Origin of the sequence: Streptomyces sp. SYP-A7185, assembly GCF_046103685.1 — a bacterium.
Taxonomy (GTDB): Bacteria; Actinomycetota; Actinomycetes; order Streptomycetales; family Streptomycetaceae; genus Streptomyces.
In genome coordinates this window covers 4408870-4521901 of record NZ_CP122310.1, presented here as the reverse complement: position 1 = coordinate 4521901, position 113032 = coordinate 4408870, and the positions used below count along the sequence as shown (strand labels likewise).

Here is a 113032-nt window from a genome sequence, read left to right as displayed (position 1 = left end):
GGGCTCCGGGGCCCGGGGAGCCGGGACGGGGGTGGGGCCGGGGGTCCGCGGGTGTGGCGGTACGGAGGTTCGGGTCGGGTGTCGGTGCGTCGGCCGGCCGCCGGTGGGTGGGGGCCGGCACGGTGCCGGTGCTTTTGGCCGCGGGGGACGGACCGGGGGAGGGGACGCGGTAACGTCGGGGTATTCGGTGGTTTTCAACGGGGCTGCCCCGGAGGGGAATTCGTGGGGATCGAGAGCGACCAGCTCGTCTTCGACTATCTGAGCCGCGTCGGCGACCTGGCCCAACAGCGCCTCCTGCCCTCGGGCACCCGCATGCGCCTCGTCTCCGACCTCCGCAACGAGATCGACCGCAGCCGGGCCAAGGCCGCGGCCGACAGCCCGGCCGCCATACGCCGCATCCTCGACCGGCTCGGCACCCCCGAAGACCTCGTGGAAGCCGCGGGCGGCTCCGGCGCCCCCGCCGGCGGTGACGACGTACCGAAGCAAGCCCCGCCCCGCCCCGCGCGCCCGCGCTCTGCCGAGCCGAAAGAGCGGCCCAAGCGGCTGCGGCGCGTCGTCCCCCGGCCACGGCCCGCCGCCGAGGACGTGGAGCCGGTCCAGGAGTACCGCCCCTCCCCGCCCCACCTCGCCGGCACCGACGAGCTCGGCGAGAGCGGCTCCGAGCCCGACTGGTGGCGGGTGGACAGCAGCCCCTTCGGCCTCGCCGACACCGTGCCGGGCTTCACCGGCGGCGTGGAGATCCCCGAGATCCTCAAGCCCCCGCCCAAGAAGCGCCCCGACGCCGAAGCCGACGCCGAAGAAGAAGCCGACGACGTCGACGATGAAGGTCAGGAAGAGGAAGAAGACGAAGGCGGCGTCGAGCACGCCCCCGCCCGGCGGCTTCGCTTTCGGCGGTCCGCCGCCCTCGCCCCCGCCGCCCCCCGCTTCACCAACCCCCTCCTCCTGCTCGCCGCGGCCCTCCTCACCGTCGGTGCCGTCCTCGGCAACTGGCTCGCCCTCGGCGGCGGCTGGCTCCTCGCCTACGCCTCGCGCAGGCTCAGCAGGGCCGAGGCGAAGTGGGCCGTCATCGGGCTGCCCGGCCTCGTCGTCGCCGGTGGGATCACCTGGCTGTGGGGCAGGAACGAAGGCCGCTGGGGCGACCCCGTCCGCGACGGCCACATGAGCGACGCGATGGCCGAGACCTGGCCGTGGGTGGTGCGCGGCGCGGCCATCGCCTCCGCGCTCTATCTGGTATGGAGGTCCCAGCGGCAGCGGTAGCCGCCCCCGGGCACCCGCTCCCGCGCGCCTAGCGCGTCAGGGCCTTCTGGAGCTCGTCCAGGATCCTGTTCGCCGCCGTGTAGCCGATCCCCTGGATCCACAGCTCGTCGTCGACGGTGTGGACGTCGCCCTTCTTGACGGCCTTCATGTTCTTCCACAGGCCGCTGCCGACGGTCCGCGTCTCCTTGGAATTCTTCGGGTCGCCGTATGTGGAGCGGAAGATGACGTCCGCGTCCGCGAGGTCGATCTTCTCGGGCGACACGTCGTACGAGAAGCCGTCCTTGGCCTTGGCGGCGATCGGCGGGCGGCCCAGGCCCACGTCTTTGAGGAGCGTGGCGACATACGTCCGCTCGCCGTAGATGCGGATGTCCGCGCCCTCCACGAAGCGCACGACGTTGACCTCCGTCGCCCTGGCCTTCGCCGGGCCGCCGACGGCGGCCGTGACCCGTCCGGCGTGGGCGTCGTAGGCGGAGACGACCTTCTTGGCCTCCGCCTCCTTGCCCAGTGCCTCGGCGTGGACCCGGAAGTTCTCCTTCCAGGGGTAGCCGGTGTTCTCCGTCATCACCGTCGGCGCGATCTGCTTGAGCTGCGCGTACTTCGCCGCGTGCCGGATCTTGCTGGTGAGGATGAGGTCCGGCTTGAGGGCGGCGATCGCCTCCATGTTCGGGTTCAGCATCTCGCCGACGTCCTCGATGCCGCTGACCTCGTCCTGGGGCAGGTAGCCGGGGAAGCCCGACGACGCCTCGACGTGGGTGGCGCCGACCGGCCGCACGCCCAGTGTGAGCGCGGAGTCCAGTTCGGCGGTGTCGAGGACGACGACCCGCTTCGGGGAGACGGGGACCCGGACGTCTCCCATGGCCGTCGCGACGGTGTGCCGCGTGCCGGGGGCGGAGCCGGCGCCCGCCCCGTCGCCGGAGTCCGGCGATCCGCAGGCGGCGAGGACGAGCGCTCCGCCGAGGGCCAGCGCCCCGGCGGTCAGGGCGCGGCGGCGGTGCGCCGACGCGGCGGTCACGGGTGCGGTCATGGTGTGGGGCCCACCTTTCGGTCGGACGCGGGCTGCGGGCGCGGCTCGGCGGCCCACGGAGCCCCCGGCACGACCAGGGGCGACCCCGTCACCGGGTCCGATACCACCACGCAGTCCAGACCGAACACCTCGCGGACCAGATCCTCGGTGACGACCTCGGCGGGCGGGCCCTCCGCGACGATCCGGCCGCTCTTCATGGCGACGAGGTGATCGGCGTACCGGGCGGCCTGGTTGAGGTCGTGCAGCACGACGACCACGGTCCGGCCGCGGTCGTGGTTGAGCTGGCGCACCAGGTCGAGCACCTCGACCTGGTGCGCGATGTCGAGATACGTCGTCGGCTCGTCCAGGAGCAGCAGCTCGGTCTCCTGCGCGAGCGCCATCGCGATCCACACCCGCTGGCGCTGCCCGCCGGACAGCTCGTCCACGGACCGCTCGGCGAGCGCGGCGACGTCCGTACGCTCCATCGCCTCCGTCACGGCCCGCTCGTCGTCCTCGGACCACTGCTGCCACCAGTGCTGGTGCGGCTGGCGGCCACGTGCCACGAGGTCGGCGACGGTGATCGCCTCGGGTGCCACGGGCGTCTGCGGGAGCAGCCCGATCTGCCGGGCGATCTTCTTGGTGGGGAGCTTGGCGAGGGCTTCGCCGTCGAGCAGGACCGCGCCGCTCTTGGGCTTGAGGAGGCGGCCGAGGGCGCGCAGGGTGGTCGACTTCCCGCAGGCGTTGGGGCCGACGATGACCGTGACCTCGCCGTCGGGCACCGCGAGGTCCAGTGCGTGCACGACTTCGCGGTCCTCGTAGGCGAGGGTCAGCTCGCGGGCGCTGAGGCGGGCGGCGGTCACGAGGTGCCTCCATTGCGGACGGAACGGCTGCGGACGATCAGCCAGATCAGGTACGGGGCTCCGACGGCCGCCGTCAGGACGCCGACCGGCAGCTCGGTGGGCGAGAACAGGCGCCGGGCGAGCAGATCCGCGAGGACCATGATCAGTGCGCCGAGCAGGGCCGAGCAGAACAGCGGGATCTGCGCGGTGCGGGTCAGACGGCGGGCGATCTGCGGGGCGAGCAGCGCCACGAAGTCGACGGGCCCCGCGGCGCCGGTCGCCACGGAGGCGAGGACCACGCCGAGCAGGACCAGACCGAGCCGTACGTGGCCCAGGCGCACTCCGAGGGCGGTCGCCGTGTCGTCGTCCATGGTCACCGAGCGCTGGGCGCGGGCGGCCCAGCACACGAACGGGAGCAGGACGAGCAGGGTCAGGCCGAGCGGCGCGGCCTCCGTCCAGCCGCGCCCGTTGAGGGAGCCGGTCATCCAGATCTGCGCCTGCTGGGCGACGAGGTAGTCGCCCTTGGTCATGAACAGCGTGGTGACCGAGCGCAGGGCGATCGCGAAGCCGATGCCGATGAGCACGAAGCGGGTGGCGTGCAGGCCGCCGCGCCAGGCGAAGACGTACACGAGGGTGGCGGCCGCGACGCCGCCGAGCACCGAGAGGTAGGGCAGGACGGTGGCCGAGGTGACCCCGAGGGTCATCGCCCCCACCGTCAAGGCGCTCGCGCCCTGGCTGATGCCGATGATGTCGGGGCTGGCCAGGGGGTTGCGGGCGACGGTCTGGATGAGCCCGCCCGCGACCCCGAAGGCGGCGCCGACGAGCAGCCCGACGACCATCCGGGGTTCGCGCAGCGTCCCCACGACCAGCTCGTCGGGAGAGGGCTGCCCGAGGACGACCTTCAGGGCTTCGGCGGGCGCGACGAACGACTCGCCGACGCACAGGTAGGCGAGGCAGGACGCCGCCAGGAGCACGGCCAGGAGCAGGGCGACCGCGGTCGCCCTGCGGTGCACCAGGAACGCGGCACGGCGGACCCGGAGCACGGAGTACCCGGCGGGACGCACGCGCCCGGCGGCGGCGACCGGCGGGGCGCTCACGCCGCCACCGTCTTCCGGCGCACCAGCGTCACGAGGAACGGCACCCCGATGAGCGCGGTCATCACCCCGGCGGGCACCTCGCTCGGCGGGAAGACCACGCGCCCCACGGTGTCGGAGACCAGCAGCATGACGGGCCCGATGACGGCGGCCATGGGCAGCACCCAGCGGTGGCCGCTGCCCACGATCGCGCGGGCGATGTGCGGCACCGCGAGGCCGATGAACGCGATGGGCCCGGCGGCGGCCACCCCCGCGCCGGTGAGCACGGTCGCCCCGAGCCCTCCGACGATCCGCACGGCCGCGACCTTCTGCCCGAGCCCCTTGGCCACGTCCTCGCCGAGGGCCAGCGCGTCGAGTCCGCGCGCGACGGACAGCACGAGCACGAGCCCCACCAGGAGGAACGGCCAGATCTGCCCGACGATCTCGGCGTCGCGCCCGGAGAGCGAGCCCACCTGCCAGAAGCGGAACTCGTCCAGGGCCGACGCCCTGGTGGTGAGGACGGCGGTGGTCAGGGAGACCAGGAGCGCGTTGATCGCGGCCCCGCCGAGCGCGAGCTTCACGGGGGTCGCACCGCCCCGGCCGCTCGCGGCGATCGCGTACACCGCGACGGAGGCGAGGCCCGCGCCGACGAAGGCATACCAGACGTACCCGGTGAGCGTGTGCACGCCCGCGAACGCGATCGCCATGACCACGCCGACCGACGCGCCCTGGCTGACGCCGAGGATGCCGGGGTCGGCGATGGGGTTGCGGGTGATGCCCTGGAGGACCGTGCCGGCGAGGGCGAGCGCGGCGCCGACCATCAGGCCGATGAGCGTGCGCGGCACGCGCATCTCGCGGATGACGTCGGCGGCGTCGCCGTGCCCGCCGTGCAGCAGGGCGTCGAGGACGGCGGACGGCGCGATCGCGCGGGCGCCGACGGAGAGACTGAGCAGGATCGCGAGCAGCAGGGCCACGACGGCCGCCGTCATCGCGACAGCGCGTCTGGCTGGCACACGCATCGGCTGAGCTCGTTTCGGAGGACTCGATGATTCGAGGATTCGTGAGGGCGGGGAGCGCCCCTGAGGTAAGGCTCGGCTAAGTCTAAGGGGCGGTCCTGGGCCTCTTCCCGGCCGTGGTCGTCGGCACAATGGGCTCATGACCTCACGCGCGCCGACCGTCGGCTTCGACCTCGACATGACCCTGATCGACTCCCGGCCCGGCATCAGGGAGGCCTACCGCGCCCTGTCCGCCGAGACCGGGACGTACATAGACGCCGACCTCGCCGTCACGCGGCTCGGTCCGCCCCTGGAGCAGGAGCTGCGCCACTGGTTTCCGCAGGAGCGGATCCAGGAGATGGGCGACCGCTACCGTGAGATCTATCCCACATACGCCATCACCCCCACCCTCGCGATGCCCGGCGCCCGCGAGGCGGTCGCGGCGGTGCGCGCGCACGGCGGCCGGGCGATCGTGGTGACCGCCAAGCACGAGCCGAACGCGAAGCTCCACCTGACGCACCTCGGCATCGAGGCGGACGCGGTGATCGGCTGGCTGTGGGCCGAGGCGAAGGCGGACGCCCTGCGCGAGCACGACGCGGTGGTGTACGTCGGGGACCACACCGGTGACGTACGCGGCGCGCGTACGGCGGGCGCGCTCTCCGTCGCGGTGGCGACCGGGCCGTGCGACGCAGCGGAACTGCGCGCGGCGGGCGCCGACGTCGTGCTCACCGACCTGAGCGGGTTCCCCGCCTGGCTCGACGCCCACGTCGCCGGGGGCGGCGTCAGGTAGACGCGGATTTCGCCTGGCGGCGCTGGACGGCGATGGAGCGGAGCACGCCCGCCACGGCGACGAGGAACCCGACGCCCATCAGCATGCACACCGCGTACGCGAGGGACGGGAAGGGGTCGGTGCCGAGGAACAGCGGGGCCACCGTGACCAGAGTGGCCAGGGCTCCGACGAAGAAGATGATGGCTCCGGTACGGACCAGGCCGTCGCCCGGTCCGGCGGAATTCGCTTGGGTTTTGTCACGCACCCCACCAGGGTAGTTCCCTGCCCGAAGGAAGAATCCGGGGACGTCTTGTCACCGGCCCCCGGACCCATAGTCTTGGTGGCGGCGGGTCGGGCGACCCGCTGTAGTGCTATCCAGAGCCGTTTTCCGCGGCACAGACGCGTTTGACGACGAGTACGAGGACGAGGACTTCAGGTGCCTACCGGCAAGGTCAAGTGGTTCAACAGCGAGAAGGGCTTCGGCTTTCTCTCCCGCGATGACGGCGGCGACGTCTTCGTGCACTCCTCCGTACTGCCCGCAGGTGTCGACACACTCAAGCCCGGCCAGCGCGTCGAGTTCGGCGTCGTCGCCGGTCAGCGCGGTGACCAGGCCCTGTCGGTGGCGATCCTCGACCCGACGCCGTCCGTCGCCGCGGCGCAGCGCCGCAAGCCCGACGAACTGGCGTCCATCGTCCAGGACTTGACGACCCTCCTGGAGAACATCACGCCGATGCTGGAGAAGGGGCGCTACCCCGACAAGGCCTCGGGCGCGAAGATCGCGGGCCTGCTGAGGGCCGTCGCCGACCAGCTCGACGTATAGGTTCCGGCCGCCGTACGGGATTACCGGCCAAAGCTGAGCGCATCCGGCGCGAGGGGCGGTACGAGCCCCTCCGCCGCCGCTCGCGTCAGGAGACCGCGGATCGCCGCGTAGCCGTTCTCGCCGAGATCGGCCGTGAACTCGTTCACGTACAGACCGATGTGCTGGTCGGCGACGGCGGGATCCATCTCCTGCGCGTGCTCCTGCACGTAGGGCCGGGAGGCCTCGGGGTCGTCCCAGGCCATGCGCACGGAGGTCCGGACGGCGTCCGCGATCCGCTCCAGGCGCTCGGCGCCGAGGGACCGCTTGGCGATGATCGCGCCCAGCGGGATGGGCAGGCCCGTCGTCCGCTCCCAGTGCTCGCCCATGTCGGCGAGGCAGTGGAGCCCGTAGTTCTGGTACGTGAAGCGGGCCTCGTGGATGACCAGGCCCGCGTCGACCTTGCCGTCCCGCACCGCGGGCATGATCTCGTCGAAGGGCAGCACCACGATCTCGCCCACGCCCTCGCCGGGCAGCGTGTCCGCGGCCCAGAGCCGGAACAGCAGATACGCCGTGGACCTCTCGCTCGGCACCGCGACCGTCTTGCCGGTGAGGTCGACCCCGGCCTCCCGGGTGAGGACCAGCGGCCCGCAGCCCCGGCCCAGCGCCCCGCCGCACGGCAGCAGGGCGTACTCGTCCAGGACGTAGGGCAGCACGGCGTACGACACCTTCAGGACGTCGAGCTCGCCGCGTTCCGCCATGCCGTTGGTGATGTCGATGTCGGCGAACGTCACGTCGAGCCCGGGCGCGCCGGGCACGCGGCCGTGCGCCCAGGCGTCGAAGACGAACGTGTCGTTCGGGCAGGGCGAGTAGGCGATCTTCAGGGGCTGCGCGTCCCGCGCGGGCGATTCAGTCATGCCGGTTCCAACTCTCCAGTACGGGCGCGCATTTCCCGAACGCGTCCCCCAGCGCGCCAAGGGCCTCGCCGATCCGCCAGGCGGCGCGGTCGCGCGGCCCCACGGCGTTGGAGACCGCGCGTATCTCCAGGACGGGCAGGGTGAAGGCGGCGGCGGCCTCGGCCACGCCGAATCCCTCCATCGCCTCCGCGAGGGCCGACGGATGGCGCCGCCGCAGCCCGGCGGCGCGCTCGGCGGAGCCGGTCACGGTGGAGACGGTCAGGACGGCGCCGGTGAGTCCGCCGCAGGCCGCGGCCAGGTCCCGTACGAGGGACGGGGGCGGCCGGTGGGTGACGGCGCCGAAGCCCAGTTCGGTGACGGGCAGGAAGCCGTCGGGCGTCTCGGCGCCCAGATCGGCCGCGGTGATCTCGTCGGCGAACACCAGCGAGCCGAGCGGCGCCCCGGGCGCGAAGCCGCCGCCGATCCCGGCGGAGACCACCAGGTCGTACGGGGTGCGCGCGAGGGCGGCCGCCGTGTGCGCCGCGGCCGCCGCGGGCCCCACGCCGACGGCCACGGCGTCGGCGTACGGGGGCAGGCGGCCGGCCACCGCGTCCCGTTCGGCCGGGACGGCGGTGGCGACCAGCACGCGCGGGGGGTGTGTCGGGGACACGGACCCGGTCAGGCGTCCTTCTCGAGCTTGAACGACCACAGGCCGGTCGCCTTGGTCGAGGAGCCCTTGCCGCCTTCGAGGATGCTGACGGTGGTGGAGTTCTTGCCGCCGCCGTACTGCTGGTTGAAGAAGACGCTGCCCGGGATGACGACGTAGGTCTTCTTGCTGGCCTCGGTGAGGGGCTGACCGTTCATCAGGAGCGTCCAGCCCTTCTCGGCGACCTCGGGGTCGACGCCGAAGCGGACCTTCTCGTCGGGGTCGACCTTGATGGACTCGGCGTCCTTGTCCTTGAGGCAGTCCTGGAGCTGGGACTGCTCGAGCTCCTTGCCGTCGTTGTAGCAGGAGGCCTCGGAGTTCACCGAGTCGCTGCCGACCGTGACGGTGGCGAGCGGCGTCGGCTTGTCGCAGGCCGACAGGACGAGGAGTCCGGCGGAGACAGCGCCAAGGGCGGCCACGGAGCGGCGACGGCGCGCCGAGCTGTGAACGTGTGCGGCTCCGCCGCGGAGCAGGGAGGTCATGGGCGAAGGCTATCGGGCGCCCCGTGCCGTCCCGCCACGTGGGGGTCGCGGCGTGCCGCCCCGGGGGATCCGACGGGCTCACGCCACCCGCGGGCGGCGCTGTCCGCCGTGCCGGGCCGCCGACAGCAGGCCCCGCACGGTCGACAGCCAGCCGGCGGCCACGATCGCCGCGGCCACCGAGAACCCCAGTGACCCGTTCAGCGGCAGGGCCATGCCGATTCCGCCGCCGACCACCCACGCCACCTGGAGGATGGTCTCCGAGCGGGCGAAGGCGGAGGTGCGCACCTCTTCCGGCACGTCCCGCTGGATCAGCGCGTCCAGGGACAGCTTCGACATGGCCTGCGCGAAGCCCGCCACCGCGCCCAGGCAGGCGACGCCCACCGCCCCGAAGAACACCGCCGCGGTGATCGCCACGCCGAGGACGACGCCGACCACGGTCACGATGATGACCTCCGGCGCCCGCGATCTCAGGCCGGCGCCGACGGCGGTGCCGAGCGCGTTGCCCGCCCCCGCGGCGACGCCCACTATCCCCAGGGAGACCGCGGCGCTCTGGCCGCCGAGCGGTTCCTCGCGCAGCAGGAAGGCGAGGAAGAAGATGAGGAAGCCGGAGAGACAGCGCAGCGCGGCGTTGGCGGCGAGCGCGTGCGTGACGGCGGGCCCGACCGTACGCAGCCCCATGCGCCGCTTCTTGGACGTGTCGGCCGCGGCTTCGGTGCGCGCGTGCAGATGCAGGTGCTCCTCGTCGGCCGCGAGCAGCGCCTTGTGCTCGCCCTTCGCCGAGTCGACCTTGGGCGGCAGCGAGACGGAGAGGAACATCCCGACGACGAAGAGCACGAAGGCCCCGTACAGCGGCCAGCGCGGACCGATCGCCTGGAGCCCGGCGCCGATCGGGGCGGCGATCCCGGTGGCGAGCAGCCCGCCGAGCGTGACTCTGGAGTTGGCCTTGACGAGGGAGAAGCCCGTGGGCAGCAGCCGTGGCACCACGGCGCTGCGCACCACCCCGTACGCCTTGGAGGCGACCAGGACGCCCAGTGCCGCCGGATAGAGCTCAAGGCTGCCGGTGATCACCGCCTCGGACAGCAGCAGGGCGAGCAGGGCGCGGGCCAGCATCGCGGCGGCCATCGCGTAACGGCGGCCGTGCGGGAGGCGGTCCAGGAGCGGGCCGATGACGGGGGCCAGGAGCGTGAAGGGCGCCATCGTGATGGCGAGATAGAGGGCGACACGGCCGCGGGCCTCGTCCGTCGGCACGGAGAAGAAGACGGTCGAGGCGAGCGCGACGGTGACCATGACGTCGCCCGCGCCGTTCACGGCGTGCAGTTCGATGAGTTTGCCGAGCCCCGACTCGCCCGCGCCGTGCGCGTGGGTGGCCTTGCGGATGCCGCGGGCCGTGCCGGTGAAGGGCAGGTGCAGGGCGCGACCGATCCGGCGGGCGGCCCGGCTCAGCACCGGACCCCGTCCGCCGACTCGCTGGGACGTCGACCTTGCGGCAGCCACCTCGTCATAGTGCCCCCTAATGGCCCGTACTAGTGCGCATACGCTGCGGGGCAATCGCGTGGGCGTATGCGGCGCCCGGGAAAATCGGCCGCGGGGCGTGCGGACCCGCGGGTGGGAAAACACCGCGAAGCGGCAAGAGAAGGGGCCCGAGGCAGGGGGGCGGGCACGCCGGTGTAGGCCCAGGGGCCAGGAGAAGGTAGCGTGCGTAGCGCGCCTGCGGCGGTTGTTCTTGGCCGCGCGCCTCTCGGTCATCCCGCAGAATGGATGACGTAGGTGCGCCCGAGGACGTTCGGGCGCGGACGTCGACGCGGCCCCCAGGTCCGCTCCGTCCGCTCTCCCGCGTATGGGTGGCGCACTCGTGAGACGGCGTAATGGAGAAGCGATACCTGTGAGCGCAGCGACAACGCGAAGCCGTACCCCGCGTACCCCGCGTACTCCCGACCGCCTGTGCGCCGAGGCGGTGGGACTGGCCCGTGACGCGGCCGAGGAGGCCGCCGCGCCCGGTGTGGTCGGTGAGCACGTCGAGGTCGTGGTCGAGGGCGACCGCGTGGTCACGCACCTGTTCGAGTGCAAGGAATTCGGCTACCGCGGCTGGCGCTGGGCCGTGACCGTGGCCCGCGCCTCGCGCGCCAAGGTCGTCACGCTCGACGAGACGGTGCTCCTGCCCGGCCCGGACGCGCTCCTCGCCCCCGAGTGGGTGCCGTGGAGCGAGCGGCTGCGCCCCGGTGACATGGGCCCGGGGGACCTGCTGCCCACGGACGCGGAGGATCTGCGCCTGGAGCCCGGTTACTCGGGCGAGGAGGAGCCGCCGCCGAACTCCGTGTTCTCGGAGGAGATGGCGGAGCTGGCCGAGGCGGAGGACGCGGAGATCACTCCCGTGTCGCCGGCCGCGTTGCCCGCCGCTCCCGCCCGGGGGTCCATCGCCGCGCTCGCCGACGAGCTGGGCATGCGCCGGGCGCGGGTCCTGTCCCGGTACGGCCTGCACGCCGCGGCCGACCGCTGGGAGGAGTCGCACGGCGCGAAGACCGCGATGGCGCAGGCCGCGCCCGCGTCCTGCGTCAGCTGTGGGTTCCTCGCGCCGATCGGCGGTTCGCTCGGACAGGCGTTCGGTGTATGTGCGAACGAGTTCGGCCCCGCGGACGGGCACGTGGTGTCGCTCGCGTACGGCTGCGGGGGGCATTCCGAAGCCGCCGTGATGCCGAAACCGCCGCGGCCCGCCGCGCCCGTCCTCGACGAGACCCGGGTGGACGTCCTGCCCCTGCGGCCGGCTCCCGACTCGGGCTCCGTTCCGCTGGAGGCGGGGGCGGAGGATCTCGGCCACTCCTGAGCTCCCGCTGGGGGCTGGGGTGCTGGGGTGCCCCCGGGCTGGGGGTGCCGTTTCTTCCCGCGCCTCGCGCGGATTTCTTCCCGCCCACCCACCCGATTGCCCCGTGGTGTGTCGGGGGTGGTGCCGGGGTGTCGGCTGTCTGCGGGCCGGTGGTCGTGCTTTCCGTGCTTCGCGCTGGGCTTTTCCGGCCGCCCGACCGATTGCCCCGTGGTGTCTCAGGGGTGGGTGGCACCCGGCCAGGCGGGGTGTACCGCTCGTCGGGGGTGGTCCCCCGGACGCGGTACCGTTCGGCCCGCGAACCGAGCGAGGGAGACGACACCGTGAGCAAGACCGTGCGGCCGGCAGCCGAGGGCACTGACCCGTTCGGCACGGCACGGCTCAGGCGGGGTGTCCTCGACGCCTGGGCGGCCAGCCCGGCCCGCTTCCGGGAGGACGCCAACGCCGAGGAGGACCTCGCCCTCGGCGGCTACCGCGACCGGCTGATCGTCGAACTCGCCCAGAACGCCGCCGACGCCGCGGCCAGGGCCGGCGCCCCCGGCCGCCTCTCCCTCACCCTCCGGGACGGCGTGCTCGCCGCCGCCAACAACGGCGCCCCCCTCGACGCCACCGGCGTCGAATCCCTCTCCACCCTGCGCGCCTCCGCCAAGCGCGAGGAGCCGAACAACGGCGCCGTCGGCCGCTTCGGCGTCGGCTTCGCCGCCGTACTCGCCGTCTCCGACGAGCCCGCCCTCGTCGGACGCACCGGCGGCGTCCGCTGGTCCCTGGGCGAGGCACGCGAACTCGCCGCCGACACCGCCCGCTTCAGCCCCGGCCTCGGGGACGAGATCCGCCGGCGCGACGGGCACGTGCCCCTGCTCCGGCTGCCCTTCGCCGCCGAAGGATCCGCCCCGGACGGGTACGACACCGTCGTCATCCTGCCCCTGCGCGACGCCGCCGCCGAGGACCTCGTCCTGCGGCTCCTCGCCGACGTCGACGACGCGCTCCTCCTCGCCCTCCCCGGCCTCGGAGAAGTGACGGTCCACGTCGGCGACCAGGCGCCCCGCACCCTGCGCCGCACCGCCGAACCCGGCTACGTCGACATCTCCGACAGCCGTGACGGCGACACCCGCTGGCGGACCGTCAGCAGGCAGGGACCCCTGGAGCCGCAGCTCCTCGCCGACCGGCCCGTCGAGGAGCGCCTGCGCCCCCACTGGTCCGTCACCTGGGCCGTCCCCACCGACCCCGAAGGCGCCCCGCAGGCACCCCGCAGCGCCCCCGTCCTGCACGCGCCCACCCCGAGCGACGAGCCCCTCGGCGTCCCCGCCCTGCTCATCGCCTCGTTCCCGCTCGACACCACCCGGCGGCACGCGGCACCCGGGCCCCTCACCGACTTCCTCGTGCTGCGCGCGGCCGACGCGTACGCCGAACTGCTCGCCGACTGGCGGCCCGTGGGCGAAGGCATCATCGGCCTCGTCCCCGGCCCGCTCGGCAAGAGCGAGCTGGACGGCGCCCTGCGCCAGGCCATCCTCGACCGGCTGCCCCGCACGGCTTTCCTGCCGCCCGCCGTCGAGCCCGCCCCCCGGGACGACGACCCGGACGTGCCCGAGTGGGAGATGCCCCTCGCGCTGCGCCCGCGTGACGCGGAGGTCGTGGAGGGCGCGGGCGCCGACACCGTACGGGTCCTCGCCGACGTGCTGCCCAGCCTGCTGCCCGCGGGCCTCGAACGGCGTGCCGAGCTGCGCACCCTCGGGGTCGCCCGGGTCCCGCTGACCGAGGCGATCGACCGCCTCGCGGGTCTGGAGCGGGAGCCGGACTGGTGGCGGCGGCTGTACGACACCCTCGCCGGGGTGGACCCGGACCGGCTCTCCGGGCTTCCCGTCCCCCTCGCCGACGGACGCACCACCATCGGGCCCCGCCAGGTCCTCCTGCCCGTCATCGGCGACGACGGCGACCCGGCCGCGCTCGTGCGCCTGGGCCTGAAGGTCGCGCACCCCGACGCCGTGCACCCCCTCCTGGAGAAGCTCGGCGCCCTGCCCGCGACGCCCCGCGCCGTCCTGACGACCCCGCAGGTCCGCGCCGCCGTCGCCGCCTCCCTCGACGACGACACCTGGGACGAGGACGCCCTGGACGCCGAGGAGCTGGCGGACATCGTGCTCGCGCTCGTCCGCGACGCGAACCTCGCGCCCGGCGACGAGCCCTGGCTCGGCGCGCTCGCCCTGCCGGACGACGAGGACGGCGAACTCACCCCCGCCGGTGAGCTCGTCCTGCCCGGCAGCCCCTTCGCCCGGGTCATGCGCGAGGACGAACTCGCCGCCGTGGACACCGAGCTCGCCGAGCGCTGGGGCGAGCAGCCGCTCGCCGCGTGCGGCGTGCTCGCCACGTTCGCGCTGGTCCGCGCCACGGACGTGGTCCTGGACCCGGACGAACTGGAGCCGCGCGACGGCGACTTCGCCGAGCCCGACGACGCGGGTCTGCTGGACGCCGTCGACGTGTGGTGCGAGGACGTGCTCGACCGGCTGCCCGACACCCCGGTCCCGCCCGTCGCGACCGAGATCATCGCCGTACGGGACCTGGACCTGGTCGACGACGACTGCTGGCCGCAGGCCCTGGAGATGCTCGCGCGCCCGCCGCTGCGGGACGCCCTGACGCAGCCGCTGCGGATCCTGCTCCCGGACGGCACGACGGAGAGCGTCCGCTCGTACACCGCGTGGTGGCTGCGCGGCAATCCGGTGCTCGGCGGCCGGCGTCCGGCCGGGCTGCGGGCCTCGGGCGGCGACCCGCTGCTCGAAGGGCTCTACGACGCCGCCGACGCCGCCGGGTTCGACGACGAGCAGGTGCTGCGCGCGCTCGGCGTCCGTACCTCGGTCGCCGCCCTCCTGGAGGAGCCGGGCGGCGCGGCCGAGCTGCTCGACCGGCTCGCGGACCCGGAGAGGACCGTTTCGGCGGCCCAGCTGCACGCGCTGTACGGCGCCCTGGCCGATCTGGACCCGGATCAGGTGACGCTGCCGGACGAGGTGCGGGCCGTGGTGGACGGCGAGGTCGTGGTGGTCGACGTGGCGGACGCGGTCGTCGCCGATGCGCCCGACCTGCTGCCGCTGGCCGGGGGAGTGGCGCTGCTGCCGGTGGAGCCCCGCAGGGCGGGGGACCTGGCCGAGCTGTTCCAGGTGCGCAGGCTCAGCGAGACGGCGGCCGTGGAGCCTTCGGGGGAGGGCGAGGTGCATCCGGTGCCGGAATCGGTGCGGATCCTGCTCGGTCCCGCGACGCCGGAGACGTACACCGAGTACGAGGAGCTGTTCGCCGGGGACGTCGAGCTGGACTGGCGCAGGACGCCGGACGGCACGGTCCACGCCGCCACCCTGGAGGGCGTCGCCGCCGGGCTCGCCTGGGCGGCGGGGCAGTGGCCGCGCCGCTTCGAGGTCGCGGCGCTGCTCGAAGATCCCTCGCGGACCGAGGAGCTGGAGCGGGACCGCTGGTTCGACTGAGGCGGGGCGGGGCGGGGGCGGGTGCTGGGTCGTCTGCGGGTGCGTGGGGGCCGGTCGCGCAGTTCCCCGCGCCCCTTCGGGGCACGGCCCGGAAACCGGTCACAGAATCTTCACCCCGCGTACAACCCCAGGCCATGGCTGGGAGTCTGATCTTCCGAGTCAACAGACTCCTAGATCACCGGGTTCCGCGTGACAGCCCCCAATGCACCGCGGAGCCCCCTTCCCACCTGGGGAACACATGCGCATCCGTGCCACCGTGGCCGCACTGTCCGGCACCCTGGCCCTTTCCGCACTTGTCGTCCCGGCCGCGCAGGCTGCCGACGGCCCGTCGTCCGCCCCCCGTCTGGCCGCGAAGGCCGCACAGGCCGTGCAGGGCGAGAACGCGGGAGACACCAAGATCACGAAGGTCTCCGTCAACGCCGGCAAGGACATCGTGGTCGGCACCACCAACAAGGTGCAGTTCACCGTGGCCGTCACCGCCACCGACCCGTCGGGCGTCGCACGCGGCAGCGCCTTCCTGTACCACGGCACCCTCGACGCGGCGGACGGTCTCCTGACGCCGGACGACTACGACGGCACGTGCAAGGTCGTCAACGCCACCACCTCGACCTGCACCGTCACCATCGTCGCCGACCCGGTGCCGGACCTCTACAACGACCTCGCGGGGTCGGGCTGGAAGGTCTACGCCGCCGCGGGCGCCAACGACGACGACTCGACCAGCGTCGAGGCGTACAAGTCGGATGCCCGCCTCCAGCGTTACGCCCGCCTCACCACCAACGCCTCCCCGGAGCCGATAAAGAAGGGCAAGACCCTCACGGTCACCGGCGCCCTGACCCGCGCCAACTGGGACACCCTCAAGTACGCGGGCTACACCAAGCAGTCCGTGAAGCTCCAGTACAAGAAGAAGGGTGCGGCCTCCTACTCCACCCTCAAGACCATCACGTCCGACTCCAAGGGCAACCTGAAGACGACCGTGACGGCCTCGGCGGACGGCTACTACCGCTACGTCTTCGCCGGCACCTCCACGACCCCGGCCGTCACCTCGACCGCCGACTTCGTGGACGTCAACTAGTCCTCACCCGTCGGTCCCTACGCCGGAAAGCGGCGGCCCACCCAGCGGTAGACGACCTCGATGACCAGTGAGGCCACCGCCGCGATCGCGACCGCCGCCCACGGCATCGTCGTGCCGACGAGCTTCAGCTGGAAGAAGTCCTGGAGCCACGGCACGGTCAGCACCAGCAGGAAGCCGAGACCCATCGCGCCGATCAGCCCGAGCCGCCACCACGTGTAGGGGCGGGCGATGATCGCGAGGACCCACATGGCGATCAGGAACAGCGCCAGCGTGGCCGCGCTGGTCTCGGCTTCCCGTGCTCCCGCGCCCGTGTAGTGGCTCCGGGCCAGCAGATACGTGCAGAACGTCGCCACGCCCGCGACGACGCCGCCCGGGATCGCGTACCGCATGACCCTGCGGACGAAGTGGGGCTTGGCCCGCTCCTTGTTGGGCGCCAGGGCGAGGAAGAAGGCCGGGACGCCGATCGTCAGGGTCGAGAGCAGCGTGAGGTGGCGCGGCAGGAACAGGTACTCCACCTGGGAGCAGACCACGAGCAGCGCGATGATCACGGAGTAGACGGTCTTCACCAGGAACAGCGTCGCGACCCGCGTGATGTTGCCGATGACCCGGCGGCCCTCGGCGACCACCGAGGGCAGCGTGGCGAAGCTGTTGTTCAGGAGCACGATCTGGGCCACCGCCCGTGTCGCCTCCGAGCCCGAGCCCATCGAGACGCCGATGTCGGCGTCCTTCAGGGCCAGGACGTCGTTCACGCCGTCGCCCGTCATCGCGACCGTGTGGCCGCGTGACTGGAGGGCGCCCACCATGTCGCGCTTCTGCTGCGGGGTGACCCGGCCGAAGACGGAGTTGGCGTCCAGGGCCTCGGCCATCTCGCCCTGTTCCGTGGGCAGCCTGCGGGCGTCCACGGTGTTCTCCGCGCCCGGCAGGCCCAGCTTTCCGGCGACCGCGCCCACCGAGACCGCGTTGTCGCCGGAGATGACCTTGGCGCTGACGTCCTGCTCCTCGAAGTAGCGCAGGGTGTCGGCGGCGTCCGGGCGCAGCCGCTGCTCCAGGACGACCAGGGCGGTCGCCCGCGCCCCGTCGGCCACCTTCGCGTCGTCCAGTTCCCCGGCGGCGCGGGCGAGGAGCAGGACGCGCAGGCCCTGCTGGTTCAGGTCCTCGATCTCGGCGAGGGACGGGTCGCCGTCGGGCAGCAGCACGTCCGGGGCGCCGAGCAGCCACGTGGAGGTGTTGCCGTCGCCCTCGCTGAAGGAGGCGCCGCTGTACTTGCGGGCCGAGGAGAAGGGCAGCGACTCGGTGCAGCGCCACTCCTCGCTGTCGGGGTAGGCGTCGATGATCGCCTGGAGCGAGGCGTTCGGCCGCGGGTCGGACTCGCCCAGGGCGCCGAGGACCTTGCGCACGTAGCTCTCGTCCGTGCCGTTCAGGGGGCGCAGCTCGGTGACGTCCATGCCGCCCTCGGTGAGGGTGCCGGTCTTGTCCAGGCAGACCGTGTCGACGCGGGCCAGGCCCTCGATCGCGGGGAGTTCCTGGACGAGGCACTGCTGGCGGCCCAGGCGGATCACGCCGATCGCGAAGGCGACCGAGGTGAGGAGCACGAGCCCCTCCGGGATCATGGGGACGATCCCGCCGACGGTGTAGGCGATGGACTCCTTGAAGTTGTCGTCCTTGACGACGAGCTGGCTGATGATGAGGCCGATCGAGGTCGGGATCATCAGCCACGTCACGTACTTGAGGATCGTGGAGATGCCCGACCGCAGCTCGGAGTGGACGAGCGTGAAGCGGCTGGCCTCCTCGGCGAGCTGGGCCGCGTACGCCTCGCGGCCGACTTTCGTGGCGGTGAAGGCGCCGCCGCCCGCGACCACGAAGGAGCCCGACATCATCCGGTCGCCGGGCTTCTTGATGACCGGGTCGGCCTCACCGGTCAGGAGTGACTCGTCGACTTCCAGGCTGTCGGTCTCGACCGCCTCGCCGTCCACGACGATCTTGTCGCCGGGGCCCAGCTCCACCAGGTCGCCGAGCACGATCTCGGAGGTGGAGATCTCGGCCGCCTTGCCGTCGCGCCGCACGGTCGGCTTGGCCTCGCCGATGACGGCGAGTCCGTCCAGGGTCTTCTTGGCGCGCAGTTCCTGGATGATGCCGATGCCGGTGTTGGCGATGATCACGAAGCCGAAGAGGGAGTCCTGGATCGGCGCGACGAAGAGCATGATCACCCAGAGCACGCCGATGATCGCGTTGAACCGGGTGAAGACGTTCGCCCGGACGATCTCGGTGGTCGAGCGTGAACTGCGGACGGGTACGTCGTTGACCTCGCCGCGTGCGACCCGCTCGGCGACCTCGGCGGCGCTCAGGCCCGTCGCGCGTCCGGTGGGCGGTGCCACCGGGTGGACCGGGTCGAGCTCGGCGCCCGCGTCGATATGCGTCATGGCTTCGACGGTACGGGCGTCAAGGGGGGTTCACCCCTTGAGCGGCCCAAAGATCCGACCACGGTAGGACACGGACACTCCCGTGGTTGTACGGGCGCGTGCCCGTGGGGGGATCACTCCCCGGCCGGGGCGGCCTTGCGCTCCGCGTCGCGCTTGATGGCCGCGTCGCGGCCCCGCACGTACCAGATGCCGATGAGGCCGAGGCCGGCTCCGGCCAGGCAGGTCCAGACCCACCAGGTGGCGTCGCGGTCGTCGAACCAGCCGTAGAACGGCAGCTGCACCAGGAAGAGGACGAACCAGAGGATCGTGCCGCCCGTGATGGTGGCGACGACGGGGCCTTCCAGGGGCTCCGGCGCGTCGTGCTGGGGGGTCCACTTCTCCATGCGCCTAGCTTATGCCCGGCCCCGGAGCCGCGAGCCGGAGCCCTCGGACACGTCCGCCACGCACCCCGCTTCCCCCGCACCACAAGGGTCTACGCGCGGAGATAGCGATTTCCCCTTCATGTATTCATACTGAAACCGCTCGTTAATGGCCGATTGCTTTCGTACGAAGATCTAAATTCGGCGAGTTTGTCTGCGTTCGGCGCAACTCCTCCATCACAGGTCATGAGGTCCCCCATGTCCCCCTCGGCCACTGCTCCGGTCGACAAAACGCCGCACCCGAATCCCCCGCAGGGGGGTCTGGACCGGTACTTCAAGATCTCGGAGCGGGGATCGACCCTGGCCAGGGAAGTACGCGGCGGCTTCGCCACCTTCTTCGCGATGGCCTACATCATCGTGCTGAACCCGATCATCCTGGGCAGCGCGAAGGACATGTACGGCAACCAGCTCGACAACGGCCAGCTGGTGACCGCGACCGCCGTGGTCGCCGCCTTCACCACGCTGCTCATGGGCGTCATCGGCAACGTCCCGATCGCGCTCGCCGCCGGTCTCGGCGTGAACACCGTGGTCGCCCTCCAGCTCGCGCCGCGCATGTCGTGGCCCGACGCCATGGGCATGGTCGTCCTCGCGGGCTTCGTCGTGATGCTGCTCGTGGCGACCGGCCTGCGGGAGCGCGTCATGAACGCCGTGCCGCTGGGCCTGCGCAAGGGCATCGCGATCGGCATCGGCCTCTTCATCATGCTGATCGGCCTCGTCGACGCCGGATTCGTCTCGCGCATCCCGGACGCCGCGCACACCACGGTCCCGCTCCAGCTCGGCGGCGACGGCCACCTCAACGGCTGGCCCGTCCTCGTCTTCGTGCTCGGCGCGCTGCTCACGCTCTGCCTGCTCGTGCGCAAGGTGCCCGGCGCGATCCTCATCAGCATCGTCGTCATGACGGTCGTCGCGATGATCATCAACGCGGTCGCGACCGTGCCCTCCTGGGGCCTGACGACGCCCAAGTGGCCCGGCAACCCCGTCGCGACGCCGGACTTCGGACTCGTCGGTCAGGTCAGCCTCTTCGGCGGCTTCGAGAAGGTCGGCCTCCTGACCGGCATCCTCTTCGTCTTCACCGTGCTCCTGTCCTGCTTCTTCGACGCCATGGGCACGATCATGGGCATCGGCGACGAGGCCAAGCTGACGGACGCCCACGGCAACATGCCGGGCATGAACAAGGTCCTGTTCGTCGACGGCATCGCGGTCGCCGCGGGCGGCGCCTCGTCCTCGTCGGCCACCACCTGCTTCGTGGAGTCCACCGCGGGCGTCGGCGAAGGCGCCCGTACGGGCTTCGCCAACATCGTCACCGGCGGTCTCTTCGCGGTGGCGCTCTTCCTCACGCCCATCGCCACGATGGTCCCGTCCCAGGCGGCCACGCCCGCGCTGCTCGCGGTCGGCTTCCTGATCCTGTCCGGCTCGATCGGACAGATCGACTGGGCCGACTTCACCATCGCCATCCCGGCGTTCCTGACGATGATGATGATGCCGTTCACGTACTCGATCACGAACGGCATCGGCATCGGCTTCATCAGCTTCACCGTGCTGCGTCTCGCGTCGGGCCGCGCCCGCGAGGTGCCGGTGGCGATGTACGTCGTCTCGGCCGTCTTCGCCTTCTACTACCTGATGCCGGCGCTGGGCCTCACGTAAAGGCGGGCGATCGTCCGTAGTGCCTGCGGGGCGGCCATCAGGCCGCCCCGTAGAACTTTTCCGTCTCCTCGACGGCGCTCTGGAAGCGCTCGTCGAAGTCGTTGCGCATGAGCGTCCCGACGACATAGTCCTGGACGCTCATCCCCCTTTTCGCGGCGTGCTGCTTGAGCCGGTCGAGCAGCTCACCGTCTATTCGCAGGCTGAGCACTGTCGATCCCATGCGTGACAGGGTCGCCGCCACCCGGCGGGCCGCGTCTCACTTTCCGAAGTCACCTCACTCATATGGGTGACGAAAGGGTTCCGTGAGCCCGCACACGGGAACTCGGGTGGTCTTTAGCTAGAGTAATGAGTTACTCTAACGAACATGCCGGACCTCTCCCATGGTGACGACGCCGCCGCCGTGAACTCCCTGCGCTCCGCCGTGATGCGCCTGTCCCGTCGACTCAAGCACCAGCGGGTCGACGAGTCGCTGAGCCCGACCGAGATGTCGGTGCTCGGCACCCTCGCCCGCTGCGGCCACGCCACCCCCGGTGAGCTGGCCCGCAAGGAGCACGTGCAGCCGCCGTCGATGACCCGCATCGTCGCGCTGCTCGAAGCCAAGGGTCTGGTCCGTCTCGAACCGCATCCCGAGGACCGCCGCCAGAAGGTGGTGACCCAGACGGAGACGGCCGAGGCCATGCTCGAGGAGAGCCGCCGCAAGCGGAACGCCTGGCTGGCCGGCCTGGCCGAGCACCTCGACGAGGACGAGTGGGCGCGTCTGCGTGCCGCCGCCCCCGTCCTGGAGAAGCTCGCGCATCTGTAAGCAGCATCTGTAAGCAGTACTTGTAAGCAGCGCACCCGGCGGGTCACCCGCCGTGTGCCGTACGACCGCACGACGCCAAGGAGGCGAACCGCCTTTGAGTACGGGATCCGGAGCAGACTCCGCCCCCGCACCAACCACCCTCGACAGAAACCCCGCCGCCAAGTCGTCGATGTTCAGCTCGCTGAAGATCCGCAACTACCGGCTCTTCGCCTCCGGCGCCGTTGTCTCCAACACCGGCACGTGGATGGCGCGCATCACCCAGGACTGGCTGGTCCTGAGCCTCACGGGATCCTCGGCCGCGGTCGGCATCACCACCGCGATGCAGTTCCTGCCGATGCTCCTGTTCGGCCTGTACGGCGGCGTCATCGCCGACCGCTTCGCCAAGCGCAAGCTGCTCTTCTGCACCCAGGGCGCGATGAGCATCAGCGGCCTGTTCCTGGCGGCGCTCACCCTGAGCGGCAACGTCCAGGTCTGGCACGTCTACCTCGCGGCCTTCTTCACGGGTCTCGTCACGGTCGTGGACAACCCGACCCGGCAGTCCTTCGTGTCCGAGATGGTCGGCCCCGACCAGGTGCGCAACGCCGTCAGCCTGAACTCCGCCAACTTCCAGTCCGCCCGCCTCATCGGCCCCGCCGTGGCCAGTGGTCTCACTGCGGCCGTCGGCCCCGGCTGGGCGTTCCTCGCCAACGGCCTGTCCTTCCTCGCGCCGCTCACCGGCCTGATGCTGATGCGCACCCGCGAGCTGCACCCCACCCCGCGCAAGCCGCGCGGCAAGGGACAGCTGAGGGAAGGCCTGCACTACGTCTCCAAGCACCCCGAGCTGATCTGGCCGATCGTCCTCGTCGGCTTCGTCGGCACCTTCGGGTTCAACTTCCCGATCTGGCTGAGCGCCTTCGCGGACGACATCTTCCACGGCGGCGTGGGGATGTACGGGCTCTTCAACACCCTGATGGCGATCGGCTCGCTGGCCGGGGCGCTGCTCGCCGCCCGGCGCGGCACCTCGCGCCTCAGGCTGCTCGCCGGGGCGGCGATCGCCTTCGGCGTCCTTCAGATCGTGGCCGCGTTCGCGCCCGAGCTGTGGATGTTCGTCGCCCTGATCGTCCCGATCGGCATCCTGGGCCTGACGGTGAACGTCACCGCGAACTCCTCGGTCCAGATGGCCACCGACCCCGAGATGCGGGGCCGGGTCATGTCGCTGTTCATGATGGTCTTCACCGGCGGCACCCCGCTGGGCGGCCCGCTCTTCGGCTGGCTCGCCGACGCGTACGGCGTGCGCGTCAGCATGGCCGCCGGCGGCCTCATCTGCGCCGTGGCCGCGGTCGGCGTCGGCCTGATGCTGGCCCGCGCCGCGAACCTGCGGCTCAAGGTGGATCTGCGGCGCGGGCAGCAGCACGTGCAGTTCGTGCCGCGTGAGCTGGCGACGGCTGCGTGATCCTGACGCGGGCGGGCTAGACGCGCCGGGCCAGGATCTGGCCCGGCCAGGTCCCTTCCTGGGCCTTGAAGGCCTCGGTCCGCGTGAAGCCGTTGCGCTCGTAGAACGCGACCAGCTTGCCGTCGTCGCCCGCGTAGCAGTCGACCCGGAGCAGGGAGATCCCCTGCCTCCGGGTCTCCTCCGCCGCGTGTTCCAGGAGGGCGGCCCCCGCGCCCGTACCGTGCCGGGAGGCCAGGAGGTGGATGTAGCGCTCCGGCTCGTCCACCGGGGCGATGTACGACCCCGGGCCTTCGGTCAGGGTGAGCGTGCCGACCGGCAGCCCGCCGATCTCCGCGATCCAGGCGGAGCCCGTCGTCAGATACTTCTCCACCAGGGCGACGGTCTTCGGGTTGGCCGACCAGGGTGTGTCGCCCCACTGTCCGGTGCGTCCCTGGGAGACGAGCCAGGCGACTGCTTCGTCGAACAGGGCGAGCACGGTGGGGATGTCGTCGGGGCCGGCGGGGCGGATGGTTATGTGGCTGTCCATGCGGCTTTCCCTCCCCACCCGCGCCCCGTCCCGAAACGGGGGCCGTGACCCGGACCCCGCCGGCGGCCCGGCCGTCCCGGTCTTTTCGGCGAGACTCGTCCCATGAGACTTTTCGCGGCGGTGCTGCCGCCTCCCGCGGCGGCGGACGAACTGGCCGGGGCGGTGGCCACGCTGAAGACCCTGCCGGGCGCCGGAGACCTTCGCTGGACGCGCCGCGAGAGCTGGCACTTCACCCTCGCCTTCCTCGCCGACGTCGAGGACGACACCCTCCCCGAGCTCACCGAGCGGCTGTCCCGCGTGGCCCGGCGCACGGCTCCCTTCCCGCTGGCCCTGCACGGCGGAGGCCACTTCGGGGACCGGGCCCTGTGGGCCGGGGCCGGCGGTGACGTGGCCGCCCTGCGCCTGCTCGCCGGGCGCGCGGACGCCGCGGCCCGCAGGTGCGGGATCACCATGGAGGAGCACCGCAGCTACCGCCCGCACCTGACGCTGGCGCGCGGCCACGGGGAGCCGTCCCTGCGCGCGTACGCCGAGGGCCTCGCGGAGTTCGCGGGCACGGAGTGGACCGTGGGCGAGCTGTGTCTCGTACGGAGCAACCTGCCCGTGAGCGGGGTGCCGGGGGAGCGGCCCCGCTATGAGGTGGTCGGTCGCCGGGCGCTGGGCCCGGGCGGTTAACCTCGACCACGTGGACCCGAAAACCAGGAACCGGATCATGGCCGGTGTGCTCGTGCTGATGTTCGTCGTCGTGGCGGTGGCAGCCGCGGTCGGCCAGTGAGGCGATGACCGCGGCCGTGTGAAGCCGCCGGCGTCAGGCGCGGCCCGTCGCCGGGCGAACCTCGCCCGGCGCCGACCGAACGCCATCGGTCACCAGGCGAAGGACTCCGGCGAAGGGCCCGGCCCCGGGAAGATCTCGTCCAGGGCGTCGAGCAGTTCGCCGGAGAGTTCCAGCTCGACGGCGCGCAGTGCGCTGGTGAGCTGCTCCGCGGTGCGCGGACCGACGATCGGCCCGGTGATGCCGGGCCGGGTGAGCAGCCAGGCCAGCGCCACCTCGCCCGGCGCGAGGCCGTGCTTGTCGAGCAGGTCCTCGTACGCCTGGACCCGTGCGCGCACCTCGGGCTTCGCGAGTTCCTGGGCGGCGCGTCCGCCGGTGCGGCGCTTGCCCTCGCCCTCCTTCTTCAGGACACCGCCGAGCAGGCCGCTGTGCAGCGGCGACCACGGGATGACGCCGAGGCCGTACTCCTGGGCGGCCGGGATGACCTCCATCTCGGCGCTGCGCTCGGCGAGGTTGTAGAGGCACTGCTCGCTGACGAGGCCGTAGCCGCCGAGCCGGCGCGCGGTCTCGTTGGCCTGGGCGATCTTGTAGCCGGGGAAGTTGGACGAGCCGGCGTACAGGATCTTGCCCTGGGTGACGAGGGTGTCGATCGCCTGCCATATCTCGTCGAACGGGGTGCGGCGGTCGATGTGGTGGAACTGGTAGATGTCGATGTGGTCGGTCTGGAGGCGCTTGAGCGAGGCCTCCACCGACCGGCGGATGTTCACCGCGGAGAGCAGGTCGTGGTTGGGCCACGCCGGCTTTCCGTCGAGGGCCATGTTCCCGTACACCTTGGTGGCCAGCACGACCTTGTCGCGCCGGTCGCCGCCCTGGGTGAACCAGGTGCCGAGGATCTCCTCGGTGCGGCCCTTGTTCTCGTCCCACCCGTACACATTGGCCGTGTCGAAGTAGTTGATGCCCGCGTCGAGCGCGGCATCCATGATCGCGTGACTGTCCGGCTCGTTCGTGAGCGGCCCGAAGTTCATGGTCCCGAGCACGAGTCGACTGACCTTGAGTCCTGTGCGTCCCAGCTGCGTGTACTCCATGGGGCCCCAGCCAACGACGTGAAGTGCGCTCTAAGCAAGGGTGCGGGTCCCGCGAGGCGGTCAGGAGCCGCCCAGCCAGCCCGCCGCGTCCAGGCGGAACGCGTCCGGGGGCACGACCGCGCGCAGGCCGTCCTCCATCGCGCGCAGGTGTTCCGCGCCGAGCCGCCCCGCCCACTCCGCGTGCAGCTCGTCGAAGACCGCCGCCGAGCGGCGCAGGGCGTCGACCCCGTGCGGGGTGAGGCGGATCAGCTTGCGGCGGGCGTCGGCGGGGTCGTCCGTGCGGTGCGCGTAGCCGAGGGCGATGAGGCGGTCGACGGTCTTGCCCGCGGCCTGCTTGGAGACGCCGAGGCGGCGGCCGACCTCGCTGGCGCTCGCGCCCCGGACGCCGATCGCCTGCATCGCGAAGCCGTGGGCCGGGCGCACGTCCGGGTGGCCCTGGCGGGCCAGCTCGGCGTGCAGCCGGTCGATGAGCGTGCGGAACCCGGCGAAGAGGAGCAGGGGCAGCTCGAAGCCGCGGCCGTCGGCCTCCGGTGGGGCGGCGTCCGTCGGGTCCTTGCGAGAATCGACAACCTGGTTTACCTTTTTTTCGTCAACCACGTTGTCCATCGTAGGGGGTACCTCTTGTTCGTCGACCACACCGTGGACACCGCGCCCGCGGAGTCCCGTGCCGCGATGGAGCGCACGGCCGCCGCTTTCGGCAAGACGCCGGAGGCGGTGGCGCGGCTCGCCGAGTCGCCCGAACTGCTCAACGGCTTCCTGGAGTTGAGCGCGTCCTTCGAGCGGACGACGCTGGAGCCGGTGGCCCGGGAAGTCGTCGTCATGACCGTGGCGGTGCGCAACGACTGCCACATCTGCGTGACGATGCACACCGGCAAGCTGCGCAAGCTGGGTGCGGACACGGAGCTGATCGCCGCGTTGCGCGAGGGGCGGGAGTTGGCCGACGAACGGCTGGAGGCCGTCCGGCGGTTCACCCTGGAGGTGCTCGCCACCGCGGGCGGCGTCGGGGACGAGGAGCTGAAGCGGTTCCTGGCCGCGGGCCACACGGAGCGCAACGCCCTGGAGGTCGTGATGGGCATCGGCACGTACACCATGTCGACGCTGGCGAACCGGCTGACGCGGGCTACGTGAGGCGGCCGCGCGCGTCCTGCCGTGAGCCGTGCGTGGCGTCCTGGGAGCCGTGCGTGGCTTCCCCGGAGCCGTGTGCGGCTTCCTCGGAGCCCTGCGCGGGCGGCCGGGAGGGGTGTGAGCGGTACATGATCCGTCGTAGCGCCGCCTCCACCGGCCCCCGGGCGGCCCGCCCGCTCCATCGCGTACGCCCCCGCCACGGTCACCAGCCACACCCCGACCGCGAACAGCGCCATGGTCGCGCTCGTCAGATGCTCGCCCAGGCCGAGCCCCCAGGCGGCCAGGGCCGGGGCGAAGAGCAGCGAGTGGGCGAGGTAGCAGGACAGGGAGCGCTTCCCGACGGCGGCGACGGCGGAGACCGCGGTGACGGCGGCGACGGCGGCGAAGGCCGTGACGGTCTTGGCTCCCCGGCGCGTGTCCGGGCGGGCGTCCCGTCGGGCATCCCTTCGGACGCCGCCTCGGACATCCCGGCGGCCGTCGCGTCTGATGCCGCCTCGGACATCCCGGCGGGCGTCGCGTCCGGTCCACCAGTGGACGAACAGCGCCACCACCGCGACGTATCCGAGCCCGGCCGCGTTCCCCGTGACGTCCCGCAGCACGGTCAGCGGCCCGGATTCGCTCTGCGCGTCGTCCGGCACGGTGAGCGCCCCCACGTGGGCCAGTGCGGCGGGCAGCGCGCCCAGCCACCCCACCGCGACGCCGATCACGGCGGTCCGGCGCAGGAGGGGCAGATGGCGCCCCGGCTCTTCGAGCACGCGCCTGCGGGCGGCCCAGAAGCCGAGCAGGAAGATGACGTACGCGCCGCCCACCAGCGACAGCGGAGCCGCCGCGAAGGTGACGAACAGGCCGCTGGTGAGCCGGGTGCCCGCCGCGGTCAGCCAGTCGCCCTCACCCGCCGCGTAGGCCTCCGCCCCCGGTTCGGCGCCCGCGTCGCCCAGGCCGCCCAACTCGCCCGCCAGCGCCGCCTCGACGACGGGCTGGGCGGCGAGCAGCACGAACTGCGCGGCGGCGATCCCGATCCACCACTTCAGCGCGCGGTCGCCGCGCCGCAGGAAGGCCCATCCGAGGACCAGGCTGATCAGGCCGTAGAACCCGACGATGTCCCCGGCCATCAGCAGCGAGGAGTGCAGCAGCCCGATGGCGACCAGGCACAGACTGCGGCGCCGCAGCAGCCGCACGGCGTCCTTCTCCGAGGTCCCCGCAGCCGTCTGCCGCAGAAAGAGCTGCATCATGCCGTACCCGAAGAGGAACGCGAAGAGCGGGTAGATCCGCAGGTCGAGCACGGTGATCATGGTGAACTGCACGGCGTGGTCGGCCCATCCGCCGTCGACCGGCTGCCATCCGGAAGGCCCGTGCCGGGCCGCCGTCAGATGGAACGCGGTGTTGGACAGCACGATGAACAACAGCATGATCCCGCGCGCGAGATCGGGCGCGAGCGCCCGCTCCCCGGGCAGCACCCCGGCACGGCGGGGCGCGGCGCGCGACACCCGGGACGCGCCGTCACCGGCCCTCTCATGCCCGCCGTCACCGGCCCTCTCGGACGCACCGTCACCGGCACTCCCACGCGTGCCGTCACCGGCCCTCTCGGACGTGCCTTCCCCAGCGCTCTCAACGGTCATCCCCTCACGCTAGAAATCCCCCCACCCCCCCGGCATCCGCCTTCGGTCTCACCCCGCCCGCCGAAGGACTACACCCGCCGCGCCGCCCACCCGACCTTGGTCCCACGCGGCGCTCGCCACAGGGGTGTTGGGGAGTTGTTGGTGGGGTGGGTGAGGATCGCGGGATGACCGTGAAGAAGAAGATCCTGCGTTCCGTGGGCGTGGTCGCCGCCGCCGCGGGACTCGTCGCGCTGAGCAATCCCGCCTATGCCGCGGGGGACGTGTACAAGGGCACCGGGTGGCGGATCCTGACCGGGCAGGGGATTCAGTCGCTCAGCCCCGATCCGTACGTCATCAAGATCGTCAAGCCGACCGCCTCCGCCAAGCTCAGCGCCGCGCAGGCCAAGACCGCCGAGGCCCAGCTGCGCGCGCAGCTGAAGAAGAGCGCCGCCCAGCTGACCTCCGTCACGGGGACGAAGTTCACGCTGGCCAGTGGCTACCAGCAGGAAGTGACGGCGTGTTCCGCCGCCGAGCGGCACGTCATCGCCGTCGGCATGAAGTACCGGCCTTTCACCCCCGGCAGCAAGCCGGGCTACTCCCAGGCCCACCCCTGCTCGGCCAGCGGCAACCAGAGCGCCTGGGGCGGGTGGATATGGATGGACAGCGAGTACTGGAACGGTGATTGGCACATCGACTCCTACCGCCTCCAGAACCTCATCAGCCATGAGCTCGGGCACTCGATCGGCCTCGACCACGCCAACGTCGACGGCTCGGACGCCAACCGCACCGCCGACCCGTACGAGTGCGCCACCAACAGCAGCAAGGACCTGCCGGTGATGTGCTCGCCCAACGGCGGTCACGCCATCGGCAAGGGCGGCAGCGTCACCCGTGCCAAGAAGTACGCCGGGCAGTACACGAAGTGGGACATCGCCGGACTCAAGGCCCTCAAGGCGAACTTCAGCCGGTAGGCGTCCGCGCGGAACTTCAGCCGGCAGCCGTCAGTTCGGAAGCGGCCGGGCGCGTCGTCCCGTACGGCGTGCCCACTCCCCATGCCTGGTGCAGTGCGTCCGCGAAGGCCGACGCCAGTTTGTGCTCGCCGCTCGCGTTCGGGTGCGTCCCGTCGTACGTGTCGGCGTCGATGTCGTACGACGGCGGCGTCGAGGCGAGGAGCAGCGGCGATGCGCCCGTGTCCAGGTCCGCGACCGCCTTGGCGAGCAGCACGTTGAAGCGCGCCACCTCGGCGGCGAACGGGGCGTCCGTCCGGGCCCGGACGTTCGGTATCACCGGGAGCAGGACGAGGCGGACGCGCGGGTTCGCCGAGCGGGCCGCCGCGACGCACCGGCGCACGTTCTCCGCCGTCTGTTCCGCGTTCGTGTAGAAGCCCAGGTCGATCAGGCCGAGCGAGATCAGCAGCACGTCCGGCCGGTCCGCGCGCACCGCGTCCGCCATCTGCGGCGCCATGTGCAGCCAGCCCTCGCCCCAGCCCGCGAAGTGCTCCCGCGGGAAGTCCGGGTCGCCGCCCGCGTAGGCGTACGACACGGGTTCGCCCGTGGCCTTGTCGTGCAGCGCGCGGCGCGGGCCCACCACGGCGAACCCGTCCGCGCCGAGCGAGGCCCGCAGATGCTGCCACATCCGGTAGCGCCAGGTGTGTTCCCCCGCGCTGCCGATCGTCATCGAGTCGCCGACGAACATGAACCTGAGCATCCGCTCATCATCGCGGATCAAGGCCCCGGCCTGCGATGTGAGGCTCAACACCCGGCGGAGGCCCGCCCCGCGGCGCCGGGGTGGCAGGCTTGGTCCATGCGTTCACTGCGTTCTTCGACGGGTGCCGGCGGTGCCGTCCGTGCCGGCGCCGTCATCGGTGCCGGAGCCCTGCTCCTCCTCGCCGGCGCCACCGGCCCCGCCGTCGCGGCCGACGACGGCCGCGACGGGTTCACGATCAAGGACCCCCGCATCATCGAGTCCAGCGGTCTCGCCGCCTCCCGCGCCCACCCGGGCGTCTACTGGACGCACAACGACCAGGACAAGAACGGGGCGCTGCTCTACGCGGTGGACGGCCGCACCGGCAAGACCGTCGCCACCCTCACCCTCACGGGCGTCGGCAAGCCCCGTGACGTGGAGGCCGTCTCGGTCGGCGCGGACGGCAACATCTACGTCGGGGACATCGGCGACAACCTCGGCGGCACCTGGTCCCACGTCTGGATCTACCGGCTGCCCGAGCCGAAGAAACTCGGCGACCAGACCGTCCGCGCCACCCAGTACACGGTGAAGTACGAGGACGGTCCGCGCGACGCCGAGGCGCTGATGGTGCACCCCAAGACCGGCCGGATCTACATCGCCGACAAGAAGGAGGAGGGCGGCGCGCTGTACGAAGGGCCCGCGCGGATGTCCTCCTCCGGGGTGAACGTCTTCAAGCGCCTGGGCACCACCGGCCTGTGGACCACGGACGGCGCCTTCTCGCCCGACGGCAAGCAGCTCGCCCTGCGCGGCTACCTCGGCGGCGTCTCGTACGCGTGGAAGGGCGAGGGCAGGAAGCCCGAGCGCGAGGGGCGGCTGAGCGTGCCGTTGCAGCGGCAGGGCGAGTCCGTGACGTACACCCCGGACGGGACGACCCTCCTGTACGGCACCGAGGGCGCCCAGAGCGACGTCGAACCCGTCGAGGTCGAGGGAGCGGGCGGCGGCAACGGCTCGTCCGGCGGCGGGAGTTCGGCCGACGGCGGGGACGGCGGAAGCACGGGGCTCGGCAGCGACGTGAAGGTCGGCGCGCTGGCCCTGGCGGTCGTGCTCGCCGCCTTCTTCGGCCTGAAGCGGGCGTTCCGCCGCACGTAGCGGCGGACCGGCGCGGCTCAGGCCTCCCCGGCGGCGTCCGTGCCGCCCCGGGCGCCCGCGCCCCCCTCCTCCCTCTCCCGCCGGGCCACCAGCACGTCCAGGCCGTCGAGCAGGCGTTGCAGGCCGAACTCGAAGTGGTCGAAGTGCGAGCCGAACGCGTCGTCGGAGAGCCCGGCGAGGTGGGGGTAGCGGCCGCTGTTCATGATGCGTTCGAGGGTCGGGTACTGCGCCTCCCAGAACGCGGTGTCCGTCAGGCCGCTCTTCTTCACCGCCTCCACCTCGTGCACCTGGGTGCGGGCGACCCCGGTGACGTACCCCTCGACCATGACGATCACGCCGATCAGCTCGGGGTCGGTCAGGCCCATGGACGTGATCCCGGACAGCGTCCGCTCCAGGCCGCCGACCGAGCCGGGGCCCAGCACCGGGCGGGCCTGGTTCACCTGGAGCAGCCAGGGGTGCGCCCGGTAGAGGACGAGGGTCTCGCGGGCGTACGCCTCCACGGCCGCGCGCCAGCCGCCGCTCGGGGGTTCCGCGTCGGGGGCCGGCATGTACACCCGGTCCAGCATCAGGTCGACCAGCTCGCCCTTGCCCGGGACATAGCGGTACAGGGACATCGTGCCCGTGCCGAGCTCCGTGGACAGGCGGCGCATCGAGACCGCGGTGAGCCCCTCGGCGTCCGCGAGGCGCACCGCCTCGGTGACGATCCGGTCCAGGGTGAGCCCGGGTTTGGGGCCCCGCGTGGGGCGTTCGCCGTCACCCCAGAGCAGTTCCAGGCTGCGGGCGATGTCGCTGCCGGTGTGGTGGGTGTCGCCGCCGTTCGTGCTCGTCATGGCGCTCAGCCTAATCGTCGGCCCAGAAATTGGGTACACCGTACCCAGGGAACTGGGTACGGTGTACTCTCAAATGAGTACGGCGTACCCAGAAGGGCGTCCGGACGGACGGCCGGCACGTGAAGAGCTGGAGGGGCAGTGGGCGAGACGAAGGACTACGCGGTACGGGCCGAGGGGCTCGACAAGCGGTACGGCGAGAAGAAGGCGCTCGACGCCTTCGACCTGCGCGTGGAGCGCGGCTCGGTGCACGGACTGCTCGGCCCGAACGGCGCGGGCAAGACCACCGCCGTGCGCATCCTGTCGACGCTGGTGCGGCTCGACGGGGGCCGCGCGGTGGTCGCGGGGGCCGACGTCGTGCGGCAGCCCGACGTCGTGCGCGGCCGCATCGGACTGACCGGCCAGTACGCGGCGGTCGACGAGGTCCTCACCGGCCGGCAGAACCTGGAGATGTTCGGCCGCCTCTTCCACCTGGGCGGCAAGCGGGCCGCCCGGCGCGCCCAGGAACTCCTCGAACAGTTCGACCTGGTGGAGGCTGCGGGCAAGGGCGCGGGACAGTACAGCGGCGGCATGCGGCGCAGGCTGGACCTCGCGGCCTCGATGATCCTCTCGCCCGATGTCCTCTTCCTGGACGAGCCGACCACCGGGCTCGACCCGCGTGGCCGCCTCGAAGTCTGGGACACCGTGCGGAAGTTGGTGGCCGAGGGCACGACCGTGCTGCTCACCACGCAGTATCTGGAGGAGGCCGACCGGCTGGCCTCCCGGATCACCGTCATCGACCAGGGCCGCGCCATCGCCGACGACACCCCGGACGGCCTGAAGAACACGGTGGGCGGCAGCTACCTGGAGGTCGTGGTGCGCGAGAGCGCCGACCTGCCGGCGGCCGTGCGGGCCGTCGCCCGCGTCGCGCGGGGCGTGCCCGAATCCGTCGACCTGGAGCGGCGCGTCCAGGCCGCCGTGACCGACCGGGTCGCCGCCCTGACGGACGTCGCGCGGACCCTCCAGGACGAAGGGGTCGCCGTGGAGGACATCGGGCTGCGCAGGCCGAGCCTCGACGACGTGTTCCTGCGCCTCACGGGACACCGCACGGAGAAGACCGGCCCCGAGACCGGCACCCGCACCCGGGCCGACGAGAAGACGGAGGTCGCCGCATGAGCGCCGTACTGACCCATGACACCAAGGACACAGGGCCCTCGCGCGGACGCCTCCACTGGGCGCTCGCCGACACCTGGAACATCACCCGCCGCTACCTCACCCACTTCCGGCGCCAGCCGGTCACCATCGCCTGGCAGCTCGGCTTCCCGATCATCTCCGTGCTCCTGTACGGATTCGTCTTCGGCGAGGCGATGAAGGTGCCCGGCGGCGGCGAGGACGGCGACTACAAGCAGTTCCTGATGCCCGGCATGTTCGTGATGACCATGGCCTTCGGCTTCATGAACACCGCGATGGCGGTGGTCACGGACTCCAGCAAGGGAGTCATCGACCGCTTCCGCTCGATGCCCATGGCGCCCTCGGCGGTGGCGGCCGGGCGCGGACTCGCCGACCTGATCGTGGCCTGCGCCGAGCTGACGATCCTCGCGCTCACCGCCCTCGCGATCGGCTGGCGGCCGGGCGTGGGCCCCGCGCAGACCCTGGCGGCCTTCGGGCTGCTGCTGTTCCTGCGGTTCAGCCTGATCTGGGTGGGCGTGTTCCTGGGCCTGGTGGTGCCTACACCGGAAGCGGCCGGCGGGCTCTACGCGGTCGCGTTCCCGCTCACCATGATCTCCAGCGTCTTCGTCGCGCCGTCCCTGATGCCGGACTGGCTGGCCCCGATCGCCGCCTGGAACCCGGTCTCCTCCACGGGCACGGCGGCCCGCGAGCTGTTCGGCAACCCCGGGGCGGGCGGGGCGAGCTGGGTCGAACAGAACGCCGTCCTGATGGCGGTGGTCTGGCCGATCGCGATCTCGCTCCTGTTCCTGCCGCTCGCGGTCCGCAGGTTCAAGCAGCTGAGCCGGTGAAGCAGAGTTCCCCGCGCCCCCGAAGGGGCGCGGGGAACCGCGCGTTCCGTCACTCGGCGCCCGCGGGCGCCGGTGAACGCGTCAGAGCTTCTCGATGACGTAGTCGATGCACTTGGTGAGCGCCTCGACGTCCGCCGGGTCGATCGCCGGGAACATCGCCACGCGCAGCTGGTTGCGGCCGAGCTTGCGGTACGGCTCCGTGTCCACGATGCCGTTCGCGCGCAGCGCCTTGGCGACGGCGGCGGCGTCGATCTCGTCCGCGAAGTCGATCGTGCCGATGACCTGCGAGCGCTTGGCCGGGTCCGTGACGAACGGCGTCGCGTACTTGGACTCCTCCGCCCACCCGTACAGGGTGCGCGAGGAGGCGGCCGTGCGGCCGGTCGTGAAGTCCAGGCCGCCCTGGCCGTTCATCCAGTCCAGCTGCTCGCCGAGCAGGAAGAGCGTGGCGAGCGCCGGGGTGTTGTACGTCTGGTTCTTGCGGGAGTTGTCGATCGCCGTGGGCAGGCTGAAGAACTCCGGGACGTGCCGGCCGCTCGCGTGGACGCGCTCGGCACGCTCGATGGCCGCCGGGGAGAACGCGGCGATCCACAGGCCGCCGTCCGACGCGAAGGACTTCTGCGGCGCGAAGTAGTAGACGTCCGTCTCGGCGATGTCGACCGGCAGGCCGCCCGCACCCGAGGTGGCGTCCACCAGGACGAGCGAACCCGCGTCCGCGCCGGCCACCCGCTTGACGGGGGCCGCGACACCGGTCGAGGTCTCGTTGTGGGTGAAGCCGTAGACGTCCACGCCCGCCTCGGCCCGCGGCTCGGGGTGCGTGCCCGGCTCGCTGGTGATGACGGTGGGCTCGGCCAGCCACGGGGCGAGCTTGGCGGCCTTGGCGAACTTGGAGGAGAACTCGCCGAAGCTGAGGTGCTGCGACTTGTTCTCGATGAGGCCGTGCGTCGCGACGTCCCAGAAGGCGGTGGAGCCGCCGTTGCCCAGGATCACCTCGTAGCCCTCGGGGAGGGAGAAGAGGTCGCGCACACCGTCGCGCACCTTGCCGACCAGGTTCTTGACCGGGGCCTGGCGGTGGGACGTGCCGAGCAGAGAGGTACCGGTGGCGGCGAGCGCGTCCAGCGCCTCCGTGCGCACCTTGGAGGGGCCCGCGCCGAAACGTCCGTCGGCGGGCTTGATGTCAGCGGGAATCTGGATCTCAGCCACGGGGTGAGCCTAGCGGCTTCCGGCGTCGTGGCTTCGGGGTGTCCGTCGGGTGAGATCGCCCCGCACGCCACGTGGACGCGGCGGGGCTCCGCCCAGGATCGGGCCCTTCGCGGGGGCATCCTGAGGGCATGGATAAGGGCATGAGCGATCTCGGAGGCGTGGGCACGGAAGCGGACACGGGCAAAGACGCGGGCACGGGCACACCCGTGCGTCCGGGCACGGACGCGGCCGCGGGCCTGGAGAGAGAACTGCGGGCCGCCGTGCGGGGAGAGGTGGACTTCTCCGTCACCGCGCGGGCCCTGAACACCATGGACGCGTCCAACTACCGCCGGGTGCCCCTGGGCGTCCTCGCCCCGCGCCACGCGGACGACGTGGCGGCGGCGCTCGCCGTGTGCCGGGAGCGCGGGGTGCCGGTCGTGCCGCGCGGCGCCGGGACCTCCATCGCCGGGCAGGCCACCGGCACGGGCCTCGTCCTGGACTTCACCCGGCACATGAACCGGATCGTGTCCCTGGATCCACAGGCGCGGACCGCGGTCGTCCAGCCCGGCGTGATCTGCGACGACCTGCGGGGCGCGGCGGCCCCGCACGGACTGACCTTCGGCCCCGACCCGTCCACCCACAACCGCTGCACCCTGGGCGGCATGATCGGCAACAACTCCTGCGGCTCCCACTCGGTCGCCTGGGGCACCACCGCCGACAACGTCGCCTCGCTCTCCGTGGTGAGCGGCGCCGGCGCCCGGCTGGCGCTCGGCCAGGGCTGGTCCGGCGCCCCCGAAGGCCTGCGCCCGCTCCTGGAGGGCCAATTGGAACTCCTGCGCACCGGCTTCCCCGACCTCCCGCGCCGCATCTCCGGCTACGCGCTCGACGCCCTGCTGCCCGAGCGCGGGGTGGATCTGGCGCGCGCCTTCTGCGGATCGGAGGGCACGCTCGGCGTGCTGACCGAAGCGGTCGTACGCCTCGTCGACTCGCCCCGCGCGCGTGCGCTCGCCGTCCTCGGGTACGCCGACGAGAGCGCCGCAGCGGAGGCCGCCGCCGGACTGCTGCCCCACGGGCCGCTGACCGTGGAGGGCATGGCCGCCGACCTCGTGCGCGCGTCCGCGGGCCTGCCCAAGGGCGGTGCCTGGCTGTTCGTCGAGACGGGCGGCGCGACCGAGGCCGAGGCACGCGCGCGCGCCGAGGCGATCGCGCGGGCCGTCTGCGGGGACACGGTGGACTCCGTGGTCGTGACGGACCCGGTGGGGCAGCGCACCCTGTGGCGGGTGCGCGAGGACGCCAGCGGGACGGCGACGCGGATGCCGGACGGCAGCGAGGCGTGGCCCGGCTGGGAGGACTGCGCGGTGCCGCCCGCGCGGCTCGGCGCCTATCTGCGGGACTTCCGGGGGCTGCTCGCCGAGCACGGCCTGCGCGGCACGCCGTACGGCCACTTCGGGGACGGCTGCATCCACGTACGCATCGACTTCGACCTGATGAGCGAGGTGGGCGTGCGGCGCTTCCGGCGGTTCTCGGAGGACCTGGCGGAGGTCGTGGTCGCGCACGGGGGCTCGCTGTCGGGCGAGCACGGCGACGGACAGGCGCGGGCCGAACTGCTGCCGAAGATGTACGGCCCCGACCTCGTCCGGCTGTTCGAGCGGGTGAAGGGGGTGTGGGACCCGGCGGACCTGCTCAACCCGGGGATGCTGGTGCGGCCCGCGCCGCTGGACGCCAACCTGCGGTTCGACCCGCTCCCGCGCGGGCCCGTGGACGTGGCCTTCGGCTACCCGCACGACGGCGGGGACTTCTCCGCGGCGGTCCGCAGGTGCGTGGGCGTCGCGAAGTGCCGTACGCAGTCGGCGGGTTCGGGCGGCGGGGTGATGTGCCCGTCCTTCCGGGCGACCGGCGAGGAGGAGCACTCCACGCGGGGGCGGGCGCGGCTGCTGCACGAGATGCTCGCGGACGAGGTGGTCACCGACGGCTGGCGCTCGGAGGAGGTGAAGGACGCCCTCGACCTGTGCCTGTCCTGCAAGGGCTGCCGTTCGGACTGCCCGGTGGGCGTCGACATGGCCACGTACAAGGCGGAGTTCCTGCACCACCACTACGAGGGCCGCAGGCGCCCCGCGGCGCACTACGCGATGGGCTGGCTGCCGCTGTGGCTGCGGCTCGCGGACCGCACGCGCACGGCGGGCGTCGCCAACGCCCTGGCCCGCGTGGGGGTACTTGCCTCGCTGGCCAAGCGCCTCGGCGGGATCGCGCCGGAGCGGGAGATCCCGCGCCTCGCGGGGCGGACGTTCCGCCGCTGGTTCCGTGAGCGGGAGGCCGCCGCGGCCACGGGTCCGGCGGTCGTGCTGTGGCCGGACACCTTCACGGACCACCTCTCACCGGGAGTGGGCCGGGCGGCGGTGCGGGTCCTGGAGGACGCCGGGCTGCGGCCTGTGGTACCGCCGGGGGACGTGTGCTGCGGTCTGACGTACGTCTCCACGGGCCAGCTGGACCGGGCCCGCGCGGTCATGCGGCGCACGCTGGAGCGGATGGAACCCCTGCTGGCATCGGGGGCCCCGCTCGTGGTCCTTGAGCCCAGCTGCGCGGCGGCCCTCAAGACGGACCTGGTGGAACTGCTCGGCGACGACGGCCGGGCGGCGGAACTCGCGGGCCGGGTGCGGACGTTCGCGCAGGCCCTGGAGGAACTGGCCCCGCACTGGTCGCCGCCCCGGATCGAGCGACCGGTGGTGGGCCAGACGCACTGCCACCAGCACGCGGTCCTCGGCGACGCGGCCGAACGCCGCCTGCGCCAGAAGGCGGGCCTCGCGGGCGAACTGAGCGGCGGCTGCTGCGGCCTCGCGGGCAACTTCGGCTTCGAGGCGGGCCACTACGAGGTCTCGACGGCGTGCGCGGAGGAACAACTGCTCCCTGCGGTACGGGATCGCGTGCCCGAGTCGGAGGGCGGCCCCTTGGTCCTCGCGGACGGCTTCTCCTGCCGGACCCAGCTGGAGCAGCTGGGCGAGGGGGCGCGCGGGCGGCACCTGGCGGAGGTCATCGCCGAGGCGCTGGGCCCGGTCCGTGCTCCTCGCGGGCCCGCAGATCCCCGTAAAGGCGGCTGAACGTCGCGCACACCAGGGGCATGACCAGCGGCGGGAGCAGGAGGAGGGCCACTGCGGTGGGCGTGATCATCGTCAGCACTCCGGTGATCCACACGTTGTCGCCGCTGATCCGCAGCATGCCGAGCCCGGCGTAGTGGGCGAGGGGCCCGGCCGCGTACCGGACCAGGAGGAAGACGAGCACGGCGGCCGCGGTGAGCAGCGTGCCCGAGCCGAGGGTGCGCCACCGCGCGCGCCGGGTCAGCACCCAGGAGCGGCGCAGCGCCGCGAAGGGGGAACGCCGCCCGACGACCGTCTCGGCGGTGGCCAGGGACAGGCGGAAGTACAGCAGCGGGCCGAGGAACAGGACGGCGAACGGCAGCACCCAGCCCACCAGCGTGTACCGCGGGCTCGCGGTCCCGCCCAGGGGCGTGGGCTCCACGCCGGGCACCTCGCCGAGCTCGACGGACATCCACAGCACATAGGCCACGAGCGCCACGACGAGCACGGTGAGACCGCACAGCGCGTTGACCGCGAGGGCGGCGGGCAGGCGCCCGCGGGTGCGCCGCCACAGCGCGCGGACGGTCAACGGCTGCTCCTGCGAGGGCTTCTCGTCCGCAGGCCTCTCGTCCACAGGCTTCTCGTCCGCAAGCCCCCCGTCCACAGGCCCCCCGTCCCGCGCGGCGGGTGAGCTCCCGACGGCGTACGCGGCGTGCAGGACGGTGACCACGCAGAGCGCGAGGACGAGCAGCAGGCCCGACACCGCGAGCCCGACCCGCACCAGCGGGAACCAGCCGCCGTCGGCGTAGGCCACGTAGGAGTCCTCGTTGGCGATGTTGCGGTCCGCGTACTCCCGGACGCCCTCGAAGGTGTCCCAGGCCGCCGCGAAGCCGCCGGCGACGATCGCGCAGCCCAGGAGGGCCGTCAGGGCGGAGACGAGGAGCGCGAAGCCGTACGGCGCACCTCTGTACCCCCTGTGTCCCCACCGGGCGGCCGGGCGGCTCACGTCGTGTTCCATGGTCCGACCTTGCTTCCGTAGGGCTCCGGGGTGACTGCACGCAAGACGTCGCAGGGGGCGCGCGGGGTTCCGCCGGGCCGTCGGAACCCGGAATGTGGACGCGGTTTGCGTACAGCAGTGAAAGGGCTCCACAATCCTGACGTGGTCTACTACCTTGGACGGAGCAGTTCAGGTGAGTGGACTGGCCGGGAATGGCTGGGAGCAGGGAAGCGGAAGGGTTGGCTGTGGACGCGTCGAGGAGTGCTCAAGAGGCGGCGCCCGGTGGGCGATGGGGTGCCCTCGGACCCGTCGGGCTCGTGCTCGCGGGAGGTGTCTCCGTCCAGTTCGGCGGGGCCATCGCCGTCAGCGTGATGCCCAAGGCGGGCGCCCTCGGCATCGTGACGTTGCGGCTCGCCTTCGCCGCGCTCGTCCTCATGATCGTCTGCCGTCCGAAGCTGCGCGGGCACTCGCGCGCCGACTGGGGGACCGTCATCGCCTTCGGCGTGGCCATGGCGGGCATGAACGGACTCTTCTACCAGTCCGTCGCCCGCATCCCCATGGGCCCCGCCGTCACCCTTGAGGTGCTCGGCCCGCTGGCCCTCTCCGTCTTCGCGTCCCGGCGCGCCGTGAACCTCGTCTGGGCCGGGCTCGCCCTGTGCGGCGTCTTCCTGCTGGGCGGCGGTGGCGGGTTCAGCGGGCTCGACCCGGTCGGCGTGGCCTACGCGCTGGGGGCCGGTGCCATGTGGGCCACGTACATCATGTTCAGCGCCCGTACGGGACGGCGCTTCCCGCAGGCCGACGGGCTCGCCCTCGCGATGGTCGTCGCGGCCGTGCTCTTCCTGCCGCTCGGCCTGATCGAGTCCGGCGAGAAGCTGGTCAGGCCCGAGGTGCTCGCGCTCGGCGCGGCAGTCGCCGTGATGTCCTCCGTGCTGCCGTACACCCTCGAACTGCTCGCCCTGCGCCGGCTTCCCGCGTCCACTTTCGCGATCATGATGAGTCTGGAACCGGCCATCGCCGCCGTCGCCGGATTCCTCGTCCTGAACCAGGCCCTCTCCGTGAACGAGGCGCTGGCCATCTCCTTGGTGATCGCCGCCAGCATGGGCGCCGTCCGGACCCAGGTCGGACGCGGGCGGGCCCGCAAGCCCGGAGACGTGGTCTCGGGGGCGACTCCGGAGGCCGTGGTGGCCGAAGCGGAGGTCGAGGTCGAGGCCGAGGTCGAGGCCGAGGCGGAAGTCGAGGCTCGGGGGCACGTTCCGGAGACGACGACCGGAAAGTAATGCAAGCACGCTTGCTTGTTTCTCCGGGCGCTGCCATGCTCCGGGGCACTCCCCCAAGCTCTCCACTCCGTTCGAGCAGGGGGGACCCCCATCCGTGCCCGAGGGGAGCGCTCCGTGTCCGAAGCTGTGCCCGTACTCGACGATCTGCGCCGTGAGAGCGAGGAACTCGACCAGCTGGTAGAGGGGTTGAGCGGGGAGCGCTGGGCGCTGCCCACCCCCGCCGCCGGGTGGACCGTCGCCCACCAGATCGCCCATCTCGCCTGGACCGACCGGGCCGCGCTGACCGCCGTCACGGACGGCGAGGCCTTCGGGCGGCTCGTCGAGGAAGCCCTCGCGGCTCCCGAGTCGTTCGTCGACGACGGGGCCGCCGAGGGGGCCGCGCTGCCGCCGCACGAGCTGCTCGCGCGGTGGCGCGCCGGGCGCGACGCCCTCCTGAAGGCCCTGACGGCCGCCCCGCGCGGCACCCGCTTTCCCTGGTACGGGCCGCCCATGTCCGCCACCTCCATGGCGACCGCCCGGCTGATGGAGACCTGGGCCCACGGCCAGGACGTCGCCGACGCGCTGGGCGTCACGCGGGTGCCGACGGACCGGCTGCGGCACGTGGCGCACATCGGGGTCAGGGCCCGCGACTTCGCGTTCGGCGCACGGGGCCTGAGCGCGCCCGATGCCCCCTTCCGCGTCGAACTCCGGCTGCCGTCCGGCGAAGCCTGGGCCAGCGGCCCCGAGGACGCGCCCCAGCGCGTGACGGGGCCCGCCCTGGACTTCTGCCTCCTGGTCACCCAGCGCGCCCACCGGGACGACCTCGCGGTCCGCGCGCAGGGCCCCGACGCCGACCGGTGGCTGACCATCGCCCAGGCCTTCGCGGGCCCACCGGGAGCGGGACGGCGCCCGTCCGGGGAGGGCGCGACGCATCCGGATGAGCGCGTCACGGGGTCGGTTACCGAAGGTGCGCTGCCGGGTGAGGGGGAGGGGCGGTGACCGGCACGTCGGCCGCTTCCCGGGGTGTCTCGTTCGGCGGTTCTCCTCCCGCCTCGCCCCTGCGTATCGGGAACGCCTCCGGGTTCTACGGCGACCGTTTCGACGCCCTGCGGGAGATGCTCACCGGCGGGGACCTCGACGTGCTCACCGGGGACTACCTCGCCGAGCTGACCATGCTGATCCTCGGCCGTGACCGCCTCAAGGACCCCGCGCGGGGCTACGCCAAGACCTTCCTGCGGCAGCTGGAGGAGTGCCTCGGGCTCGCCCGGGAGCGGGACGTCAAGATCGTCGCCAACGCCGGCGGGCTCAACCCCGCCGGACTCGCCGACGCCGTACGGGAGCTGGCCGACCGCCTCGGCATCGCGGTGCGGGTCGCACACGTGGAGGGGGACGACCTGGGGAGCCGCTTCCCGGACGCCCTCACCGCCAACGCCTACCTCGGCGGCGCCGGAATCGCCGCCTGCCTGCGCGCCGGGGCCGATGTCGTCGTGACCGGGCGCGTGACCGACGCCGCCCTCGTCACCGGGCCCGCCGCCGCCCACTTCGGGTGGGGCGACGGCGACCACGACCGCCTGGCCGGTGCCGTCGTCGCCGGGCACGTCCTCGAATGCGGGACGCAGGCCACCGGGGGCAACTACGCCTTCTTCGCCGAACGACCGCAGCGCGCCCTGCTGCGGCCCGGCTTCCCGCTCGCCGAGATCCACGAGGACGGCTCCAGCGTCATCACCAAGCACGCGGGCACGGGCGGATTCGTCGACGTCGGCACGGTCACCGCGCAGCTCCTGTACGAGACGTCCGGCGCCCGGTACGCGGGCCCCGACGTCACCGCCCGGCTCGACACGGTCACCCTCACGCAGGAGGGCCCCGACCGGGTACGGGTCTCCGGGGTGCGCGGAGAGGCACCGCCGCCGGACCTCAAGGTCGGCCTCAACCGGCTCGGCGGCTTCCGCAACGAGGTCGTCTTCGTCCTCACCGGCCTCGACGTCGAGGCCAAGGCGGCTCTGGTCCGCGCCCAGGTCGAGGACGCCCTCGCGCGCGCCAAGTCGCGCCCCCAGGAGGTGCGGTGGGAGCTCGCCCGCACCGACCAGCCGGACGCCCCCAGCGAAGAGACCGCCTCCGCCCTCCTGCGCCTGGTCGTGCGCGACCCGCAGCAGGACCCCGTCGGCCGCGCCCTGAGCGGCGCCGCGATCGAACTGGCCCTCGGCAGCTACCCCGGCTTCCACGTGACGGCACCCCCGGGCAAGGGCGCCCCGTACGGCGTCTTCGAGGCCGCGTACGTCGAGCGCGGCACCGTCGAGCACGTGGCCGTCCTGCCCGGCGGCGAGCGGCAGCCCCAGGCCCGGCCGTCCGGCGGCAGCCGCGTACTCGAAGAGCTCCCCCCGCCGCCCCTGCCGCCGCCCCTCCCGCCCGGCCCCACCCGCCGCGCCCCCCTCGGCCTGATCGCCGGGGCCCGCAGCGGCGACAAGGGCGGCGACGCGAACGTCGGCGTCTGGGCGCGCACGGACGACGCCTGGCGGTGGCTCGCCCACGAACTGACCGTCGAGCGGTTTTGCGAACTCGTCCCCGAGGCCGCGGAACTGACCGTCGTGCGCCACACCCTGCCGAACCTGCGGGCCCTGAACTTCGTCGTCGGGAAGATCCTCGGCGCGGGCGTCGCCTCCCAGGCCCGCTTCGACCCGCAGGCCAAGGGCCTCGGCGAATGGCTGCGCGCCCGCCACGTCGACCTGCCGGCCGCACTCCTCGAACCGGCCCCCGAAGCAACGCCCGAACCCACGGAGGTACTCCCGTGACCGTCCTCGCGTCCGCGCTCGACCCCGCGAGCGCCGAGTACGCCGAGCACCGCGAGGCCATGCTGGCCAAGCTCGCCGAACTCGACGCCGAGCAGGCCAAGGCCCTGGAGGGCGGCGGCGAGAAGTACGTGGCCCGGCACCGGAGGCGCGGAAAGCTCCTCGCCCGGGAGCGCATCGAGCTGCTCCTGGACCCCGACACGCCGTTCCTCGAACTGTCGCCGCTCGCCGCCTGGGGCAGCGACTACCCGGTGGGCGCCTCGATGGTGACCGGCATCGGCGTCGTCGAGGGCGTGGAGTGCCTGATCACCGCCAACGACCCGACCGTGCGCGGCGGCGCCAGCAACCCCTGGACCCTGAAGAAGGCCTTCCGCGCCCACGAGATCGGCCACGCCAACCGGCTGCCCTCGCTCCACCTCGTGGAGTCGGGAGGCGCCGACCTGCCCTCGCAGAAGGAGATCTTCATCCCGGGCGGCGCGCTCTTCAAGCACCTCACCCAGTCGTCGGCCGCCGGCATCCCCACCATCGCCGTCGTCTTCGGCAACTCCACGGCCGGCGGCGCGTACGTCCCCGGCATGAGCGACCACGTGATCATGGTCAAGGAGCGCGCCAAGGTCTTCCTCGGCGGCCCGCCCCTGGTGAAGATGGCCACCGGCGAGGAGAGCGACGACGAGTCGCTCGGCGGCGCCGAGATGCACGCGCGCACCTCCGGCCTCGCGGACTACCTCGCCGAGGACGAGCACGACGCCCTGCGCCAGGCCCGGCGGGTCGTCAAGCGCCTCAACTGGCGCAAGGCGTACGCCGATCCGGTCACCGTCGTCGAGCCGCCCAAGTACGACGAGGACGAGCTGCTCGGCATCGTGCCCGGCGACCTGAAGGTGCCCTTCGACCCGCACGAGGTCATCGCCCGCATCGTCGACGGCTCCGACTTCGACGCGTTCAAGCCGCTCTACGGGACGAGCCTCACCACCGGCTGGGCCACCCTGCACGGCTATCCCATCGGCATCCTGGCCAACGCGCAGGGCGTGCTCTTCAGCGAGGAGTCCCAGAAGGCCGCCCAGTTCATCCAGCTGGCCAACCAGCGCGACATCCCGCTGCTCTTCCTGCACAACACCACCGGCTACATGGTCGGCAAGGAGTACGAGCAGGGCGGCATCATCAAGCACGGCGCGATGATGATCAACGCCGTGTCGAACTCGCGGGTCCCGCACCTGAGCGTCCTGATGGGCGCCTCGTACGGCGCCGGTCACTACGGCATGTGCGGGCGCGCCTACGACCCGCGCTTCCTCTTCGCCTGGCCCAGCTCCAAGTCGGCCGTCATGGGGCCGCAGCAGCTCGCCGGGGTCCTGTCCATCGTGGCCCGGCAGTCCGCCGCCGCGAAGGGGCAGCCCTACGACGACGACGCGGACGCCGCCCTGCGCGCGATGGTGGAGCAGCAGATCGAGTCGGAGTCGCTCCCGATGTTCCTCTCGGGCCGCCTCTACGACGACGGCGTCATCGACCCCCGTGACACCCGCACGGTCCTCGGCCTGTGCCTGTCCGCGATCCACACCGCCCCCTACCAGGGCGCGCGCGGCGGCTTCGGCGTCTTCCGGATGTGAGGAACAGACCATGATCAGCTCCATACTCGTCGCCAACCGGGGCGAGATCGCCTGCCGCGTCTTCCGCACCTGCCGCGACCTCGGCATCGCCACCGTGGCGGTGTACTCCGACGCCGACGCGGACGCCCTGCACGTCCGGGAGGCCGACACGGCCGTGCGGCTGCCGGGCACGGCCCCCGCCGACACCTATCTGCGCGGCGAACTCGTCGTGAAGGCCGCCCAAGCGGCGGGCGCCGACGCCGTCCACCCCGGCTACGGCTTCCTCTCCGAGAACGCGGACTTCGCCCGCGCGGTCCTGGACGCCGGGCTCGTGTGGATCGGCCCCCCGCCCGAGGCCATCGAGTCCATGGCCTCCAAGACCCGCGCCAAGGACCTCATGGGCATCGCGCCGATGGGCCTGGACGACGTCACCGAGGCCGATCTGCCGCTCCTGGTGAAGGCGTCGGCCGGCGGCGGCGGACGCGGCATGCGCGTCGTACGGGAACTGGACGCGCTCAAGGACGAGTTGATCGCCGCCCGCGCGGAGGCCGCCAGCGCCTTCGGGGACGGCGAGGTCTTCGTCGAGCCCTACCTGGAGGGCGGCCGACACGTCGAGGTGCAGATCATGGCCGACGCGCACGGCACCGTCTGGGCGCTCGGCACCCGGGACTGCACCCTCCAGCGCCGACACCAGAAGGTCGTCGAGGAGTCCCCGGCGCCGGGCCTGGCCCCCGGGCTCGTCGAGGAGCTGCACGCGCAGGCCGTGCGCGCGGCCCGCGTGACCGCGTATCGCGGGGCGGGCACGGTGGAGTTCCTGGCCAAGGGCGACCGGGCGCAGTTCCTCGAGATGAACACCCGGCTCCAGGTCGAACACCCCGTCACCGAAGCCGTGTTCGGGATCGACCTCGTGGCGTTGCAGATCCAGGTCGCGCAGGGCGAACGGCTGCCCGACGAGCCGCCGTCCGCGCGCGGCCACGCGGTGGAGGCCCGCCTCTACGCCGAGGACCCGGCGGCCGGCTGGGCCCCGCAGACCGGCACCCTGCACCGGCTGACCGTGCCGGGCGTGCGGCTCGACACCGGGTACGCGGACGGCGACACGATCGGCGTGCACTACGACCCGATGCTGGCCAAGGCCATCGCGTACGCCCCCACGCGCGCGCAGGCCCTGCGCGCCCTCGCGGGAGCCCTGGAGCGCGCCGCCGTCCACGGGCCCGTCACCAACCGGGAACTGCTCGTGCGGTCCCTGCGGCACCCGGAGTTCACCGAGGCCCGCATGGACACGGGCTTCTACGACCGGCACCTCGACGAGCTCGCCGCCCCCGCACCGGACCCGCACGCCCCGCTGGCCGCCGCGCTCGCCGACGCCCACGGGCGCTCCCGGTTCGGCGGCTGGCGCAACCTCGCCTCGCAGCCCCAGGTCAAACTCTTCCGGGGCGAGCCCGACGGCACCGCACACGAGGTGCGCTACCGGCACACGCGGGAGGGCCTGAGCGCGGACGGGGTGCGGGTGCTCTCCGTCTCCGGCGACCTCGTCGTCCTCGAAGTCGACGGCGTGCGCAAGAAGTTCCCCGTCAGCTCGTACGGCGACGGCCGCGTGTACGTCGGCAACACCGCCCTCACCGCGCTCCCGCTGCTGCCCGAACCCACCACCCGCCAGGAGCCCGGCTCCCTGCTCGCCCCGATGCCCGGCACCGTCGTGCGCCTGGCCGACGGGCTCACGGAAGGGGCGCCGGTCACCGCCGGGCAGCCCCTCATCTGGCTGGAGGCCATGAAGATGGAGCACCGTATCTCCGCTCCCGCCTCCGGCACGCTCACCGCCCTGCACGCCGCGCCCGGCCGCCAGGTCGAGGTCGGGGCGCTGCTCGCCGTCGTAGACGTCCCGGACGTCGTACAGGAGGCATCATCCGTATGAGCACCGTCCTCGAAACCGAAGAGCACCAGGCACTGCGCGCGGCCGTCGCCGCACTCGGCAAGCGCTACGGCCGCGACTACATGACCCGTGTCGTGGCGGACGAAGGCCACCCCGACGAGCTGTGGGCCGACGCCGCCAAGCTCGGCTACCTCGGCGTGAACCTGCCCGAGGAGTACGGCGGCGGGGGCGGCGGCATAGCCGAACTCTCCATCGTCCTGGAGGAACTGGGCGCCGCGGGCTGCCCCCTCCTGATGATGGTCGTCTCGCCCGCCATCTGCGGCACCGTCATCGCCCGCTTCGGCACCGACGAGCAGAAGGCGGCCTGGCTGCCCGGTCTCGCCGACGGCAGCCGCACCATGGCGTTCGGCATCACCGAACCCGACGCGGGCTCCAACTCCCACCGCATCACCACCACCGCCCGCAAGGACGAGTCGACCGGTGACTGGCTCCTGACCGGCCGCAAGGTCTTCATCTCCGGCGTCGACATCGCCGACGCGACGCTGATCGTGGGCCGCACGGAAGACGCCAGGACCGGCAGCCTCAAGCCCTGCCTCTTCATCGTCCCGCGCGAGACGGAGGGCTTCGGTCGGCGGTGGATCGAGATGGAACTCCAGGCGCCGGAGAAGCAGTTCGAGCTGACCCTGGACGACGTGCGGCTGCCCCCGGAGGCCCTGGTGGGCGACGAGGACGCCGGACTGCTCCAGCTCTTCGCCGGCCTCAACCCCGAGCGGATCATGACGGCCGCGTTCTCCATCGGCATGGCGCGCCACGCCCTGTCCCGGGCCGTCGGATACGCCAAGGAGCGCAGCGTCTGGAAGAGCCCGATCGGCGCCCACCAGGCGATCGCCCACCCCCTGGCGCAGTCCCACATCGACGTCGAGCTGGCCCGCCTGATGATGCAGAAGGCCGCCAGGCTCTACGACGAGGGCGACGACATGGGCGCGGGCGAGGCCGCCAACATGGCCAAGCTCGCCGCCGCCGACGCCTGCGTGAAGACCGTCGACCAGGCGGTGCACACCCTCGGCGGCAACGGCCTGACCAAGGAGTTCGGCCTCGCCTCGCTGATCGTGGCGTCACGGGTGGCGCGGATCGCCCCGGTGAGCCGGGAGATGATCCTGAACTACGTCTCGCACCAGACGCTGGGCCTGCCCAAGTCGTACTGACCCCTCGCCTTGCCCCCGCCCGCCCCGCCTCTGAACCGCTGGAGAACTCATGGGACTCGTGCGCACGCCCCAGGAGCGCGGCATCGTCACGCTCACCCTGGACGACCCCGACCGCCGCAACGCCCTCTCGGCGGGCCTGCTGCGGGACCTCGCCGGGGCACTGGACGACTGCGGCAAGGACCCCGGCGTACGCGCGGTGGTCCTCGCGCACACCGGCTCCACGTTCTGCTCGGGCGCCGACCTGCGGGAGCCTCCGGACCCGTTCGACCTCGTGGCGCTGCTGCGGCAGATCGTGGAGCTGCCGAAGCCGGTGGTGGCGCGGGTCGAGGGGCACGTGCGGGCGGGCGGGCTCGGTCTGCTCGGCGTGTGCGACCTGGCGGTCGCGGGGCCGGGGGCGACGTTCGCGCTCACCGAGGTACGGATCGGGGTGGCGCCCGCGGTCATCTCCATGCCGCTGCTCGCCCGGCTCGACCCGGGCGCGGCCTCCCGCTACTTCCTCACCGGGGAGCGCTTCGGCGGGGCAGAGGCGGCGCGCATCGGTCTGGTGACGGCGGCCGGGCAGGACGTGGACGCGGAGCTCGCGCCCCTCATCGACGGGCTGCGGAAGGGGGCGCCGCAGGCCCTGGCCGAGACGAAGAAGCTGCTCACGGCTAAGGTGCTCGACGCATTCGACCACCACACGGACTCCCTCGTCGCCCTGTCCGCGCGGCTCTTCGCTTCGGCGGAGGCGCGGGAGGGGATGGGGGCGTTCCTCGAACGACGGGAGTGCCCATGGGTGCTGTGACCGCGGCCGACCGCTCGCCCAAGCAGGACCGCAGCCGTGCCACGCGGCAGCGGCTCCTGGAGGCCGCGGTGGCGTGCCTCGCAGAGAGCGGCTGGGCGGGCTCCACGGTCTCCGTGGTCGCCGAGAGGGCCGGGGTGTCGCGCGGGGCGGCCCAGCACCACTTCCCCACGCGGGAGGACCTGTTCACGGCGGCCGTGGAGTACGTGGCCGAGCAGCGCTCCACCGCCCTGCGGGAGCTTCCCGCGCAGGACCGGGCGTCGGTGGTGGCCGCCCTCGTCGACCTCTACACCGGGCCCTTGTTCCGGGCGGCGCTGCATCTGTGGGTGGCGGCTTCGAACGAGCCGCAGCTCGGTTCACGCGTGACGGAACTCGAAGCCCGGGTCGGCCGGGAGACGCACCGGATCGCGGTGCGGCTCCTCGGGGCCGACGAGTCGCGCCCCGGGGTGCGGGAGACCATCCAGGGCCTCCTGGACATGGCCCGGGGCCTCGGTCTCGCCAATCTCCTGACGGACGACGGGGCGCGCAGAAACCGCGTGGTGGCGCAGTGGACGGTGCTGCTCGCCGGGGCGCTCGGCTGAGCCCTCCCGGACGCGGGAGGCCGCGGATGCGGCCCCTCCACGTCCGGGAGCGTGTTCCCCGAGGTTCCCTAGTGCGCGATGTCCCCGTACCCCTCGACCTCGCGGGGGTCCCGCGTGCCCGGTCCGATGTACCGGGCCGAGGGGCGCACGAGGCGTCCGGTGCGCTTCTGCTCCAGGATGTGCGCCGACCAGCCGGCGGTCCGGGCGCAGGTGAACATCGACGTGAACATGTGCGCGGGCACCTCGGCGAAGTCCAGGACGATCGCGGCCCAGAACTCCACGTTCGTCGCCAGGACCCGGTCCGGCCGGCGCGCGTGCAGCTCGTCGAGCGCGGCCTTCTCCAGCGCCTCCGCCACCTCGAAGCGCGGCGCGCCCAGCTCGCGGGCCGTGCGGCGCAGGACGCGCGCACGGGGGTCCTCGGCGCGGTACACCCGGTGGCCGAAGCCCATCAGGCGCTCGCCCTTGTCCAGCGCCTGCTTCACGTACGCGACCGCGTCACCCGTGCGCTCGATCTCCTCGATCATGCCGAGGACACGCGAGGGCGCACCGCCGTGCAGCGGGCCGGACATGGCGCCCACGGCGCCCGAGAGGGCCGCCGCCACGTCCGCGCCCGTCGACGCGATGACGCGGGCGGTGAACGTGGAGGCGTTCATGCCGTGCTCGGCGGCCGACGTCCAGTACGCGTCGACGGCCTGGACGTGCTTGGGGTCGGGCTCGCCGCGCCAGCGCTTCATGAACCGCTCGACGACCGTGTCGGCCTTGTCGATCTCGCGCTGCGGGACCATCGGCAGACCCTGGCCGCGCGCGGACTGGGCGACGTACGACAGGGCCATGACGGCGGCCCGTGCGAGGTCGTCGCGGGCTTCCTGCTCGCTGATGTCCAGGAGCGGCTTCAGGCCCCACACGGGGGCGAGCATCGCGAGCGCGGACTGGACGTCGACGCGGATGTCGCCGGAGTGCACCGGGATGGGGAACGGCTCGGCGGGCGGCAGACCGGGGTTGAAGGCGCCGTCGACGAGCAGGCCCCAGACGTTCCCGAAGGAGACGTGGCCGACCAGATCCTCGATGTCGACGCCGCGATAGCGAAGCGCGCCGCCTTCCTTGTCCGGTTCGGCGATCTCCGTCTCGAACGCGATGACTCCCTCAAGTCCGGGTACGAAGTCGGACATCAGGCGGCTCCTCGTGATGTGTACGACAGATGGTGGTGACAGACAGCTCGTGACCATGTGTCAGAAGTGGGCATGATCGGCCCGGTTCCACGGTCTGCCGGTGCGCTCTCGGCTGCCGGCTTTCGACTCGCGGTCCGGATCGGTCATCCCGGTGATGCCCCGTGCGGCTGGTGGTCACCCAACCGATTCGGCAGCCGCACGATATCCCTTGGCGGCACCCTTGGCGATGGTGTGCGGCACTCAGTGCCACACGTCACCTCCCCGTGGTGCGCGACACCCCCTCGGACAGCCCTTCGTATACGGCAGGATGACCGCGTGACCGATCGAGCCGCCGCCTCAGCATCCGCCGCCGCATCCGCCGCTCCCGTCTCTCCCGTGCCCGACCCCGCCGCCATAAGGGCCCACTACGGCGCCGACGGGCTCGTCGAGGGGGACGCGCCCGGGACACCCGTCGAGCTGTTCGCGCTCTGGTTCACGCAGGCGCTCGCCGCGGCCGACGCGGGCCTCCTGCACGAGCCGAACGCCATGGTCGTCTCGACCGTGGACGAGGCGGGCCGCCCCAGCTCACGCACGGTCCTGCTGAAGGGATACGACGAGCGCGGCTTCGTCTTCTTCACCAACTACGGGTCCCGCAAGGCCCGGGAACTGGCGGAGAACCGGAACATCGCGCTCCTCTTCCCCTGGCACCCGATGGCACGCCAGGTCATCGTCACGGGCACGGCGGAACGCGTCCCCCGCCAGGAGACGGTGGCGTACTTCCGCACCCGCCCGCACGGCTCCCAGCTCGGCGCCTGGGCCAGCGCCCAGTCCTCGGTCATCGCCACGCGCGAGGAACTGGACGGCGCGTACGCCGATCTGGAGGCGCGTTACCCCGAGGGCGAGCAGGTGCCCGCGCCCCCGCACTGGGGCGGCTTCCGGGTCACTCCGGAGTCCGTGGAGTTCTGGCAGGGCAGGGCGAACCGCCTGCACGACCGCCTGCGGTACGTCCGGGCGGAGCCGGACGCCGCCACGGGCGCCTCGGCCACCGCCGCCGCGTCGGGCTGGCGGGTGGAGCGCCTCAGCCCCTGAGCGCGGGTGCCGTGCGCGAAGGCCCCCTGAGCGAGGGTCCTGGCCCGCGCGGGGGCCGCAGGGGGAGGGGCGGTGCCCTACCCGGTCAGGACCCCGTCCAGGAACGGCTGGATCGCCTCGCGCCAGGCCTCCGGCTGGTCGTAGTGCACCAGGTGCCCGGCGTCGGCCACTTCCGCGTACGCCCCGCGGGGCAGGACGCGGACCATCTCCTGGGACTCGGCGCGGCCCAGCTCGCCGTCCAGGCCGCGGACGACCAGGGCGGGGCACTGGACCTGGGCCAGGGACTCCCAGTGGGCGTCGTACACCCAGGTCTCGCGGGACTTCAGCATCTGGTCGCGGTGGAAGACGGGGCGCCAGCCGTCCGGGCCCTCGGTCATCACCTCGGCGAAGAACTCTCCGCGCGAGGGGTTGGGCCGCTCGACCCAGGGGTCGTCCTCGCCGTACCACTTGCGCACGTCGGCGAGCGTGGCGAAGGGGACGGGCCAGGCCTTGAACCAGTCCTCCCACTCGCGCTGCGACGCGGCGCCGAGCGCGGAGGCCCGCATGTCGCAGATGATCAGGGCGCGGACGAGGTCGGGGCGCTTCGCGGCGAGCTGCCAGGCGGTGAGCGCGCCCATCGAGTGGCCGATGAGGACGGCCGGGGCGAGTCCGAGCTGGACGAGCGCGGCCTCGGCGTCGTCCACGTAGGCCTCGCGGGTGAAGGGGCCCTCGGGGGGCTTGTCGCTCTGCCCGTGCGCACGCTGGTCGAGTGCGACCGCGCGATGTCGCTCGGAGAGCCAGCGGGCGGTGCCCGCCCAGTGGGAGGCACGGCCCATCAGGCCGTGCAGTAACAGCACGCCGCCAGGCGGTCCGTCGGTCTCCCTGGACTTGGGAGGATCGGCGAATTCCCAGGCCGCGAGGCGTACGCCACCCGCGCCCGTCACGTCGATGCGCCGCACCATGTTTCCTGGCACCCCCCTTGAATCCACTCGGGCCGAACGCCTGGTTCCGTCACGCACCCCCGCACGCTATCGAACCCGTTTTCGAAAGCGGCCAGATCGCCGGCAACACCCCTCGTTCGAGTGACCACACTCAAGGATTGGCCGCCGCTGCCGAGGGGAGATCTTCATCGGGAGGCGGGCCGCTCGGGGAAAACGGCCCGCGGGGGACGACCCTGGGAGCTCGGGGCTCCGGGTCGAAACGGGGGAGGACAGGCCCCGGCGCTCAAGGGCGCCGGGGCCCTCTGTACGTGCTGTACGTGCTGTACGTGAAGGAGGCGCTGATCCGCACCGCTCGCGAACACGCTCCCGCTCACCAGCTGGGCACATCCTCCTGCCCCCTCCCACGGCCGTGGCGGTCCGACCGGCGCAGACCCGTCACGGAGCCCTCAGGTCATATGCCTCTCGCGACAGCCTTGCACGCAAAACGTCCGGGCGCTGCCAATCGGCACACTGAATCTTGGACCCCGCGCGATCCCGGCGTCTTCACAACTGTCCGAGGATTACCGCGAGTTGACTCGTACTCCCGGTAACGGGGCCGGATCGCGCCGTCGCGCGGGGCCGCGGGCGCCGGCGTGCGGCCCCGCGGACCCCCGAGCGGATCCTCAGCGCTTGGCGACGAAGACGTGCGAGGCGACCTCCGCGTCCAGCTCGGCCGCCTCCCCGCTGCTGCCCACGAGCACCCCGCCCGCGGACTCCGTCACGCTCACCACGGAACCGGGCTGCACGCCCGCGCGCCGCAGCGTGTACATCAGCTGCGCGTCCGTCTGGATCGGCTCGCCGATGCGGCGCACCACGACGGTCTTGCCCTCCGCGCCCGGGTCGAGATCGACCAGGGAGACCATGCCCTCGTCCAGGAACGGGTCCGCCCCGTCCTTCTCGCCCAGCTCCTCCAGGCCCGGGATCGGGTTGCCGTACGGAGACTCGGTGGGGTGGCGCAGGAGCTCCAGGACGCGGCGCTCCACCGCCTCGCTCATCACGTGCTCCCAGCGACACGCCTCCGCGTGGACCTGCTCCCACTCCAGGCCGATCACGTCGACCAGGAGGCACTCCGCCAGGCGGTGCTTGCGCATCACGCGGGTGGCGAGCCTGCGGCCCTCCTCGGTCAGCTCCAGATGGCGGTCGCTCGCGACGGCCACCAGGCCGTCGCGCTCCATGCGCGCGACCGTCTGGCTCACCGTCGGCCCGCTCTGGTCGAGCCGCTCGGCGATCCGGGCGCGCATGGGGACCACACCTTCCTCCTCCAGCTCGAGGATGGTGCGCAAATACATCTCAGTGGTGTCAATAAGCCCCGACATGGGTGCCCCTCAGATCTCGCTCGTGCGGCCGGCCCTGCCCTCAAGTCTGACGCATACCGCCGACAACCGGGTCGCGCCAGGGGAAAACCCGGTCCTCACGGCCCGGACGAGGTGCTCGGGCCGTATTGACAGGGCACTGGTCCAGACCGCAACGTGATCCGCGGCACACGGCATTCGTCCCCGGAAAGGTTCCTCGGCGCATGGGCTCGAAGAGCGAGAGCAAGCTGGCCGGTCAGTACATCGACGCCGCGATCGGACTGCTCGGGCGGGTGCGCGACGAGGAGGGCGGGAGCATCGACGCGGCGGGCACGCTGCTCGCCGACGCCGTCGAGGCGGGCGGCAGGCTCTTCGCCTTCGGCGCCGGGCACTCCTCGCTGGCCGCCCAGGACGTCGTCTACCGCGCGGGCGGCCTCGCCCTGATGAACCTCCTCGCCGTCCCCGGCGTCGTCGGCGTCGACGTCATGCCCGCCACGCTCGGCTCGGCCCTGGAGCGTGTGGACGGCCTCGCGGGCGCCGTCCTCGACTCCTCACCGGCCCGCCCCGGCGACGTCCTGGTGATCATCTCGCTCTCCGGGCGGAACTCGCTGCCGGTGGAGATGGCGATGAACGCCCGCGCCCTCGGCCTCAAGGTCATCGGCGTGACGTCCGTGGCGTACGCGACGGAGACGAAGTCGCGGCACGTGTCCGGCACCTTCCTCAAGGACCACTGCGACGTGGTGATCGACTCCAAGATCGCCCTCGGGGACGCCGAGCTCAGCCTCGACACGGTCGACGCGCCGTTCGGGCCCGCCTCCAGCGTCGTCACGAACGCGATCATGCAGGCGGTGACGGCGACCGCCGTCGAGCAGCTCGCCGCGCGCGGGGTCGAGCCCCCGCTGCTGCGCTCGGGCAACGTGGACGGCGGGCACGAGTGGAACGGCCGCGTGTTCGCCGAGTACGGCGACCGCATCTTCTACCGCCGCTGAGGGCCTCGCCGCCGCCCCAGGTCACGCCCGCTCCGAGCCCCCCGCCGGGCGGCCCCGCCGAAGCCCCTGCGGGCCCGTGGGGAAGCGCACCCGCACCGTGAGGCCCCCGCCCTCGCCGTTCGCCTCCGCGGTCGCCTCAGCGCCGTGTGCGCGGGCGATCGCGGCGACGATGGACAGGCCGAGCCCCGCACCCTCCCCGGGCGCGTGCGTACGCTCCCGAAGGCGCCGGAAGGGCTCGAAGAGGTGCGGGACGGTCTCCGGCGGGACCACGGGCCCCGTGTTGGTGACCCGCACGCCCTCGGGACCGGTGCGCACCTCGACCCGGCCGCCCTCGACGTTGTAGTCCACGGCGTTCGCCACCAGGTTGTGCACGAGACGGTCCAGGAGCACCCCGTCACCGCACACGGTGAGCGGCTCGGCGTGCAAAGACAGGGCGACGCCACGCCCGGCCGCCCGGACCGTGAGCCCCTCGGTCACCGCGCCCGCGACGACGTCCAGCGCGACGGACTCCCGCCGCTCCGGACCCCGCTCCGAGGTGGCGAGCAGCAGCAGCCCCTCGATCAGGTGCTCGCTGTCCTGAGCGACGGAGATCAGCTTCGTACGGATCCGGGCCACCTGGTCCGCGTCCGGATCACCCGCGAGACCGATCTCGGCGGCGGCCCGCTGCACGGCCAGCGGGGTGCGCAGCTCGTGCGCGGCGTTCGCTGCGAACCGCTGCTGCGCGCTGACCAGCTGCTCTATCCGCCCCAGCATCTCGTCGAAGGTGTCGGCCAGCTGCTTCAGCTCGCCCGGCGGTGCGTCGAGCGCGATCCGCTCGTGCAGATTCTCGCCGGACAGCCGGCGCGCGGTGCCGGTGATCACGCTCACCGGGTGCAGGACGCGGCCCGCCATCCACCAGGCGAGGAGGATCGAGAGCGCCGCGTACACGAACAGGACGATCACGGAGACCGTCAGAAGCCTGCTGAGGGCCGCCTGCCCGGCGATGTCACTGATCTTCGTGACGGCGAGTCCCTGCGTGATGTCCGTCGCCGTGACGCCGTCGGCGGGCATCCGCCTGGCGACCGAAGCGGACGCGGCCGGAGTGGGCAGCAGCCAGGGCGGATCCATCCTGCGGGCGGGGACGGCGGTGGTGACGGCGGTGCTGATCGAGGAGTAGAGCCCCTGCCGCACCAGGAGGTACACGAGCCCGGTGAGCAGCCCTCCCGCCAGGACCAGCATGCCGCCGTAGAGGGCGGTGAGCCGGGCGCGTTCACCGCTGAGACGCCCGACTCGAAAGCCGCTCCCGCCGGCCGCCCCCTGGTCTGCCCACCCTTGGTCTGCTTGCTTCCCTTCGGCCTGCCAATCGTCTGCCTGCCTCCCGTCGGCCTGCCTCGCCCCGGACCGCCTCGCCCCGAGCCGCCCCCACGCGATCCGCCTCCCCGCGATCCACCTCCCCGCGGTGCGCCTCACGCCGACCAGCCCGTGATCCGGTAGCCCGCGCCCGGGACCGTCTCCACCACCGGCGGGTCGCCCAGCTTCGTGCGGAGCTTGGAGAGGGTGACCCGGACCGCGTTCGTGCGGTAACTGGTGTCCTCCTCCCAGACCTGCTCGATCAGGTCCTCGCCGCTGACCACCGCGCCCTCCGCCCGCAGCAGCGCCTCCAGGACCGCGAACTCCTTGCGCGAGAGCGCCAGATGCCGGCCCTCCCGGCTGGCCTGGCGCCGGGCCGTGTCCAGGACCAGGCCCGCACGCTCGATGACCGGCGGCAGCGCGGGGCGCGTACGGCGGCCGAGGGCCAGCACGCGGGCGAGGAGCTCGTCGTACGCGAACGGCTTCGTCAGATAGTCGTCGGCGCCCAGACCGAGCCCCGCCACCCGGTCGCGGACCGTGGCCGACGCCGTGAGCATCAAGACCCGCGTGAGCAGCCGCTGCCCCACCACCCTGCGGCACACCTCGTCGCCGTGCAGGCCAGGCAGGTCCCGGTCCAGGACGACCACGTCGTACTCGCCCAGCTGGAGCTTGCGCAGCGCCGTCAGGCCGTCAGCCGCGACATCGACCGCGAGCGCGTCCCTGCGCAACCCGTCGGCGATCATCTCGGCCAGGAAATCCTCGTCCTCCACCAGCAGTACGCGCATGCGGCCCTGTGTACCTGAAGTGCACCTTTCGTCGGTGTAAGCGTCTCCGTTGAGAGAAACGAAACCTCCCTTCCCGCCAGCCTGGGCGCGCCGGCGCGCTGCCGCGCCGACACCACCAGTGAAGGGGAAGCCATGAGGACTGCCACGAAGACCCGTACGCGCTCGGCGGCCATCGCGTCAGGTTTCGCCGCCCTCGCCCTGTTCGCCGGAGCCTGCTCCTTCGGCGACGGCGACGGCGGCAGCCGGGACAAGGCCGACGGCGGCAAGGGCAAGCAGGCCGACGCCGCCTTCAAGGAGCGCGAGTGCCTGCGCAAGCACGGCCTCGACGTCCCCGAGCCCAAGGCCGGCGAGGACACCCGCGGCATCACCATCGGCGGCGACCTCAGCAAGGACAAGATGGAGGCCGCCATGAAGGAGTGCACCGGCAAGAACGGCCGGCCGGGCGGCGGATCGGTCTCGCAGGCCGACAAGGACAAGATGCTCAAGTACGCCCAGTGCATGCGCAAGAACGGCTTCGACATGCCCGACCCGAAGTTCGACGGCGGCGCCATGGAAGCCCAGAAGATGCCCGAGGGCGCCGAGGCCAAGAAGATGGAGAAGGCCGCCAAGGCGTGCAAGGACATCGTCGCGTGAGGCGCCGCACCGCCGTCGTCGCCACCGTCGTGGCCCTGCTCGCGATCACCGGCGTCGCCGTCACCGCACTCGCCGACCCCGGCAAGGACACCTCCGCACGGCGGGACACCGGACTCCCGCCCGCCACCGCCCCCGTCGAACGCGGCGACCTCAGCAGCGGCACCCAGACCGACGGCACCCTCGGCTACGCCAAGGAACGCAAGGTCAACGCGGGCACCACCGGCATCCTCACCCGGACCGCGGACAGCGGCTCCACCGTCCGGCGCGACGGCCGCCTGTACGAGGTCAACGGCGTCCCCGTACGCCTCATGTACGGCACCGAACCCATGTACCGCACGCTCAAGACCGGCGACGAGGGCAACGACGTACGACAGCTGGAGGAGAACCTCCGGGCACTCGGGTACGGGGCCGGGCTCGCCGTCGACGACACGTTCACGGACGGCACCGCCGCCGCCGTCAAGCAGTGGCAGAAGGCCCACGACCGCAAGCAGACGGGCCGCGTCGGACCCGACCAGATCGCCTTCTCGCCGGGCGGCGTCCGCGTGAAGTCCACCGATGCGGCCGTCGGCGACCAGGTCGCGCCGGGCAAGCCGGTGCTCTCCACCACCGGCTCCGAACGGGTCGTCCGCTTCCGGCTCGACGTCGCCGAGGGCAAGCTCGCCGAGGTGGGCACCAAGGTCACCGTGGACCTGCCGGACGGCACCACCGCCAAGGGCAAGATCGCGTCCGTCGGCAAGACCGCCAAGCCGGGCGACGACCCCGCCGACAAGACCCCCACGATCCCCGTGACGGTCTCCTTCGACGACCCCGGCAAGGTCGGCGGCTTCGACCAGTCCCCGGTCACGGTCAACCTCACGGGCCAGACCCGCAAGGACGTCCTGTCCGTCCCCGTCAACGCCCTGCTCGCCCTGCCCGGCGGCGGCTACGGCGTCCAGGTCGTCGAGCACGGCCGCGCCCGCCAGGTGAAGGTCGGACTCGGCATGTTCGGCCAGGGCCGCGTCGAAGTCACCGGCGGCGGACTTGAGGACGGCATGAAGGTCGGGGTGCCCAAGACATGAGCACCGTCGTGGAGTTGGGCGCAGTCACCAAGGAGTACCCCGGCGGGGTCGCCGCCCTGCGCGGCGTGGACCTGCGCGTCGAGGAGGGCGAACTCCTCGCCATCGTCGGCCCCTCCGGGTCCGGCAAGTCGACGCTCCTGCACATCATCGGCACCCTCGACCGCCCCTCACGGGGCTCGGTGGCGATCGCGGGGCACGACATCGCGCGGCTGCCCGACCGCAGCCTCTCCGCGCTGCGCGCACGGCACATCGGCTTCGTCTTCCAGGCCTTCCATTTGGTCCCGGGGATCAGCGCCCGCGACAACGTGGCCGAAGGCCTGCTGTACTCCGGCCTCTCGCGCGGCCGGCGCCGCGCACGGGCCGCCGAAGCCCTGGACCGGGTCGGCCTCGCCGACCGCATGGGACACCGCCCGCACGAACTGTCCGGCGGCCAGAAACAGCGCGTCGCCATCGCGCGCGCGGTCGTCGGGGCGCCGGACCTGCTCCTGGCCGACGAGCCGACCGGGGCGCTGGACTCGGCGTCCGGCGAGGCGGTGATGGAGCTCCTGCACGACCTCAACGCGCAGGGCGCGACCATCGCCGTCATCACGCACGACACGGAGATCGCGGGGCGGCTGCCGCGGCAGGTGCGGATCCGGGACGGGCAGGTGGTGGCGGACGTGCGGGCCGCGGCCCGTGAGGAGGGGCGGTCCGGATGATCCGTACGAAAAAGATCAGGAACCCGGGACCGAACCCGGGACCGAACCTGGGACCGAACCCGGGGCCGAACCCGGGGCCGACCCCGCGGCTGAAGGCGGCGCGGCTCGGGCCGCGGGACGTCCTGCACGTCGGCTCGGCGGGCCTGCGCAGCCGCCCCGTGCGCGTCGTGCTCTCCGCGCTCGGGATCGCGATCGGCATCGCCACGATGATCGCCGTGGTGGGCATCTCCTCGTCCAGCAAGGCGCAACTCCTGCGCGAGCTGGACGAACTGGGCACGAACCTGCTGGTGGCGGCCCCCGGGGAGCCCCTGTTCTCCGGGGAGAAGGTGGTCCTCCCGCGCGACGCGGCGGGCCGCGTCTCGCGCATGAAGGGCGTACGGGACGTCGGCGCGACCGGCGACCTCGACCGCACCGTGCGGCGCAGCGAGAAGATCCCCGAGGACGAGACCGGCGGCATCGCCGTCAAGGCGGCCACCGAGGGCCTCCTGAAGGTGCTGCGCGGCCGGATGGACCACGGCACGTGGTTCAACGCGGCCAACAGCCGCTACCCCGCGATCGTCCTCGGCCACGTCGCCGCCGACCGGCTCGGCATCACGCACCCGGGCCAGCAGGTCTGGGTGGACGACCGCTACTTCACCGTCGTCGGCATCCTCGACCCGCTGCCGCTCTCACCCGACGTGGAGCGCTCCGCGCTCGTCGGCTGGGACGCGGCCACGAGCGAACTGGGCTTCGACGGCCGCCCCACCTCGGTGTACGAGCGGTCGACCGACGCCTCCGTGCACGAGGTCCGCGACCTGCTCGCCGCCTCCATCGACCCGGAGAACCCGCGCAACGTCCAGGTCTCCGACCCGTCGTCCGCGCTCAAGGCGAAGGCGACGACGGAAGGCGCCTTCTCCACGCTGCTCCTGGGCCTCGGCGGGATCGCCTTGCTCGTGGGAGGCGTCGGAGTCGCCAACACTATGATCATCTCGGTCCTCGAGCGACGCCACGAGATCGGCCTGCGCCGCTCCATGGGGGCGACGAAGGGGCAGATCCGGATCCAGTTCGTGACGGAGTCCCTGATGCTGTCCGGGCTCGGCGGCCTTGCGGGCATCGCCCTGGGCGCGGCGGCGACGGGCGCGTACGCGGCGTCGGGCGGACTCCCCTGGGTGGTCCCCCTCTGGGCGGTCACCGGCGGCTTCGCCGCGACGCTGGCCATCGGCACGGTGGCAGGCTTGTACCCGGCGGTACGGGCGGCCCGCCTTTCCCCGACACTGGCGCTGCACGCGGCGTAAGGGGTGGCAGGCGCCGCACCACGGCAATCGCCTCCCACCCCCCCCGATCACACCGCCGGGCAAACGGGTGGGCGGGCGGGAAACACCCGCCGCGAAGCGGCGGGCTAGCCCCCCACCCACCCGCAGTGGAGCCGACCCCCGTCCACCCGCAGTGGAACCGCCCCCACCCACCCGCAGTGGAACCGCCCCCACCCACCCGCAGTGGAACCGCCCCCCACCCAGGCCCAGGGGCCCGAAGAAATCACCTGGCCCCCGCAACCCCCGCAAGATCCAGCGAGGCCGCGACCCGCGCCGAGACGCTCTCCGCGTACGTCGCGTCCGCCCGCTCGAACTGCGTACGGCTCGCGCCCCGCAAGAACGTCACCACCCCCAGCGTCCGCCCCCGGCTCCGCAGCACCGTGCACAACGCGTGCACCGAATCCTCCGGCCACTGCCGCGCCGCCGCCCACTCCCGGGCCCGCTCGGGCGGCGCCGTACCGGCACTGGCCCGCACCGAACCCACCCGGTCCACGCACTGCGGGGCCGGATGCCCCTCCAGATAGCGGACCGGCAGCCCCGCCTTGGCCACCGGCAGGCAAGGGCCCGGAGCACCGGCGGGCGTGGCGGCCACGCGGATGAGGCGTACCGGCTCCTCCTCGCCCGTGACCAGATCGATCAACGCGTGGTCGGCGAAACCCGCCAGGGCGAAGTCCAGCTGGACCGTCGCCGCCTCCATCGGATCCTCGCACTCACCCGCCGCCCGCGCCGCCCGGTGCAACTGCTGCGAACGGAACCGCAGTTGCGCCGCCTCCTGCTCGGTCTGCTTGGCCTCCGTCACGTCCAGGAACAGCCAGGCGACCCCCAACGGCACCGGCTCCTCCGCCAACGGCGAGGCCAGCCGCAGAAAGCCGCTGCGCCAGCAACGCCGCTCCGGCTCACCGCTCTCCGTGGCCCGCACCGACACCCACATCTCCGCGGGCGCCGGCGGCGCGCCTTCCGCCAGCACATGGCTCAGCGCGCTCTCCAGCTCCTCCACGCCCTGCCCGAGCAACTCCCCGAGCGGCCGCCCCAGCAGAGCCGTACGCCCCATCCCCAAGGACCGGGCGGCATGTTCGTTCGCCACGGCGGGACGCAGATCCGCGTCGACCAGCACCACACCCCACGACGCGTTCTCGAACAGGGCCTCGCTCAGCGCGATGGACCGCTCCAGGTCGATCTGCGCATGGACCTCGCTGAACGCGCAGTACACCCCGGAAGGCTTCCCGTCCGCGCCCCGCACGGCCGCCGACTGCGTCCGCACGAGCACCCGGCCGCCGTCCTTCGTCAGGAGCGCGAACTCGTGCACCTGCCGTCCGTGCGCCTCCATGGCGGACATCAGCCGCGTCTCGACCTCCTCGGCGTCGGCCGTCCGCACCGCCCACCCCGCGAACCCCCGCCGCCCGACGGCCTCCGCCGCCGACCACCCGAGAATCCGCTCGGCCTCACGATTCCAGTGCGTCACCACCCCATCGGCGTCGAACGCGCACAAGGCGGCGTCCATCCCGTCCAGCAATGCCGCGAGCAATTCGGCCCCACCGGGCTCGGGTTCTTCAGGCCCCAACTCGTCGGTGGTTCCGCTGCGCCGGGAAGCACTCACCTGGCACCCCCTGCAGGCCGTGTCCTCATGAGCTGCATGTTCTGCGTATACCGCACGTCAGATCATTGAACTCGAACGTGACGCAGCCCACAGGTACTTCCCAGAAGTTGGACGAAATCGTTGCCCGAAAATGCGGGGCGCGGGTGGAGGCCCGGAATCAGACGCACGTCCGAAGATTCGCACAAATGGCTGGCATCACGTGATGCAGATCCCCGGGGGCGTCGTGATCGCTAGCGTCGGCGACGCAACACATGAAGGGAGATCACTCGCTCCTCGGCACACGGCCGGAGCCTGTCCCCCAAGGACACGCCGAGTGATCAGTCCGAGTCATCAGGACCACCAGGTCAGAGGAAGGCGCCTTTTGATGGCTACGTTCTCCGTGGGCGAGCAGACCCACCTGGCTGTGCTTCCTCAGCAGCCCGCACTGGAATCCGTGAGAGCAGACACCCTCAGGAGCGAGGACGAAACGGCTCACGGACTCCCCGCCGTCGCGCGGGGCACCGGCGGGGAACATGGGCGAGGGGAGACCGGCGGGCATCGCGTCAGACCCCGTCGGCGTCACGCCGGAGCGACCGTTGCGGCGGTGGAGACGGCAGAGACCGGGAGCGGTGACGCTCCCTCACTTCCGGAATACGGCGGCGGCATCGGCGACAGCAGAGTCTTCGTACTGGGCAGAGACAGGCGCCCGTTGATGCCGTGCCACCCCGCACGGGCACGCCAACTGCTCGACGGGGGGCGGGCCGTGGTCCACCTGCGTGTCCCGTTCACCATCCGGCTCAAGGACCGCACGCGCGACCAGTCGGTGGTCGACGGCGTACAGGTGCGCGTCGACCCCGGATCCCAGGCCACGGGCTTCGCCCTCACGGACGAGAGAACGGTGACGGGTCTGCCCGGAGAAACCGTTTTGGCGCGCAGGGGCTTGATGGCCGTCGAACTCCGCCACCACGGCGACCAGATCCGCCACCGGATGAAGCAGCGGGCCGGATACCGGCACCGGCGACGGTCCGCGAACCTTCGCCACAGAGCACCGAGAAGCCAGAACCGCCCCCGCCCGGAGGGGTGGCTGGCCCCCTCACTGCGCCACCGGGTCGACACCACCGTCTCCCTGGTGAACCGCCTCTGCCGGTACGCGCCGGTCATGGAGATCCACGTGGAGAGCGTCGGGTTCGACACCCATTCCCTGACCGCGGGCAAGCGGCTCAGGGACGGCGAGCACCAGAACGGTCCACTCGCCGGAACGGACGCTCGCGCGTACTTGCTGGCCGCTCACGGCAGGGCCTGCCGGTACTGCGGAGCGACCGGTGTCGCTCTGAACATCGACCACGTGCACCCCGTCAGCGGCGGTGGCTCCAGCAGGCTCTCCAACCTCGTCCTCGCCTGTGTGCCCTGCAACCAGGCCAAGGGCAGCACACCCGTCACCCTCTTCCTCGCCGGCCGACCGGAGCGACTCGCGGAGGTCCTCGCCCAGGTCCGTGCACCCCTGCGCGACGCCGCGGTCATGAACTCGACCCGGCGTCGGCTCATCGAGGAGCTGACCGCTCTCGGCCCGCCCGTGCACGTCCGGCCGGGCAGCCACACCCATCGGAACCGCACGGCAATGGGGCTCGGCAAGACCCACACCCTCGACGCCCTCGCCGTCGGCGACCTGGATCGGGAGAACGGCGGCCGGATCGTCCGCGTGCCCGGCCGCGTTCTGGTCGTGAAGGCCACCGGGCGGGGTTCCTACGCTCGTACCACCCCCGACCGCTTCGGCTTCCCCCGACTTCAGCGGGCCCGGAGCAAACAGCATTTCGGATACGTCACCGGCGACTTCGTACGTGCGACGGTCCCCACCGGAAAGTGGGCGGGCACCTGGCACGGTCGTGTTTCCGTACGGGCCAGGGGCCAGCACAGCATCACCACGTCGGGCGGACGGATCAACGTCTCCCATCGCAATCTGCGCCTGCTCCAGCGCGGTGACGGTTACGCCTACGACACCCGGGAGGAGCCCGTCCCACCGGCTTCCGGAAAAAGCGGTTGAGACGAGGCGACAGGGTTCCTAGGGTGTGAGTCATCACGGAGAGGAGGTGGTTCGGCAGATGTATGGAAACCGGACGCGTGAGGTGACTGCGGGCTAGTGGCCCGTCGTCGCAACTCGATTTCGGCGCCGGACCAGCACGTGTGACGTGCGTGCAGCCGGCCCAATCCCAGGCAGTCACCCGACCCGCGAGCCGCCGGTACGTCCGGCCGGCTCCCCGCCGTCTCATGCGGCGGGGACCACGGCTCGCGGGTCGTCTGTGTTCTCAGGGTTCTCCGGGTTCTCCGGCTTCTCCGGGCTCTCCGGGCTCTCCGGGTGTTCTGTGGGCTCTTCCGGGCTTCTCCGGGGTCAGCCCTTGCTGACCGCCGAGAGGATCTCCGGCAGCCGTCGTGCCACCCTCGGCGCCGCCAGCCGCAGACCCAGGTACGTGATCACCGTGCCGTAGGCCCCGCCCAGCGGCAGCAGCAGCCAGGACCAGTTGTCCGCGCCCGACACGTGCAGCCAGATCGTGAAGGCGAGCACCGGGGCGCACAGGAGCGCCGCCGCGACCATCCCGCCGAAGATCGAGATCCAGGCCAGGCCCGCCTGGCCGGGGGCCACGTTCTTGTAGCCCTCCTGCGGGATCGAGTAGGGGAAGCGCGCCGACGACCAGGCGCCCGTGGCCAGCATCGCGCCGAGCAGCGCGAAGGAGAGGCCGAGCGCCTCCGCGAGGCCGCTCCAGTCGCCGAGCACCGCCGCCGTCAGGACCGTGACCAGGCCCGCGTACGGCAGAGTGATCACAAGGAGCGCCAGGGCGCGGGCGCGGATCTCGACGTACGCGTCGTGGGTCGACGAGATCGCCATCGCGACCATCCAGAACGCCGAGGTGTCCTGGCCGAACTGGTTGTACATGAGGACGCCGAGCATCCCGGCCGCGAAGCACGCGAAGTAGATCGAGCCGGTCCCTTGCAGGGCGTTGAAGAGCGGCACGATGAGGCCGATGGCCAGGGACGTCACCCAGGCGGCCTTCGTCTTCGGGTCGCGCCACACATAGCGCAGGCTGCGTTCCATGACCGTGCCGGTGCGTCCGCCGGGCACGAGCCGGCCCGGGCCGCGTGCGGCGCGCGTCTTGGCGGGTTCGGCCGCGGCGAGCGTCGAGCCGTCCGGGGTGGTCATCAGGTGGGTGAGGCTGCGCTGCCAGAGGGCGAGGAGCCCGGCGAGCGCGGCGGCGCTCAGTGCGAGCTGGGCGGCCCCGGTGGCGTACGAGCCCTCGCTGACCGAGTCGACGGCGCCGATGGCCGACGCGGGCGGGATCCAGCGCACGACGTCCGCCGCCGGGTCGAGCTGCGAGAGCCCGGACGAACCGAGCTTTTGCGCCCCGAAGTTGACGAGCTGCGCCCCGACCGCGATGACCAGGCCGCTCAGAACGGCCAGATCGCGCCCCTTGCGGCTGGTCAGGAGGCGGATGTTGGCGGCGGCGACGGTGCGCGCGAGGGCCACGCAGACGAGCAGGGTCAGCGCGATCGCCAGGACCCCGGTGACGGCCGCCGCCGCGCCGTGCGCGAGGGAGATCACGGAGCCGAGGGCGAGGCAGAGGGTGAAGAGCGGGCCGACGCCGACGAGGGACGCGACGAGGAGCGCGCGGACCAGCGGCCGGGGCCGCAGCGGCAGCATCACCAGGCGGGTGGGGTCGAGGGTCTCGTCGCCGCTGGGGAAGAACAGCGGCATCACCGCCCAGCCGAGCGCGAGCACGGCGGTGAGCAGGACGGAGACGGTGGCGGCGTGTTCGTTGCCGCGCAGGGCGATCAGGCCGAGGAGCTGGAGGGCGGCGACCAGGAGCGTGGCGGCGACGGAGGCGATGTAGGCGGCGCGGCGGCCGGAGGACTGGTGCAGGCCGTTGCGCAGGAGGGAGAGCTTGAGCCGGACGAAGACGGGGGTGATGGAGGGGCCCGCGGCGGCCGTGGGTGCCGTGCTCATCGGGTGCCGCCGCCCAGCCAGTCGAGGTGCGATCCGGTGTCGCGGCCGCCCGCGCCGACGAGTTCGAGGAACGCCTGCTGGAGCGAGGGGGCCTCGCCGCGCACCTCGGCGAGGGTGCCCTGGGCGCGGATGCGGCCCGCCGCCATGACGGCGACCCAGTCGCAGAGGGATTCGACGAGCTCCATGACGTGCGAGGAGAAGACGACGGTCGCCCCGGATGCGGTGTAGCGCTCCAGGACGCCGCGGATGGTCTGCGCGGAGACGGGGTCGACGCCCTCGAAGGGTTCGTCGAGGAAGAGGACCTCGGGGTTGTGGAGCAGGGCCGCGGCGAGGCCGATCTTCTTGCGCATGCCGGTCGAGTAGTCGACGACGAGTTTGTGCTGGGCGCCCGCGAGGTCAAGGACGTCCAGGAGCTGGGTCGCCCTCTTGTCGACCTCGGCGCCGGGCAGTCCGCGCAGCCGCCCGGTGTAGGCGAGGAGTTCGCGTCCCGAGAGGCGCTCGAAGAGGCGCAGCCCTTCGGGCAGGACGCCGATGCGGGCCTTGACCTGCACGGGGTCGGTCCACACGTCGTGGCCGACGACCTCCACCGTGCCCCGGTCGGGCCGCAGGAGGCCGGTGACCATGGACAGGGTGGTGGTCTTGCCCGCGCCGTTCGGGCCGACGAGGCCGATGAACTTGCCCGCGGGGAGCGTGAGGTCGATCCCGGCGACCGCGATCTGCCGGCCGAAGGACTTCCACAGCCCTTGTACCCGCACCGCCGCGGGTCCGGGTGCTGCCGCCGGTGCTGCCTCGGTCACGGTGCCCGCCTTTCGTCGCCGTTCGCGCACGATACGTCGGCGGAGGGGGCGAAGGCCGGACGGGGCGGATATCCGGCCCGTCCGACCGCGCGCGCCCCCGGGTGCCTGGCGTTCGCGCGCCCCCGGGTGCCTAGCGGCGTGCCTCGCGCCCGCAGGCGTAGGCCAGCGGGGAGATGATCTCCTCGGCGTCGGGGAGCCAGCGGTTGGCCGCGGTGGGGCGGCACGCCCACTGCACGGCGCCCGAGGCGCCGAAGCGGGTCGGGGGCGCGGCCACGTACGCGCCCTCGCCCAGCGAGATCAGGTCGATCGCGGCGGGCGGCCAGCCCAGCTTGCGTACGAGGTCGGGGACCTTGGCGGTGGCTCCGGGCAGGACGAAGAACTGCATGCGGCGGTCGGGCGTACAGGTGACGGGTCCGAGCGTGAGCTCCATCCGCTCCATGCGGGCGAGCGCGAGGAACCCGGCGGTCTCCGGCACGTCGATCGCGTCGAACGTGCGGCCCGTGGGCAGCAGGATCGACGACTTCGGCTGCTTGGACCACAGGCGCCGGGCGACGGTCGCGCTGCCGGTCGCCTGGGTCGCCCAGTCCTCGCGCGCCGGGTGCGAGCCGGGTGTCGTGCACGCGGTGTCACCGCACGAGCAGATTTCGGCCCCCTCGACGGACTCGAGCCACGTCCCGGGGAACACGTCCCAGTGGCGCTCTTCCGCGTATCGCACGGCCGTGTCCAGCAAGGATTCTCCGCGCTGCTTCGGGATGTGCGCGGCTGACGTGACTCCGATGGTCTCTTCCACGGACTTCTCAACTCCGCCCGACACCTACGGTTACGGCCGTCGCGTGCGCGGGGGCGGAGCATCGATCCTGCATGTGGGGCGCATGGGTGCACGGGTGGGGGCGCGCATGGGGAATGGGTTCCATGTGCGGGTAGCCAGTCTGAGGCACTCCGAAGATGCCCACTTGCCGACTTATCGCCCGTTTGTGGTGCATCTTCCGTTTGTTCCAAGGGCATTGATCATCTGGGGTGGCCGAATCCGGTCGCTCCGTCCAGATGAACCACGGTGCACATCAGGGGGTACGCCATGGCCGCAAGGCCGCTCGTCGCGCGGCAGCCCAATGAAAGGCTGCAGGCACTCATTCAGGAAGCGGGCTGCTCGAACGCGGGCCTGGCCCGCCGGGTCAACATGTGCGGCGCGGAGCACGGTCTCGATCTGCGCTACGACAAGACGTCGGTCGCCCGGTGGCTGCGCGGCCAGCAGCCGCGCGGCAGGGCGCCCGGCATCATCGCGGAGGCACTGGGCCGCAAGCTGGGCCGCACGGTCACCATCGACGAGATCGGCATGGCGAACGGCAAGAACCTCGCCTCCGGCGTCGGCCTCCAGTTCTCGCCCACCGTGCTCGGCGCCATCGAGCAGGTCTGCGAGCTGTGGCGCAGCGACGTGGGCCGGCGGGACTTCCTGTCCGGCTCCTCCGTCGCCGCGTCCGCGCTCGTCGAGCCGAGCCGCGACTGGCTGATCTCGTCCCCGGACGCGCAGGTCGGCCGGATGGCCGGGCCGCGGGTCGGGCCCTCCGACGTGGCGGCGGTGCGGGCCATGACCGACGCCCTGACGCAGCTCGACCACCAGTACGGCAGCGGGCACGTCCGGCCGGTCGTCGTGCACTACCTGAACAGCGTCGTGTCCGGGCTGCTCGCCGGTTCGTACCGCGAATCGGTGGGGCGGGAACTGTTCGCCGCCGTCGCGCGGTTGACGGAGCTCGCCGGGTACATGGCGGTGGACACGGGCCAGCCCGGCCTGGCCCAGCGCTACTACATCCAGGCGCTGCGCCTGGCGCAGGCGGCGGGCGACCGCGGGTACGGCGGGTACGTGCTCGCCGCGTCCATGAGCCATCTCGCGGCCCAGCTCGGAAACCCGCGGGAGATCGCGCAGTTGGCGCGGGCGGCCCAGGAGGGGACGCGCGGGCGGGTCACCCCGCGCGCGGAGGCCATGTTCTACGCCGCCGAGGCGCGGGGCCACGCGCTGCTCGGGGACGGGCGCTCCACCCAGGCCGTCGCGGGCCGTGCGGTGGAGGCGATGGACCGGGCGGCCGGGGAAGCGGGCTCGGGCGACGACCCGGTGTGGATCCGGCACTTCGACCATGCGTATCTGGCCGATGAATTGGCGCATTGTCACCGTGACTTGGGCCAGGCCGACGCGGCGGCGCGCAGTGCCGAGGAGTCCCTCGCGGGGCACCCCGAGACACGGGCGCGGCGGCGGGCGATCGGGCTCGTCCTGCTCGCGACGGCGCAGGTCCAGCGGCGGGACGTCGAGCAGGCGTGCCACACGGGCATGAAGGCCGTGGAGCTGCTCGGAACGCTGCGTTCGAACCGCGGTGCCGAGTATCTGGAGGACTTCCAGCAGCGGCTCGCGCCTTACCGCGAGGAGCCGGTGGTAAGGGAGTTCGGGGCGCGGATGGACGTCCAGGCGGCGTGAAGGTGTGCGGGACCGGGCGCGTGAAAGGTTTGTGACGTGTGTCGCGCACCGGTGAACGTCGCCCGTCCCCGCCCTTTCCGCACCGTGAACGGCCAACTCCCGTTCGCGGCCGATCCGCCCTGGTGACATAAGCAGCGTTTCGCGGAGAGCTTTTGTTACTTCGGCGATTGATGCGGCGCCGGAGGTTTGAGCTGCGTGGCAGACGGCTGTGGCGACCCGGTAGCGTGGGCCGACGGTTCCGTAGGTCCCCCACTCGTAGGAGTCCCGGTGACGCAGCAGAGCGGGCAGGGCGCCGCTTCCTCCGATCCGCATTCCGCGGACCGGCACGCGCACGAAGGCATCGTGCTGCCCGCCGACGGAAGCGAGCCCTTGATGCCCGGCACCACCGGCGACCACGTGGCGCCCGCGGGCGGCAGCCCCTGGGGCCAGCCGTGGGGCCCGGCCCCGAGCGAGCCGCAGCCCGGCTCCGGCCAGGCCTGGGACCCCGCTCCCGGCCCCCAGCAGTCGTACGGCGCGGGCACCCCGCTGCCCGCCGAGGGCGCACGGCACCAGGACTACCCGCCGGATTACCCGCAGGGCGGCTCGTACGGCGGCCACGCGGGCCACGGACAGCCGCAGGCCGGCTCGTACGGCGGCCGGGCCCCCGAGGCCTCGTACGGCGGCCAGGCACAGGGCGGTCCCTACGGGGCGGCCCAGGCTCCGTACGGCGCGTCCCAGGACGGTTCGTACGGCGGCGGGCAGCAGGAGGGCCTCTACGGCGGCGGGCAGCACGCGGGGCACCCGCAGGGCGGCCAGCACGCGTCACACCCGCAGGGCGGCCAGCACGCCGGTCAGCACGCGGGGCGGCCCGCCGGTGAGATGCCGTACGCGGGCCAGGGCCCGGGCGGCGCCCACGCGAGACAGCAGGCGGGCGGAGCCCACGCGGGGCAGCCCGCCGACGCCGGATACCCGGGGCAGCAGGGCCAGCAGAGCCAGCAAGGTCAGCAGGGCCAGCAGGGCCAGCCGCTCCCGCAGGCCGGGCAGCTTCCGCCCGCCGCGCAGGCAGGGCAGCTGCCCCCCGGCGGCTCCGGTGGTTCCGGCGCCGGCGCCCCGCTGCCGCCCGTCGCGGGCGGCCTCGCCCCGCTGCCGCCCGCCGCAGCGGGTGACGCGGACGCCACCCAGTACATACCCCCGGTGCCCGCGGCAGGAGCAGGCGTCGACGAAGGCGCCACGCAGTACATACCCCCCGTGGCCCCCGGCGCCCTGCCTCCCGAGGCGCCCGCGGGCGAGGCCACGCAGTTCCTGGGACGCTCGCCCATGCCGGGCGCCCCGATGCCCCCGGCGGCCGGCGCGGACAGCGAGCCCACGCAGTACATACCCCCGGTGCCCGCCGAGCCCGGCAAGGCACCCTTCGGGATACGGCCCGGCGCCCCGGGCGACCGGCAGCCGCCCGCCGAGTTCGACAGCCTCTTCCGTACCGAACAGGAAGAGCCCGAAGGCCCCGCCTCCACCCAGCAGATGCCCCGCTTCGAACCGCCGCAGCCCGCCGCGCACGGCGACGGCGGAGGCGGCCGGGCCGCCCGCAGGGCCGCGGCCGCCGCCCCGGCGCGCGGCGGTGGCGGCGGAGGCCGCACCGGCTCGAAGGTGCCGCTCTTCGCGGCCGTGGGCGTCGTCATCGCCCTGGTCGGCGTCGGCGCGGGCGCCCTCCTCAGCGGGGGCGGCGACGAGGAGAAGGACAGCCCGCAGACCGTCTCCGAGTCCGCGCCCGCCGACGAGAAGCCCTCGCCGACGGTCGACCCCGCCAAGGAGCAGGCCGTCGCCCTGGACAAGCTCCTCGCCGACAGCAACAACAGCCGTGACTCGGTGATCGCCGCCGTACGCAACGTGGGCAAGTGCGCCGACCTCGCCAAGTCGGCCACCGACCTGCGCAACGCGGCCAAGCAGCGCAACGGCCTGGTGACGCGGCTCTCGCAGCTCTCCGTGGACAAGCTCCCGGCCAACGACCGGCTCACCGCCTCCCTCACCAAGGCGTGGAAGGCGTCCGCCGCGGCCGACAACCACTACGCCGCGTGGGCGGGGCAGGTCGCGGGCAAGAAGGGCTGCAAGAAGGGCCACGCCCGCAACACCCCGCAGACCGTCGCCGGGAACAAGTCGAGCGGCGAGGCGACCGTGGCCAAGCAGGAGGCGGCCGGCCTGTGGAACACCATCGCCGAGAAGTACGGCCTCACCACCCGCGACAAGTCCCAGCTCTAGCCGCGCGGCGCGGCCCCGGAGCGGCTCTGCTCAGCGCACCCGCTCCAGGGTCTTGGCCACGTTCACGAATCCCTTCCGCGCCGGCACCAGGCGGCCGTCGCGGACCAGCTGGAACGTGACGTCGGCGTTGACCAGGCGCGGGAAGTCGCTCGCCGCGAGCATGTCCTTGAAGCGCCAGCTCAGGGTGGGCGTGAGCCCGCCCGTGGACACCTTGAGCCCCTTGTCGAGGGTCTTGCGCAGGGTGCGCGAGGAGACCTCGCCGCCGTCGAGCGACTCGACGGCCTGCTTCAGGACGGTGTAGGCGATCCACGTCGTCTGCACGCCCGCGTCCGTCGGGTCGACCCGGTTGTCGCCGAAGGCCTGGCGCCGGATGACCTCGCGCATCTCGTCCCAGCGCGGATCGCTCGCCGCCGGGTACCAGCCGGTGAGGTAGGCGCCCTCGTACGGGCCGTTGCCGCCGCCCGTGCGGTCCACGAGGGACTGGTCGACGCTTCCCAGCACGGAAGAGATCTTCGCGGTCGGGTACGCGTCCTCGGTGCGCCGGTAGGAGTCGAAGAAAGTGTCCGTGCGCTCGCCGAGCGCCGCCGACACGCAGCCGCCGGTGCCCGCCCGCTCCAGGGCCTGCTCGGCCTGCGCGGTGAAGTCGGTGCCGTCCTCGGGCGCCCGTACGTCGGACGAGGCGCCCCGGTGGCCCTCCGCGAGGCCCGCGTCCAGGAGCTTGGGGAGGTCGTCGCCGGCGATCGTGTCGGGGCGTACGAGGGAGACGTGCTCGCAGCGGGCGGCGAGCTGGCGGCCGTTGCCCGCCATCAGCGCCGGTTCGCCGCCGTTGACGGGGTACGACAGGGGGCTGCTGAACTCCTCGTCGGTGACGCCGTACCCGCCGATGTACGGGATGCCGGCGACCTGGAGGGGGGACAGGAAGGACTGGCCGTGCTGGCTGTAGGAGCCGACGACGGCCGCCACGTCCCGGTCGACCGCCTTGCGGGCGCAGTCGGCGGCGCCCACCGGGTCGTTGTGGTCGTTGCAGGTGATGACCTTGAGCTCGTGGCCGTCGAGCCCGCCGTTCGCGTTGACCCAGCGCGCGTAGGCCTGCGCCATCGCGGGTATGCCGGGTTTGTTCGTCGCCTTGGTCTTCTCGGGGGCCCAGGTCATCACCGTCACGGGGTCCTCCCTGGATCCCCCCGTGGAACCAGGGACGACCCCGCAGGCGGTGGTCAGGGACGCGCACGCCGCCACCAGGGCGGTCGCGGCGAGCGCTGCGGGCTTGGAGGGGCGGGGGAGCAGGGTGCGTCGCGAGACGGGCATGGGCATGCACGATTCCGCCGCAGTGCCAACCAAGGAGTGACGCGTTCTCAACGCATGGTGACAAGCAGGTGAATGACAGGGGCCGATTCGGCTGCCCGGAGGGGGAACGTACGATCGATGACCGTGCAAGGTTCGGAGAACTCTTCCCGTCGTGGCCGTCGCTCAAGCACCATGGGCGGCATGCCAACGAACGACATGCCGTGGTGGCGCTGGCGCAGCAACGTGCGCTCGGCGCTGCACATGCTCTCCGACCCGGGGTTCCAGCGTGAGTGCTGGCTCGCCGGGCGCGAGGAGTACGGGGACGTGACCGACGCCGTGTACCGGCTGGTCGAGGACACGTGGCTCGACAACTGGTCCGCCGACAAGTACGTGGGGACGATCTTCCGTGACGCGGAGGAGGCTGCCCTGGTCGACGCCGCGGTGCTGCGGGTCCTGCGGATCATGCACGAGGTCGGGCCCGACGCGCTGGTGTCCGCCTATCTCGACCACCCCGGGTGGCCGGAGGCCGTCCGGGCCGCACGGGACGCGCACGTCCGCCTCGCGGTGAGCGACGGCGAGGAGCCCGACGTGCCGCCGCGGACGCTCGAAGTCCTGCGGATCATGACGCGGACCGCGAGCTGAAGGCCTGTCCCGACCCGCGGAACGGCGGACCGGGGCGGGCGCCGGTTGTGGGAACCTTGGGTGCATGAACGAGCCGTCCGTCGCCGCGTCCGCCGACCCCGCTGAGCAGTACGTCCTCACCCTCTCCTGCCCGGACAAGCAGGGCATCGTGCACGCCGTGTCGAGTTACCTCTTCATGACCGGGTGCAACATCGAGGACAGCCAGCAGTTCGGCGACCACGACACCGGACTCTTCTTCATGCGCGTCCACTTCTCGGCGGAGCCGCCGGTGACGGTGGAGAAGCTGCGGGCGAGCTTCGCTGCGATCGGCGACTCCTTCCACATGGACTGGCAGCTGAACCGCGCCGACGACAAGATGCGCGTCGTCCTCCTGGTGTCGAAGTTCGGGCACTGCCTGAACGACCTGCTGTTCCGCTCGCGGATCGGCGCCCTGCCGGTCGAGATCGCCGCGGTCGTCTCGAACCACACGGACTTCGCCGAGCTGGCCGCCTCGTACGACATCCCCTTCCACCACATCCCGGTGACCAAGGACAACAAGGCGCAGGCCGAGGCGCAGATCCTGGAGCTCGTGCGCGCCGAGAGCGTGGAGCTGGTCGTCCTGGCCCGGTACATGCAGGTGCTCTCGGACGACTTCTGCAAGCAGCTCAGCGGCCGGATCATCAACATCCACCACTCCTTCCTGCCGAGCTTCAAGGGCGCCAAGCCCTACCACCAGGCGCACGCGCGCGGCGTGAAGCTGATCGGCGCGACCGCGCACTACGTGACGGCGGACCTCGACGAGGGGCCGATCATCGAGCAGGAGGTCGAGCGGGTGGGCCACGACGTCACGCCGAACCAGCTGGTCGCGATCGGCAGGGACGTGGAGTGCCAGGCGCTCGCGCGGGCCGTGAAGTGGCACGCCGAGCGCAGGATCCTGCTGAACGGCCACCGCACGGTGGTCTTCGCCTGACCGCAGGGGCGGCGGGGCTCAGTGGGCGCGGCTCAGTGAGGCGCGCGTCCGGCTCAGGTCCGGCTCCCACCCCCCTTCGCCTCACATCCGGCTCAGGGACGCCGCCGCGAACAGCACGTCCCTGATCGCCTGGCGGTCGCCGACCTGTCCTGCCGCTGCCTCCTCCGGAGACACATGGCCCGCGGCCAGGCGGCAGAACTCGACGCCGTCCAGGGCAACATGGGCCACCTCGCGATCCGCCGACGCCTCGGCGCCGGGGGAGTCCAGCGGGATGAACCACTCGCCGCCGCCCATGCCCTCCACCTCAAGGCGCAGGCTGCGGCCCGGCGCGCCCGCCGCCACCAGGCCCTGCGACGGGGCGGCGAGGCCCGCGCGGCGGCGCTCGGCGAGCGTGCCGGGGAGCATCCGGGCGGCGAGGTCGATCATGCGGTGCAGATGGCGGGGGTTCGGCGGTTCGTAGGGGTAGTCCACGGCGTCCGCGATGTCGCCCGCGTGGATCCAGCACTCGAAGGCGCGGTCCAGCATCGAGTCCCGCAGCGGCAGTTCGGCCCGGCGGCCGTGCTCGTCCGGGGCGCTGTACGGGACGGTGAGGCCGCCGGAGCCCGAGCCCTGTGTGCCGCCCGCCGTGAAGGACACCGTGCGGATCAGCTCGTGGGTCTGCTCGCGCCAGGGGCCGCGCACCCCTCGCGTGGGCGGGAAGTACGAAGCGCGCCAGTACGCCTCGGTGCGCCGGCCCGGGTCCGCCTGCGGCGGCGCCTCTCCGCCCAGCGGGTCGTCCAGACCGAGGGCGAGCGCGACCAGGCCGTCCACGGCGAGGAGGTGGGCGATCACCCCGGCCACCGTCGTCTTGCGGCTGACCGGGCTGTCCTCGTCGAACCAGCGCAGGCGCACCGGAGCGTGCCACTCCGAGTCGCCGAAGTCGCGCAGGAGGGCGTCGAGCCGGGCGGTCTCCGCGTCGTACGGAACGGCCCACTCCGGCACCGGGATGCGGGGCGGGCGCCGGCCGAGGCAGCTCTCGATGACGCGGTTGCGCAGACCCGGGTCCAGGTCGAGGCTCTCCTCCTGGTGCAGCAGGCCCACCGCGTCGCGCAGCCGCAGCGCCTCTTCCGCGCAGGGGCCGCAGTGGCCCAGGTGCTCCTCGACGGCGACGGCCTCCTCGACCGAGCAGGCGGCCAGCGCCCAGGCCCCGAGCAGGGACTTCAGGACGCGGTGGTCGAGGGAGAGGGGCGGGTCCGGCAAGGGGGCGCCGGTGTCCTCTATGGAGGTGCGCGGCAGCGGTATCCGGGGCGGCCGACGGGCGCCGGGATGCTCCTCACGGGCGACGGGGCCACCGGGGGCGGCGGGACCACCGGGGTCACCGGGACTGCCAGGACCGCCATTGCTGCCGGGACCACCGGGACGGCCCTGGCCGCCGGGGCTGCCGGGGATGCCGATGCCGCCGGAACCGCCATGGCCGCCGGGGCCGCCGATGCCATCGGGACCACCAGGACCCTCACGCCCGTCGGGACCACCCGGACCCTCACGCCCGTCGGAGCCACCGGGCCCGGCCCGGCCGCCCGGGCTCGCGGGGCCTTCCGGGCCACCCAGACCCCCGGCGCCGCCCCCGGTCTCCGGGAGGTCCGGTTCCTCGAAGGGGTCCTGCCGCTCGGGGCCGTTCACAGCGCTCTCCCGTATCCCGGGCGTGCGCCCGGTGCGGGGTGCGGCTCGGCCGGTCCCGCGGCGTCGTTCGCGGTGGAGAGCAGCTGAAGGCCCAGGCGCAGGCGGCGGCGCGCCTCGTCCTCCGTGACACCGAGGTCGGCGGCCGTCTGGCGGTAGTCGCGCCGCTGGAAGTAGGCCAGCTCCAGGGCGGCACGCAGCGGGGCGGGCATGGCCGTGACGATGTAGTCCGCGCGGGCGGCGGCCGAGGCGCGGCGGACCTTGCGCTCCAGGTCCTCCGTGGTGCCCTCGCCGCCGCGGGCCAGGGCGGCGGACTCGGTCTGGCGCAGCCGCCGGACGGCCCGCTGGTGGGTGAGCGTGGCGACCCAGGAGCGCAGGGGGCCCTGCTTGGGGTCGTACGCGTCGGGGTTCTCCCAGATGTGGGCGAAGACCTCGCGCGTGATGCGGTCGGCGGCGTCCTCGTCGCCCAGGACGCGGTGGGCGAGGCCGTGCACGAGCGAGGCGAAGCGGTCGTACAGCTCGCCGAGTGCGGCTGCCTCCCCGTGCGCCAGTCGCTGCTGCATGCGGCGGTCCCAGCGGCGCGGCGCGTCCTTCGCCATGCGGCCCCCTCTGCGCGTGCCGTTCCTTGCCCGTCCCGATCAACGCGTGCCCGATCTGCGCGTCCTGACCGAAACCCTCCATCGAATGTAGTCGCCACCACCGACAACGCACTCCCTTTAAGGCAAAGTGCGCTCGCCACCGGCCTCGGATGATAGGGAACGGGGGTGCTGGTGTTTCATGGAGAAGAGGTGGGGCAGCCGCGACGTAGGAAGCGTAGGGAAGGCTTCCGCATCGGCGAGCTACGAGCGAGCGGTATCAGCGAGCGAGAGGCGTGCGTGTGACGCTGAAGGTGGCCGTGGACGAGCAGGACGGCTGGGCCGTGCTGCGGGTGTCCGGCGAGATGGACCTCGTGACCTCGCCCGTCGTGCGCCAGGGCGTGCACGACGCCGTGGCCGACGGTCGCCACAGCCTTGTCCTGGACCTCTCCGACGTCCTGTTCTGCGATTCCAGCGGGGTCGGCGTGCTGATCGCGACGCGCCGCCTGTTCCGCTCCTGCCAGGGGCGGCTGCGCCTGATACTGCCCGCGAAGGGCGCCGAGGACGGCTCCCACGTGAACCGCGTCCTCGCCGCCCTCGGCGTACGGCGCCTGTTCGAGGTCTACCCCGACGTCACGGCGGCCGTGGACGACGAGGCACTCCCGCTCTCCGCCTGACGGACGCATGCCGCCCGGCGGGCCCTCAGTCCCGCCGGATCAGCTCCGGGTCGATGCGCCGCCCCACCAGCGGCAACGTGTCCGCGACCGCCCCGCGCGTCAGGGTCAGATGGGCGTCGCGGACTGCGGGCGTGGAGCCGTAGGAGAGGTCGACTCCCTTGGCGCTGAGGACTTCTGACGTACTGCTCGGGGCCCGTAGAGGTCGTTCTAGTGGTCGATCACACATCGGCCGTCGCCCGGGGAGGGTCAAGTGAGGGTCAAAAGATCGGCTGGGGGTGGCTCCTGGTACAACCTCTCTTGTCCCGGTCTTGGCACAAGCGACGGCTTCCCGCCTCCGGGCGGTCGCCGAGCACGTACGCTCGCTGCCAGGACACCCAGGGAACCCCCTGTGCACACGCACCCAACCGCAGAAGTGAGGCGGCCCGAACACCATGGACAGTGCCGAGTACGAGCGTAAGATCGCGGCCCGTTTCGCCACCTTCGACCAAGATGGCAACGGCTACATCTCCCGTGAGGACTTCAGCACGGCGGCCGTCGCCTTGCTCAGCGAGTTCGGCGCCACGGCACGCTCCGAGAAGGGGCAGGCGCTCTACATCGGGGCCGAGGCCTTCTGGCAGGGCATGGCCGGGATCGCCGACCGCGACGGTGACCAGCGCATCACCAAGCCGGAGTTCGTGGGCGGCGCCGTGAAGCGCCTGCGGGACAACCCGGCCCGGTTCGCCGAGATCGCGCGGCCCTTCCTGGACGCCACGATCGCCCTCGCGGACGGCGACGGCGACGGCGCGGTCAGCCACCAGGAGGTCGAGCGCGTCCTCAAGGCCCTGGGCGTCCCGGAGGACGTCGCGGGCGCCGCGGGCGGCTCCCTCGACACCGACGGCGACGGACGCGTGACGGAGGAGGAGATCGTCGCGGCGTTCGCGGCGTACTTCACCGTCCCGGAGTGACCCACCGGGCACTCAGCCCGGCTGGACCCGCGTGAACCGCTCGCGCAGTTTGTACTTGAGCACCTTGCGCAGCGTCTCGTTGCGGGGGAGGGCCTCCACCAGCTCCAACTGCTCCGGCAGCTTGTACGTGGAGAGCCCTTCCCCGCGCAGATACGCGGTCATGGCCTCCAGGGTCAGACCGCCGGCGTCCCGGTCACCCGGCCGCCGCTCGATCACCGCGCACACCCGCTCGCCCCGCTCGGGGTCGGGCAGGCCGATCACCGCCGCGTCCCCCACGGCCGGATGCCGGTGCAGCAGGTCCTCGATCTCCTTGGCGGAGATGTTCTCGCCCTTGCGGATGATGATGTCCTTGGCCCGCCCGGTCAGGACCAGGTGCCCGCTGGGCCGCACGTGGCCCAGGTCGCCGGTGATGAGGAAACCGTCCGCGTCGAAGACCCCGGCGCTCTGCGCGGCATCCAGATACCCCTGGCAGACCGCCTCCCCGCGCAGCCGCACCTCGCCGTCGACCCCGGCGGGCACCTCCTTGCCCTCGGCGTCCGTGACCCGGATCTCCATGCCCTCGGGGGGCTTTCCCTCGGTCGTCGCCAGGTTCTCGGCGGTGTCGTCCGGCGCCCCCATGGTGATCATCGGCACCTCGGTCATGCCGTACCCGTGGGTGAGCCCGCAGCCCATCTCCCGTACGACCGCGTGATAGATCTCCGGCGGCTTCGGCGCACCGCCGCCCGCCAGGAGGCGCAGGGTGGGGATGAGCTTCTCGCCGGGCGGCAGCTTGCGCTGCTCGGCGAGGAACATCGAGTAGAACGCGGTCGAACCGCCCGCCACCGTCACGCCGTGCCGCCGGTAGCCGTCGAGCGCGTCCGGCAGCGCGAAGGTCTCGAACATCACCGCGGGGAAGCCGTACAGGAGCAGCATCACCGTGTAGTCGGGGCCCGCGATGTGCGCGAAGGGGAACGCCATCGAACCGACGTCGTCCGCCGACAGGTGCAGCGCGTGCGCCAGGCACGAGCCGCCCGCGATCAGTGAACGGTCGGTGTGCAGCACGCCCTTGGGGTCGGAGGTCGTCCCCGACGTCCAGTAGATCCAGCGCACGGACGTCCCGTCGGAGGGCGGCGCGGGCAGCACGGAGGGATCGCCGTCGGGCAGGTCGCCGTCCGCGTACGCCTCGAAGACGCCCCGCGCGCCGAGCCGGCGCGCCATCGCGGCGTGGTCGAAGCCCCGCCACACGCCCGGCACGGCGAAGAACTCGGCCTTCGACTCCCGCAGCGCGAAGCCGACTTCACGGTCGCGGTAGAAGGGGATGACCGGCGACTGGACCGCGCCGACGCGGGCGAGCGCGAAGGACAGCAGGGCGGTCTCGATCCGGGTGGGCAGCTGCCAGGCCACCACGGTCCCGGGGCGCACCCCCATCCCGTACAGGCCCGCGGCCACGCGCTCGCAGCGGTCGCGCAGCTGCCCGAAGGTCAGGCGCCGGTCGTCGGCGGGGTCGGCCGCGGCCTGGATGAGGACGGGGGCGTCCGGGGTGAGCGCGGCGCGGCGCTCGACGAGCTCCCAGAGGGTGCCCGAGGCCCCCAGCTCGTACGCGGTCGCGTTCTGTGAGGTCCTCATGCGATCCCCTCCTGGCGAGCCCTGAACTGACGGGCAGTCAGATCGTGCCGAGAGCGTAAGGCTCACCGCCTTGTCGGTCCAGAGGCGCGGAGCTAGCCTGCTATCTGACGGGTCATCAGATAGCCCGGAGACACCGGAGAGATGACCGGAGGAGACACCATGACCGAGCTTCCTCGGATCGTCAGCGTCGACGACCATGTGATCGAGCCCGCGCATCTCTTCGACACCTGGCTGCCCGCCAAGTACCGCGACCGCGGCCCCAAGCCCCTCACCGCCGGCATCGGCGAACTCGCCTACGTGGCGGGCAAATACCAGATCACGATGGATCCCGACGGCCCGCCCACCGACTGGTGGATCTACGAGGACCTCAAGTTCCCGTACAAGCGGAACATCGCGGCGGTCGGCTTCGACCGCGACGACATGACCCTCGACGGCATCACCCGCGCCGAGATGCGGCGCGGCTGCTGGGACCCCGCCGAACGCCTCAAGGACATGGACCTCAACCACGTCGAGGCCTCCCTCTGCTTCCCCACCTTCCCCCGGTTCTGCGGCCAGACCTTCGCCGAAGCACACGACAAGGAGGTCGCCCTCGCCTGCGTGCGCGCCTACAACGACTGGATGGTCGAGGAGTGGTGCGGCGACAGCGGCGGCCGGCTCATCCCGCTCTGCATCATCCCGCTGTGGGACATCGACCTCGCCGTCGCCGAGATCAAGCGGAACGCCGCGCGCGGCGTCAGGGCCGTCACCTTCTCCGAGATCCCCACCTACCTGGGCCTGCCCTCGATCCACTCCGGATACTGGGACCCCTTCTTCGCGATCTGCCAGGAGACCGGCACCGTCGTCAACATGCACATCGGGTCCAGCTCCCAGATGCCCGCCGCCTCACCCGACGCCCCGCCCGCCGTCCAGGCCGCGCTCTCCTTCAACAACGCCATGGCCTCGATGATGGACTTCCTCTTCAGCGGCGTCCTCGTGAAGTTCCCCCGCCTCAAACTCGCCTACAGCGAAGGCCAGATGGGCTGGATCCCCTACGCCCTGGAGCGCGCCGACGACGTGTGGGAGGAACACCGCGCCTGGGGCGGCGTGCGCGACCTGATCCCCGAGCCCCCGTCGACGTACTACTACCGGCAGATGTTCTGCTGCTTCTTCCGCGACAAGCACGGCGTCGCCTCGCTGGACGTCGTCGGCCGCGACAACGCCACCTTCGAGACCGACTACCCGCACGTCGACTCCACCTTCCCGAACACCAAGGAAGTCGCCCTCGACCACGTCAAGGGCCTGGACGACGAGACCGTCTACAAACTGATGCGCGGCAACGCCATCCGCATGCTCGGCCTCGACCTGGACCGGGACCGGAACCAGGGCCGGAACCAGGGCCGGAACCAGGGCCGGAACCAGGACCTGGACCAGCGGGCCTGACATGGACCTCACCTACACCGAGGAGGAGGAATCCTTCCGGGCGGGCCTGCGCGAGTGGCTGGCCCGCACCCTCCCCCACCTGCCCCCGCGCCCCGACCCGCTGGACTGGCCGGGGCGCCGCGCGTACGACACGGGCTGGCAGCGCAGGCTGTACGACGCCGGATACGCGGGCCTGCACTGGCCCGTCGACGCGGGCGGCCAGGGCGCCACCCCCACCCAGCACCTCATCTTCCTGGAGGAGACCGAGAAGGCGGGGGCGCCCTACGTGGGGGCGAACTTCGTCGGCCTGCTCCACGCGGGCCCCACCATCGCCTCCGAAGGGACGGCCGAACAGCGCGCCCGTTGGCTGCCGCCCGTCCTGCGCGGCGACGAGGTGTGGTGCCAGGGATTCAGCGAACCGGACGCGGGCTCCGACCTCGCGTCGCTGCGCACGCGCGCGTGGCGCGACGGCGACGACTACGTGGTGAGCGGCTCCAAGATCTGGACCTCGCACGCCGAGGTCGCCGACTGGTGCGAACTCCTCGTACGGACCACGCCCGTGAGCCCGGACGTGCCCAAACACCGGGGCATCACCTGGCTCGCCCTGCCGATGGACGCGCCCGGCATCACGGTCCGCCCGCTGCGCACGCTCGCCGGCTCCACCGAGTTCGCCGAGATGTTCCTCGACGAGGTCCGCGTCCCGGTCGGCCACCGCGTCGGCGCGGAGAACGACGGCTGGCGCGTGACCATGGTGACGCTGTCCTACGAACGCGGCACCGCTTTCGTCGGGGAGGTCGTGGCCTGCCGCCGGGTCCTGGGCGAGCTGGCCCGCGAGGCCCGCAAGAACGGGCGCTGGGACGACGCTGTGCTGCGCCGCAGACTCGGCAGGCTCAGCGCGGAGTTCGGGGCACTGTGGCGGCTCACGCAGTGGAACGTCAGCGAGTCGCAGCGGGCCGGCGGCGGGGTCCCGGGCATCGGCGGCTCCGTCTTCAAGCTGCGCTACTCCCACGCACGCCAGGAGCTGTACGACGCCGCGGGCGAGGTCCTCGGCCCCGGCGCGCTCGACCTGGGCCACGAGTGGACCCTGGACCGGCTCTCCTCCCTGTCGTACACGATCGCCGCCGGGACCTCGCAGATCCAGCAGAACATCGTGGCCGAGCGGATCCTCGGCCTCCCGAAGGGGCGGTGAGGGCGCGCGTGGACTTCCAACTCACGGACGACCAGGTGGCGTTGCGCAAGGGCGTGCGCGAGCTCCTGGAGGGGCGGTTCGGCGGGCCCGCGCTGCGGGAAGCGGTGGCCTGGGACGCCGCGGCACCGGACCCCGGGGCTCCCGCGCTCGACCGGGCCCTGTGGCGGGAGCTCGGGGACGCCGGATTCTTCGCGCTGCGGGTGCCCGAGGACGAGGGCGGGGTCGGACTGGGCCTCCCGGAAGCCGTGTTGGCCTTCGAGGAGGCGGGGCGGGCGCTGCTGCCCGGACCGCTGGTCGCCACGTTCCTCGCCGCCCGCGACGTCACGGGCGCGGCCCGGGGGGAGACCGTCGTGACGGCCGTCTCCGGAGGGCTCGTCCCCTGGCTGGACGCGGCCGACGTGGTCCGCGGAGACGCCACCGGCGCCGTGCCCCTGCGCTCCGTCGACCCGCTGACGCCGCTGCACCGGGTGCCCGGCGACGACGGGGAGGCGGGCGGCGCCCCGGAGGCGGACCTGCTCCTGGCAGCGGAACAGCTCGGCAGCGCCGGAAAGACCTGCGAGACGGCCGTCCGGTATGCCCGGGAGCGCACCCAATTCGGGCAGCCCATCGGCGCCTTCCAGGCGGTCAAGCACCTCTGCGCCCAGATGCTCGTCCGGACCGAGGTCGCCCGCGCCGCCGTGTACGCGGCGTCCGTCACCGGTGACACCGCGGAGATCGCCGCCGCCAAGCTGCTCGCCGACGAGGCGGCGGTCCGCGGCGCCCGCGACTGCCTCCAGGTGCACGGCGGGATGGGCTTCACCTGGGAGGCCGACGTGCATCTGCACCTGAAGCGGGCCTGGGTGCGCGCCGGCCTCGGACAGCCGGCCGCACGGGCGGAGGAGGAGCTGGCGGCGGCACTCTGAGGCTCCTGGGGCCCCGGAAGCCTCGGGGGCTTCAGCGGGCCTCAGGGGGCTGCTGAGGCCGGGGATACGGCCTGGGACTTCTGTGCGGAGAGTGATCGACTTGTGCCCTCCCCCAAGTGGGGGGAGGCTACTGAGCGTCGATATCGGGTTGTGTCCTAGGCGTGACTCGTCACGGCATGGAGTCGGGCTTCCGCTCCGGTACCTTGTGTGAGATGCGAGTGGTTCTGAGGTCGAGCCATGCCGGTGCTGCCCCTGAGGTGGCGCCGGGCCCGGCGATGCGTGCCGCTCGCAGCGCAGGAAGGGGCCGTATGCCCGCCTGTTCGACCCCCTGCGGCGTGCGTCGCACAGTATGCCGCACGCGTACTCCTTCGCGCTGGAATATGCCTGAAGCGCTTGTTGGGGTGACTGAACGTCAACCATGCTGTCTCTCAAGGGGATCACGTTCCGTGACCCTGTGGAGTCGCGAGGCGATGTGTCCGCCGGTTCGGATGGTGTGAGCGGTGCAGGTGCTTCAAGTACAGCTGGAGGTCAGGCCCGACCCCGCCGAGGTGGGGCGGGCCCGGAGGTGGGCGCGCTCGCGGCTCGCCGGGTCCGGAATAGGGGTGGACGAGCCACTGGCCGAGACGCTGATCCTGCTGATCTCGGAGCTGGTCACGAACGCGGTGGTGCACACGGGCTGTCCGGCCGTCCTGCGCATGTGCCTGCCCGACGTCCCCGACGCGCCCGACGAAGCCCCGGGAGCGGGACCGGGTGCGGGAGCCGGACCGGGCACGGTCAGGGTCGAGGTGGCCGACGCCAGCGCCCGGCCCCCCAAGCAGCGGCACGCCGACGGCGACGCGACCAACGGCCGGGGCCTTGAGCTCGTGGACGGCCTCGCGGACCGCTGGGGCTGGCAGACCGAGGGCGCGGGCAAGAGCATCTGGTGCGAGGTGGACCGGTGCGAGCCGGGCGTCGAGGCGGTCGCGTTCGGCGGCACGACGTACGAGGACGTCGCGTACGAAGCCGTCTGACCGGCGATCCGACCCCCGTACGCCGGTGGCGGGCGCCCGCATGCGCCGTCACGTGCCACGATGCGCGGCCGTGCGCGGCCCGTACATAAGCGGCATAATTCATTAATCACCGGACGGGTGTTGACGTAACGTGTCCGATTGATCACGCTTGTGTGCAGCGATTCGCCGCGAGGGGACGACGAGGGACGGTGCTCTGTGACCCGGTCCTCGACGAGATGTGGGTCGCCGCCGGCGCCGGTCCCTTCGTGGCCGAAGAGCGGACCAGCGCGCCGGAGCCGGATGGCGGCGGGCGTGGCGACGCGCTCGGGCGGAAGCCGGGCCGCGCCGCCATCCGAGAACGCACGACCACCGCACCGGCCGAGAGCTCACGACCACCGCACCGACGGAGAGCTCACGACCACCGCGCCGGCGCCGAGAGCTCACGACCTCACCGCCATCCGGGAACTCACAGCACCGCTACGGGTGCCACGGGCGTCCCCGTGCCGCCGACGAACGGCTCGGGCATCGCGGAGAGCAGGAATTCATGACGGGAAAGTTCTGCACAGGCTGTGGACAACTTTTCCAGATTCCAGTTCTGGCCCTGGAGCATCCCCATCTCGACCAGGTCCAGTGCGTGCACGGGCAGCCAGAGGTTCTCGATCTCGGGCGGGAAGATCTCGAAGGTGAGCGTGTCGTTCGCGACGGCCGCGACGTCGCGCGCGTGGAACCACTCCGGGGTGCGGACCGAGAGACCGGGGGACGGATACCCGTACGCGTGCTTGTCGCCCGCCAGGTAGGTCTGGATCTGCCCGGTGCGTACGAGGACGATGTCGCCGGAGCGGACGGTGACCCCCGCGAACTCCTCGGCCTCGGCGAGGTCTTCGGGCGTGACCGCGTGGTCGCCGGGCAGCCGGTCCAGCCCCTTGGCGCGGGCGACGTCGAGCAGGACGCCGCGCGAGACGAGGTGCGGCACCTTGTCGATGCCGCTGAACCGGGCGCCGGTGTGGGCGGCGATGGTGTCCGCGGGGCGGCCGTTGTAGATCTTTCCCGAGTGGGCGGCATGGGTCAGGGCGTCCCAGTGGGTGGCCGCCTGTAGGCCCATCGTGACCGCGTCGTCGCTGGTGGCGACGGTGCCGGGTCCGAAGAGCTCCTGATTGATCTGCACCATCGTGTGCAGGGGGTTGATCCGGCCGGGGATCAGGCCGGTCTGGACGCCGTCCTCCTTGAGCGGGAGCGCGAGCGGGACGCGGCGGCCGGTGCGGATGGTGGCCGCCGCCTCGCGGACCACCTCGTCGGTGATGAGGTTGAGGGTGCCGATCTCGTCGTCGGACCCCCAGCGGCCCCAGTTGTTGACGCGTTTGGCGATGTCGTGGAACTCGGGCGGCAGAGCCGATCCGGCGGTGCCTGTGGATACCGAGTCTGACATGGGTCCTCCCCGGGGCTTGTCTTCGGGTATCTGACGGGTCATAGAATCTAACGGTCCGTCAGAAACCGCGGGAAGGGGCCGGACGTGGGGAACTTCTTGGCAGGCAAGGTGGTGGCCGTGACCGGTGCCGGACGCGGCATCGGCAGAGCCGTCGCGCTCGCCGCCGCAGCCGAGGGCGCCAGGGTCGTCGTGAACGACTACGGCGTGTCCATGGAGGGCGCGGAACCGACCAGCGACATAGCCGACGGCGTGGTCAAGGAGATCCGGGCGGCGGGCGGCGAGGCCGTCGCCGTCGCCGACGACATCTCCACCATGGCGGGCGGGCAGCGGATCGTGGACGTCGCGCTCGCCGAGTACGGGCGCGTCGACGGCGTGGTGTGCGTGGCCGGGATCCTGCGCGAACGGATGCTCTTCAACATGTCCGAGCAGGAGTGGGACCCGGTGGTCGCCACCCACCTGAAGGGCACGTTCACCGTCTTCAGGGCCGCGTCGGCGGTCATGCGCAAGCAGGGCACGGGCACGCTGATCGGCTTCACCAGCGGCAACCACCAGGGCTCCGTCGCCCAGGCCAACTACAGCGCGGCCAAGGGCGGGATCATCTCCCTGGTCCGCAGCGCGGCCCTCGGCCTCCACAAGTACGGGGTGACCGCCAACGCCGTCGCGCCGGTCGCACGCACCCGGATGTCCGCCAACGTCCCCATGGAGCTCAAGGAGATCGGGGAGCCACAGGACGTGGCCGCACTGGTCACCTACCTGCTGAGCGAGCGGGCCCGGCAGGAGAAGATCACCGGGCAGGTCTACACGGTCGCGGGGCCGAAGATCGCGGTGTGGGCGCAGCCGCGCGAGCTGCGCGCCGGATACGTCGAGGGCGGCTGGACCCCCGAGAAGATCGCCGACTTCCTGCCGGGCACGGTCGGCACCGACCCGATGCCGATGCTGGCCCAGCTGGAGGCGATGGCGAAGGCCGCGGCCGCCAAAGACCGGCCCAACGCGTAGGCCGGGGCCGGGCGGTGGAGTTCGGATTCGGGCCGCGGGACGAGGAGTTCCGCGCGGAGGCACGGGCCTGGCTCGGCGCGCACCTGACGGGGGTGTTCGCCGGGGCGGCGGGGAGGGGCGGGCCCGGCAGCGAGCACGAGGGGGTCGCGGAGCGGCGGGCCTGGGAGCGGGAGCTGGGCCGGGGCGGGTGGATCGGACTCGGGTGGGACTCACAGGCGTACGGGAACCGGCGGGCCACGCTGACCCAGCAGGTCGTCTGGGCCGAGGAGTACGCGCGCGTGCGGGCCCCCGGGCGGCACGGCCACATCGGCGAGAACCTGCTGGCCCCCACCCTCCTCGCGCACGGCACCCGGGAGCAGCAGGACGAGTTCCTGCCGCCCATCGCCCGCGGAGAGGCCCTGTGGTGCCAGGGGTACAGCGAGCCCGGGGCCGGTTCTGACCTGGCGGGGCTGCGGACGGCCGCGGTGCGGGACGGTGACGTGTACCGCGTCACCGGGCAGAAGATCTGGACCTCGCTCGCCCACGAGGCCGACTGGTGCTTCGTGCTCGCGCGGACGGAGCCTGGATCCACCGGACACCGGGGGATCTCCTTCCTGCTGCTGCCGATGGACCAGCCGGGGCGGGTCGAGGTGCGGCCCATCCGGCAGTTGACGGGGACCAGCGAGTTCAACGAGGTCTTCTTCGACGGCGCGGTCGCGCGTGCCGCGCACGTGGTGGGCGGCCCCGGCGACGGGTGGCGCGTGGCCATGAGCCTCCTCGGCTTCGAACGCGGGGTGTCCACGCTCGTGCAGCAGATCGGGTTCGCGCAGGAGCTGGGCACCGTCCTGCGGGAGGCCCTGGCCGCCGGGGCGGTCGACGACCCCGTGCTGCGGGACCGGCTGGTGCGGCAGTGGGCGGAGCTGCGGGTCATGCGCTGGAACGCGCTGCGCACGCTGGGGGGTTCGAACGGCTCCGGGGCCGGTGCGCCCAGCGTGGCCAAGCTGCTGTGGGGCGGGTGGCATCAGCGTCTCGGGGAGCTGGCCATGGCGGTGCGGGGCGCCGCGGCGGCCGTCGGGCCCGGGGACTGGAGCGAGGACGCCCCGTACGAACTCGACGCCCTGCAACGGCTCTTCCTCTTCACGCGGGCCGACACCATCTACGGCGGCTCGGACGAGATTCAGCGGAACATCATCGCCGAGCGCGTGCTCGGCCTGCCCAGGGAGGCGCGATGAGGGGTGTCGTTTTCGACAGGAGCAGGGCCGAGGGGAGCCGGGTCGAGGTCGTCGACGACCTGGAGATACGGGACCCGGGGCCGGGGGAAGTGCTGGTCGCGGTCAAGGCGGCGGGGCTGTGTCACAGCGATCTCTCGGTGATCGACGGGACCATCCCCTTCCCTTCGCCGGTGGTGCTCGGGCACGAAGGGGCCGGGGTGGTGGAGGCCGTCGGCGCGGGGGTCACCCATGTGGCCGCCGGTGACCATGTGGCGCTCTCGACCATCGCCAGCTGCGGCACGTGCGGGGAGTGCAACCGGGGGCGGCCGACGATGTGCCGACGGGCCATCGGGATGCCGGACCAGCCGTTCTCGCGCGGCGGCACGCCCCTCTACCAGTTCGCGGCCAACTCCGCGTTCGCGGAACGCACGGTCGTCAAGGCCGTGCAGGCCGTGAAGATCCCGGAGGACATCCCGCTGACGTCGGCCGCGTTGATCGGCTGCGGGGTGGTGACGGGGGTGGGGGCCGCCCTCAACCGCGCGAAGGTCGACCGCGGGGACAGCGTGGTGGTGATCGGGACCGGCGGCATCGGTCTGAACGTGCTCCAGGGGGCGAGGATCGGCGGGGCGACGCGGATCGTGGCGGTCGACGCGAACCCCGGGAAGGAGGGCGTGGCACGGCAGTTCGGCGCGACGCACTTCTTCCCGTCGGCGGACGCGGAGGGGGTCAGGGAACTGCTGCCGACCGGGGCCGACCACGTCTTCGAGTGCGTGGGCCGAATCGAGCTGATCCGGCAGGCGATCGATCTCCTGGACCGGCACGGCCAGGCGATCCTGCTGGGGGTGCCGCCGGCCACGGCCGAGGCGTCGTTCCTGGTGTCGTCGCTGTTCCTGGACAAGTCGATCCTGGGCTGCCGGTACGGGTCGGCGCGACCGCAGCGGGACTTCGCGCTGTACGCGGAGCTGTACCGGGAGGGCCGCCTGCTGCTGGACGAGCTGGTGACGGAGACCTACCCGGTGGAGGACTTCACGAAGGCAGTGGGGGACGCGGAGGCGGGGCGGGTGGCGCGGGGGGTGCTGACGTTCTGAGGGGGGTGGCTGCGGGGTGATCGGCGGGGGTGACTGCGGCGCAAACGGGCGCGTGGGTGGGAAAGGGTTGTTCGTTCAGGGGGTGGCCGCGGGGTGAGCCGCCCCGGAGCGGAAGGTACGCCGGTAGGAGGTAGGGGTCACCCCCAAGGCCGCCTGCAAGTGCAACCGCATCGACTGCGCCGTACCGAAGCCCGCGTCCCGCGCGACACGGTCCACGGAGAGATCGCTCGACTCCAGGAGGTGCCGCGCCCGCTCCACCCGCTGCTGCGCCAGCCACTGCCCCGGACTGATCCCCACCTCCTCCCGGAAGCGCCGCGTGAAGGTGCGGACCGACATCGACTCCTGGTCCGCCATGTCACGCAGCTGGATCGGCTCGTGGAGGCGGGCCAGGGCCCACACCCGCGCCGAGGCCGTCGTCGCCAACTGCGGCTCGGGGACGGGGCGCCGGATGTACTGGGCCTGGCCCCCGTCCCGGTGCGGGGGCACCACCGTGAGGCGGGCCACGTCGTTGGCGACCGCCGTGCCGTGGTCGCTGCGCACGACATGGAGGCAGAGGTCCAGGCCCGCCGCCACGCCCGCCGAGGTGAGGACGTCCCCGTCGTCGATGAAGAGGACCTCCGCGTCCACCGTGATCCGCGGGAAGAGACGCTGGAAGTGCTCCGCCGACCTCCAGTGCGTCGTGGCGGTGCGGCCGTCCAGCCAGCCCGCGGCGGCGAGGACGTACCCGCCCGTGCAGATGGAGATCAGGCGCGTGCCGGGCCTGATGTGGGCGAGGGCCGCCGCGAGTTCGTCGGTCAGACGGCCCTCCTCGTAGACCGGGCCCAGCTCGTACGAGGCCGGGATCACCACCGTGTCGGCGGTGGCCAGGCACTCCGGGCCGTTCTCTACGAGGATCGCGAAGTCGGCGTCCGTGCGCACCGGGCCCGGCGGGCGGACGGAGGCGGTCACCACCTCGTACAGGGGTGTGCCGTCGGCGGTCCGCGCGCGGCCGAAGATCCGCTGCGGGATGCCGAATTCGAAGGGGATGACGCCGTCCAGGGCCAGGACCACCACCCGGTGCCGCGGCGCGCTCGTGGGACCGTCCGTCGATGAAGCCATGGCCCGATCCTAGTCAATGCTGTCCTTCGGGCCACTCGAAGAGGGGTGGCCGGGTCCCGATGCTTGTTGTCGTGACCCAGACAGACCTGAATCAGGCGGTCGAGCCGCCCCCGGAGGCGCCGGTGCGGCGCCGCCGCCGCATCCACCGGGCCTGGTTCGTCGCCGCCGTCACCTTCGTGACGATCATCGGCGCCGCCGCGTTCCGCTCCCTGCCGGGCCTGCTCATCGACCCGCTGCACGACGAGTTCCACTGGTCGCGCGGCACGATCGGCCTCGCCGTCTCCATCAACCTCGCGCTGTACGGGCTCACCGCGCCGTTCGCCGCCGCCCTGATGGACCGCTTCGGCATCCGCAGGGTGGTCGCGGTCGCGCTCGTCGTGATCGCGCTGGGCTCCGGACTCACCGTGTGGATGCAGCACGCCTGGCAGCTGCTGCTGTGCTGGGGGCTGCTCGTCGGGCTCGGCTCGGGGTCCATGGCGCTCGCCTTCGCCGCCACCGTCACCAACCGCTGGTTCACCACGCGGCGCGGCCTGGTCACCGGTATCCTCACGGCGGCCTCCGCGTCGGGGCAGCTGATCTTCCTGCCGCTGCTCTCCTGGCTGGTGGACGCCCACGAGTGGCGGCCCGCCGCGGTGACCGTCGCCCTGGCCGCCCTCGCCGTCGTCCCCTTCGTATGGCTGCTGCTGCGCGACCATCCGGCGGACGTGGGCCTGAAGCCGTACGGGTCCGAGGAGTTCGTGCAGAAGCCGCCGCCCGCCACGGGGGCCGCGCGGCGGGCGGTCACCGTGCTGTTCAAGGCGGCCCGCACCGGGCCGTTCTGGCTGCTCGCCGGGACCTTCGCCATCTGCGGCGCCTCGACGAACGGGCTGATCCAGACGCACTTCGTGCCCGCCGCGCACGACCACGGCATGCCGATCACGGCCGCCGCCTCGCTGCTCGCCGTCATCGGCGTCTTCGACGTGGTGGGGACGATCGCGTCCGGCTGGTTCACGGACCGCTTCGACGCGCGCCGGCTGCTGGCCCTGTACTACGCGCTGCGCGGCGTCTCGCTGCTCTTCCTGCCGCTGCTGCTCGACTCGGCGGTCCACCCGCCGATGGTCTTCTTCATCATCTTCTACGGCCTTGACTGGGTGGCGACCGTGCCGCCGACCCTGGCCCTGTGCCGGGAGCAGTACGGCGAGGACAGCGCCATCGTCTTCGGCTGGGTGCTCGCCTCGCACCAGGTGGGCGCCGCGCTCGTGGCCGTCATCGGCGGCGTGGTGCGGGACGCCTTCGGGTCGTACGACGTGATGTGGATCGCCTCCGGGGCGCTGTGCGCGGCGGCGGCGCTGATGGCCCTGGTCATCCGGCGGGCCGGCGAGGCGTCGGCGGAGAAGGCAGACGGGAAGGCGGCCGACGAGGCAGGGGAGAAGACGGACGAGAAGGCGGAGACGCAAGCGGACGAGAAGGCGGAGGCGGAGGCGGCGGGGTCCGCGCTCACGTAGCGGGCGGGTCGAACCGGCCGAACTTCCCCCGGTGGAAGAGGAGCGGTTCGCCGTCGTCGGCGGCGCCCAGAGCCTCGACGCGGCCGACCACGATCAGGTGGTCGCCGCCGGTGTGCACCGCCTGGATGGTGCAGTCGATCCAGGCCGGGGCGCCGGACAGGCGGGGTGAGCCGGTGACCGGCGCGGGGTCGTGGACCACTCCGGCGAACTTGTCGGCGCCGCTGACCGCGAAGCCGCGGCACAGGGCGCCCTGGCCGGCGCCCAGGATGTTGACGCAGAAGACGCCCGCGCGGGCGATGCGGGGCCACGTCGTCGACGTACGCGCGACCATGAAGGAGACCAGGGGCGGGTCCAGGGAGAGCGAGGAGAAGGACTGGCAGGCGAACCCGGCCGGGCCTTCCTCGCCGTCGGACGCCGGTGCCGTGATCACGGTGACGCCGGTCGCGAAGTTCCCGAGGACGCGCCGGAACTCGCCCGCGTCGAGGGGCGCCCGCTCGTCGTCGCCGACCGCCCGCAACTGCGGGCGGGGGAGGGCTTCGACCGGGCCGGTGGTGGTCGGTGCGCCGACCGACCTGAGGTATCGGACGGCGGTGGCCGCCATCCCTGCATGTCCCATCACACCAGCCATTGAAGCTGACGGTTCGTCAGATTGGAAGGGCGCGGGGCGTTCGCGTAGGGGCGACTTCAACGGCCCTCGTACGACGGCGAGCGACGTTCCACGAAGCTGCTCACGCCCTCGTTCGCGTCCCGCGTCGTCATGTTGATCTCCTGCGCCGCGGCCTCCGCCGCGAAGGCCGTCGCACGGTCCGATTCGAGGGAGGCGTTGACGAGCTGCTTGGTCATGGCGAGGGCGCGGGTCGGCCCCGTCGCCAGGCGTTCCGCCCAGGCGCGGGCCGTCTTCTCCAGCTCTTGCGCCGGTACGACGCGATTGACGAGGCCGAGCCGTTCGGCGTCCGCGGCCGGCAAGGAGTCCCCGAAGAACATCAGCTCCTTGGTCCGCTGCGGGCCGATGAGCCGCGGCAGCAGATAGGCGCCGCCGCCGTCCGGCACCAGGCCGCGGCGGACGAACACCTCGATGAACTTGGCCCGTTCGGCGGCGATGACGAGGTCGCAGGCGAACGCGAGGTGCGCGCCGATGCCGGCCGCGGTCCCGTTCACCGCGGCGATCACCGGCTTCTCGCAGTCCAGGACGGCGGCGATCAGGCGCTGGGCGCCCCGCCTGATGGTGCGGGCCACGTCGCCCGGCACGCGCTCGGCACCGGCGCCGGGTGCCCCGCGCAGGTCGGCCCCCGCGCAGAAGCCCTTGCCGGTCGCGGTGATCACCACGGCGCGGACGGCAGGGTCGGCGGAGGCGTCGGCGAGCAGGGCGATGACGCGTTCGCGCTGGTCCCAGGTGACGGCGTTCATGGCGTCGGGACGGTTGAGCGTGATCCACGAGACGCCGTTGTCAGTGGCGTGGAGTACCAATGAGTCCAGGGGATCGGTCGCGGTTGTGGTTGTGGTTGCGGTTGTGGGCGTGGTTGCGGTCGCGGTCTCGGTCGCGGGAGGGGAAGCGGCTTCGGGTGTGGCTCGGGTTGTGGCTGTGACTGCGGTTGCGGCTGTGGCTGAGGCTGCGGCATCGGTTGTGGGTTCGGGGGAGGGTGACATGGGGGTGCGGGCTCCGTTTCGCTGCTGGGTGATCACGTGGACGGGCGCGAGAGGTGAGAGAGCCGGGAGGGGTGGGGGAGCTGGGGGAGCTGAAGGAGACGCGAGGGGCGGGAAAGCTGGGGGAAGTGGGAGCGCTGGGGGAGACGTGAGAGCCGTTGGAGACGGGAGAGCTGAGGGAGCCGGGGGAGGCGTGAGAGGCGTGAGAGCCGGGGGAGGCTTTGTGCGCCGCCGCGTCCGCGTCGTGCGGGCCGGCTCACCGGCAGACGGCCAGCGCGTCCAGCGCGACGGCCCCCTGCCCCCGGGGCAGGACCATCAGGGGGTTGATGTCCAGCTCCGCCAGCTCGTCGCCGAGTTCCAGAGCCATGCGCTGGACCCGCAGCACCACCTCGACGAGCGCGTCGACATCCACCGGCGGCCCGCCGCGGACCCCGTCGAGCAGGGGCCGCCCGCGCAGCTCCGAGAGCATCGCGAGCGCCTGGTCCTCCCCGAAGGGCGGCACCCGCACGGCCACGTCCCGCAGCACCTCCACCAGGACGCCCCCGAGCCCGACGGTCACCGTCGGCCCGAACAGCTCGTCCTGCGTCACGCCCACCACCATCTCGACGCCCCGCTCCACCATCTGGCAGACCAGGACGCCGTCCAGCGCGATCCCTTCGTAGCGGGCGATGTCGGTCAGCTCCCGGTAGGCGTCGCGCACCTGACTGGCCGAGGTCAGACCGACCTTGACCAGGCCCAGGTCGCTCTTGTGCGCCAGTCGCGCTCCGGACGCCTTCATCACCACCGGGTAGCCGACGAGCCCCGCGGCCCGCACGGCCGCCGCCGCGCTGGTCACCAACTGCTCGCGCGGTACGCGAATCCCGTACGCGCGCAGCAGCTGCTTCGCCGCGTGCTCGCTCAGCTGCTGGCCGGACCGCATCAGGGCCTGCGCCTTGCGGAAGGACGGCGAGGCCGCGCGCGGGGCCTCGGCGAAGGGGGAGCGGTAGCGGGTGGTGAACCGGTGGTGGTCCAGATAGGCCCGCACCGCCGTGATGCAGTTGCCGAAGGTGCGGAAGGTGGCGACGCGCGACGAGCCGAGCAGCGTCGTGCGGTAGGCCTCCTCGGTGCCGACGGGCGAGCCCCACACCACGCACACCAGCTTGTCCGTCTGCTCCGCCGCGTCCACCAGGTCCTGCGCGAGTTTGTCGCTCATCGGCGGGAAGGGGCCGGTGATGGGGCAGATCAGCACCCCCACCTCCGGATCGTCCAGGATCGCGTCGATGATCTTCCGGCCGCGCCAGTCGCCGACCGGGTGCCCGCCGTTGTCGACGGGGTTGGCGACGTTCAGGTAGTCCGGTATCCACTGGTGCAGCTCCGCCTGTTTCGCGTCCGAGAGCGCGGGAAGCCGCAGCCCCGCCTCGGTCGCCAGGTCCGAGAAGTGCGCGCCCGTGCCGCCCGAGATCGAATACACGACGACGCCCTCGGCCCGCGGCGGCTTCGCGCGCGCCAGCAGGGCGGACGTGTCCTGGAGTTCGTCGAGCCCGTCCACGCGGATCACGCCGTACTGCCGCATCGCCGCGTCGACGACCGTGTCGGCGCCGGTGAGCTTGCCGGTATGTGAGGCGGCCATGCGGGCGCCGGTCTCGGTGCGGCCCACCTTGACGGCGACGACGGGTACGCCGCGCTGGGCCGCGTGGTCGGCGGCGAGCAGGAAGGACCGGCCGTCCTTGAGGCCCTCGACGTAGCAGGCGATGGCGCCGACCTCGGGGCGGTCGGCGAAGTAGGAGATGAAGTCGGAGGTCTCCAGGTCGGCTTCGTTGCCGGTGGGCGCCCAGTGCGAGAGGCGTACGCCGATCTCCTGCATCGTGAAGACGGGGCGTCCCTGGTGGCCGGACTGGGTGATCAGGGCGATCGCCGGACCTTCGAGGTCGTCTCGGAACTTCTCGAAGGCGTTGAGGTTGGTGTTGGGCCCGAGGAGCCGCAGGCCCGAGCGTTCCACGGCGGCGGCCAGGCGGGCCTGGGCGGCCGCGCCCTCCTCACCGGTCTCCGCGAACCCGGAGGCGAAGGCGACGGCGAACTTCACCTTGGACTCGGCGAGTTCCTCGATGACGGGCAGGGGGTCGCTGACGAGCAGTACGGCCAGATCGACCTGTTCCGGCAGGTCCGCGACGGAGGGAAAACAGGGGGTGCCGAAGACGGTCTGCCGGGTGGGGTGCACGGGGTGCAGCCGGGCGCCGCCCCGCTCGGCCCAGTCCATGAGCTGGCGCGTGATGCCGGTGTTGGGCCGCCCCTCGGCGTCCGAAGCGCCGATGACGGCGACGGACTCGGGGCGGAAGAACCGGTCGAGATCGGGTATGTCGGCGTGCAGGGGACGTCCGCTGACGTCCACGTCGTCCGCCGTGGCGGCCTGTCCGTGGACGGCGGGTGCCGGGGCTTCGCCGCAGGCCACAACACGCGCGCGGCGGGGGTCGGTGGTGAAGGTGCCGTAAGTCGATCCAAGCATCGGTCCGCCCGCTCCTGTGTGACAGCAACTCAACTGACGCATAGTCAGATTACTGAACTGACGCTGTGTCAGGAACAGGGCTGCACGCAAAGCCTGGAGTTGGGTCGGCCCTTTAGCGGTACCCAGGTGCCCTGGGGGGCTACTCCCCCCTCCCGGGGGGTGGGGTGGGGGAGGGGTGGGGGAGGGGGAGTATCGGCCACGGCCATGGGGGTGGCCGTGGGTGCCCCTCCCGGCGTCGCCGGGGGTTGTGCCGGGGGCCTGGGTTCGCCGCCCGGGCGGTGCCGGGTTCGCCGCCGGGGGCGGCGGGGGTCGCGCGGGGGCGGCGGGGCGCGGGGGTGGCGGCGCCGGGGGTTCGCTGGGGGGTGTTGGTGTCTGCGGGGCCGTCTTGGCTGGTCGCGCAGTTCCCCGCGCCCCTTGGGGGGCTGGGCGTGCGGTTGTCTGTGTCCCTTTCGTGGGGCTCGCGCAGGTCCCCGCGCCCCTTTCGGGGCTGGTCGCGCAGGTCCCCGCGCCCCTTTCGGGCTGGGTGTGCAGTTCCCCGCGCCCCTTTCGGGGCTGGGTGTGCAGTTCCCCGCGCCCCTTTCGGGGCTGGTTGTGCTGGTCCTCGTGGCCCTTTCGGGGCTGGTTGTGCTGGTCCTCGTGGCCCTGTCGAGGCGCCCCTCGAAGGTGGGTCGCTCAGTGGGGGGTTGGGTGTGTTTTTGTTATTGCCTTTGCGATCTTTTCTGCGTCTCGTGCCATCTCGCGCAGCATTCCGCTGATGGGGTTCGTGAAGCCGGTGAAGTAGAGGCCGGGGGCCGACTTCGGGGTGCGGGGGCCGCGGACCAGCGGGCTGCCCTTCGCGTCGAGCACGCCGAGGTCGCCGATGAGCGGCTCCAGGGCGCGGCGGTAACCGGTGGCCGCGATGACCGCCTCGGGGACGATCCGGGTGCCGTCGGCCAGGACGACCTTGCCGTCCTCGAAGGAGTCGACGGCCGCGACCGGCTCGACCTTGCCCTTGCGGACCGCGTCGATCAGGCCCACGTCCTGGACCGGGATCGCGCCTTCCTTGACGCGCGAGTACAGGCCGCTGTCGGGGCGGGGCAGCCCCTGCGCGGACAGGTCGGGAACGCTCACCTTGGCGATCGGGCCCGCCAGCCGGTCCACGAGCGCGACGGGCAGCCGGCGGCACAGGATGCCCGTGCGCTGCGCGGGCCAGCCCGCCGTCGAGCGGCGGACGATGTGCGGCGCCGTGCGCACCGCGAGGCGGACGCGGGCCGCGCCGCCCGCGACGAGGTCCACGGCGATCTCGGCGCCGGTGTTGCCGACGCCCACGACCAGGACGTCCTTGCCCGCGTAGGGGCTCGGTTCGCGGTAGGCGCTCGCGTGCACGAGTTCACCGGAGTACGTGTCGCGGCCGGGCCAGTCCGGCAGGTGGGGCGTGTGGTTGTACCCCGTGGCGATCACCACCGCGCTGCCGGTCAACTCCCGGCCGCCGCTGGCGTGCAGCAGCCAGCCGGTGCCGTCGGCCGTGCGCTCGACGCGGGACACCTCGACGCCGGTGACGATCTCCAGCTCGTGGAACTCGGCGTACTTCTCCAGGTAGCGCAGCACGTTGTCACGTGACACCCAGCGGCCGAAGGAGCGCGGTATCGCGAGCCCCGGCAGCGCGGAGAGGCGGCGCGTCGTGTGCAGGTGCAGGCGGTCGTAGTGCGTGCGCCAGGAGGCGCCGACCCGGTCGGACTTCTCGAGCACCACCGCACGGACCCCGCGGGCACGCAGCGCGGCCGCGACGGAGAGCCCGCCGGGTCCGCCGCCGACGACGTACACGGGGCGGTCTTGTTGTGGCGCTTGTGGGGGAGTGGTGTCGGCCATGCGTCTGAGCGTAATCACGTTGTCACTTGATGGGGGACGGTCAAGCCCCAAACCGGTTGCGAATTGATCACGGGTATGCGTGGCGCACCCTCCGTCCGTGCGTTCCGCGCCACGTCGGCGGGCCCGCGTGCCGTACGCCCTCTTGCGTACGCCTCTTGCGCACGCGCCGGGCTTGCGCTGAACTGACGTACCGTCAGAAACCAATGACGGCAACGTCGGAGTGGGAGAAGCCGCCGCATGGACACGATCTGGCTCACCGGCGCCGAATGGCTCGCCGTACTCCGCATAGGCCTCGGCCTGTGGTGGCTCGAGAGCTGGCGGCACAAGGACAAGAAGGGCTGGTTCGAGCGGGGCACGGGGATCGCCTGGGCGGCGAGCGTCGCGGAGAAGCACCGCTGGAACGCGGTCCGCAGCGGCTTCTCGACGGTGGTCGCGCCCCGGCCCAAGACCATGGCGTACGTCGTCGTGTACGCCGAACTCGCCCTGGGACTCGGCCTGATCGTCGGATTCCTGACGCCGATCGCACTGATCGGCGGCCTGCTGCTCAATCTCCTCTACCTCGTCCTCATGATCCACGACTGGGCCGAGCAGGGGCAGAACGCGATGATGGCGCTGATCTCGCTCGTCGCGCTGTTCGCCATGTCCTGGCAGGCCTGGTCCGTGGACAACGCGATCGGACTCTTCCTGTGAGCGCCGGGACCCGGCCCACGGGGCCGCGCTTCGACCTTCCCGAGCCGGACGCCTTCACGCGCCCCTACTGGGACGCGGCGGCCGAGGGACACCTCCTGATCCGCCGCTGCGGCGGCTGCGGCAAGGCGCACCACTACCCGCGCGAGTTCTGCCCCCACTGCTGGAGCGAGGACGTCACCTGGGAGCGGGCGAGCGGTCAGGCCACGCTCTACACCTGGTCCGTGGTGCACCGCAACGACCTGCCGCCGTTCGGCTCCCGGGTGCCGTACGTCGCTGCGGTCGTCGATCTCGCCGAGGGGCCGCGGATGATGACGGAGATCGTCGGGGGAGAGGGGGGCGAGAGCGTCGGTCTGGGTGAGGGGGAGCTGTGGATCGGGATGGCGCTTGAGGTCGCGTTCCGTGCGGCGGGTGAGGGTGAGGGCGAGGGTGCGGGTGAGGGCGAGGGTGCGGGTACGAGGGAGGGTTTGGCTGTGCCGGTGTTTCGTAGGGCTGGGCGGGTTGGGTGAGGTGCGCGGTTCTTCCGGGTTGAGAGGTAGTTCCTCGTGCTCAGGTGGGCTCTTCGTTCCGGCATGGGTGGGGCTTTGGGGCCTCGGCCGCCGAATCGGTGGTGGGGCGGGGCGGCTTCGGTGGCGGCAGCGGGGTACGTAAATCGCTTCTGCCGGGGGTGGGGTGCGGGGGATCATCGCCCATGGCTTCCTCCCCCTCCTCTTCTTCGCCCGGTTCCGGGTGGCGGTTGACCTCCGACCTCGACGAGTTCCACTCACGCGCCGAGACCTTCCTGCACTCCGCGCCCGCCCTCCACACCGCGCTGCTCAGCGTCACCGACACCCTGCGTACGCGCGGGCTCCATGCGTACGGAGACGAGGACCCCCTCTTCGGGTTCCGCACCGGCGGGGGTGGCGACGACCACAGCGATGGGGTTGGGGATGGGGAGGGGGATGGCGATGGCGGCCAAGGGCCAGGGGCGGGGGAGCCCGTGGTCACCGGTGCCTTCCTCTGGACCCCGCCGCACTTCCTCGCCCTGAGCCCGCTCGCCGAGGGGGGCGGTGGCGGTGACGCCGACGCGGCCGTCGACGAACTCGCCGCGGTCCTCGCCGACGCGGGCCTTGCGCCTGCCGGGGTGGGGGCCGAGAGCGTCACAGCGGCCGCGTTCGCGGATGCCTGGCGGCGGCGTACGAACGCCACCCCCGCCGTGAACTTCCCCCAGCGGCTCTACCGCCTGGGCACCCTCACCCCGCCCGAGCCGCCACCGGCCGGTGGGGCGAGGGTCGCCACCGGTGCCGATCGGGCGCTGCTCGTGCGCTGGCACGGGGCGTTCCACGAGGCCATCGGGGAGAAGGGGGCGATGGGCGCGGGCGAGTGGGCCGACGCCCGGATCTCCTATGGGGGCGTCACCCTCTGGGAGGCCCCCGACGGCACCCCGGTGGCCATGGCCGGCAACACCCGCCAGGTCGCGGGCCAGATCCGGATCGCCCCCGTCTACACCCCGGCCCACGAGCGCGGACGTGGTTACGCGGGAGCGGTGACCGCCGAGGTGAGCCGTGCGGCGCTCGCGGCGGGCGCGGACGAGGTGCTGCTGTTCACCGACGTCGGCAACCCCACGAGCAACGCGCTGTATCAGCGGCTGGGGTTCCGCCCGGTGCGGGACTTCACGCAGTACCGCTTCACCCGCTGACCCGCGCCACAGACCGTCCCGCCCACAGGCCGTCTCGCCCACGGACCGTCTCGTCCACAGACCGTCCCGCCCACGGACCGTCTCGCCCACAGCCCGTCCCGCCCATCGGTCGGCGAAACCGCCCGTGGCGCGGAGCCTCACGGCCACAGCAGCTCCTTGGTCCAGCCTCCGTCCGGGTCCCGCAGGTACCGCAGCCGCACGTGCCTGCGGCGTGCCTCGCCCTGGAAGAACTCGACCTCCGCCGCTTCGAGCACGTACAGGGTCCAGCTCGGTGCCGGGGCGTCCGGGTCCGCCTGCGCGTGCTCCCAGGCCGCCTGGCTCGCGGCCACCAGGTCCCCGTACGAGGGCAGCACCTCGCTCTGCCTGCCGACCAGCGCCGACGCCAGTGCCCCCGGCGAGCGGCGGGCGAGGTCGGCGCGGCTGTCGGCGGCGCTCGCCGGGGTGACCCGGCCCCGGACCCGCACCTGGCGGCCCTGCACGGGCCAGTAGAAGCCGAGCGCGGCCTCGAGGCGCGCGGCGAGCTGGCGGCCCTTCGCGCTGCCCGCGTGCGAGCCGAAGTGCCAGCCGGCGTCGTCCGCGTCGTGCAGCATCAGCGTCCGTACGTCGGGGCGGCCCGACGCGTCCGCCGTGGCCAGGGTCATCGTGTGCGGCTCCACCTGCCCGGCCTCGGCGACGTCCACGAACCACTGCCAGAAGAGGGCCAGCGGGTCGCCGGGCGCGGCCTCCAGGTCGAACGGGGGCAGTTCGGTGTCCCAGACGCGGAGGGAACGCAGGAGGGCGCGCCCGTGGGCAATGTCGTCGGGCCTGGCATCGGAGTCGTCCATCCGACGAACCTACGCGAGCCATCCCCACGCCCTCGGGTCCCACACCCCCACGCCCCACACCCCCATGCCCCCATGCCCCCATGTCCTTGGGTCCCACACCCCCCCCCATAACCCCGCGCCTGCCGTCACCACCGACACCCGACTCTGGGCCCCAACCCCGCCCCGACGCCTCATTCCCACCCCCGACGCCTCACCCCCGCCCCAACACCACCGTCCCCGACGAGCAGAACCACCCGCCCGTCCCCGAGGCCACCGCCACCTCCGGCAGGGCTCCTCCCCGTTTGCGGACCTGGCGGCCCTCGCCCGCCTCGCCGCGCAGTTGCCGTACCGCCTCCGCCAGCAGGAACAGGCCGCGCATCCCGGGGTGTTGGGCCGAGAGGCCGCCGCCGTCCGTGTTCGTCGGCAGCTCGCCGTCCCGCAGCAGGCGGCCCTTCTCGACGAACGCGCCACCCTCCCCTTTCGCGCAGAACCCCAGGTCCTCAAGGGTCACCAGGGTCATGTAGGTGAAGGCGTCGTAGATCTCCGCCACGTCGACGTCCTCGGGGCGCACGCCCGCCCGTTCGAACGCCAGGCGGCCGCTCACCGCCGCCGGGGAGACCGTGAAGTCCTCCCACTCCGACATCGTCGTGTGCGAGACGTGCTCGCCGGTGCCGAGCACCCAGACGGGGGCCGAGGCGCAGTCGGCCACGTACTCCTCGGCTGCGAGGAGCACCGCGCATCCGCCGTCGGACCGTATGCAGCAGTGCAGCTTGGTGAACGGGTCCGCGATCATCGGGCCTGCCAGGACGTCGTCGACCGTGATCGGGTCGCGGTACATCGCGTCGGGGTTCGTCGCGGCGTTCGCCCGTGCCTGGACCGCGACGGAGGCGAGCTGCTCCAGCGTCGTGCCGTACTCGTGCATGTGGCGGCGGGCGGCCATCGCGTACTTGGAGATCAGGGAGTGCCCGTAGGGGACCTCGAACTGGAGGGGGCCGCGCGCGCCGAACGAGAGGTTCGACGTGCGTCGCCGCGCCTTGATGTCCGCCCGCGCCGTCGACCCGTACACGAGCAGGACGGCGTTGGCGCGGCCCGCCGCGATCGCGTCCGCCGCGTGGGCCGCCATGACCTCCCAGGTCGCGCCGCCGACGGAGGTGGAGTCGACCCAGCGCGGCTCCAGGCCCAGGTACTCGGCGACCTCGACCGGGGCGAGCGTGCCGAGGCCCGCCGACGCGATGCCGTCGACGACCTCGCGGCCGAGGCCCGAGTCGGCGAGGGCGCGGCGGGCCGCCTGGGCGTGCAGGGCGTAGGGCGTGGCCTCGTCGACCCGGCCGCAGTCGGAGAGGGATATGCCGACGACGGCCACCTTGCGCGGGCGGCCCGCCGTCTCACCAGGGCTTGTGGGGTGTGTAGTTGGCATGAATCTGACGGTACATCAGATGAGGTCGGCGGCGGCAGGTGTTCCGTGGCGTCGCGGGCCTGTGCATCTGGCGGGTGCCGTCCTAGCATGACGGCCCGTCAGATCTGGGTCGGCCCGCCCTCGTGCACGGCGCCGAGGGGCACGGCCGCGCCCGGGGAGGAGCCCGCCGATGGACGCCGCCTTCACTGCGGAGCAGGAAGAAATCCGCCGCACCCTTCGTGAGCTCGTCACCAAACGGTGCGGACCGGACGAGGTGAAGGCCGCGGTCCGCACCCCCGCAGGACACGACGCCGCCCTCTGGTCCGCGCTCGCCGAACAGCTCGGCCTGCCCGGCCTCGCGCTCCCCGAGGCGTACGGGGGCGTGGGGTGCGGTGCGGCGGAGCTCGCCCTCGGCAGCGAGGAACTGGGCCGCGCGCTCACCCCCTCGCCGCTCTTCGCCACCGCCGCACTCGTCGCCCCGCTCCTCCAGCGGCTCGGCACCGAGGAGCAGCGCTCGGAGCTGCTGCCCCGCATCGCGGCGGGCAGGCTCGCCGCCGCGCTCGCCGTGCCGGGGTCCGGGCTCGCCACCGCGCTCGGCCTGGTCGGCGACAACCTCGGCGACTGGTCGGGCGGGGGGCGGGCGGGCGGTGTGCAGGCCACCCTCGCGGACGGCGTCTGGCGGCTCTACGGCCAGGCCGAGCAGGTCCTGGACGGGCACAGCGCGGGCCTGCTCGTCGTGGCCGCGCACACCGGGGGCTTCGCGCGGTCCCGTACGCTCCTCTATCTCGTGCGCGACACGGCCGCCGGGCTCGTCCGCACCCGGCAGACGTCCCTGGACGAGACCCGGCCGCAGGCCCGCGTCGAACTGCGGGACGTGGCAGCGGAGTTGTTGGGCGGTACGGATGACGCCGATGTGCCGGGCGCGCTGGCCGCCGTCGGTGACGTCGCCGCGACCGTGCTCGCCGCCGAGGCCGTGGGCGCGGCGGACCGGGCCCTGGAGCGGACCGTCGAGTACGTGAAGCAGCGCGAGCAGTTCGGGCGGGCGATCGGCTCCTTCCAGGCGGTCAAACACCGGCTCGCGGACGTGTACGTACAGGTGCAGGCCGCGCGGTCGGCGGCGTACTACGCGGCGTGGGCGGCCGGGGCCGCCGGGGCGGCGGGGGAGACAGGGGTGGCCGGGGAAACTGGGGTGGCCGGGTCGGGCGGGGTGCGATCCGAGCAGGTGGGTGGGCTGGCGCTGGCGCAGGCCCTGGACGCGCTGCGGACCGCTGCCTCGGAGGCTGTGCAGCTGCACGGCGGCATCGGCTTCACCTGGGAGCACGAGGCGCACCTGTACTTCAAGCGGGCGTCGAGCGACGAGCTGCTGTTCGGCCCCGTGCACCGGCTGCGGGCCCGCGCGGCGGAACGGGCCGAGCTGTTCACCCCCACGGGGACCGAGCCGACGGTGGCCGTCTGATGGCCGCCGGCGCCCGTACGGCGGCCCCCGGTGTCCGGCTGATGCAGAAGGTGTCGTCCACCCGGGCCTTCGCGAAGATCGCCCCGCACTTCGTCCCCGCGATGGACCGCGCGGTGCACCGCCTCACGCGCGGCAAGGTGCTGCTCAGCGCGCGGATGCTGCCGGGGCTGATCCTGACGGCCCGCGGCGCCAAGAGCGGGCTGGAGCGGCGTACACCCCTGGCCTGCATGCCGGAGGAGTCCGGGAGTTGGATCCTGGTCGGCTCCAACTTCGGCCGCCCGGGGCACCCCGCCTGGACCGGCAACCTCATCGCCCACCCGGACGTGGTCGTCAACTGGCGGGGCGCGGACATCCCGGTCAGGGCACGGCTGTTGGCGGGCGAGGAGCGCGCGGCGGTCTGGACGGCGGCGCTGAAGTTCTGGCCGCCGTACGCGACGTACCAGGCCCGTGTGGACCGCGAGATCCGCCTGTTCCGCCTGGAACGCCGCACGGAGTAGCTCGAAGCGCTGCACGAACTGGCTTGACGGGAGCAGTCGGATGGGAGGGGCCGGCGGGTGCCACGGGCCGGCGTGCCGGCCCCCTGTGGGTGCCGGCGGCGGGCAGCACAGCGGCGGATCACTGGTACACCGTGATCCGCCGCTGAGGTGACAGGACTTGGGAAGCGTCAGAAGGGGCGCCGCAAGGACGCGGAAAGAGACGTGCTCGTGCTGGATGCCCTACTTCGTCGGCTTCTTGCCTGTTACGCCCAGATGCACCAACAGTGCGAGGTTCGGCTTCAGTTCGGCCTGCTTGACGCCCCAGGTCTGGAAGCCGCGCTGGTGCGAGGCGACCGCCGCGAGCATCGCGACCAGGGAGCCCGCCATGGCGGCGGGGTTGACGTCCTTGTCGACCTTCCCCTTGGCCTGGAGCTCCTTGACCGTGTCCGTAAGGGAGTTGTTGACCGAGTTCAGGATCTTCATGCGGATCTTGTAGAAGCGCTTGTCGCCCTCCGCGGCGCCCAGGTCGACGACCCGCAGGATCGCGTCGTTCTTGCGCCAGAAGTCGAGGAAGCCCTCGACCAGCTCCTGCGAGGTCTGCCACCCCGCCTTGCCGACCCAGGAGCGGCCGTCGAGGAGCTGGGTCAACTCGGCCCCCTCGGCCGCCATTTGCTCGGCGATCTCGAGGACGGCGCCCTCGACGTCGGGGAAGTACTGATAGAAGGTCGCGGGTGAAGTCCCCGCCTTCCGGGCGACGTCGATGACTTTGACGTCCCGGTAGGGCGAGGAGCTGAGCATCTCGCTGAGGCACTCGAGCAGCTTCTGACGCGTCGCCTGACCGCGTCGACCGGCCACGCGGCCGTCGACGGTACGTACCTGTCCTGTCATGCCGTCAGCTTACCGAGGGGTGATCGGAGCGCGATTCGGCCGAGTGCAAATGGGGTTGGGGGCCGTATTCCCCTCGATTCCGTGCGCCGGTCGCGAGCCGCCCATGAATAGATCGTACGTTCGAATCAAGTTTCGCTCCCGCATCCCCTCCCTCCCGCGCCGGTTTTGCGTCTCGTTTGTCCCATAACACCCCGATCCCGCCCCGGGTTCGCCACCACCGCCCCGGACAGGAAGAATCAGGGTGCGTGCCGCCGTAGCGGCTCGGTGGTGAGACGCTGCACGGGGCCGCTCATACGGCGCCCGCGTACGGGGAGGTGGCAGGGCAAGTGGTGGATCAGCTGACGCAGCACGATCCGAGGCGGATCGGCCCGTTCGAGGTGCTCGGCCGGCTCGGAGCCGGTGGCATGGGCCTTGTCTACCTCGCGCGCTCCGCGTCAGGGCGGCGCGTGGCGATCAAGACGGTGCGGACCGAGCTCGCCGAGGACCAGCTGTTCCGCGTCCGCTTCACGCGCGAGGTCGAAGCGGCACGCGCCGTCTCCGGCTTCTACACGGCCGCCGTCGTGGACGCCGACCCGCGCGCGGCCGTGCCGTGGCTCGCCACCGCCTACGTGCCCGCTCCCTCGCTCGAAGAAATAGTGAATGAACACGGGCCGCTGCCCACCCAGGCCGTGCGCTGGCTGGCCGCCGGCGTCGCCGAGGCCCTGGAGTCCATCCACGGCGCGGGCCTGGTCCACCGCGACCTCAAGCCGTCGAACGTCCTCGTCGTCGAGGACGGCCCGCGCGTGATCGACTTCGGCATCGCGTCCGGCGTCTCCAACACCCGCCTGACCATGACGAACGTCGCCGTGGGCACCCCCGCGTACATGTCGCCCGAGCAGGCGAAGGACTCGCGCAGCGTCACCGGCGCAAGCGACGTCTTCTCGCTCGGCTCGATGCTCGTCTTCGCCGCCACCGGACACGCGCCCTTCCACGGCGCCAACCCCGTCGAGACCGTCTTCATGCTGCTGCGCGAAGGCCCCGACCTGGCGGGACTCCCCGACGAGCTGCGGCCGCTCATCGAGACGTGCATGCAGATGGAGGCGCCGCTGCGGCCCAGCCCCGCCGACCTCCAGGCCCAGCTCGCACCGCACCTCTTCGCCTCCGAGAGCGAGGACGGCGACAGCGGCACGGCGTCCGCGTGGCTGCCCGAGCGGGCCGTCGCGCTGATCGAGGCTCGCCGGGGCGGCCGCCCGCCCGCGCGCGCCGCGCTCGCCTCCTCCGGCCGCAGCGGCGGCCGTGGCGCCGCCCCCGCTCCCGTCGCCGCGCCGCCCCCGCCGCGGCACGCGCCGCCCGCCCCGCCGACCCAGCCGCCGCCCTTCGGGGGCGTCCCGGACGCGGGACCCGTCCACCTCGCCGGGGCGAAGGTGCCGATCGGGCCCGGCCCACGGGTCGCCGACGCGCGGGCCGCCGTGAGCGCGGTCCCCGTCGACACCGGGCTCGCCGCCTCCTGGTCGCGCTCCCGGGCCGTGGCGAACGGCGCCGACCCCGTGGTGCCCGCCCCCGCCGCCGCGCCGGACGCGGGGGCCGCCTGGCGGCCGTGGCGCTTCCGCATGTCGAACGACGTGTGGGGGACACCCGCCGTCGCGGGCAACCTCGTCTACGTCACCTCCTTCGAGGTGCACGCCCTGGACGTCGGCACCGGCCGCCGCAGCTTCAAGACACGGGACGTCGCCTGGTCCATGGGGGTCGCCGACGGGCGCATCCACGCCTCGGACGGCCCCACGCTCTACGCCCTGGACGGCGCCGACGGCACCGACCTGTGGCGCCTGAACACCGACGCCTGGGTGTACTCCCTCCAGGTCGACCGGGGCACGGTCGTCACCGGGACGCGCGGCGGCGGCGTACAGGCCTGGGAGGCCGCGAACGGCGAGAAGCTCTGGGAGATCACCGGGGCCCAGACCGACTTCGAGACCCCCGAGGCGGGACCCGTCGTCCACGACGGCACGGTCTACGTCTGGAAGGACGCCCGGCTGCGCGCCCTGGAGGCACGCACGGGCGAGGAGCGCTGGTCGTACCCCATCGGCGACGCGGCCTCCTGCGGCGGCGTCCCGGTGCGGCTCGCGCCCGCCCAGGACGGGTACGTGTACGTGTCCGCGGGCTCCCGCGTCCTCGCCGTCGACGTGGCGGGCGGGCACGTCCGCTGGCACTTCGAGGCACCCGCCGCGTTCCTGTGCCCGCCCGCGTTCGCTCCCGGCCCCGCCGTCACCGGCGGCGGCGTCTACCTCGCCGACTACCTCGGCACCGTGTACGCCCTCGACGCGACGGACGGCCGTGACCGGTGGCGCATCGCCACGGAGTCCCGGGCGTCGATCGAGCCGGTCCTCGTCGCCGACGGGCACGTGCACGTGGGCAGCGGCAAGGGGCTCTACACGCTCGACGCGGTGACGGGCACGCCGAAGTGGCGCTTCCAGGCGGGCGGCGAGGTCGTCGGCACCCCCGTCGTCGCCGACCGGCGCATCCACTTCGGCTCCACGGACCACCTCCTCTACACGCTCAAGGCGGACGACGGCCGCCTGCGCTGGAAACTGGCCACGGGCGGCGAGATCACCGGCGCCCCGGTGGTGCGGGACGGCGTGGTCTACGCCTGCAGCAAGGACCGCTGCGTGTACGCACTGGACGCGGAACGGGGGACGGGGACGGCGCGGGCTTAGGGGGGGCGAGGAGGCTGGGGCGCCTTGGCCTTGGCCTTGGGGAGCGGATGGCGGGGACATAGGCGACCGGGATGGTGTGGTCGCATGCGACCGGGACGGCCTGTCAGGGGCAACCGGGACGGCCTGGAGGTTGGGCGTCTACCGCTCGTGGGTGCGTCCGGTTTCGTGGAGGGCTCGCTGGGCGGGCGCCGTTCGCTCGCCGCGCGGCGCCCGGTCGCGGGGGCCCGCCCCAGCCTCCGGGCCGTCCGCCCGGTCTCCGGGCCGTCCGCCCGGTCTCGGGGGTGCTTGCCCGGTCTTCGGGGCACACGTGGCTCGGGTTCGAGGCGATACCGCCTCGTGACGGCCGTCGTGCCAGGTGTGGAAGGGGGTCCGGACGGCGGCCGTCCACTCGTGACGTTACGCCGAGTGCGTGAACCCCGCGAGGCGGACGCCTGACATCCTCACCTGGTACGGAAGCCGCCGCCGCGCCCCGTGAACAGCCCCGCCTGCCGCTCCGGGGGCAGGTTGCCCAGCGCGATGAGGTGCGGCGCCTGGGCCAGGGCCTGGGTACGGGCCGCCTCCTTCGCTGCCCAGAGCGCCCGTACCGTCCCCTGGACCGCCTCGGTCGGGCAGGCGGCGATCACCTCGGCCGCGCGGACGGCCGCCGCCGGCAGGTCAGCTGCGGGGGCGAGCTCGGTGACCAGGCCCGTCTCGTACGCCCGGCGGGCGGAGATCCGCTCGGCCGTCCCCATCAGCGACATCCGGGCGACCTCGCCGAACGGCATGCGCTGCGCCATGAGGATCGCCTCGTACGCGCTGACCATGCCGTAGGTGGTGTGCGGGTCGAAGAACGTGGCGTGCTCGGCGGCGACGATGAACTCCGCCTCGCCCAGCAGGTAGAAGGCGCCCCCGCACGCCATGCCGTTGACGGCGGCCACGACGGGTTTCCACAGGTCGTTGGCCTTGGGCCCGACCGTCAGGAGCGGATCGTCCATCGAGTACGGGGAGCCGGGCTGCGGGACGTCCGTGGCGCGGTCGATGCCGGTGCAGAACGCCTTGTCCCCGGCTCCGGTGAGGACGACCGCGCGTACGCCGTCGTTGAACCGGAACTCCCGCCAGGTGGCGCGTAGTTGGTCGGCCGTTTCGACGTCGATGGCGTTGTGGCGGGCGGGCCGGTCGAGGGTGACGACCGCGACCCCGGTGTCCTTGTCGGTCTCCGTCCGCAGGCTCACGGCCGCTCCAGGAGCCAGCGGGGCATCGCGATCCCGTCCACGTCGGCGAACGCGACCTGCACCTTCGCGCCGATGCGCAGCCGCTCGGGGTCCACGGAGTTCAACGGGGCGTCCGCGGTCGTGACGAGGTTGCCCACCAGACGGATGCGCGGGGCGTCGGCCAGCTCGACGATGATCGCGTTGTACGGGGCCTGCGCGGCGTAGGCCGGCAGCAGGGGCGGGTGCGGCCGGACGTAGGACCAGATGCGGCCCCGGCCGCTCATGCGCTGCCACCGGGAATCGAAGGACTGGCAGTGCGGGCAGCAGGGCCTGGGCGGAAACCGCAGCTCGCCGCAGGCGGCACAGGCCTGGACGCGGAGTTCGCCTCGGGCGGCGTACTCCCAGAAGGGGGCGCCGTCGCCGTCGATGGTGGGGGTCAGCAGGGGCTCGGTGCTCGTGTCCGGCATGTGATTGTCCTTGGTCGGGTGGGGGGCGGGGCCGGGGTTGGGGGTGGAGCCGAAGAGGGCTGGGCTCGGGGCTGGGGCTAGGAGTGGGGAGCGGGGCGGGCGGGCGCTGCGGCCCCCACGGCCCCCGCGTCCCTCAGGGCGCCCGCAGCAGGACCGCCGACGTCGGTACGCCCTCGCCCGCGGTCACCAAGCAGGTGGCCGCGTACGGGACTTGGGCGGTGCTCGTGCCCCGCAGCTGCTTCACGCCCTCGTTGATGAGGTTGAAGCCGTGGACGTACGCCTCGCTCAGCCCGCCGCCCCCGGTGTTGATCGGCAGCCGCCCCCCGCTCTCCAGCGCGCCCCCTTCCGTGAACGCGCCGCCCTCGCCCCGGCCGCAGAAGCCGTACCCCTCCAGGGAGAGCGGGATGAGGGGGGTGAACGCGTCGTAGATCTGCGCCACGTCGATGTCCTCGGGCCCGAAGTCCGCCTGCTTCCACAGCTGCCGGGCCGCCGTCCAGGCCGGGCCCGTCAGCGGGTCGTCGTTCCAGTAGTTGACCATCCCGTGGTGCTGCGCGGGCAGCCCCTGGGCGACGGAGTGGACGTACACGGGCTTTTGCCGGCAGTCCCGGGCGCGCTCGGCGGACACGATCACGCACGCCAGCGCCCCGTCGGTCTCCAGGCAGTTGTCGAAGAGGCAGAGCGGCTCGCTGATCCAGCGCGACGACATGTACATCTCGCGGGTCAGGGGGCGTTCGTACATCATCGCGGCCGGGTTCTGGTTCGCCCGGTTCCTGCACGCGAGGGCGACGTTGAAGAGGTGGTCGCGGGTGGCCCCGTACTCGTGCATGTAGCGGCGGGCCAGCATCCCGATCTCGTCGGCCGGGCGCAGCAGCCCGAAGGGGCGTGTCCACTGGCCGGGGGTGGGGAGTTGCACCGCGGTGTTCTTCCAGGGGCGCGGCCCGCTGCCCCGCTTGCGGGACCGCCAGGCGACGCCGACGCTCGCCTGTCCGGTGGCGACGGCGGCGGCGAGGTGCGCGAGGGTCGCGCAGGAGCCGCCGCCGCCGTAGCCGACCTTGCTGAAGAAGGTCACGTCGCCCGCGCCGATCGCCTTGGCGACCTCGACCTCGTCGGTCTCCTCCATCGTGTACGAGGCGAAGCCGTCGACCTCGGACGGGGCGATGCCCGCGTCGTCGAGCGCGGCGACGATCGCCCGGCAGGCCAACGTCTTCTCGTCCTCGGGCAGTTGTTTGGCGAACGCGGTCTGCCCGATCCCGACTATCGCTGTAGCGTCTTTGAGTGAAGCCATGGGCAACGACACCTCCGCCACCGGCGAGGCCCCAGGGCTTCGCCATACGTCGTCCCGACTGCTGACAGCGCGTCAGGTTACAGCTAATCTGACGGATAGTCAGCTACTGCGGCGGAGGGGCTTGCGATGCGCGGCGACCTGGAGTGGGGCAGCATCCCGGGACTGGTCCGGGCGGCGGCCGAGCGGTACGGCGACCGGGAGGCGGTCGTCGAGGGCCGCACCCGCGTCACGTACGCAGAGCTCGGCAAGCGCGTGGAGCGGGCCGCCGCCGCGTGCATGGCGAGCGGCATCGACTCCGGTGACCGGGTGGCCGTCTGGGCCCCCAACACCCTCGACTGGATCGTCTCCGCCCTGGGCGCGGTGACGGCCGGCGCCGTCCTCGTCCCCCTCAACACCCGCTTCAAAGGCACCGAAGCGTCCTACGTCCTGCGCCGCAGCCGCGCCAAGACCCTCTTCGTGACCGGCACCTTCCTCGGCACCTCCTACGTCGCCTCACTGCGCCGCGCCACCGCCGACGGCACGGGCCAAGGCCCCCTGCCCGGCCTCCCGCACCTCGAACAGGTGGTGGTCCTCTCCGACGACGCCCCCGAGGACTTCCGCACCTGGAAGGACTTCCTGGCCGGCGGCGACGACATCAGCGGCGACGCCGTACGCGTCCGGGCCGGCGCCGTCGACAGCTCCGCCCCCTCGGACATCATCTACACCTCGGGCACCACCGGACGCCCCAAAGGCGCGGTCATCACCCACGCCCAGACCCTGCGCTGCTACGGCATCTGGAGCGAGCTCGCCGGCCTGCGCGAAGGCGACCGCTACCTCATCGTGAACCCCTTCTTCCACACCTTCGGCTACAAGGCCGGCATCATCGCTTGCCTCATGCGCGGCGCGACGATGGTCCCCCAGCCGGTCTTCAACGTCGACACCGTCCTCGCGAACGTCGCGGCGGAACGTATCTCCGTCCTGCCCGGACCGCCCACCCTGCACCAGTCCCTCCTCGACCACCCCGCCCGCGACCAGCACGACCTGTCGGCCCTGCGCCTGGTCGTGACGGGCGCGGCGGTGGTCCCGCTGCAACTGGTCGAGCGCCTGCGCTCCGAACTCCACATCGCCACGGTCCTGACGGCCTACGGCCTCTCCGAAGCGAGTGGCATCGTCACGATGTGCCGCGGGGAAGACGCCGCCCAGGTCATCGCATCGACCTCGGGCCGCGCCATAGCCGACACCGAGGTCCGGGTGGTGAACCCCGCGGGCGAGGAACTCTCCCCCGGCCACCCCGGTGAGATCCTCGTACGCGGACACAACGTCATGCGCGGCTACTTCGAGGACCCCGCCGAGACGAAGAAGGCGATCACCCCGGACGGCTGGCTGCGCACGGGCGACGTGGGCGTCCTCGACGAGGCGGGCAACCTCCGCATCACCGACCGGATCAAGGACATGTTCATCGTCGGCGGCTTCAACGCCTACCCCGCGGAGATAGAGCAACTCATCGGCATCCACCCGCAGGTGGCGGACGTGGCCGTCATCGGCATCCCGGACCCACGACTGGGCGAGGTCGGCAAGGCGTACGTGGTGCGCAGGCCGGGAGCCGTGCTCACGGCGGACGACCTGATCGCGTGGTCCCGCCGCGAGATGGCGAACTACAAGGTCCCCAGGGAGATCGAGTTCGTCACGGAACTGCCGAGGAACGCGAGCGGGAAGGTGGTGAAGGGGGAGTTGAGGGGGAGGCGGGGGTAGGGCGGGGTGGGCTGGGGCAGGGGGGCGGACTGGGGCAGGAGGGGTGGTCCGGGGAGGGCCGGGGCGGGCCGGGGCGGGCCGGGGAGGGCCGGGGAGGGCCACTACTTGGCTGTGGCTTCCCGTTCGGCGGCGCTGCGCTCGATGCAGAACTCGTTGCCCTCGAGGTCGCTGAGCGTGACCCAGCCGCGCCCGTCCGGAAGCCGATGGTCACCCACGACCTTGGCGCCGAGCGCGACGACCCGCTCGACCTCCTCGTCACGGCTGCGGTCCTGCGGCTGAAGATCCACGTGCACGCGGTTCTTGATGGTCTTCCCCTCGGGCACGGTCACGAAGAGCAGGGTGATCCCCTCGGCGGTGACCAGGGCCTCCGGGTCCCCGGGGAAGTCGTCCTCGGCGATTTTCCCGGAGAGGATCTCGGCCCAGAAGGTGGCCTGACGGTAGGCGTCGGAACAGTCGAACGTGAGGTGGCGCACGAGTGAGGTCATGCGCGGCATGATCGGTGAGCTGCGGGGTGACTGTCCAATGGAATAGGGGTTGTTGGGGGCGGGGTGGCGGAAAAGAGGGTGGTGGGGGTTGGGGGCCCACCCGCTGGCTCGCCCGCTGACCCGCCCGAATTTGCCGGGTCGGCAAAGTTCCTCGCGGGCGGGGGAAGGCCGGGGTGAGGATCAGGGAGTGGGCAGAGGTTCTGCACGCATAGCAGCTGATCTGTCTTCATTGCGGTGTTTCATGGCTATGACGGCGGCCCTGAACTCGTAGATGCCCGCCAGCCCTGAACTCGTACATGCCCGCCAGCCCTGACTCGTACATGCCCGCCAGCCCTGACTCGTACATGCCCGCCAGTCCTGATCTCGGCGGAAACGGGAGGAACGATGACGCACCACCCACCCCAGCAGCACCGACTGGTGGACGTACCGGGCGGGAGGATCCACCTGGTG

98 protein-coding genes and 2 pseudogenes (1 of these 100 cut by a window edge) are annotated in these 113032 nt (G+C 72.5%); 53 read left to right on the top strand and 47 right to left on the bottom strand.

What is annotated here, in order from left to right; all coding sequences use genetic code 11:
* Positions 1 to 222 precede the first annotated feature (222 nt).
* Entirely contained in the window at positions 223 to 1257 is a 1035-nt protein-coding gene (locus tag QBL25_RS19670; protein WP_409058350.1) for a hypothetical protein, read from the top strand.
* 28 nt (positions 1258 to 1285) lie between these two features.
* Here QBL25_RS19670 and QBL25_RS19665 read toward each other — a convergent pair whose 3' ends face one another.
* The 4 genes from QBL25_RS19665 to QBL25_RS19650 are packed head-to-tail and all read right to left on the bottom strand — an operon-like array spanning position 1286 to position 5191.
* Entirely contained in the window at positions 1286 to 2281 is a 996-nt protein-coding gene (locus QBL25_RS19665; RefSeq protein WP_409058349.1) for an ABC transporter substrate-binding protein, read from the bottom strand.
* Positions 2278 to 3120, bottom strand: a complete 843-nt coding sequence (locus QBL25_RS19660) for an ABC transporter ATP-binding protein (RefSeq protein ID WP_409058348.1) — start codon at positions 3118 to 3120, stop codon at positions 2278 to 2280. The genes QBL25_RS19665 and QBL25_RS19660 overlap by 4 nt, the downstream gene beginning before the upstream one ends.
* Positions 3117 to 4196: a FecCD family ABC transporter permease gene (locus QBL25_RS19655; RefSeq protein ID WP_409058347.1), complete on the bottom strand. Its 1080-nt coding sequence runs from the start codon at positions 4194 to 4196 to the stop codon at positions 3117 to 3119. Before QBL25_RS19655 ends, QBL25_RS19660 begins: the two co-directional genes overlap by 4 nt.
* A complete protein-coding gene (locus QBL25_RS19650; protein WP_409058346.1) occupies positions 4193 to 5191 on the bottom strand; it encodes a FecCD family ABC transporter permease in 999 nt (332 codons plus the stop codon). The genes QBL25_RS19655 and QBL25_RS19650 overlap by 4 nt, the downstream gene beginning before the upstream one ends.
* A 136-nt stretch (positions 5192 to 5327) precedes the next feature.
* Here QBL25_RS19650 and QBL25_RS19645 point away from each other — a divergent pair, with 136 nt between their 5' ends.
* A complete protein-coding gene (locus QBL25_RS19645; RefSeq protein ID WP_409058345.1) occupies positions 5328 to 5957 on the top strand; it encodes an HAD family hydrolase in 630 nt (209 codons plus the stop codon).
* Here the strand turns inward: QBL25_RS19645 and QBL25_RS19640 are convergent.
* The gene (locus QBL25_RS19640) at positions 5950 to 6201 is read right to left on the bottom strand and encodes a hypothetical protein (RefSeq protein WP_409058344.1); all 252 of its coding nucleotides are present in this window, start codon (positions 6199 to 6201) and stop codon (positions 5950 to 5952) included. The genes QBL25_RS19645 and QBL25_RS19640 overlap by 8 nt on opposite strands.
* Before the next feature lie 171 nt (positions 6202 to 6372).
* Here QBL25_RS19640 and QBL25_RS19635 point away from each other — a divergent pair, with 171 nt between their 5' ends.
* Positions 6373 to 6756, top strand: coding sequence for a cold-shock protein (locus tag QBL25_RS19635; RefSeq protein WP_076685560.1), 384 nt, complete (start codon positions 6373 to 6375; stop codon positions 6754 to 6756).
* Between the two features lie 20 nt (positions 6757 to 6776).
* On the opposite strand, the gene QBL25_RS19630 is transcribed toward QBL25_RS19635, so the two are convergent.
* The 4 genes from QBL25_RS19630 to QBL25_RS19615 all read right to left on the bottom strand — a co-directional run bounded on the left by QBL25_RS19630 (position 6777) and on the right by QBL25_RS19615 (position 10262).
* Positions 6777 to 7649 (bottom strand): 1,4-dihydroxy-6-naphthoate synthase, encoded by an 873-nt coding sequence (locus QBL25_RS19630; RefSeq protein ID WP_409058343.1) that lies wholly within the window; start codon positions 7647 to 7649, stop codon positions 6777 to 6779.
* Complete coding sequence (locus QBL25_RS19625) at positions 7642 to 8337, bottom strand: futalosine hydrolase (protein ID WP_409058342.1); 696 nt, start codon at positions 8335 to 8337, stop codon at positions 7642 to 7644. Before QBL25_RS19625 ends, QBL25_RS19630 begins: the two co-directional genes overlap by 8 nt.
* Positions 8307 to 8816, bottom strand: a complete 510-nt coding sequence (locus QBL25_RS19620) for a DUF2771 domain-containing protein (RefSeq protein WP_409058341.1) — start codon at positions 8814 to 8816, stop codon at positions 8307 to 8309. Before QBL25_RS19620 ends, QBL25_RS19625 begins: the two co-directional genes overlap by 31 nt.
* A gap of 78 nt (positions 8817 to 8894) precedes the next feature.
* A complete protein-coding gene (locus tag QBL25_RS19615) occupies positions 8895 to 10262 on the bottom strand; it encodes an MFS transporter (protein ID WP_409062711.1) in 1368 nt (455 codons plus the stop codon).
* 436 nt (positions 10263 to 10698) lie between these two features.
* On the opposite strand from QBL25_RS19615, the gene QBL25_RS19610 reads away from it, so the two are divergent.
* The 3 genes from QBL25_RS19610 (at position 10699) to QBL25_RS19600 (ending at position 16170) form a co-directional block, all read left to right on the top strand.
* On the top strand, positions 10699 to 11637 hold the full coding sequence (locus QBL25_RS19610) for a DUF3027 domain-containing protein (RefSeq protein WP_409058340.1): 939 nt from the start codon (positions 10699 to 10701) through the stop codon (positions 11635 to 11637).
* Between the two features lie 320 nt (positions 11638 to 11957).
* Entirely contained in the window at positions 11958 to 15098 is a 3141-nt protein-coding gene (locus tag QBL25_RS19605; protein ID WP_409058339.1) for a sacsin N-terminal ATP-binding-like domain-containing protein, read from the top strand.
* A 238-nt stretch (positions 15099 to 15336) separates the two neighbouring features.
* On the top strand, positions 15337 to 16170 hold the full coding sequence (locus tag QBL25_RS19600) for a calcium-binding protein (RefSeq protein WP_409058338.1): 834 nt from the start codon (positions 15337 to 15339) through the stop codon (positions 16168 to 16170).
* Between the two features lie 17 nt (positions 16171 to 16187).
* Here QBL25_RS19600 and QBL25_RS19595 read toward each other — a convergent pair whose 3' ends face one another.
* Positions 16188 to 18590: an HAD-IC family P-type ATPase gene (locus QBL25_RS19595; protein ID WP_409058337.1), complete on the bottom strand. Its 2403-nt coding sequence runs from the start codon at positions 18588 to 18590 to the stop codon at positions 16188 to 16190.
* Between the two features lie 113 nt (positions 18591 to 18703).
* Complete coding sequence (locus tag QBL25_RS19590; RefSeq protein ID WP_409058336.1) at positions 18704 to 18973, bottom strand: DUF2530 domain-containing protein; 270 nt, start codon at positions 18971 to 18973, stop codon at positions 18704 to 18706.
* A 234-nt stretch (positions 18974 to 19207) separates the two neighbouring features.
* Here QBL25_RS19590 and QBL25_RS19585 point away from each other — a divergent pair, with 234 nt between their 5' ends.
* Entirely contained in the window at positions 19208 to 20653 is a 1446-nt protein-coding gene (locus QBL25_RS19585; protein ID WP_409058335.1) for an NCS2 family permease, read from the top strand.
* Between the two features lie 37 nt (positions 20654 to 20690).
* Here QBL25_RS19585 and QBL25_RS19580 read toward each other — a convergent pair whose 3' ends face one another.
* Positions 20691 to 20873 (bottom strand): ribbon-helix-helix protein, CopG family, encoded by a 183-nt coding sequence (locus QBL25_RS19580; protein ID WP_409058334.1) that lies wholly within the window; start codon positions 20871 to 20873, stop codon positions 20691 to 20693.
* Positions 20874 to 21017: 144 nt separating this feature from the next.
* On the opposite strand from QBL25_RS19580, the gene QBL25_RS19575 reads away from it, so the two are divergent.
* Together QBL25_RS19575 and QBL25_RS19570 are read left to right on the top strand one after the other, a co-directional pair.
* Positions 21018 to 21455, top strand: a complete 438-nt coding sequence (locus QBL25_RS19575) for a MarR family winged helix-turn-helix transcriptional regulator (protein WP_249589249.1) — start codon at positions 21018 to 21020, stop codon at positions 21453 to 21455.
* A 94-nt stretch (positions 21456 to 21549) separates the two neighbouring features.
* Positions 21550 to 22887, top strand: coding sequence for an MFS transporter (locus tag QBL25_RS19570; protein WP_409058333.1), 1338 nt, complete (start codon positions 21550 to 21552; stop codon positions 22885 to 22887).
* 16 nt (positions 22888 to 22903) lie between these two features.
* Here QBL25_RS19570 and QBL25_RS19565 read toward each other — a convergent pair whose 3' ends face one another.
* Entirely contained in the window at positions 22904 to 23413 is a 510-nt protein-coding gene (locus QBL25_RS19565) for a GNAT family N-acetyltransferase (RefSeq protein ID WP_409058332.1), read from the bottom strand.
* 102 nt (positions 23414 to 23515) lie between these two features.
* Between QBL25_RS19565 and thpR the strand changes: the two genes are divergently transcribed.
* Positions 23516 to 24085: an RNA 2',3'-cyclic phosphodiesterase gene (thpR, locus tag QBL25_RS19560; RefSeq protein ID WP_409058331.1), complete on the top strand. Its 570-nt coding sequence runs from the start codon at positions 23516 to 23518 to the stop codon at positions 24083 to 24085.
* A gap of 189 nt (positions 24086 to 24274) precedes the next feature.
* Here thpR and QBL25_RS19555 read toward each other — a convergent pair whose 3' ends face one another.
* Both QBL25_RS19555 and QBL25_RS19550 read right to left on the bottom strand, forming a co-directional pair.
* Positions 24275 to 25267, bottom strand: a complete 993-nt coding sequence (locus QBL25_RS19555; protein WP_409058330.1) for an aldo/keto reductase — start codon at positions 25265 to 25267, stop codon at positions 24275 to 24277.
* A gap of 60 nt (positions 25268 to 25327) precedes the next feature.
* On the bottom strand, positions 25328 to 25873 hold the full coding sequence (locus QBL25_RS19550) for a MarR family winged helix-turn-helix transcriptional regulator (protein WP_409058329.1): 546 nt from the start codon (positions 25871 to 25873) through the stop codon (positions 25328 to 25330).
* A gap of 66 nt (positions 25874 to 25939) precedes the next feature.
* Here QBL25_RS19550 and QBL25_RS19545 point away from each other — a divergent pair, with 66 nt between their 5' ends.
* Entirely contained in the window at positions 25940 to 26395 is a 456-nt protein-coding gene (locus tag QBL25_RS19545) for a carboxymuconolactone decarboxylase family protein (protein ID WP_409062710.1), read from the top strand.
* A 109-nt stretch (positions 26396 to 26504) separates the two neighbouring features.
* Here QBL25_RS19545 and QBL25_RS19540 read toward each other — a convergent pair.
* Positions 26505 to 27849 (bottom strand): annotated as a pseudogene (locus QBL25_RS19540) (DUF418 domain-containing protein); the annotation flags it as partial.
* Positions 27850 to 28175: 326 nt separating this feature from the next.
* Here QBL25_RS19540 and QBL25_RS19535 point away from each other — a divergent pair.
* Entirely contained in the window at positions 28176 to 28958 is a 783-nt protein-coding gene (locus QBL25_RS19535) for a hypothetical protein (protein WP_409058328.1), read from the top strand.
* A 16-nt stretch (positions 28959 to 28974) separates the two neighbouring features.
* Here QBL25_RS19535 and QBL25_RS19530 read toward each other — a convergent pair whose 3' ends face one another.
* Positions 28975 to 29694 carry an SGNH/GDSL hydrolase family protein gene (locus tag QBL25_RS19530; RefSeq protein ID WP_409058327.1) on the bottom strand — a complete coding sequence of 240 codons (720 nt, stop codon included), beginning with the start codon at positions 29692 to 29694 and terminating at the stop codon, positions 28975 to 28977.
* 96 nt (positions 29695 to 29790) lie between these two features.
* Here QBL25_RS19530 and QBL25_RS19525 point away from each other — a divergent pair, with 96 nt between their 5' ends.
* Entirely contained in the window at positions 29791 to 30819 is a 1029-nt protein-coding gene (locus QBL25_RS19525; RefSeq protein WP_409058326.1) for a WD40 repeat domain-containing protein, read from the top strand.
* A gap of 17 nt (positions 30820 to 30836) precedes the next feature.
* Here QBL25_RS19525 and QBL25_RS19520 read toward each other — a convergent pair whose 3' ends face one another.
* Positions 30837 to 31649: a TetR/AcrR family transcriptional regulator gene (locus QBL25_RS19520; RefSeq protein ID WP_409058325.1), complete on the bottom strand. Its 813-nt coding sequence runs from the start codon at positions 31647 to 31649 to the stop codon at positions 30837 to 30839.
* Between the two features lie 138 nt (positions 31650 to 31787).
* On the opposite strand from QBL25_RS19520, the gene QBL25_RS19515 reads away from it, so the two are divergent.
* Positions 31788 to 32801: an ATP-binding cassette domain-containing protein gene (locus QBL25_RS19515; RefSeq protein ID WP_409058324.1), complete on the top strand. Its 1014-nt coding sequence runs from the start codon at positions 31788 to 31790 to the stop codon at positions 32799 to 32801.
* Positions 32798 to 33643 carry an ABC transporter permease gene (locus tag QBL25_RS19510; RefSeq protein ID WP_409058323.1) on the top strand — a complete coding sequence of 282 codons (846 nt, stop codon included), beginning with the start codon at positions 32798 to 32800 and terminating at the stop codon, positions 33641 to 33643. Before QBL25_RS19515 ends, QBL25_RS19510 begins: the two co-directional genes overlap by 4 nt.
* Before the next feature lie 81 nt (positions 33644 to 33724).
* On the opposite strand, the gene serC is transcribed toward QBL25_RS19510, so the two are convergent.
* Complete coding sequence (gene serC / locus QBL25_RS19505; protein WP_409058322.1) at positions 33725 to 34843, bottom strand: phosphoserine transaminase; 1119 nt, start codon at positions 34841 to 34843, stop codon at positions 33725 to 33727.
* A 140-nt stretch (positions 34844 to 34983) separates the two neighbouring features.
* On the opposite strand from serC, the gene QBL25_RS19500 reads away from it, so the two are divergent.
* A complete protein-coding gene (locus QBL25_RS19500; RefSeq protein WP_409058321.1) occupies positions 34984 to 37917 on the top strand; it encodes an FAD-binding and (Fe-S)-binding domain-containing protein in 2934 nt (977 codons plus the stop codon).
* On the opposite strand, the gene QBL25_RS19495 is transcribed toward QBL25_RS19500, so the two are convergent.
* Complete coding sequence (locus tag QBL25_RS19495; RefSeq protein ID WP_409058320.1) at positions 37850 to 38911, bottom strand: hypothetical protein; 1062 nt, start codon at positions 38909 to 38911, stop codon at positions 37850 to 37852. The two genes, QBL25_RS19500 and QBL25_RS19495, sit on opposite strands and share 68 nt — an antisense overlap.
* 191 nt (positions 38912 to 39102) lie before the next feature.
* On the opposite strand from QBL25_RS19495, the pseudogene QBL25_RS19490 reads away from it, so the two are divergent.
* From QBL25_RS19490 to QBL25_RS19455, 8 genes and pseudogenes are all read left to right on the top strand, one after another.
* A pseudogene (locus QBL25_RS19490) lies at positions 39103 to 40035 on the top strand (EamA family transporter); the annotation flags it as partial.
* 246 nt (positions 40036 to 40281) lie between these two features.
* A complete protein-coding gene (locus tag QBL25_RS19485; protein ID WP_409058319.1) occupies positions 40282 to 41145 on the top strand; it encodes a TIGR03084 family metal-binding protein in 864 nt (287 codons plus the stop codon).
* The gene (locus tag QBL25_RS19480; RefSeq protein WP_409058318.1) at positions 41142 to 42935 is read left to right on the top strand and encodes an acyclic terpene utilization AtuA family protein; all 1794 of its coding nucleotides are present in this window, start codon (positions 41142 to 41144) and stop codon (positions 42933 to 42935) included. Before QBL25_RS19485 ends, QBL25_RS19480 begins: the two co-directional genes overlap by 4 nt.
* Positions 42932 to 44533 carry an acyl-CoA carboxylase subunit beta gene (locus QBL25_RS19475; protein ID WP_409058317.1) on the top strand — a complete coding sequence of 534 codons (1602 nt, stop codon included), beginning with the start codon at positions 42932 to 42934 and terminating at the stop codon, positions 44531 to 44533. Before QBL25_RS19480 ends, QBL25_RS19475 begins: the two co-directional genes overlap by 4 nt.
* A 10-nt stretch (positions 44534 to 44543) precedes the next feature.
* Complete coding sequence (locus QBL25_RS19470) at positions 44544 to 46424, top strand: biotin carboxylase N-terminal domain-containing protein (RefSeq protein ID WP_409058316.1); 1881 nt, start codon at positions 44544 to 44546, stop codon at positions 46422 to 46424.
* A complete protein-coding gene (locus QBL25_RS19465; protein WP_409058315.1) occupies positions 46421 to 47587 on the top strand; it encodes an acyl-CoA dehydrogenase family protein in 1167 nt (388 codons plus the stop codon). Before QBL25_RS19470 ends, QBL25_RS19465 begins: the two co-directional genes overlap by 4 nt.
* 49 nt (positions 47588 to 47636) lie before the next feature.
* Positions 47637 to 48371 (top strand): enoyl-CoA hydratase family protein, encoded by a 735-nt coding sequence (locus QBL25_RS19460; RefSeq protein ID WP_409058314.1) that lies wholly within the window; start codon positions 47637 to 47639, stop codon positions 48369 to 48371.
* The gene (locus QBL25_RS19455) at positions 48359 to 48949 is read left to right on the top strand and encodes a TetR/AcrR family transcriptional regulator (protein WP_409058313.1); all 591 of its coding nucleotides are present in this window, start codon (positions 48359 to 48361) and stop codon (positions 48947 to 48949) included. Before QBL25_RS19460 ends, QBL25_RS19455 begins: the two co-directional genes overlap by 13 nt.
* A 68-nt stretch (positions 48950 to 49017) precedes the next feature.
* On the opposite strand, the gene QBL25_RS19450 is transcribed toward QBL25_RS19455, so the two are convergent.
* Positions 49018 to 50118 (bottom strand): citrate synthase 2, encoded by a 1101-nt coding sequence (locus QBL25_RS19450; protein WP_409058312.1) that lies wholly within the window; start codon positions 50116 to 50118, stop codon positions 49018 to 49020.
* A 315-nt stretch (positions 50119 to 50433) separates the two neighbouring features.
* Between QBL25_RS19450 and pdxH the strand changes: the two genes are divergently transcribed.
* On the top strand, positions 50434 to 51186 hold the full coding sequence (pdxH, locus tag QBL25_RS19445) for a pyridoxamine 5'-phosphate oxidase (protein ID WP_409058311.1): 753 nt from the start codon (positions 50434 to 50436) through the stop codon (positions 51184 to 51186).
* Positions 51187 to 51263: 77 nt separating this feature from the next.
* Here pdxH and QBL25_RS19440 read toward each other — a convergent pair whose 3' ends face one another.
* Together QBL25_RS19440 and QBL25_RS19435 are read right to left on the bottom strand one after the other, a co-directional pair.
* Positions 51264 to 52127 carry an alpha/beta fold hydrolase gene (locus QBL25_RS19440; protein ID WP_409058310.1) on the bottom strand — a complete coding sequence of 288 codons (864 nt, stop codon included), beginning with the start codon at positions 52125 to 52127 and terminating at the stop codon, positions 51264 to 51266.
* Between the two features lie 641 nt (positions 52128 to 52768).
* Entirely contained in the window at positions 52769 to 53461 is a 693-nt protein-coding gene (locus tag QBL25_RS19435; RefSeq protein WP_409058309.1) for a metal-dependent transcriptional regulator, read from the bottom strand.
* A 200-nt stretch (positions 53462 to 53661) separates the two neighbouring features.
* On the opposite strand from QBL25_RS19435, the gene QBL25_RS19430 reads away from it, so the two are divergent.
* On the top strand, positions 53662 to 54426 hold the full coding sequence (locus QBL25_RS19430; protein WP_409058308.1) for an SIS domain-containing protein: 765 nt from the start codon (positions 53662 to 53664) through the stop codon (positions 54424 to 54426).
* 21 nt (positions 54427 to 54447) lie between these two features.
* Here QBL25_RS19430 and QBL25_RS19425 read toward each other — a convergent pair whose 3' ends face one another.
* A complete protein-coding gene (locus QBL25_RS19425; protein ID WP_409058307.1) occupies positions 54448 to 55644 on the bottom strand; it encodes a sensor histidine kinase in 1197 nt (398 codons plus the stop codon).
* Positions 55645 to 55871: 227 nt separating this feature from the next.
* Positions 55872 to 56540, bottom strand: a complete 669-nt coding sequence (locus QBL25_RS19420) for a response regulator transcription factor (protein WP_409058306.1) — start codon at positions 56538 to 56540, stop codon at positions 55872 to 55874.
* Between the two features lie 132 nt (positions 56541 to 56672).
* Here QBL25_RS19420 and QBL25_RS19415 point away from each other — a divergent pair, with 132 nt between their 5' ends.
* Genes QBL25_RS19415 through QBL25_RS19400 form a run of 4 tightly spaced genes read left to right on the top strand, consistent with a single transcriptional unit; the run spans position 56673 to position 60203 of the window.
* Positions 56673 to 57173, top strand: a complete 501-nt coding sequence (locus QBL25_RS19415; protein WP_409058305.1) for a hypothetical protein — start codon at positions 56673 to 56675, stop codon at positions 57171 to 57173.
* Positions 57170 to 58231 carry an efflux RND transporter periplasmic adaptor subunit gene (locus tag QBL25_RS19410; protein ID WP_409058304.1) on the top strand — a complete coding sequence of 354 codons (1062 nt, stop codon included), beginning with the start codon at positions 57170 to 57172 and terminating at the stop codon, positions 58229 to 58231. The genes QBL25_RS19415 and QBL25_RS19410 overlap by 4 nt, the downstream gene beginning before the upstream one ends.
* A complete protein-coding gene (locus QBL25_RS19405; RefSeq protein ID WP_409058303.1) occupies positions 58228 to 58929 on the top strand; it encodes an ABC transporter ATP-binding protein in 702 nt (233 codons plus the stop codon). Before QBL25_RS19410 ends, QBL25_RS19405 begins: the two co-directional genes overlap by 4 nt.
* Complete coding sequence (locus tag QBL25_RS19400) at positions 58926 to 60203, top strand: ABC transporter permease (RefSeq protein WP_409058302.1); 1278 nt, start codon at positions 58926 to 58928, stop codon at positions 60201 to 60203. Before QBL25_RS19405 ends, QBL25_RS19400 begins: the two co-directional genes overlap by 4 nt.
* Positions 60204 to 60444: 241 nt before the next feature.
* Here the strand turns inward: QBL25_RS19400 and QBL25_RS19395 are convergent, their stop codons facing one another.
* A complete protein-coding gene (locus QBL25_RS19395; protein WP_409058301.1) occupies positions 60445 to 61818 on the bottom strand; it encodes a PAS domain-containing protein in 1374 nt (457 codons plus the stop codon).
* A gap of 583 nt (positions 61819 to 62401) precedes the next feature.
* Here QBL25_RS19395 and iscB point away from each other — a divergent pair.
* Positions 62402 to 63838 carry an RNA-guided endonuclease IscB gene (gene iscB / locus QBL25_RS19390; protein WP_409058300.1) on the top strand — a complete coding sequence of 479 codons (1437 nt, stop codon included), beginning with the start codon at positions 62402 to 62404 and terminating at the stop codon, positions 63836 to 63838.
* A 345-nt stretch (positions 63839 to 64183) separates the two neighbouring features.
* On the opposite strand, the gene QBL25_RS19385 is transcribed toward iscB, so the two are convergent.
* The 3 genes from QBL25_RS19385 to QBL25_RS19375 form a co-directional block, all read right to left on the bottom strand.
* Complete coding sequence (locus tag QBL25_RS19385; RefSeq protein WP_409058299.1) at positions 64184 to 65791, bottom strand: transporter; 1608 nt, start codon at positions 65789 to 65791, stop codon at positions 64184 to 64186.
* Positions 65788 to 66588, bottom strand: a complete 801-nt coding sequence (locus tag QBL25_RS19380; protein ID WP_409058298.1) for an ABC transporter ATP-binding protein — start codon at positions 66586 to 66588, stop codon at positions 65788 to 65790. Before QBL25_RS19380 ends, QBL25_RS19385 begins: the two co-directional genes overlap by 4 nt.
* 130 nt (positions 66589 to 66718) lie before the next feature.
* Entirely contained in the window at positions 66719 to 67378 is a 660-nt protein-coding gene (locus tag QBL25_RS19375) for a bifunctional DNA primase/polymerase (RefSeq protein ID WP_409058297.1), read from the bottom strand.
* Between the two features lie 285 nt (positions 67379 to 67663).
* On the opposite strand from QBL25_RS19375, the gene QBL25_RS19370 reads away from it, so the two are divergent.
* Both QBL25_RS19370 and QBL25_RS19365 read left to right on the top strand, forming a co-directional pair.
* Positions 67664 to 69052, top strand: coding sequence for a transcriptional regulator (locus QBL25_RS19370; protein ID WP_409058296.1), 1389 nt, complete (start codon positions 67664 to 67666; stop codon positions 69050 to 69052).
* A gap of 267 nt (positions 69053 to 69319) precedes the next feature.
* On the top strand, positions 69320 to 71284 hold the full coding sequence (locus QBL25_RS19365) for a hypothetical protein (protein ID WP_409058295.1): 1965 nt from the start codon (positions 69320 to 69322) through the stop codon (positions 71282 to 71284).
* Positions 71285 to 71314: 30 nt separating this feature from the next.
* On the opposite strand, the gene QBL25_RS19360 is transcribed toward QBL25_RS19365, so the two are convergent.
* Positions 71315 to 72589: an ABC transporter substrate-binding protein gene (locus QBL25_RS19360; RefSeq protein ID WP_409058294.1), complete on the bottom strand. Its 1275-nt coding sequence runs from the start codon at positions 72587 to 72589 to the stop codon at positions 71315 to 71317.
* Between the two features lie 117 nt (positions 72590 to 72706).
* Between QBL25_RS19360 and QBL25_RS19355 the strand changes: the two genes are divergently transcribed.
* Positions 72707 to 73210 (top strand): SCO4402 family protein, encoded by a 504-nt coding sequence (locus tag QBL25_RS19355; protein WP_409058293.1) that lies wholly within the window; start codon positions 72707 to 72709, stop codon positions 73208 to 73210.
* Between the two features lie 64 nt (positions 73211 to 73274).
* Positions 73275 to 74159: a formyltetrahydrofolate deformylase gene (gene purU / locus QBL25_RS19350; protein ID WP_409058292.1), complete on the top strand. Its 885-nt coding sequence runs from the start codon at positions 73275 to 73277 to the stop codon at positions 74157 to 74159.
* 81 nt (positions 74160 to 74240) lie between these two features.
* Here the strand turns inward: purU and QBL25_RS19345 are convergent, their stop codons facing one another.
* Positions 74241 to 75593: an MDMPI N domain containing protein gene (locus tag QBL25_RS19345; RefSeq protein ID WP_409062709.1), complete on the bottom strand. Its 1353-nt coding sequence runs from the start codon at positions 75591 to 75593 to the stop codon at positions 74241 to 74243.
* 221 nt (positions 75594 to 75814) lie between these two features.
* Entirely contained in the window at positions 75815 to 76414 is a 600-nt protein-coding gene (locus tag QBL25_RS19340) for a sigma-70 family RNA polymerase sigma factor (RefSeq protein WP_409058291.1), read from the bottom strand.
* Between the two features lie 278 nt (positions 76415 to 76692).
* Here QBL25_RS19340 and QBL25_RS19335 point away from each other — a divergent pair, with 278 nt between their 5' ends.
* Entirely contained in the window at positions 76693 to 77067 is a 375-nt protein-coding gene (locus tag QBL25_RS19335; RefSeq protein ID WP_409058290.1) for an STAS domain-containing protein, read from the top strand.
* 25 nt (positions 77068 to 77092) lie between these two features.
* Here the strand turns inward: QBL25_RS19335 and QBL25_RS19330 are convergent, their stop codons facing one another.
* Entirely contained in the window at positions 77093 to 77293 is a 201-nt protein-coding gene (locus QBL25_RS19330; RefSeq protein ID WP_409058289.1) for a hypothetical protein, read from the bottom strand.
* Positions 77294 to 77498: 205 nt separating this feature from the next.
* Here QBL25_RS19330 and QBL25_RS19325 point away from each other — a divergent pair, with 205 nt between their 5' ends.
* Positions 77499 to 78011, top strand: a complete 513-nt coding sequence (locus QBL25_RS19325; RefSeq protein WP_409058288.1) for an EF-hand domain-containing protein — start codon at positions 77499 to 77501, stop codon at positions 78009 to 78011.
* Between the two features lie 12 nt (positions 78012 to 78023).
* Here the strand turns inward: QBL25_RS19325 and QBL25_RS19320 are convergent, their stop codons facing one another.
* Entirely contained in the window at positions 78024 to 79616 is a 1593-nt protein-coding gene (locus tag QBL25_RS19320; RefSeq protein WP_409058287.1) for an AMP-binding protein, read from the bottom strand.
* Between the two features lie 159 nt (positions 79617 to 79775).
* On the opposite strand from QBL25_RS19320, the gene QBL25_RS19315 reads away from it, so the two are divergent.
* The 4 genes from QBL25_RS19315 (at position 79776) to QBL25_RS19300 (ending at position 84115) form a co-directional block, all read left to right on the top strand.
* Positions 79776 to 81035 (top strand): amidohydrolase family protein, encoded by a 1260-nt coding sequence (locus QBL25_RS19315; RefSeq protein WP_409058286.1) that lies wholly within the window; start codon positions 79776 to 79778, stop codon positions 81033 to 81035.
* Between the two features lies 1 nt (position 81036).
* Positions 81037 to 82203: an acyl-CoA dehydrogenase family protein gene (locus tag QBL25_RS19310; protein ID WP_409058285.1), complete on the top strand. Its 1167-nt coding sequence runs from the start codon at positions 81037 to 81039 to the stop codon at positions 82201 to 82203.
* 8 nt (positions 82204 to 82211) lie between these two features.
* Positions 82212 to 83105, top strand: coding sequence for an acyl-CoA dehydrogenase family protein (locus QBL25_RS19305; RefSeq protein ID WP_409058284.1), 894 nt, complete (start codon positions 82212 to 82214; stop codon positions 83103 to 83105).
* 500 nt (positions 83106 to 83605) lie between these two features.
* Positions 83606 to 84115, top strand: coding sequence for an ATP-binding protein (locus tag QBL25_RS19300; protein ID WP_409058283.1), 510 nt, complete (start codon positions 83606 to 83608; stop codon positions 84113 to 84115).
* A 445-nt stretch (positions 84116 to 84560) separates the two neighbouring features.
* Here the strand turns inward: QBL25_RS19300 and QBL25_RS19295 are convergent, their stop codons facing one another.
* Positions 84561 to 85520 carry a cyclase family protein gene (locus QBL25_RS19295; RefSeq protein ID WP_409058282.1) on the bottom strand — a complete coding sequence of 320 codons (960 nt, stop codon included), beginning with the start codon at positions 85518 to 85520 and terminating at the stop codon, positions 84561 to 84563.
* Between the two features lie 84 nt (positions 85521 to 85604).
* Here QBL25_RS19295 and QBL25_RS19290 point away from each other — a divergent pair, with 84 nt between their 5' ends.
* From QBL25_RS19290 to QBL25_RS19280, 3 genes are read left to right on the top strand one after another with little or no spacing between them, the layout of a single operon-like run.
* Positions 85605 to 86516, top strand: a complete 912-nt coding sequence (locus QBL25_RS19290; RefSeq protein ID WP_409058281.1) for an SDR family NAD(P)-dependent oxidoreductase — start codon at positions 85605 to 85607, stop codon at positions 86514 to 86516.
* Between the two features lie 14 nt (positions 86517 to 86530).
* Entirely contained in the window at positions 86531 to 87727 is a 1197-nt protein-coding gene (locus QBL25_RS19285; protein WP_409058280.1) for an acyl-CoA dehydrogenase family protein, read from the top strand.
* Positions 87724 to 88794, top strand: a complete 1071-nt coding sequence (locus tag QBL25_RS19280; RefSeq protein ID WP_409058279.1) for a Zn-dependent alcohol dehydrogenase — start codon at positions 87724 to 87726, stop codon at positions 88792 to 88794. Before QBL25_RS19285 ends, QBL25_RS19280 begins: the two co-directional genes overlap by 4 nt.
* Positions 88795 to 88869: 75 nt before the next feature.
* On the opposite strand, the gene QBL25_RS19275 is transcribed toward QBL25_RS19280, so the two are convergent.
* Positions 88870 to 89892 (bottom strand): GlxA family transcriptional regulator, encoded by a 1023-nt coding sequence (locus QBL25_RS19275; RefSeq protein WP_409058278.1) that lies wholly within the window; start codon positions 89890 to 89892, stop codon positions 88870 to 88872.
* A 59-nt stretch (positions 89893 to 89951) separates the two neighbouring features.
* Here QBL25_RS19275 and QBL25_RS19270 point away from each other — a divergent pair, with 59 nt between their 5' ends.
* Positions 89952 to 91376, top strand: coding sequence for an MFS transporter (locus tag QBL25_RS19270; RefSeq protein WP_409058277.1), 1425 nt, complete (start codon positions 89952 to 89954; stop codon positions 91374 to 91376).
* On the opposite strand, the gene QBL25_RS19265 is transcribed toward QBL25_RS19270, so the two are convergent.
* The 4 genes from QBL25_RS19265 to QBL25_RS19250 all read right to left on the bottom strand — a co-directional run bounded on the left by QBL25_RS19265 (position 91369) and on the right by QBL25_RS19250 (position 97350).
* Positions 91369 to 92004, bottom strand: coding sequence for a flavin reductase family protein (locus QBL25_RS19265; RefSeq protein ID WP_409058276.1), 636 nt, complete (start codon positions 92002 to 92004; stop codon positions 91369 to 91371). The two genes, QBL25_RS19270 and QBL25_RS19265, sit on opposite strands and share 8 nt — an antisense overlap.
* Before the next feature lie 56 nt (positions 92005 to 92060).
* The gene (locus tag QBL25_RS19260; RefSeq protein ID WP_409062708.1) at positions 92061 to 92852 is read right to left on the bottom strand and encodes an enoyl-CoA hydratase/isomerase family protein; all 792 of its coding nucleotides are present in this window, start codon (positions 92850 to 92852) and stop codon (positions 92061 to 92063) included.
* 424 nt (positions 92853 to 93276) lie between these two features.
* Entirely contained in the window at positions 93277 to 95502 is a 2226-nt protein-coding gene (locus tag QBL25_RS19255; RefSeq protein WP_409058275.1) for an acetate--CoA ligase family protein, read from the bottom strand.
* Positions 95503 to 96174: 672 nt separating this feature from the next.
* On the bottom strand, positions 96175 to 97350 hold the full coding sequence (locus tag QBL25_RS19250; protein WP_409058274.1) for a flavin-containing monooxygenase: 1176 nt from the start codon (positions 97348 to 97350) through the stop codon (positions 96175 to 96177).
* A 237-nt stretch (positions 97351 to 97587) separates the two neighbouring features.
* Between QBL25_RS19250 and QBL25_RS19245 the strand changes: the two genes are divergently transcribed.
* The 3 genes from QBL25_RS19245 to QBL25_RS19235 all read left to right on the top strand — a co-directional run bounded on the left by QBL25_RS19245 (position 97588) and on the right by QBL25_RS19235 (position 99715).
* On the top strand, positions 97588 to 98040 hold the full coding sequence (locus tag QBL25_RS19245) for a DoxX family protein (RefSeq protein ID WP_409058273.1): 453 nt from the start codon (positions 97588 to 97590) through the stop codon (positions 98038 to 98040).
* On the top strand, positions 98037 to 98546 hold the full coding sequence (locus QBL25_RS19240) for a Zn-ribbon domain-containing OB-fold protein (protein WP_409058272.1): 510 nt from the start codon (positions 98037 to 98039) through the stop codon (positions 98544 to 98546). The genes QBL25_RS19245 and QBL25_RS19240 overlap by 4 nt, the downstream gene beginning before the upstream one ends.
* Positions 98547 to 98728: 182 nt before the next feature.
* Positions 98729 to 99715: a GNAT family N-acetyltransferase gene (locus QBL25_RS19235; protein ID WP_409058271.1), complete on the top strand. Its 987-nt coding sequence runs from the start codon at positions 98729 to 98731 to the stop codon at positions 99713 to 99715.
* A gap of 137 nt (positions 99716 to 99852) precedes the next feature.
* Here QBL25_RS19235 and QBL25_RS19230 read toward each other — a convergent pair whose 3' ends face one another.
* Together QBL25_RS19230 and QBL25_RS19225 are read right to left on the bottom strand one after the other, a co-directional pair.
* Positions 99853 to 100539: a pyridoxal 5'-phosphate synthase gene (locus QBL25_RS19230; RefSeq protein ID WP_409058270.1), complete on the bottom strand. Its 687-nt coding sequence runs from the start codon at positions 100537 to 100539 to the stop codon at positions 99853 to 99855.
* Between the two features lie 190 nt (positions 100540 to 100729).
* Positions 100730 to 101935 (bottom strand): thiolase C-terminal domain-containing protein, encoded by a 1206-nt coding sequence (locus QBL25_RS19225; protein ID WP_409058269.1) that lies wholly within the window; start codon positions 101933 to 101935, stop codon positions 100730 to 100732.
* A gap of 169 nt (positions 101936 to 102104) precedes the next feature.
* Here QBL25_RS19225 and QBL25_RS19220 point away from each other — a divergent pair, with 169 nt between their 5' ends.
* A complete protein-coding gene (locus tag QBL25_RS19220; RefSeq protein ID WP_409058268.1) occupies positions 102105 to 103370 on the top strand; it encodes an acyl-CoA dehydrogenase family protein in 1266 nt (421 codons plus the stop codon).
* Positions 103370 to 103867 (top strand): nitroreductase/quinone reductase family protein, encoded by a 498-nt coding sequence (locus QBL25_RS19215; RefSeq protein WP_409058267.1) that lies wholly within the window; start codon positions 103370 to 103372, stop codon positions 103865 to 103867. The genes QBL25_RS19220 and QBL25_RS19215 overlap by 1 nt, the downstream gene beginning before the upstream one ends.
* Positions 103868 to 104086: 219 nt before the next feature.
* Here QBL25_RS19215 and QBL25_RS19210 read toward each other — a convergent pair whose 3' ends face one another.
* Positions 104087 to 104734, bottom strand: a complete 648-nt coding sequence (locus tag QBL25_RS19210; RefSeq protein WP_409058266.1) for a TetR family transcriptional regulator — start codon at positions 104732 to 104734, stop codon at positions 104087 to 104089.
* Between the two features lie 326 nt (positions 104735 to 105060).
* Between QBL25_RS19210 and QBL25_RS19205 the strand changes: the two genes are divergently transcribed.
* Positions 105061 to 107424: a PQQ-binding-like beta-propeller repeat protein gene (locus QBL25_RS19205; RefSeq protein WP_409058265.1), complete on the top strand. Its 2364-nt coding sequence runs from the start codon at positions 105061 to 105063 to the stop codon at positions 107422 to 107424.
* 440 nt (positions 107425 to 107864) lie between these two features.
* Here QBL25_RS19205 and QBL25_RS19200 read toward each other — a convergent pair whose 3' ends face one another.
* The 3 genes from QBL25_RS19200 to QBL25_RS19190 all read right to left on the bottom strand — a co-directional run bounded on the left by QBL25_RS19200 (position 107865) and on the right by QBL25_RS19190 (position 110366).
* Positions 107865 to 108635 (bottom strand): enoyl-CoA hydratase/isomerase family protein, encoded by a 771-nt coding sequence (locus QBL25_RS19200; protein WP_409058264.1) that lies wholly within the window; start codon positions 108633 to 108635, stop codon positions 107865 to 107867.
* Positions 108632 to 109081 carry a Zn-ribbon domain-containing OB-fold protein gene (locus tag QBL25_RS19195; RefSeq protein WP_409058263.1) on the bottom strand — a complete coding sequence of 150 codons (450 nt, stop codon included), beginning with the start codon at positions 109079 to 109081 and terminating at the stop codon, positions 108632 to 108634. Before QBL25_RS19195 ends, QBL25_RS19200 begins: the two co-directional genes overlap by 4 nt.
* Positions 109082 to 109214: 133 nt before the next feature.
* Positions 109215 to 110366: a lipid-transfer protein gene (locus QBL25_RS19190; RefSeq protein ID WP_409058262.1), complete on the bottom strand. Its 1152-nt coding sequence runs from the start codon at positions 110364 to 110366 to the stop codon at positions 109215 to 109217.
* Positions 110367 to 110492: 126 nt separating this feature from the next.
* On the opposite strand from QBL25_RS19190, the gene QBL25_RS19185 reads away from it, so the two are divergent.
* Positions 110493 to 112097: a FadD3 family acyl-CoA ligase gene (locus QBL25_RS19185; protein WP_409058261.1), complete on the top strand. Its 1605-nt coding sequence runs from the start codon at positions 110493 to 110495 to the stop codon at positions 112095 to 112097.
* A 101-nt stretch (positions 112098 to 112198) separates the two neighbouring features.
* On the opposite strand, the gene QBL25_RS19180 is transcribed toward QBL25_RS19185, so the two are convergent.
* The gene (locus QBL25_RS19180; protein ID WP_409058260.1) at positions 112199 to 112582 is read right to left on the bottom strand and encodes a VOC family protein; all 384 of its coding nucleotides are present in this window, start codon (positions 112580 to 112582) and stop codon (positions 112199 to 112201) included.
* Positions 112583 to 112966: 384 nt separating this feature from the next.
* Between QBL25_RS19180 and QBL25_RS19175 the strand changes: the two genes are divergently transcribed.
* Positions 112967 to 113032, top strand: the beginning of a protein-coding gene (locus QBL25_RS19175; protein WP_409058259.1) for an alpha/beta fold hydrolase. It continues 1002 nt past the right edge of the window; the window shows 66 of its 1068 coding nt (coding positions 1-66); it begins with the start codon at positions 112967 to 112969; the stop codon falls past the right edge of the window.

Coding starts and splice junctions, on each gene's coding strand:
- QBL25_RS19665 (WP_409058349.1), bottom strand. CDS start 2,281: ATGACCGCACCCGTGACCGCCGCGTCGGCGCACCGCCGCCGCGCCCTG.
- QBL25_RS19650 (WP_409058346.1), bottom strand. CDS start 5,191: ATGCGTGTGCCAGCCAGACGCGCTGTCGCGATGACGGCGGCCGTCGTG.
- QBL25_RS19645 (WP_409058345.1), top strand. CDS start 5,328: ATGACCTCACGCGCGCCGACCGTCGGCTTCGACCTCGACATGACCCTG.
- QBL25_RS19630 (WP_409058343.1), bottom strand. CDS start 7,649: ATGACTGAATCGCCCGCGCGGGACGCGCAGCCCCTGAAGATCGCCTAC.
- QBL25_RS19620 (WP_409058341.1), bottom strand. CDS start 8,816: ATGACCTCCCTGCTCCGCGGCGGAGCCGCACACGTTCACAGCTCGGCG.
- QBL25_RS19600 (WP_409058338.1), top strand. CDS start 15,337: ATGCGCATCCGTGCCACCGTGGCCGCACTGTCCGGCACCCTGGCCCTT.
- QBL25_RS19595 (WP_409058337.1), bottom strand. CDS start 18,590: ATGACGCATATCGACGCGGGCGCCGAGCTCGACCCGGTCCACCCGGTG.
- QBL25_RS19590 (WP_409058336.1), bottom strand. CDS start 18,973: ATGGAGAAGTGGACCCCCCAGCACGACGCGCCGGAGCCCCTGGAAGGC.
- QBL25_RS19585 (WP_409058335.1), top strand. CDS start 19,208: ATGTCCCCCTCGGCCACTGCTCCGGTCGACAAAACGCCGCACCCGAAT.
- QBL25_RS19580 (WP_409058334.1), bottom strand. CDS start 20,873: ATGGGATCGACAGTGCTCAGCCTGCGAATAGACGGTGAGCTGCTCGAC.
- QBL25_RS19575 (WP_249589249.1), top strand. CDS start 21,018: ATGCCGGACCTCTCCCATGGTGACGACGCCGCCGCCGTGAACTCCCTG.
- QBL25_RS19565 (WP_409058332.1), bottom strand. CDS start 23,413: ATGGACAGCCACATAACCATCCGCCCCGCCGGCCCCGACGACATCCCC.
- thpR (WP_409058331.1), top strand. CDS start 23,516: ATGAGACTTTTCGCGGCGGTGCTGCCGCCTCCCGCGGCGGCGGACGAA.
- QBL25_RS19555 (WP_409058330.1), bottom strand. CDS start 25,267: ATGGAGTACACGCAGCTGGGACGCACAGGACTCAAGGTCAGTCGACTC.
- QBL25_RS19550 (WP_409058329.1), bottom strand. CDS start 25,873: ATGGACAACGTGGTTGACGAAAAAAAGGTAAACCAGGTTGTCGATTCT.
- QBL25_RS19545 (WP_409062710.1), top strand. CDS start 25,940: ATGGAGCGCACGGCCGCCGCTTTCGGCAAGACGCCGGAGGCGGTGGCG.
- QBL25_RS19535 (WP_409058328.1), top strand. CDS start 28,176: ATGACCGTGAAGAAGAAGATCCTGCGTTCCGTGGGCGTGGTCGCCGCC.
- QBL25_RS19530 (WP_409058327.1), bottom strand. CDS start 29,694: ATGCTCAGGTTCATGTTCGTCGGCGACTCGATGACGATCGGCAGCGCG.
- QBL25_RS19525 (WP_409058326.1), top strand. CDS start 29,791: ATGCGTTCACTGCGTTCTTCGACGGGTGCCGGCGGTGCCGTCCGTGCC.
- QBL25_RS19520 (WP_409058325.1), bottom strand. CDS start 31,649: ATGACGAGCACGAACGGCGGCGACACCCACCACACCGGCAGCGACATC.
- QBL25_RS19510 (WP_409058323.1), top strand. CDS start 32,798: ATGAGCGCCGTACTGACCCATGACACCAAGGACACAGGGCCCTCGCGC.
- QBL25_RS19500 (WP_409058321.1), top strand. CDS start 34,984: ATGAGCGATCTCGGAGGCGTGGGCACGGAAGCGGACACGGGCAAAGAC.
- QBL25_RS19495 (WP_409058320.1), bottom strand. CDS start 38,911: ATGGAACACGACGTGAGCCGCCCGGCCGCCCGGTGGGGACACAGGGGG.
- QBL25_RS19470 (WP_409058316.1), top strand. CDS start 44,544: ATGATCAGCTCCATACTCGTCGCCAACCGGGGCGAGATCGCCTGCCGC.
- QBL25_RS19465 (WP_409058315.1), top strand. CDS start 46,421: ATGAGCACCGTCCTCGAAACCGAAGAGCACCAGGCACTGCGCGCGGCC.
- QBL25_RS19460 (WP_409058314.1), top strand. CDS start 47,637: ATGGGACTCGTGCGCACGCCCCAGGAGCGCGGCATCGTCACGCTCACC.
- QBL25_RS19455 (WP_409058313.1), top strand. CDS start 48,359: ATGGGTGCTGTGACCGCGGCCGACCGCTCGCCCAAGCAGGACCGCAGC.
- QBL25_RS19450 (WP_409058312.1), bottom strand. CDS start 50,118: ATGTCCGACTTCGTACCCGGACTTGAGGGAGTCATCGCGTTCGAGACG.
- QBL25_RS19440 (WP_409058310.1), bottom strand. CDS start 52,127: ATGGTGCGGCGCATCGACGTGACGGGCGCGGGTGGCGTACGCCTCGCG.
- QBL25_RS19435 (WP_409058309.1), bottom strand. CDS start 53,461: ATGTCGGGGCTTATTGACACCACTGAGATGTATTTGCGCACCATCCTC.
- QBL25_RS19430 (WP_409058308.1), top strand. CDS start 53,662: ATGGGCTCGAAGAGCGAGAGCAAGCTGGCCGGTCAGTACATCGACGCC.
- QBL25_RS19425 (WP_409058307.1), bottom strand. CDS start 55,644: ATGCTGGTCCTGGCGGGAGGGCTGCTCACCGGGCTCGTGTACCTCCTG.
- QBL25_RS19420 (WP_409058306.1), bottom strand. CDS start 56,540: ATGCGCGTACTGCTGGTGGAGGACGAGGATTTCCTGGCCGAGATGATC.
- QBL25_RS19415 (WP_409058305.1), top strand. CDS start 56,673: ATGAGGACTGCCACGAAGACCCGTACGCGCTCGGCGGCCATCGCGTCA.
- QBL25_RS19405 (WP_409058303.1), top strand. CDS start 58,228: ATGAGCACCGTCGTGGAGTTGGGCGCAGTCACCAAGGAGTACCCCGGC.
- QBL25_RS19400 (WP_409058302.1), top strand. CDS start 58,926: ATGATCCGTACGAAAAAGATCAGGAACCCGGGACCGAACCCGGGACCG.
- QBL25_RS19385 (WP_409058299.1), bottom strand. CDS start 65,791: ATGAGCACGGCACCCACGGCCGCCGCGGGCCCCTCCATCACCCCCGTC.
- QBL25_RS19370 (WP_409058296.1), top strand. CDS start 67,664: ATGGCCGCAAGGCCGCTCGTCGCGCGGCAGCCCAATGAAAGGCTGCAG.
- QBL25_RS19360 (WP_409058294.1), bottom strand. CDS start 72,589: ATGCCCGTCTCGCGACGCACCCTGCTCCCCCGCCCCTCCAAGCCCGCA.
- QBL25_RS19355 (WP_409058293.1), top strand. CDS start 72,707: ATGACCGTGCAAGGTTCGGAGAACTCTTCCCGTCGTGGCCGTCGCTCA.
- purU (WP_409058292.1), top strand. CDS start 73,275: ATGAACGAGCCGTCCGTCGCCGCGTCCGCCGACCCCGCTGAGCAGTAC.
- QBL25_RS19340 (WP_409058291.1), bottom strand. CDS start 76,414: ATGGCGAAGGACGCGCCGCGCCGCTGGGACCGCCGCATGCAGCAGCGA.
- QBL25_RS19330 (WP_409058289.1), bottom strand. CDS start 77,293: ATGTGTGATCGACCACTAGAACGACCTCTACGGGCCCCGAGCAGTACG.
- QBL25_RS19325 (WP_409058288.1), top strand. CDS start 77,499: ATGGACAGTGCCGAGTACGAGCGTAAGATCGCGGCCCGTTTCGCCACC.
- QBL25_RS19320 (WP_409058287.1), bottom strand. CDS start 79,616: ATGAGGACCTCACAGAACGCGACCGCGTACGAGCTGGGGGCCTCGGGC.
- QBL25_RS19315 (WP_409058286.1), top strand. CDS start 79,776: ATGACCGAGCTTCCTCGGATCGTCAGCGTCGACGACCATGTGATCGAG.
- QBL25_RS19310 (WP_409058285.1), top strand. CDS start 81,037: ATGGACCTCACCTACACCGAGGAGGAGGAATCCTTCCGGGCGGGCCTG.
- QBL25_RS19295 (WP_409058282.1), bottom strand. CDS start 85,520: ATGTCAGACTCGGTATCCACAGGCACCGCCGGATCGGCTCTGCCGCCC.
- QBL25_RS19280 (WP_409058279.1), top strand. CDS start 87,724: ATGAGGGGTGTCGTTTTCGACAGGAGCAGGGCCGAGGGGAGCCGGGTC.
- QBL25_RS19275 (WP_409058278.1), bottom strand. CDS start 89,892: ATGGCTTCATCGACGGACGGTCCCACGAGCGCGCCGCGGCACCGGGTG.
- QBL25_RS19270 (WP_409058277.1), top strand. CDS start 89,952: ATGCTTGTTGTCGTGACCCAGACAGACCTGAATCAGGCGGTCGAGCCG.
- QBL25_RS19265 (WP_409058276.1), bottom strand. CDS start 92,004: ATGGCTGGTGTGATGGGACATGCAGGGATGGCGGCCACCGCCGTCCGA.
- QBL25_RS19255 (WP_409058275.1), bottom strand. CDS start 95,502: ATGCTTGGATCGACTTACGGCACCTTCACCACCGACCCCCGCCGCGCG.
- QBL25_RS19250 (WP_409058274.1), bottom strand. CDS start 97,350: ATGGCCGACACCACTCCCCCACAAGCGCCACAACAAGACCGCCCCGTG.
- QBL25_RS19245 (WP_409058273.1), top strand. CDS start 97,588: ATGGACACGATCTGGCTCACCGGCGCCGAATGGCTCGCCGTACTCCGC.
- QBL25_RS19235 (WP_409058271.1), top strand. CDS start 98,729: ATGGCTTCCTCCCCCTCCTCTTCTTCGCCCGGTTCCGGGTGGCGGTTG.
- QBL25_RS19230 (WP_409058270.1), bottom strand. CDS start 100,539: ATGGACGACTCCGATGCCAGGCCCGACGACATTGCCCACGGGCGCGCC.
- QBL25_RS19225 (WP_409058269.1), bottom strand. CDS start 101,935: ATGCCAACTACACACCCCACAAGCCCTGGTGAGACGGCGGGCCGCCCG.
- QBL25_RS19220 (WP_409058268.1), top strand. CDS start 102,105: ATGGACGCCGCCTTCACTGCGGAGCAGGAAGAAATCCGCCGCACCCTT.
- QBL25_RS19215 (WP_409058267.1), top strand. CDS start 103,370: ATGGCCGCCGGCGCCCGTACGGCGGCCCCCGGTGTCCGGCTGATGCAG.
- QBL25_RS19210 (WP_409058266.1), bottom strand. CDS start 104,734: ATGACAGGACAGGTACGTACCGTCGACGGCCGCGTGGCCGGTCGACGC.
- QBL25_RS19195 (WP_409058263.1), bottom strand. CDS start 109,081: ATGCCGGACACGAGCACCGAGCCCCTGCTGACCCCCACCATCGACGGC.
- QBL25_RS19190 (WP_409058262.1), bottom strand. CDS start 110,366: ATGGCTTCACTCAAAGACGCTACAGCGATAGTCGGGATCGGGCAGACC.
- QBL25_RS19185 (WP_409058261.1), top strand. CDS start 110,493: ATGCGCGGCGACCTGGAGTGGGGCAGCATCCCGGGACTGGTCCGGGCG.
- QBL25_RS19180 (WP_409058260.1), bottom strand. CDS start 112,582: ATGACCTCACTCGTGCGCCACCTCACGTTCGACTGTTCCGACGCCTAC.